The sequence below is a fragment of the Xanthomonas hortorum genome (assembly GCF_011305375.1).
GTDB lineage: Bacteria > Pseudomonadota > Gammaproteobacteria > Xanthomonadales > Xanthomonadaceae > Xanthomonas > Xanthomonas hortorum_E.
The window spans coordinates 1-115343 of sequence record NZ_VCME01000003.1; the positions used below are offsets into that span (position 1 = coordinate 1).

The 115343-nt window shown below is 63.3% G+C and carries 102 protein-coding genes, 1 tRNA gene and 2 pseudogenes (1 of these 105 running past the window's edge); 44 read left to right on the plus strand and 61 right to left on the minus strand.

Annotated features, from left to right (window positions below; genetic code table 11):
* Together FFY45_RS02490 and FFY45_RS02495 are read left to right on the plus strand one after the other, a co-directional pair.
* A partial coding sequence (locus FFY45_RS02490) for a transposase (RefSeq protein ID WP_176339307.1) occupies positions 1-176 on the plus strand: 176 nt, incomplete at its 5' end.
* 306 nt (positions 177-482) lie between these two features.
* On the plus strand, positions 483-1553 hold the full coding sequence (locus FFY45_RS02495) for an acyltransferase family protein (RefSeq protein ID WP_176339308.1): 1071 nt from the start codon (positions 483-485) through the stop codon (positions 1551-1553).
* A gap of 95 nt (positions 1554-1648) precedes the next feature.
* Here FFY45_RS02495 and FFY45_RS02500 read toward each other — a convergent pair.
* From FFY45_RS02500 to FFY45_RS02510, 3 genes and pseudogenes are all read right to left on the minus strand, one after another.
* Positions 1649-1855: pseudogene (locus FFY45_RS02500) on the minus strand (helix-turn-helix domain-containing protein); the annotation flags it as partial.
* Positions 1771-2817: a DJ-1/PfpI family protein gene (locus FFY45_RS02505; RefSeq protein WP_255171847.1), complete on the minus strand. Its 1047-nt coding sequence runs from the start codon at positions 2815-2817 to the stop codon at positions 1771-1773. The gene FFY45_RS02505 and the pseudogene FFY45_RS02500, both read right to left, overlap by 85 nt.
* A 148-nt stretch (positions 2818-2965) precedes the next feature.
* Positions 2966-4102, minus strand: coding sequence for an MFS transporter (locus FFY45_RS02510; protein ID WP_217902430.1), 1137 nt, complete (start codon positions 4100-4102; stop codon positions 2966-2968).
* 296 nt (positions 4103-4398) lie between these two features.
* On the opposite strand from FFY45_RS02510, the gene FFY45_RS02515 reads away from it, so the two are divergent.
* Positions 4399-5010, plus strand: a complete 612-nt coding sequence (locus FFY45_RS02515) for a TetR/AcrR family transcriptional regulator (RefSeq protein WP_176339310.1) — start codon at positions 4399-4401, stop codon at positions 5008-5010.
* A 196-nt stretch (positions 5011-5206) separates the two neighbouring features.
* On the opposite strand, the gene FFY45_RS02520 is transcribed toward FFY45_RS02515, so the two are convergent.
* The gene (locus tag FFY45_RS02520; protein WP_176339311.1) at positions 5207-6115 is read right to left on the minus strand and encodes a LysR family transcriptional regulator; all 909 of its coding nucleotides are present in this window, start codon (positions 6113-6115) and stop codon (positions 5207-5209) included.
* A 112-nt stretch (positions 6116-6227) separates the two neighbouring features.
* On the opposite strand from FFY45_RS02520, the gene FFY45_RS02525 reads away from it, so the two are divergent.
* The 3 genes from FFY45_RS02525 (at position 6228) to FFY45_RS02535 (ending at position 9107) form a co-directional block, all read left to right on the plus strand.
* Positions 6228-7331 (plus strand): alkene reductase, encoded by a 1104-nt coding sequence (locus FFY45_RS02525; protein ID WP_176339312.1) that lies wholly within the window; start codon positions 6228-6230, stop codon positions 7329-7331.
* A gap of 942 nt (positions 7332-8273) precedes the next feature.
* Positions 8274-8672, plus strand: coding sequence for an NYN domain-containing protein (locus tag FFY45_RS02530; protein ID WP_176339313.1), 399 nt, complete (start codon positions 8274-8276; stop codon positions 8670-8672).
* Positions 8673-8819: 147 nt separating this feature from the next.
* Positions 8820-9107 (plus strand): DUF3892 domain-containing protein, encoded by a 288-nt coding sequence (locus FFY45_RS02535; RefSeq protein WP_176339314.1) that lies wholly within the window; start codon positions 8820-8822, stop codon positions 9105-9107.
* A gap of 340 nt (positions 9108-9447) precedes the next feature.
* On the opposite strand, the gene FFY45_RS02540 is transcribed toward FFY45_RS02535, so the two are convergent.
* The 4 genes and pseudogenes from FFY45_RS02540 to FFY45_RS02550 form a co-directional block, all read right to left on the minus strand.
* On the minus strand, positions 9448-10602 hold the full coding sequence (locus FFY45_RS02540) for a helix-turn-helix domain-containing protein (protein WP_176339315.1): 1155 nt from the start codon (positions 10600-10602) through the stop codon (positions 9448-9450).
* A 3-nt stretch (positions 10603-10605) separates the two neighbouring features.
* Positions 10606-11214 (minus strand): hypothetical protein, encoded by a 609-nt coding sequence (locus FFY45_RS02545; RefSeq protein WP_176339316.1) that lies wholly within the window; start codon positions 11212-11214, stop codon positions 10606-10608.
* A gap of 145 nt (positions 11215-11359) precedes the next feature.
* A pseudogene (locus FFY45_RS22060) lies at positions 11360-12181 on the minus strand (transposase); the annotation flags it as partial.
* 659 nt (positions 12182-12840) lie between these two features.
* Positions 12841-13338 (minus strand): hypothetical protein, encoded by a 498-nt coding sequence (locus FFY45_RS02550; RefSeq protein ID WP_217902426.1) that lies wholly within the window; start codon positions 13336-13338, stop codon positions 12841-12843.
* 404 nt (positions 13339-13742) lie between these two features.
* Between FFY45_RS02550 and FFY45_RS02555 the strand changes: the two genes are divergently transcribed.
* A complete protein-coding gene (locus FFY45_RS02555) occupies positions 13743-15008 on the plus strand; it encodes an RES family NAD+ phosphorylase (protein WP_176339318.1) in 1266 nt (421 codons plus the stop codon).
* A 519-nt stretch (positions 15009-15527) separates the two neighbouring features.
* Here FFY45_RS02555 and FFY45_RS02560 read toward each other — a convergent pair.
* The 8 genes from FFY45_RS02560 to FFY45_RS02595 form a co-directional block, all read right to left on the minus strand.
* Entirely contained in the window at positions 15528-16610 is a 1083-nt protein-coding gene (locus FFY45_RS02560) for a TrbL/VirB6 family protein (RefSeq protein WP_255171848.1), read from the minus strand.
* Position 16611: 1 nt separating this feature from the next.
* The gene (locus FFY45_RS02565) at positions 16612-16863 is read right to left on the minus strand and encodes an EexN family lipoprotein (RefSeq protein ID WP_176339319.1); all 252 of its coding nucleotides are present in this window, start codon (positions 16861-16863) and stop codon (positions 16612-16614) included.
* Between the two features lie 2 nt (positions 16864-16865).
* Positions 16866-17300 carry a hypothetical protein gene (locus tag FFY45_RS02570; protein ID WP_176339320.1) on the minus strand — a complete coding sequence of 145 codons (435 nt, stop codon included), beginning with the start codon at positions 17298-17300 and terminating at the stop codon, positions 16866-16868.
* 9 nt (positions 17301-17309) lie between these two features.
* Positions 17310-18020 carry a P-type DNA transfer protein VirB5 gene (gene virB5, locus FFY45_RS02575; protein ID WP_176339321.1) on the minus strand — a complete coding sequence of 237 codons (711 nt, stop codon included), beginning with the start codon at positions 18018-18020 and terminating at the stop codon, positions 17310-17312.
* A gap of 211 nt (positions 18021-18231) precedes the next feature.
* Entirely contained in the window at positions 18232-18504 is a 273-nt protein-coding gene (locus FFY45_RS02580) for a hypothetical protein (protein ID WP_099802393.1), read from the minus strand.
* Between the two features lie 6 nt (positions 18505-18510).
* On the minus strand, positions 18511-19404 hold the full coding sequence (locus FFY45_RS02585; RefSeq protein WP_176339322.1) for a hypothetical protein: 894 nt from the start codon (positions 19402-19404) through the stop codon (positions 18511-18513).
* A 596-nt stretch (positions 19405-20000) separates the two neighbouring features.
* On the minus strand, positions 20001-21077 hold the full coding sequence (locus tag FFY45_RS02590) for a site-specific integrase (RefSeq protein WP_176339323.1): 1077 nt from the start codon (positions 21075-21077) through the stop codon (positions 20001-20003).
* Positions 21078-21162: 85 nt separating this feature from the next.
* Positions 21163-21238, minus strand: a tRNA-Ile gene (locus FFY45_RS02595).
* A 536-nt stretch (positions 21239-21774) separates the two neighbouring features.
* Here FFY45_RS02595 and FFY45_RS02600 point away from each other — a divergent pair.
* The gene (locus FFY45_RS02600; RefSeq protein WP_176339324.1) at positions 21775-22029 is read left to right on the plus strand and encodes a type II toxin-antitoxin system Phd/YefM family antitoxin; all 255 of its coding nucleotides are present in this window, start codon (positions 21775-21777) and stop codon (positions 22027-22029) included.
* Positions 22029-22454 carry a type II toxin-antitoxin system VapC family toxin gene (locus FFY45_RS02605; protein WP_176339325.1) on the plus strand — a complete coding sequence of 142 codons (426 nt, stop codon included), beginning with the start codon at positions 22029-22031 and terminating at the stop codon, positions 22452-22454. The genes FFY45_RS02600 and FFY45_RS02605 overlap by 1 nt, the downstream gene beginning before the upstream one ends.
* Before the next feature lie 389 nt (positions 22455-22843).
* On the opposite strand, the gene FFY45_RS02610 is transcribed toward FFY45_RS02605, so the two are convergent.
* The 3 genes from FFY45_RS02610 to dtd form a co-directional block, all read right to left on the minus strand.
* Positions 22844-23167: a DUF6566 family protein gene (locus FFY45_RS02610; RefSeq protein WP_176339326.1), complete on the minus strand. Its 324-nt coding sequence runs from the start codon at positions 23165-23167 to the stop codon at positions 22844-22846.
* A gap of 174 nt (positions 23168-23341) precedes the next feature.
* Entirely contained in the window at positions 23342-25219 is a 1878-nt protein-coding gene (gene rpoD, locus FFY45_RS02615; RefSeq protein ID WP_055847682.1) for an RNA polymerase sigma factor RpoD, read from the minus strand.
* 105 nt (positions 25220-25324) lie between these two features.
* Complete coding sequence (dtd, locus tag FFY45_RS02620) at positions 25325-25765, minus strand: D-aminoacyl-tRNA deacylase (RefSeq protein ID WP_176339327.1); 441 nt, start codon at positions 25763-25765, stop codon at positions 25325-25327.
* On the opposite strand from dtd, the gene FFY45_RS02625 reads away from it, so the two are divergent.
* On the plus strand, positions 25764-26780 hold the full coding sequence (locus FFY45_RS02625) for a lauroyl acyltransferase (protein ID WP_176339328.1): 1017 nt from the start codon (positions 25764-25766) through the stop codon (positions 26778-26780). The two genes, dtd and FFY45_RS02625, sit on opposite strands and share 2 nt — an antisense overlap.
* Before the next feature lie 241 nt (positions 26781-27021).
* On the opposite strand, the gene FFY45_RS02630 is transcribed toward FFY45_RS02625, so the two are convergent.
* Complete coding sequence (locus FFY45_RS02630) at positions 27022-27543, minus strand: GNAT family N-acetyltransferase (protein ID WP_115039600.1); 522 nt, start codon at positions 27541-27543, stop codon at positions 27022-27024.
* A 245-nt stretch (positions 27544-27788) separates the two neighbouring features.
* On the opposite strand from FFY45_RS02630, the gene ribA reads away from it, so the two are divergent.
* From ribA to FFY45_RS02645, 3 genes are all read left to right on the plus strand, one after another.
* Positions 27789-28922, plus strand: coding sequence for a GTP cyclohydrolase II RibA (gene ribA, locus FFY45_RS02635; RefSeq protein ID WP_176339329.1), 1134 nt, complete (start codon positions 27789-27791; stop codon positions 28920-28922).
* Between the two features lie 139 nt (positions 28923-29061).
* Entirely contained in the window at positions 29062-29538 is a 477-nt protein-coding gene (locus FFY45_RS02640) for a PH domain-containing protein (protein WP_176339330.1), read from the plus strand.
* Positions 29535-31040 carry a PH domain-containing protein gene (locus tag FFY45_RS02645; RefSeq protein WP_176339331.1) on the plus strand — a complete coding sequence of 502 codons (1506 nt, stop codon included), beginning with the start codon at positions 29535-29537 and terminating at the stop codon, positions 31038-31040. Before FFY45_RS02640 ends, FFY45_RS02645 begins: the two co-directional genes overlap by 4 nt.
* Positions 31041-31243: 203 nt before the next feature.
* Here FFY45_RS02645 and FFY45_RS02650 read toward each other — a convergent pair whose 3' ends face one another.
* Entirely contained in the window at positions 31244-32302 is a 1059-nt protein-coding gene (locus tag FFY45_RS02650) for a CDP-glycerol glycerophosphotransferase family protein (RefSeq protein WP_176339332.1), read from the minus strand.
* Here FFY45_RS02650 and FFY45_RS02655 point away from each other — a divergent pair, their 5' ends adjacent.
* The gene (locus FFY45_RS02655; protein ID WP_176339333.1) at positions 32303-33127 is read left to right on the plus strand and encodes a glycosyltransferase family 2 protein; all 825 of its coding nucleotides are present in this window, start codon (positions 32303-32305) and stop codon (positions 33125-33127) included.
* Here FFY45_RS02655 and FFY45_RS02660 read toward each other — a convergent pair.
* From FFY45_RS02660 to def, 5 genes are all read right to left on the minus strand, one after another.
* Positions 33112-34383 carry an O-antigen ligase family protein gene (locus tag FFY45_RS02660; protein WP_176339334.1) on the minus strand — a complete coding sequence of 424 codons (1272 nt, stop codon included), beginning with the start codon at positions 34381-34383 and terminating at the stop codon, positions 33112-33114. The two genes, FFY45_RS02655 and FFY45_RS02660, sit on opposite strands and share 16 nt — an antisense overlap.
* Before the next feature lie 152 nt (positions 34384-34535).
* Positions 34536-36257: an ArnT family glycosyltransferase gene (locus FFY45_RS02665; protein WP_176339335.1), complete on the minus strand. Its 1722-nt coding sequence runs from the start codon at positions 36255-36257 to the stop codon at positions 34536-34538.
* Positions 36258-36304: 47 nt separating this feature from the next.
* On the minus strand, positions 36305-37615 hold the full coding sequence (gene rsmB, locus FFY45_RS02670; RefSeq protein WP_176339336.1) for a 16S rRNA (cytosine(967)-C(5))-methyltransferase RsmB: 1311 nt from the start codon (positions 37613-37615) through the stop codon (positions 36305-36307).
* On the minus strand, positions 37615-38538 hold the full coding sequence (fmt, locus tag FFY45_RS02675) for a methionyl-tRNA formyltransferase (protein WP_104591733.1): 924 nt from the start codon (positions 38536-38538) through the stop codon (positions 37615-37617). Before fmt ends, rsmB begins: the two co-directional genes overlap by 1 nt.
* A 102-nt stretch (positions 38539-38640) precedes the next feature.
* Complete coding sequence (gene def, locus FFY45_RS02680) at positions 38641-39153, minus strand: peptide deformylase (RefSeq protein ID WP_006453163.1); 513 nt, start codon at positions 39151-39153, stop codon at positions 38641-38643.
* A gap of 132 nt (positions 39154-39285) precedes the next feature.
* On the opposite strand from def, the gene FFY45_RS02685 reads away from it, so the two are divergent.
* The 9 genes from FFY45_RS02685 to FFY45_RS02725 all read left to right on the plus strand — a co-directional run bounded on the left by FFY45_RS02685 (position 39286) and on the right by FFY45_RS02725 (position 49099).
* Positions 39286-40422 carry a LysM peptidoglycan-binding domain-containing protein gene (locus tag FFY45_RS02685; protein WP_176339337.1) on the plus strand — a complete coding sequence of 379 codons (1137 nt, stop codon included), beginning with the start codon at positions 39286-39288 and terminating at the stop codon, positions 40420-40422.
* Positions 40423-40496: 74 nt separating this feature from the next.
* Positions 40497-41633: a DNA-processing protein DprA gene (dprA, locus tag FFY45_RS02690; RefSeq protein WP_176339338.1), complete on the plus strand. Its 1137-nt coding sequence runs from the start codon at positions 40497-40499 to the stop codon at positions 41631-41633.
* A 43-nt stretch (positions 41634-41676) separates the two neighbouring features.
* Positions 41677-42150 carry a DUF494 family protein gene (locus FFY45_RS02695; protein WP_006453160.1) on the plus strand — a complete coding sequence of 158 codons (474 nt, stop codon included), beginning with the start codon at positions 41677-41679 and terminating at the stop codon, positions 42148-42150.
* A 40-nt stretch (positions 42151-42190) separates the two neighbouring features.
* A complete protein-coding gene (locus FFY45_RS02700; protein ID WP_176339339.1) occupies positions 42191-42910 on the plus strand; it encodes a pilin in 720 nt (239 codons plus the stop codon).
* A gap of 59 nt (positions 42911-42969) precedes the next feature.
* Entirely contained in the window at positions 42970-44205 is a 1236-nt protein-coding gene (locus tag FFY45_RS02705) for an RDD family protein (RefSeq protein ID WP_176339388.1), read from the plus strand.
* A gap of 182 nt (positions 44206-44387) precedes the next feature.
* Positions 44388-46880 (plus strand): DNA topoisomerase I, encoded by a 2493-nt coding sequence (locus FFY45_RS02710; RefSeq protein ID WP_176339340.1) that lies wholly within the window; start codon positions 44388-44390, stop codon positions 46878-46880.
* A gap of 8 nt (positions 46881-46888) precedes the next feature.
* The gene (gene tsaC, locus FFY45_RS02715; protein WP_176339341.1) at positions 46889-47464 is read left to right on the plus strand and encodes an L-threonylcarbamoyladenylate synthase type 1 TsaC; all 576 of its coding nucleotides are present in this window, start codon (positions 46889-46891) and stop codon (positions 47462-47464) included.
* Between the two features lie 193 nt (positions 47465-47657).
* Entirely contained in the window at positions 47658-48440 is a 783-nt protein-coding gene (locus tag FFY45_RS02720) for a DUF4124 domain-containing protein (RefSeq protein WP_176339342.1), read from the plus strand.
* A complete protein-coding gene (locus tag FFY45_RS02725; protein WP_176339343.1) occupies positions 48437-49099 on the plus strand; it encodes a DUF4124 domain-containing protein in 663 nt (220 codons plus the stop codon). The genes FFY45_RS02720 and FFY45_RS02725 overlap by 4 nt, the downstream gene beginning before the upstream one ends.
* A gap of 172 nt (positions 49100-49271) precedes the next feature.
* On the opposite strand, the gene FFY45_RS02730 is transcribed toward FFY45_RS02725, so the two are convergent.
* Complete coding sequence (locus tag FFY45_RS02730) at positions 49272-50048, minus strand: SDR family oxidoreductase (RefSeq protein WP_176339344.1); 777 nt, start codon at positions 50046-50048, stop codon at positions 49272-49274.
* Positions 50049-50153: 105 nt separating this feature from the next.
* Here FFY45_RS02730 and FFY45_RS02735 point away from each other — a divergent pair, with 105 nt between their 5' ends.
* Positions 50154-50369: a hypothetical protein gene (locus FFY45_RS02735; protein ID WP_176339345.1), complete on the plus strand. Its 216-nt coding sequence runs from the start codon at positions 50154-50156 to the stop codon at positions 50367-50369.
* 60 nt (positions 50370-50429) lie between these two features.
* On the opposite strand, the gene sppA is transcribed toward FFY45_RS02735, so the two are convergent.
* The 4 genes from sppA to FFY45_RS02755 form a co-directional block, all read right to left on the minus strand.
* A complete protein-coding gene (gene sppA / locus FFY45_RS02740) occupies positions 50430-52328 on the minus strand; it encodes a signal peptide peptidase SppA (RefSeq protein ID WP_176339346.1) in 1899 nt (632 codons plus the stop codon).
* Positions 52329-52412: 84 nt separating this feature from the next.
* A complete protein-coding gene (locus FFY45_RS02745; protein ID WP_176339347.1) occupies positions 52413-53789 on the minus strand; it encodes an MATE family efflux transporter in 1377 nt (458 codons plus the stop codon).
* Between the two features lie 173 nt (positions 53790-53962).
* Positions 53963-54580, minus strand: coding sequence for a DUF3106 domain-containing protein (locus tag FFY45_RS02750; RefSeq protein ID WP_176339348.1), 618 nt, complete (start codon positions 54578-54580; stop codon positions 53963-53965).
* On the minus strand, positions 54567-55604 hold the full coding sequence (locus FFY45_RS02755) for a hypothetical protein (RefSeq protein WP_176339349.1): 1038 nt from the start codon (positions 55602-55604) through the stop codon (positions 54567-54569). Before FFY45_RS02755 ends, FFY45_RS02750 begins: the two co-directional genes overlap by 14 nt.
* A 470-nt stretch (positions 55605-56074) precedes the next feature.
* Between FFY45_RS02755 and FFY45_RS02760 the strand changes: the two genes are divergently transcribed.
* Entirely contained in the window at positions 56075-58297 is a 2223-nt protein-coding gene (locus FFY45_RS02760) for a primosomal protein N' (protein WP_176339350.1), read from the plus strand.
* A 305-nt stretch (positions 58298-58602) separates the two neighbouring features.
* Here FFY45_RS02760 and FFY45_RS02765 read toward each other — a convergent pair whose 3' ends face one another.
* Genes FFY45_RS02765 through FFY45_RS02775 form a run of 3 tightly spaced genes read right to left on the minus strand, consistent with a single transcriptional unit; the run spans position 58603 to position 60619 of the window.
* Positions 58603-59265 carry a glutathione S-transferase family protein gene (locus FFY45_RS02765; protein ID WP_303396508.1) on the minus strand — a complete coding sequence of 221 codons (663 nt, stop codon included), beginning with the start codon at positions 59263-59265 and terminating at the stop codon, positions 58603-58605.
* Positions 59262-60092, minus strand: a complete 831-nt coding sequence (locus tag FFY45_RS02770; RefSeq protein WP_176339352.1) for an NYN domain-containing protein — start codon at positions 60090-60092, stop codon at positions 59262-59264. Before FFY45_RS02770 ends, FFY45_RS02765 begins: the two co-directional genes overlap by 4 nt.
* On the minus strand, positions 60089-60619 hold the full coding sequence (locus tag FFY45_RS02775) for a hypothetical protein (RefSeq protein WP_176339353.1): 531 nt from the start codon (positions 60617-60619) through the stop codon (positions 60089-60091). The genes FFY45_RS02770 and FFY45_RS02775 overlap by 4 nt, the downstream gene beginning before the upstream one ends.
* A 118-nt stretch (positions 60620-60737) precedes the next feature.
* Between FFY45_RS02775 and FFY45_RS02780 the strand changes: the two genes are divergently transcribed.
* Both FFY45_RS02780 and FFY45_RS02785 read left to right on the plus strand, forming a co-directional pair.
* Positions 60738-62030, plus strand: coding sequence for an NAD(P)/FAD-dependent oxidoreductase (locus FFY45_RS02780; RefSeq protein ID WP_176339354.1), 1293 nt, complete (start codon positions 60738-60740; stop codon positions 62028-62030).
* A 52-nt stretch (positions 62031-62082) separates the two neighbouring features.
* Positions 62083-62697 carry a trimeric intracellular cation channel family protein gene (locus tag FFY45_RS02785; protein WP_115039571.1) on the plus strand — a complete coding sequence of 205 codons (615 nt, stop codon included), beginning with the start codon at positions 62083-62085 and terminating at the stop codon, positions 62695-62697.
* Between the two features lie 143 nt (positions 62698-62840).
* Here the strand turns inward: FFY45_RS02785 and rpoH are convergent, their stop codons facing one another.
* The 6 genes from rpoH to rhlB all read right to left on the minus strand — a co-directional run bounded on the left by rpoH (position 62841) and on the right by rhlB (position 68950).
* Positions 62841-63716: an RNA polymerase sigma factor RpoH gene (gene rpoH, locus FFY45_RS02790; protein ID WP_006453141.1), complete on the minus strand. Its 876-nt coding sequence runs from the start codon at positions 63714-63716 to the stop codon at positions 62841-62843.
* A 197-nt stretch (positions 63717-63913) separates the two neighbouring features.
* Complete coding sequence (gene ung, locus FFY45_RS02795; RefSeq protein WP_176339389.1) at positions 63914-64639, minus strand: uracil-DNA glycosylase; 726 nt, start codon at positions 64637-64639, stop codon at positions 63914-63916.
* Positions 64640-64653: 14 nt separating this feature from the next.
* Entirely contained in the window at positions 64654-65496 is an 843-nt protein-coding gene (locus FFY45_RS02800) for a response regulator (protein ID WP_006453139.1), read from the minus strand.
* A gap of 8 nt (positions 65497-65504) precedes the next feature.
* Positions 65505-66455 carry a permease-like cell division protein FtsX gene (gene ftsX / locus FFY45_RS02805; RefSeq protein WP_006453138.1) on the minus strand — a complete coding sequence of 317 codons (951 nt, stop codon included), beginning with the start codon at positions 66453-66455 and terminating at the stop codon, positions 65505-65507.
* A complete protein-coding gene (gene ftsE, locus FFY45_RS02810; protein ID WP_023905405.1) occupies positions 66452-67138 on the minus strand; it encodes a cell division ATP-binding protein FtsE in 687 nt (228 codons plus the stop codon). Before ftsE ends, ftsX begins: the two co-directional genes overlap by 4 nt.
* 75 nt (positions 67139-67213) lie before the next feature.
* Positions 67214-68950, minus strand: coding sequence for an ATP-dependent RNA helicase RhlB (gene rhlB / locus FFY45_RS02815; RefSeq protein WP_176339355.1), 1737 nt, complete (start codon positions 68948-68950; stop codon positions 67214-67216).
* A gap of 198 nt (positions 68951-69148) precedes the next feature.
* On the opposite strand from rhlB, the gene trxA reads away from it, so the two are divergent.
* A complete protein-coding gene (trxA, locus tag FFY45_RS02820) occupies positions 69149-69490 on the plus strand; it encodes a thioredoxin TrxA (protein ID WP_005923050.1) in 342 nt (113 codons plus the stop codon).
* Between the two features lie 219 nt (positions 69491-69709).
* The gene (gene rho / locus FFY45_RS02825) at positions 69710-71623 is read left to right on the plus strand and encodes a transcription termination factor Rho (protein WP_176339356.1); all 1914 of its coding nucleotides are present in this window, start codon (positions 69710-69712) and stop codon (positions 71621-71623) included.
* 667 nt (positions 71624-72290) lie between these two features.
* Here the strand turns inward: rho and FFY45_RS02830 are convergent.
* The 7 genes from FFY45_RS02830 to FFY45_RS02860 form a co-directional block, all read right to left on the minus strand.
* On the minus strand, positions 72291-73175 hold the full coding sequence (locus FFY45_RS02830; RefSeq protein ID WP_176339357.1) for an energy transducer TonB: 885 nt from the start codon (positions 73173-73175) through the stop codon (positions 72291-72293).
* A 61-nt stretch (positions 73176-73236) separates the two neighbouring features.
* Positions 73237-74976, minus strand: coding sequence for a bifunctional isocitrate dehydrogenase kinase/phosphatase (gene aceK, locus FFY45_RS02835; protein ID WP_176339358.1), 1740 nt, complete (start codon positions 74974-74976; stop codon positions 73237-73239).
* A 345-nt stretch (positions 74977-75321) separates the two neighbouring features.
* Positions 75322-77553 (minus strand): NADP-dependent isocitrate dehydrogenase, encoded by a 2232-nt coding sequence (locus FFY45_RS02840; protein ID WP_176339359.1) that lies wholly within the window; start codon positions 77551-77553, stop codon positions 75322-75324.
* A gap of 423 nt (positions 77554-77976) precedes the next feature.
* Positions 77977-78531, minus strand: coding sequence for a hypothetical protein (locus tag FFY45_RS02845; RefSeq protein WP_176339360.1), 555 nt, complete (start codon positions 78529-78531; stop codon positions 77977-77979).
* 93 nt (positions 78532-78624) lie between these two features.
* On the minus strand, positions 78625-78918 hold the full coding sequence (locus tag FFY45_RS02850; protein WP_176339361.1) for a LysM peptidoglycan-binding domain-containing protein: 294 nt from the start codon (positions 78916-78918) through the stop codon (positions 78625-78627).
* Positions 78919-79021: 103 nt separating this feature from the next.
* Positions 79022-79837: an NADPH-dependent 7-cyano-7-deazaguanine reductase QueF gene (gene queF / locus FFY45_RS02855; protein WP_176339362.1), complete on the minus strand. Its 816-nt coding sequence runs from the start codon at positions 79835-79837 to the stop codon at positions 79022-79024.
* Positions 79838-80010: 173 nt separating this feature from the next.
* Positions 80011-81327: a M20 family metallopeptidase gene (locus FFY45_RS02860; protein ID WP_176339363.1), complete on the minus strand. Its 1317-nt coding sequence runs from the start codon at positions 81325-81327 to the stop codon at positions 80011-80013.
* A gap of 256 nt (positions 81328-81583) precedes the next feature.
* Here FFY45_RS02860 and FFY45_RS02865 point away from each other — a divergent pair, with 256 nt between their 5' ends.
* The 3 genes from FFY45_RS02865 to FFY45_RS02875 all read left to right on the plus strand — a co-directional run bounded on the left by FFY45_RS02865 (position 81584) and on the right by FFY45_RS02875 (position 89441).
* Positions 81584-82828: an efflux RND transporter periplasmic adaptor subunit gene (locus tag FFY45_RS02865; RefSeq protein ID WP_176339364.1), complete on the plus strand. Its 1245-nt coding sequence runs from the start codon at positions 81584-81586 to the stop codon at positions 82826-82828.
* A gap of 93 nt (positions 82829-82921) precedes the next feature.
* On the plus strand, positions 82922-86170 hold the full coding sequence (locus FFY45_RS02870; protein ID WP_176339365.1) for an efflux RND transporter permease subunit: 3249 nt from the start codon (positions 82922-82924) through the stop codon (positions 86168-86170).
* A 130-nt stretch (positions 86171-86300) separates the two neighbouring features.
* Positions 86301-89441, plus strand: coding sequence for an efflux RND transporter permease subunit (locus tag FFY45_RS02875; protein WP_176339366.1), 3141 nt, complete (start codon positions 86301-86303; stop codon positions 89439-89441).
* A 490-nt stretch (positions 89442-89931) separates the two neighbouring features.
* Here FFY45_RS02875 and hglS read toward each other — a convergent pair whose 3' ends face one another.
* The 10 genes from hglS to FFY45_RS02925 all read right to left on the minus strand — a co-directional run bounded on the left by hglS (position 89932) and on the right by FFY45_RS02925 (position 97495).
* Positions 89932-91299, minus strand: coding sequence for a 2-oxoadipate dioxygenase/decarboxylase HglS (hglS, locus tag FFY45_RS02880; protein ID WP_176339367.1), 1368 nt, complete (start codon positions 91297-91299; stop codon positions 89932-89934).
* 133 nt (positions 91300-91432) lie between these two features.
* On the minus strand, positions 91433-92053 hold the full coding sequence (locus FFY45_RS02885) for a hypothetical protein (RefSeq protein WP_176339368.1): 621 nt from the start codon (positions 92051-92053) through the stop codon (positions 91433-91435).
* A gap of 170 nt (positions 92054-92223) precedes the next feature.
* Entirely contained in the window at positions 92224-92811 is a 588-nt protein-coding gene (locus FFY45_RS02890) for a hypothetical protein (RefSeq protein WP_176339369.1), read from the minus strand.
* 109 nt (positions 92812-92920) lie between these two features.
* A complete protein-coding gene (locus FFY45_RS02895) occupies positions 92921-93679 on the minus strand; it encodes an HAD family hydrolase (RefSeq protein WP_115039550.1) in 759 nt (252 codons plus the stop codon).
* 37 nt (positions 93680-93716) lie between these two features.
* Positions 93717-94121, minus strand: a complete 405-nt coding sequence (locus tag FFY45_RS02900) for an EF-hand domain-containing protein (RefSeq protein ID WP_176339390.1) — start codon at positions 94119-94121, stop codon at positions 93717-93719.
* Positions 94122-94393: 272 nt separating this feature from the next.
* Positions 94394-94756: an EF-hand domain-containing protein gene (locus tag FFY45_RS02905; RefSeq protein ID WP_176339370.1), complete on the minus strand. Its 363-nt coding sequence runs from the start codon at positions 94754-94756 to the stop codon at positions 94394-94396.
* Between the two features lie 225 nt (positions 94757-94981).
* A complete protein-coding gene (locus tag FFY45_RS02910; protein ID WP_168959658.1) occupies positions 94982-95359 on the minus strand; it encodes a hypothetical protein in 378 nt (125 codons plus the stop codon).
* Positions 95360-95496: 137 nt separating this feature from the next.
* Complete coding sequence (locus tag FFY45_RS02915; RefSeq protein ID WP_006449379.1) at positions 95497-95694, minus strand: CPXCG motif-containing cysteine-rich protein; 198 nt, start codon at positions 95692-95694, stop codon at positions 95497-95499.
* A 150-nt stretch (positions 95695-95844) separates the two neighbouring features.
* Entirely contained in the window at positions 95845-96591 is a 747-nt protein-coding gene (locus tag FFY45_RS02920; RefSeq protein ID WP_176339371.1) for a M15 family metallopeptidase, read from the minus strand.
* A 97-nt stretch (positions 96592-96688) separates the two neighbouring features.
* Complete coding sequence (locus tag FFY45_RS02925) at positions 96689-97495, minus strand: N-acetylmuramoyl-L-alanine amidase (RefSeq protein WP_176339372.1); 807 nt, start codon at positions 97493-97495, stop codon at positions 96689-96691.
* Between the two features lie 518 nt (positions 97496-98013).
* Here FFY45_RS02925 and FFY45_RS02930 point away from each other — a divergent pair.
* From FFY45_RS02930 to FFY45_RS02955, 6 genes are all read left to right on the plus strand, one after another.
* A complete protein-coding gene (locus FFY45_RS02930) occupies positions 98014-99426 on the plus strand; it encodes a C40 family peptidase (protein WP_176339373.1) in 1413 nt (470 codons plus the stop codon).
* Positions 99423-100520 (plus strand): dipeptide epimerase, encoded by a 1098-nt coding sequence (locus FFY45_RS02935; protein ID WP_176339374.1) that lies wholly within the window; start codon positions 99423-99425, stop codon positions 100518-100520. The genes FFY45_RS02930 and FFY45_RS02935 overlap by 4 nt, the downstream gene beginning before the upstream one ends.
* Positions 100521-101205: 685 nt before the next feature.
* A complete protein-coding gene (locus FFY45_RS02940; protein WP_176339375.1) occupies positions 101206-101982 on the plus strand; it encodes a L,D-transpeptidase family protein in 777 nt (258 codons plus the stop codon).
* Positions 101979-103286: an APC family permease gene (locus FFY45_RS02945; RefSeq protein WP_046932425.1), complete on the plus strand. Its 1308-nt coding sequence runs from the start codon at positions 101979-101981 to the stop codon at positions 103284-103286. Before FFY45_RS02940 ends, FFY45_RS02945 begins: the two co-directional genes overlap by 4 nt.
* A gap of 87 nt (positions 103287-103373) precedes the next feature.
* Positions 103374-103871, plus strand: a complete 498-nt coding sequence (locus tag FFY45_RS02950) for a hypothetical protein (RefSeq protein WP_023905428.1) — start codon at positions 103374-103376, stop codon at positions 103869-103871.
* 193 nt (positions 103872-104064) lie between these two features.
* Positions 104065-104397, plus strand: a complete 333-nt coding sequence (locus FFY45_RS02955) for a hypothetical protein (RefSeq protein ID WP_104551622.1) — start codon at positions 104065-104067, stop codon at positions 104395-104397.
* Between the two features lie 56 nt (positions 104398-104453).
* Here the strand turns inward: FFY45_RS02955 and yiaA are convergent, their stop codons facing one another.
* Positions 104454-104891 carry an inner membrane protein YiaA gene (gene yiaA / locus FFY45_RS02960; protein ID WP_104551623.1) on the minus strand — a complete coding sequence of 146 codons (438 nt, stop codon included), beginning with the start codon at positions 104889-104891 and terminating at the stop codon, positions 104454-104456.
* Between the two features lie 171 nt (positions 104892-105062).
* Between yiaA and FFY45_RS02965 the strand changes: the two genes are divergently transcribed.
* Positions 105063-106241 carry a PQQ-dependent sugar dehydrogenase gene (locus tag FFY45_RS02965; RefSeq protein ID WP_168959646.1) on the plus strand — a complete coding sequence of 393 codons (1179 nt, stop codon included), beginning with the start codon at positions 105063-105065 and terminating at the stop codon, positions 106239-106241.
* A 281-nt stretch (positions 106242-106522) separates the two neighbouring features.
* On the opposite strand, the gene FFY45_RS02970 is transcribed toward FFY45_RS02965, so the two are convergent.
* The 3 genes from FFY45_RS02970 to tsaD all read right to left on the minus strand — a co-directional run bounded on the left by FFY45_RS02970 (position 106523) and on the right by tsaD (position 110480).
* On the minus strand, positions 106523-108694 hold the full coding sequence (locus tag FFY45_RS02970) for a glycoside hydrolase family 3 N-terminal domain-containing protein (protein WP_176339376.1): 2172 nt from the start codon (positions 108692-108694) through the stop codon (positions 106523-106525).
* Between the two features lie 257 nt (positions 108695-108951).
* A complete protein-coding gene (folB, locus tag FFY45_RS02975) occupies positions 108952-109329 on the minus strand; it encodes a dihydroneopterin aldolase (protein ID WP_176339377.1) in 378 nt (125 codons plus the stop codon).
* Between the two features lie 86 nt (positions 109330-109415).
* Positions 109416-110480: a tRNA (adenosine(37)-N6)-threonylcarbamoyltransferase complex transferase subunit TsaD gene (gene tsaD, locus FFY45_RS02980; protein WP_176339378.1), complete on the minus strand. Its 1065-nt coding sequence runs from the start codon at positions 110478-110480 to the stop codon at positions 109416-109418.
* Between the two features lie 280 nt (positions 110481-110760).
* On the opposite strand from tsaD, the gene rpsU reads away from it, so the two are divergent.
* From rpsU to FFY45_RS03005, 5 genes are all read left to right on the plus strand, one after another.
* Positions 110761-110976, plus strand: a complete 216-nt coding sequence (rpsU, locus tag FFY45_RS02985; protein ID WP_002808376.1) for a 30S ribosomal protein S21 — start codon at positions 110761-110763, stop codon at positions 110974-110976.
* Positions 110977-111111: 135 nt separating this feature from the next.
* On the plus strand, positions 111112-111558 hold the full coding sequence (locus tag FFY45_RS02990; protein WP_176339379.1) for a GatB/YqeY domain-containing protein: 447 nt from the start codon (positions 111112-111114) through the stop codon (positions 111556-111558).
* Between the two features lie 247 nt (positions 111559-111805).
* Entirely contained in the window at positions 111806-112753 is a 948-nt protein-coding gene (locus tag FFY45_RS02995; RefSeq protein WP_104551629.1) for a YihY/virulence factor BrkB family protein, read from the plus strand.
* A 145-nt stretch (positions 112754-112898) separates the two neighbouring features.
* Positions 112899-114647 carry a DNA primase gene (gene dnaG, locus FFY45_RS03000; RefSeq protein ID WP_115039529.1) on the plus strand — a complete coding sequence of 583 codons (1749 nt, stop codon included), beginning with the start codon at positions 112899-112901 and terminating at the stop codon, positions 114645-114647.
* A gap of 112 nt (positions 114648-114759) precedes the next feature.
* On the plus strand, positions 114760-115343 hold the 5' portion of the coding sequence (locus FFY45_RS03005; RefSeq protein ID WP_176339380.1) for a bile acid:sodium symporter family protein. 418 nt of this gene lie beyond the right edge of the window; the window shows 584 of its 1002 coding nt (coding positions 1-584); it begins with the start codon at positions 114760-114762; the stop codon falls past the right edge of the window.

Here is a 115343-nt window from a genome sequence, read left to right on the forward strand (position 1 = left end):
GGCGCGCGAAGGTGGAGCATCCGTTCCGGGTGATCAAGCGCCAGTTCGGTTACACCAAGGTCCGCTATCGCGGCCTGGCCAAGAACACCGCACACGTGCTGACCTTGTTTGCGCTCTCCAATCTGTGGATGAAGCGAAAGCAGTTACTGCCTGCCATGGGGAGCGTGCGCCTGTAACCCGGGGATTTCCCACGGAAAGCGCCAGAAATGGCCAAACTCCGAAGATCCAAACGCGACTCTCCGCAACGACGCGACATTCCGCGCTCTCAGGCCGCGTTATTCAGACCTTCCCTAACTCAATCGACGATGAGCCGATTCAATCTCACGCTGCTGAATCCGCGTTCATGCAGCCAGGTTCTGGATGCAACCAATTTGTCACATAGGCGCACTCACGCGGGAAGGTCGCCCCGCCGCCAAAGACAAACCATCCATGCCCCACGCAAACCCCTGTTTTCCGCAACTCCCGATCAGCAGGAAAGATTGATGAGCTCCGCACAGCGCATTGATGCGCTCACCGGAATTCGCGGACTGGCCGCCCTGCTGGTGGTCTATTCGCATCTTGCGGAAGACGGATTCTTCTCGCGTAGCCATCTGTATCCGGGCGAAGTGGGTGTCATGGTGTTCTTCACCTTGAGCGGATTCTTGATGGCCTTTCTGTACGGCCACAAGCAATTCGACTACGCCTCCGTGGTGCGCTACGGCATCTCGCGTTTTTCGCGGATTGCCCCGGCCTATCTGTTTGTGGTGATCGGTTCCTATCTGATCTACAACCTGATCGACCCATCATTCGTCTACGCGATCACCCATCAGAACCTGCTGCGTCATCTGTTGTTCTCCGGCAACGTGTCCGCGCTGTGGAGCATTCCGCCGGAGGTGCAGTTCTACGCGGTCTTCGTGGGCCTGTGGTTCGCACTGTGGAAATTCAGAAACCAAGGCAACGCCTCCGTGCTTGCAATCGTGCTGACCGCGATTTTTCTGCTGATCTCCTACCGCGACCAACTGCCCGGCACCTTTGTCGGCTCAAAGATGCAGTACTTCTTCTCGGGCGTACTGTTCGGGTTGTTCCGCAATCAAGCTTGGTCCGACAAGGGCATGCGCACGCTTGCGTTGCTGCAAGGCCTGACGCTGATCGTTATTGGCCTGGTCATCGCACGCATCCTGCCGGTGGAATTCGGCAGCAAGCGCGAGTTCTACAACTATCTGGAAGGCGCGTTTTTCTCGGGCATCTTCGTGTTCATGTTCTCCTTCGATACACCGCTGAGCAAGCTGCTGTTCGGCCACCGGCCCATCATGATGTGTGGCGAGTTCAGCTTTTCGATGTATCTGCTGAACATTCCGGTGATCTATGTCGCCATGAAATTGCTGGGCGACCACGCGCATACCCCGGCCATGGCCGCGCTGATCACCTTGGTGGTGTTCCTGCTGGCATGGCTGATGTATCGCGTCATCGAGCTGCCCGGTAACACGCTGTTACGGCGCATTGGAACCAGGCTTTTCGAATCGCGTCCGTTAGTGGCTCCTGCGCGTACCGAAGCGACCGATACCATCAAATAACCTACCGCTTTGTTTGAAGTAGCCGTGCGTCGGGAGCGTCGTGGCCGCGGCTCTTCCCGACATCCCCGCATCGCGTACTCGCAACGATGGATGCATCAGGCGATGGCGAAACGCTCGTTCGCTGCGGTGCCCTGGAAGCGATCCCGGTAGTCGCCCGGGGCTACGCCCAAGACACGCAGGAAGGTGCGACGCAGTGTCTGTTCGTCCGATAGACCGGTCAGCGCCGCAATGCGCTTGATCGGCGCGTTTCCGGATTCCAGCAGGCGGCGCGCCGCTTCCACGCGTAGCGTTTCCACCGCCTTGGCTGGGGTGACACCGCATGTGCTGCGGTAGACGCGTGCGAACGTGCGCGGCGACATCTGGTAGAGACGACGGACGCGCGGCTTCTCCCCGTGGTGGAGTACGCATCCACGGTCAGCGCAAGTGTCGCCTCATCCGTCCCGGGTGCGCCCAGCACATCGATCTGCTCACCACTGTGCAGCCATCGGTTGGTGTACAGCACCTGCGCCAGCGGCCACGCGGTTGTGCCAAGGCGGGGACGGAATGCATCACTGTCGTGCTGCGGCGACCAATCCTTCGCACCGAGCGTCGATGCCAGTTCCTGCGCCTTCGCCTGCCCGCTGATGGCCTCAACCAACGCGATCGATGCTGGGATCGCGGCGCTCACGCCCGCGGTAGAGATCCACGTTCCATCCGCGACATAACGCCTATTCGGCGTCCAGCGGATGGCGGGAAACGTCTCGGCGCGGCTGGAGCTGGTCGACCAATGCGCCGTGGCGCGGCGACCATCGAACACGCCCATCTGTGCGGCGATGAGTGCCCCGTTGCAGATGGTGACGATGGTAGCGCCGTGCGCAGATTGCTGTTTCAACCATGCAAGCAGTCGCGGTTCGGAAGTCTGAGCGGCCACGATGACGTAGTCGGCGCCGTCGGGCTGCGCGGCATCGAACTGGGCCACCGTGGTGTCTGTCGCGATCTTGAAGCCGGGGCTGCCAAGGTCGGTTAAAGTTGCCAGTGGCCCCTCATCGAGGGTGACAGCGACGACGTCCATGGTGCCGGCACGCGAGAGAATCGCGAACGCCACCAGAAAGTCGCTGACTTCCACACCGGCATTGTTTCCCACCACCGCAATCACCGCATGGGCACGCGCCGTACGAGCACGGTAGGGCGGCAGCGTCGCCTGTTCCGTTGCAGCGATATCCGGGGCGCCGCGCGCCGGCAGTGCAGGCCACGCCGCCGGCTCGGCACACCCGGCAAGGATCATGCACGCAGCCCAGGCAGCGCGACGGATAACGCGTTGAAACATCAGGGGGGCCATGGCGATGCCGCAGAGGAGATGTCCGCTGATTCTTCCGCCACAACCTGCTGTCGGCAATGTCGCTGACCCGTCATTTACTGCCACGGCTAACAGGCTAATGGCCGACGACTGGCGCGCGTGTGCCCGCAGCAAACCCGTAGCTTCGGGCGCGCCATGCAATGCAAAATCCAACCGCCAGCAACAAGGCCATGGCCGCCGGAAAGGTCTGCGCGCCCCATTGGTCCAGCAGCACGCCGCCCACCACACCACCACCGGCGATGACACTGTTCCAGGCAACCACATTGAGCGACAGCGCAACATCGGCCCCTTCCCCTGCGCTATCGGCAAGTGCAGTCTGCAGCAGCGTCGCGGCTCCACCGAACGTCAGACCCCACACCGCCACACACCCGTAAACGACGGGCTGCATGTCGTGCAGTAGCGCCAGCACCACAGAGAGTGCGAAGAACGTCGCCAGCGAGATCAATACGGTGCGACGCAGGTGATGCTCCACCAGCTTTGCTGCCACGCCGATACCAACCAGTGCGGCTGCGCCGAAGACCAACAGCAGCACGTCCACACGATGGCCCAGCCCCGCGTGTGCGGCAAATGGCGCCACATAGGTGTAGAGGATGTTGTGGGCCAACATCCACGCCATCACGGTGGCTAGCACGGGACGCACGCCAGGGGTGCCAAGCACCTTGCGCAGCGGCACACGCTGCGCTGCCGATTGGCCGGGATAATCGGGCACCTTCACCAGCACCCAGACGATCAAAACGACTGTCAGAACCGACATCGCGGCAAACGCACTCCGCCAACCCAGCACGCCGCCCATCCAGGTGCCCAGCGGCACGCCCAGGGAGAGCGCAATCGGTGTGCCCACCATCGCAATCGCCATGGCCCTGCCCTGCTGTTCCGGCTGCACCATGCGCCGGGCGTAACCGGCCAGCAGGCTCCAAGCCAGGCCTGCGGCTGCGCCAGCAAACAAACGCGCCACCAACGTCAGGCTGTAGTTGGTTGAGAGTGCAGTGATGGAGTTGAACACCAGGAAGCCGACAATGGTGAGCAACAGCACGTTACGTCGCCTCCACTGCTGGGTCGCAATGGTCAGCGGGATTGCAGCCACCACCGAACCCAATGCATAAGCAGTCACCGTTTGCCCAGCCAGGGCGGGAGTAATGCCAAGGCCTGCGGACATATGCGGCAACAGTCCTGCAGGAAGGGTTTCGGTCACGATGCAGATGAAACCGGTCATCGCCAGCGCCAACAGGGCGGCGATGGGTAACGGCGCGGGAATCGCACTGGCCGTTGATGTGTTTGGAGAGGTCACATGCTGTCCTTGGTTGAGATAAGTTTCGGGTCAGATCACACCGATCCGTATCGATCGGTACATATATAAGCCAAAAAGAAACAGGCCATCTACCGAACAGCCTGTCCGTGCATGCTATCGAAAGTAACATATATGTATCGCTCGGTATGTATATTACGAAGCGACCACATTGTCAACGACATATGTATCGACTAGTCTGTATGTAGGTATCGGAGAGTGCAATGGCACAGATGGGAAGGCCACGCAGCTTCGACCGCGACACCGCGGTTGAGCAAGCGCTTCACCTGTTCTGGGAACAGGGCTACGAATCCACCTCGTTGAGCCAACTCAAGGCGGCGATTGGCGGCGGCATCACCGCGCCCAGCTTCTACGCAGCGTTCGGCTCCAAGGAGGCACTCTTCAAGGAATGCATGGAACGCTACCTGGCGAACTACGCGAAGGTGACCCACTGCTTGTGGGACACCTCGCTCGGTCCAAAGCAGGCGGTGGAGCTTGCGCTGCGCCGCTCAGCCAAGATGCAATGCGAGCGCGGCCACCCAAAGGGCTGCATGGTCACGTTGGGAGTGATGAGTGCACCATCACCGGAACTCTCTGCGCTCTGCACCCCACTGACGCGCTCGCGTGCCCGCACACGCGCCGGCATCCGCGCCTGCGTGGAACGCGCCATCGTCAACGGAGAATTCGGGCCGGATGCCGACCCCGCTGCACTCACATGCGTGTTCGACAGCTTCCTGCTTGGGCTATCCACACTCGCCAGGGACGGCATGAGTTTCAAGGCGATGGATGCTGCCATTACGCAGCTCATGGGGTTTTGGGACGCCCAGACCCGCTAGGCAGGCAGCACTTCAAGCCGTGCGCCGCAGAACACCGGGATGGTTCTCGCTGCGGGATGACAAAGTTAGATTCATTTGAGAACCCGCTTGCCTCGCTGCGCCTGGCTCTCAGGGTCAACTTTCGCAGTGAATGACTCAAGCCGCCGGACCTGGTTACAGGTATCGATGGTAGCGGCAGCGCGCATTGTTTGACTTTTTAGTCGAAGGTGCCGATAGCGGAAAGCCGCACCAACTCGTCCACCACATAGCGCACCTTCGGACGCAAGTGGCGCGTGCGCGGCCAGAGCGCGAAGATTTCGATGCAATAGGCCGTGCACTCTTCCAAGACGAGCTGCAGCCTGCCCGACTGGATGTGCGGGCGCACCAGCGAGATCGGCATTTGGCAGATGCCCAGACCTGCGATCGCAGCGTCGATGACAGCATCTCCGTCATTCAACTGGTGCGTTCCTTGAGGCACAAAATCGCCGGCGGTCACCTTATCGCCAAACCTCCAGCCGACAGGCTGGCCATTGCGGAAGCCGACGATGCTGCGATGCGCCTGCAGCTCCTTGATCGTGCGAGGAGCCCCGTGTGCAGCGAGATACGCAGGCGATGCGCATAACACCAGCCGCTGGCGTCCCAGTTTGCGCGCAACCAGGCCACCGGAGTTATCCAATCCGCCAAACCGAATCGTCAGGTCGATGCCTTCCTGGGCTGGGTCGATCAGATGGTCGTTGAAAGAGAGCGTGTAATGGAGATCGGGATGCGCTGCGCCGATGCGAAGCAGGATCGGCAACATGACGTGGCGGCCGAAAGACGACGGCATGTCCACACGCAGCCGGCCGGTGGGCAGTGACGACTGAGAGGCCAGGCTGGCTTCTGCGCTGGCGATCTCTTCCAACGCAGCAGCGCATGTCGCGAAATACGATTCACCATCTGCAGTGAGCGCGATGCGCCGCGTGGTGCGGTGGAACAGACGCACGCGCAGCCTTGCCTCCAGGCGGGCGATCGCCTTGCCTACCGCCGAGCGCGAGATCCCCAGCGACTCGGCCGCCTCGGTAAACGTCCTGGAACGTGCCGCGGTGACGAAGGTGACCAACCCATTGAGTGTCTCGACAGGGAGCATCGGAAATCCTTTGGGGAATTGATGTCCCCAATGCTGGGACTCTCAGCACCTTTATGTGCATCGAAGTCAACCTTACCTTCTTTAGCCTATCCCTACCAAATAGCCCTTCCCCATGACATCAAAGATCTTCCAACCCTTCGATCTCGGCGGCACCCAGCTGAGCAACCGCATCGTCATGGCACCGATGACCCGCGCCCGCAATCCGGGGTGCGTGGCGAACGCATTGACGGCGACGTACTACGCTCAACGCGCGAGCGCGGGCCTGATTGTCAGCGAGGGCACTCCCGTCTCGCAGCAAGGCCAGGGCTACATCGACGTGCCCGGCATCTGGTCGCAGGAGCAGGTCGCCGGCTGGAAAGTGGTGACCGATGCAGTGCATGCCCAGCAAGGCAATATCTTCGCCCAGCTGTGGCATGTGGGCCGCATGTCGCATACCTCGCTGCAGCCCAACGGCGCCGATCCAGTGAGCGCGAGCACGCGCCCGGTTGCATCCAGCTCCAAGAGCTATGCATTTATCTACCGCGAGGACGGAACGCGCGGGACAGCTGAGCCCAGCCCGGCGCGTGCGCTCGAGACCGAAGAAGTGCCAGGTATCGTCAGGGATTTCGAGCAGGCGGCCCAACGCGCGATCGACGCAGGCTTCGACGGCATCGAGATCCACGCCGCCAATGGCTACCTCTTCGAACAGTTCCTCAACCCGATCACCAACGACCGTGTCGACGCCTACGGTGGTTCGCTGCAGAACAGGGCGCGGCTCATTCTCGAGACCGTGGATGCAGTGGCCTTGCGCATCGGCTCCCGCAAGGTGGGAATTCGCCTTGCACCGAACAATCGCCAATTCGACATGCCCGCGTACGCGGAGAGCGAGGCCAGCTACCTCTACCTGGCCGAAGAGCTGGCCAAGCGTGAGCTTGCGTATGTGCATCTAAACGACAACCACGCAAATGGTTCCCCGGACATGAGCGAAACATTCCTCGCAGCGTTCAAGCGCACATACGGCGGCACCGTGATCCTTGCGGGCAAATTGAACCTGGAACGCGCAACTCGGTTAATCGATCAAGCAGTGATCGACCTGGCCGCGTTCGGCCAGCCCTTCATTGCAAACCCGGACCTCGTGGCACGCCTGCAGACAGGTGCACCGCTCGCATCTCCGGATCGCGACACTTACTACGGCGGTGGTGCGGAGGGTTACACCGACTATCCGGTCGCAACCTGACGCACAAGCATCCACCTCTTCGATGCATCCGTCGGCGGCTGGCGCTGTGCTCTGCGAGTTCGCCTCCATGGAGAGATCACAGCGCATCAGCACGCTCCTGCGCCGGCTGTAGCGCGCTTGGCGGTGTATTCGAGTGACGCGCCGTTCCCTAAGCTGGCAGCCGGTGGCTCGCCATCGACCTGCGCTAGCGCGTGCAAACACAGTGGGCAACGGGGCGAAAAAACGCTGTGGGGAACGTAACACCAGCAACGACAGGCCACTATGACCATGTACTACCGCTGGTAAAACGCTAAAGCGCAGCCAATTTCCAACAATTTTCCCAAGGCAACGAAAAAGGCACTTCGACTCGCGTCCAAGTGCCTTTTTTATTGGTGGGCCCACCAGGATTCGAACCTGGAACCAAAGGATTATGAGTTTGTCGTCAACACGCTGTGCTTAGGAAAACCAAGCATAAGACAACGTAAGCAGCAGAATAAAAAAGTAAGTTGCGACAGCAGTTTAGCGCAGCTTGGCGAAGATGGGAAAAACTCAGCTCTGTACCGCTGGAGTACCACTATCGGAAACAACCTTGAACCCGCAGACGTTCATGACGACTGCTCTACAGGTTGACGGTGGTCACTCCTTTCGGCTTTAAATTGGTCGCATTGTCTGACCACTGCCAGCTCATCCTGGCTTGTCTTTTCCGAGTGCGGCCAACGGCCGCCGACGACGAGGTGGTGCCATCTTCTACCTAGTCGGCGGTCGCGGCGGGCAAGCGGGAGCGAGCTGCTGGCTTAGCCCTCGCGATTCCGGCGTGCTGATGAAATCGGTGCGCACAGCCGGCAAAGGGTCGAGCATTAGGACATACTGGGATGACCACGTACGAGGCATCGGTGCCCAGCACCCAAAGCCTGCGACTGCTCACGTTTACGACCCCACCCAGATTGGATCAGACGTACTCCAATGTTCCGTTTTCGCATGCTCAAACGCTTCGGCAATCGAGCGCGTCGCGTCCGGGTCTGGAAGCTAGAGGAGAAGCAGACAGATGTGAATCTAGCGCTTGCAATGTATAGCGCTGCCGCGTCTGCGCGCTATCAGCAGCTAGTCGTTTGCTCCAACGATAGCGATATCGAGCCGGTCCTTGCGGCTATCCGCGAGGACTTCCCAACGATCGTCTTAGGCATCGTAACTCCTCGAAGACCACCAGTCGATGGTGAGACGGACAGGAGGGTGAGCGCCTTGCTCTCGAGCCGAGCTAACTGGACACGCCAATATATCTTAGATGACGAGCTTTCAGTCGCTCAGCTTCCCAAGCGAGTACCAAAGGCCGGTAGGCCAATCGATAAGCCTGAGTATTGGTGATGTAACACTTGCTAAGCAAATAGATCCAGCAGCCTGGCATCCGAAGCGAACTCTAGCTCGAACGGAATTTTTTACCATGATTTCTTTCGTTTTTGTGTATAAATTGTCCTGACCGGAGGGGCCTCCGGCATACCAAGGAGAGTCTACGTGGCAAGTCGACATAAGATTGGCTGCATCAACAAAGATGATAGACAAGATAAATACAACCGCATCACGCACGTTGGCGGAAGCGGCTCAGACGGCAAGCAATGGAAGCTAACTCTTGACGCCGCTATCAGCGGAATCGAGGCGGGCAAATATGCTTTCTTCACCCATGTTGGAGGCCACGAGAGAGACGTGGTGGTAGTCACCCCGAAAAGCGGAAAAAAATATCTGCGAACTACTGCCGATCAAGATACTCCGGACAATTTGCTAAGCCTTCCCGAATGCCCGTAACCTAACGAGACTTGGTGCCGGCCTCCGCCGGCACCGCGGTCGGCCTGACTTTACAAGCGGCGACGGGTAGTTCATTACCAACCAAGCTCGGGCTGTTTAGGGGTACCCAGCCATCTATTACCCAACGGCCCGCATAACGACGACGGGGCTCGCTGCCGTGATACCTGAGGACGGCCTGCGGTCCTGAACGCGTTGCGGCGCTCAGCTTCGTTGCCCCACGCGCCACCGTCCTTGATGCGTGCGTCTCTCGGGTATTGGTCTGCGCCTGATAAGGCCGGCGATGATCTGATCGACCAAACGCCGCTGCACACCAATCATTAGGACAAGCTAAAGAATGATGTCAGCTACGCTTTCGCATCAACGCGGTAACTGTAGCTCGTCGACGTGACTCCAAAGAAACTATCTTTGCATCGTCTTCAAGCACGACAGGCGAGTCAGGAGACGTGGCACCAGGCGGAACAACAAATTCTTCAACCAGACTCGCTGTCAGATTCAGCGACTCACAGTACGTATCAAAACTCATGCGGTAATGCGTGTACGCCAAACGGATAGCTTGGGAAAACAACTCCGGTATCTCCTTGGGTATCAGATGATCCTCGTTTTCACCTCGAGCCTCGCCACCACGGCTAAGACGGATAACCCCTGTAGTGTACTGATCATCGGAAATCAAGCCGAGCTGCTTAGCACGGTAGAGCAGAGCAGACTTGCTGACCTTCCACCGCATTTTCATATCAACCAGACCTTGCCAGTTGAGATGACGTCCACGCAACTTGGGGAACTCTTTAACGAAGGAACTACGGGGCAGCAAAAACGCGCCCGCGAACCGATTTGCTTCTCCTTCGGTCTTTCGATCACCCGTGATAGTGCCCACATGCATCACTAAATGGCCAAGTTCATGCGCAACATCAAAGCGCAGCCGACACGCAGAAGACTCCTCGGAATTCAATACGATGATTGGACGCGCTGCACTGATGGAGTATGCGTCGATTTCTCTAGAAACTCCTTTGAAGGACGTTGCAACTGCCCCTACGTGCTCAGCAAGACGAGTCATGTTATTGATCGGCCCTAGGCCCACACCCCAGACGCGGCGGCAGTGCTCTGCAGCCTGTTCAATTTCCACCAAACTAGAGACATCGATCTGCGGAATTGTGTTGGCAGGCAAGTCCAACTGGCGGTCTAACGATCCAACCAACCGCCTGAATACCTCGCCTTTGGCAAGCGCGACCTGCTTAACACCCACGCGCGCACTCATACGCTTCCGAAAGTGGCATTGCTCTTCTGTTACAGGTGAGACAGGCGCAGAAAAAAAGAACGCAGGCTGGACCTGCGTCAGAGAGGCTATAGCCTCAACATCCGCCATAGGTGGCTCAATCTGCTCGGTCTCTACCTTATGGACGTACTGGCGTGTCTTACCGATACGCACCGCGACGTCTTCCATTGTCAATCCATGGAAGAGTCGCGCCAATCGCACATTGGCGCCAACAAACTGCTGCATAGCTTATTCCTTGGGACGATCGTCCCCAGCGGCGCGATCTTCCGGCTGGACTCTGGGAATCGTAGCCTTGGCAGGCGGCAGTTGAACTGCATCCACCCTGGTGTTGTCAACGCTAACCAACGCGGGAGTACTCTGGGAGTACTTCCACAGGAAAACCAACTCATGATTGGCGTCGTAGCCAAGAAAGTGCACGTCAGCTTCTTCGTCCACAGTTTCCGGCTTGACGACAACAAACCGGAATAGCTCTGGTTTGCCTGCCTCGACCTCAAACAGCAGTCTGTCAGCATCGTTACGGCGATAAAAGCCGGGCTTCCTCGGGTTAACAGGGTCATCTACGAAGAACCTGCACGGAATGCCTTCAATTTCGAACGTAACATCCATGCCAGCATGGGTAAGCTTCATCCAGTTGTGCCGGCTCTCTTGGCACATCCGAATGATCGCATTACGCTGCCGCCCAAAAGTTGCCGTGCCGCGCACATAGTTGTCGTCGAGGTCTCCACACAGCTCCAACTCAGTGTCGTAAAGCGTCTCAAGCAGAAGCTCAGCGATCACTCGCAAGCGAGCAGCCTGCAGTTGCGGCGTATGGCTCCAAGGCCGGCTCTCAAGACTCATATAGCGTACCTTTATGCAGATCTGCAGGTTTGTCCCGGCCATCTTTATGCAAATGAGCCCCCTTGTCAACAGGCGATTGATCTTCGTATCTTGAAGGTAGGTCTCTCCGCTTCCTTGGCTGAATAGCGGGCGAGTGAAGAGGACTCCTCGCTTGGGCGTTGAACGATTCGATGCAGTCGCTCTGGAGGGGCTGACCGGGGTTGGACCATCCAGATCTGTACATCACGGGCATACGTACCGGCCGCAATGGCCTTCCCATAGAACGGCCTGCCGTTATCGGTGCGGATCACCTGGCAAGCCAAGACTGTGGGCCAGCCGGTCCAGTACACGTGTCAAACCGTAGCCAGAGATCTCACGCTCCACTTCGATGTCGCCCGCATCGTGCGTTGCGTCGTCAACGATAACCAGATACTTGAACGCCTGGCCTTCGGCAGTGTGGGTCGAAAACAAGGTCCATCGACCGCACATGACAGGCGAGCAACTGACGCACCAGCGGCTATCGATCTCCTACCGGCACCTTCTTGCGACTGCATTCTTCCTGTCCCAGCTTCAGGTAGATTATCCCCAGGCCGTAACGCTTGTGGCGGTGGGCCAGTTTCAAGGTGCACTCGCCTAGCTCAATTTCGCGATCTTCGCGCAAGGCGTAGCAAACGCACGGAAACTCATCTGGATAATCGCCAGAGCACACCGTTCGCTGGCTCCTTGCTCAATCATTTCGCGCACCAGCGTACGACGCGCTAGTGTGCCGAATAGTTTTTCAACGCCTCCCTTATCAGATCATTCTCTAACAGTTGCTCGGCAAGCAGCTTCGTCAACCGCGCCTTCTCCGATTTGAGGTCCTTCAAACGATTGTCATCGGACCCGCTCAATGCCGCCGAACTTGCTGCGCTACAAATGATAGGAAACTTCACTGAAGACCATGTCGGCGGCACAGGTCGTTCACCGTCACGCACGCTTCGTGCCTCACCCGGGGAAGCCGATGATTCGCTCTACGAAAAACGCTCTCCCATCCAATCTAGGGATGGGTATTTAACTCCAAAACTGTGCGCACACTGTACCGGCCTCCGGCCTATCCTGCATTGTCCATTCTTCGCTTTTTTGATCTCCTTGCTTCGCTCGCCGAATCACTTGACGCCACACGTGACATGCACCGGTGCTGCTATCCGCTCTGCTATCAGCCTCCAGGAATTTCGTCATGACGAAATTTTTCAACTGGCTTTTCATGCCCATCTACGAAAATCCAACCAAATGGACATTCATCGGTGACGGAACTGGACACCGCCGCTAAATGAACTGGATGAGAGCACCAGAAGCGTCGGACATCGCCGCCAGTATCACTTCCCGTATTTGACCGCCTTCGTCTTTCGCATGGATTGCGTAAGGGCTGACAAACAGGGATTGACCAAGGGAGGGCGGATGCCGGGAATGCAGCGAACAGTTTCTAGCTACAACTTCAAAGCCCCTAAGCGCGTCAACGCTTGGGGGCTTGTGCATTTCCCACGTGTGGATTGGCGGTGGGAGTCGTCAGGTCATGCCGGCACCTGTCTTCCATGTACGCAGTTATGGCGTGTTTCCGCCGACCCTCGTCACACTCCAAGGGCATTACGCGCCACCAGAGCAGCCACATCACTCCCTGCTGACCGCTTTTGATACCAACGCGGCCGTCCACGCGTGATCCAGGCGCAACGTGACCCAACGCTTGTCGATGGCCTCAACAACGGCCTCGGCGAAATAGTCCCCGAACACGGCTTTATGCTGATCTTTCGGAATGCTCAGAAGCTTGGAGCCCAAACCGATTTCCTGTGCGTTCTGAAGGTAGTAGCTCACCGTATCCCAGGCCGGGGTGGTCCAAGCCTTGGTACGGTTCTTCCGGTGGTGGCCATCGAGCCCACCGGGCAGCCAACAACGGAATCGATAGAGCCCATCAGCGTCTTTCCGGAACTCGGGATTGGCAGGCTGTCGCAGCGGATCAAAAGCGACGTCCTCATCCCGCACCACCGGGACTTGGTTCAAGTCGAGATCCAACTCCAGAACAAATGCGTAGTCGCGATCGCTCGCCTCAAGTCCTCCGGATAGCATGGCGTCGCACACCGACACCATCGCCTCATGCCCCAAGGCGGCCATTCGCGCTCGGTAGTCCAACGCAAGGGCTTGCGAAAGATGGCCCAAGAGCTCGAACTCGACGCTCACAGAGCGATACAACACTGCCACAGCGTTTGAGTCGTAGGGATTTTGGTCGTTTGGAACAAGAACGACTCGAAAGAAGGTCAGGTTCGTTTGGCCCGCCGGTTCTGCGCGACCGCTCCGAGCGCAGCACGATACACCCTGCTTCCTGTCGCTTGTACTTCAAAACATCCCACAGAGGGCCACTTAGGCACGCCTTGCTGCTGCATCATCGCTCCATCGCCGGGAGCCAACAGCATCGCTGCCCCGTCTCCGCTTGCCAAGCAATTATCATTGACAGGTGACCAGTAGAGGCCCGCTCCGCGCTAATGTATAGGACTAGAGACAAGGGACGGCTCGTTGCAATGGAAACCGGAATTTGCAAGAACTGCATCGTGGATGATTGTCTCAAAGCAGAGATTGATGCTCGCGCAGAGCTCGTCAATTGCACGGAATGCAGCCGAGCTCGGAAGGGCATATCCATTGAAGCTCTTGGGCGGCGGCTTGAGACAGTTCTTCGGAAGTACTACGTATCGGGCGAAGCTTACAAGCATTACGACGGTGTCGATGACGACAGGGGAACATGGCAGCAGCACGGCGAGCTCCTATCTGACATCATTCAGGATGCACTTGGAGAGTTTTACGGTTGCCACTCATTAATTGTTCAAGCGGTGATGGGTGCAGAGGACTGTGATCCAGCGTCCGGAGACTATGGGTTCTGGAGTGAGGATTCGCACTACCAATTTAAGTTCGTACAGTACGAGCCGACCTGGTTCCCAGGGTGGCATGAGACCAAAGCCGAATTGAAGCATGGTCGTCGGTTTTTCAGCCCCGCTGCCATGTCCATGTTTGATGCTCTCTTCCATGGGATCGACAACATCACAGCTGCTATCAAGGGGAAACAGCGGAAGGTTTGCTATTCACTATCCGTCGGCAAGTACCTGTTCCGTGCCAGGGTAGTCGATTCTCTGTCAGCGCAGGCAGAGGTCATCGCTGCACCTGAGCACCAAGTCGGCCCGCCTCCATCGGAGATCGCGCGAAGCGGCCGCATGAATGCAGAGGGCGTATCTGTCCTGTACGCCTCCACTGAGGCAAGCACTTGCGTAGCCGAGATGCGGCCGGCTATCGGCAGCACGTTGGCAGTGGTGGAGTTACAGACCACGCGTAGACTACGTGTCTTGGACCTTCGCAGGCTTGAAATGGCTTGGCACGAACCAAGCATGTTCGATCCTAACTATTCGGATAAGCGCATCCGTCTCGCCGCGCTTCGCCAGCTGCATGAACTGGTCTCTCAACCGATTCTGCCAGGGAAGGAGGCGGACTACATCGTGACTCAGACAATGGCTGAGTACCTCGCCCACGTGTTCCACAGGCCCTTCGATGGGATCGTATTTCGCTCGGCTCAGGATGTGCTTGGTACCAACCTTGTGCTCTTCTCACAGAGCAGGCCGTTTGATGGAAAGCTCTCGCCCAGATTCGGCGTCAAGTACGTCAAGGACAGCCTAAAGTTCGTCCGAATAAGGTCTGTGAGAATCGACTACGAGGAACTGTCCCTTGTAAGCGTCCAAGGCACACCTTACCTTCTGGACGTCGATGGGCAGGCTAGGTTTGATGAGTGGCTTTCGGACTAGGGCAGTGCAGGACACGGGGCCGGCGGAAACGCATCTTGAGGGTCGGCAGGAATTTGTGAGAAATTATTTTCTAACAGCGAGCCAGCTCACTTTCGGCTGTTTTTTACACGAATCCCTGCCGACCCTCTGGTTGCGCTGGCTTTTGCTAGTTCACAATCGTCCAGCTTAAATGATGCCGCCGTCCAGTTTGACTGATAGCTTCGTCCAGTTTATTTGGTGCCAGCGTCCACTTGCTTGGCTGTATGTACCCATGCTCCTCAGCGCCCTAAGCAGACCGTATATGAAACCACCTAGGACGCCCCAATCAGGTCCGTGTTGTAACCTTGAAATTTCGTCATGACGAAAAAAATAGCCACCGGCATAAGTCATCTTGAGCCGGAGCTTTACCAGCAACTGGCATGGCTAATCACAGGTGCGCCAGCTCGGCGCTGAATCTGTCTTGCACCTTGGAGGATAAATCCAAGCTCAACGCATTAAGCTGCCAGTCAAAGAAAAGCCCCGACTAGCGGGGCCATTCTATTATTCGCCTTGAACTTGACCACCTCTAGCTCGGCCCCAGTTCCTTCCCACGTTGGTCAATACATGTTGTCGATATGATGGATTCCATACCGTATTTCCCGCAATAAGGTGATTGGTTCTCCCGGCCGTCACCATCATGCCGGACTCAAGATCGCGGCGAGTTGAAACGGGGTTGACCGCACCGACCACAGCAGATCCAATTCCCGATGCCCCGGCTACCAGGCCGCCCATAGTGATTGCCGCAGATGTCATGCCCCCTGCAAGTGCGCCCCCTTTTTGGTAAGCAACATACATAAGCCAAAGCATCACCACGGTAATGATGATTAGGCGCACGCAGTCAAAAAAAGGGCTTGCGTCAACGCTGTCGATATTTGTGGCGCTGACAACCGCAACGAAGATCTTCATCGCAAATGCTAGAACCGCGCTTACCAGAGCGATTTGCAGAACGGTCGTTATCACCTCGCCAAACCACCTATCAAAGAATGCCTTGGTGGTCGGCCACATAAGAAGCATGATAAAAAGAGGCCCAATACCTAGCAGTAATTCAAGCAGCGTTTTAGATGCAACAATCATTGCCCCAGCAGGGGCGGCTATTATAAGAGTTGCGGTAGCTACAATAATCGCTTCAAAATATTCACCGATCATCATTCCCATTTCGGTCGCACCTCTATCAGAGGCCCGATTCCAGAGCTCACCTGACAAATCGAGCCCTTTGCCGACAGATTGGTCAAGAACCTGATAGACGGTAGCAGGAGTGGCACCGTTGGCGCCTGAGAATGCCTGCGTTATTCCGGCTTCTAAGTCATGACCGGACGCAACGACAAAGTTCATATAAGTGTCTGAGCTCAGCGCAAACGCTCCGATTAAAGCGAATTTTCCAAAAGACAGCATTAATTTAGAAAACGGCCCATCAATGCGACCCAAGGTCATCAAAATTCCAGTAATGGAATAGTAAAGTGAGCCCAAGAGGACGGCACTTAACGTGATTTTCTCAATCACCACGGGAACTGTTGACTCGACATATGCATCCATTGCGTTAGTAATGGAATCGCCTATGAACTGAAAAATCATAGGGTCTGACATGTCATTCCCCCATCTTTACGGAGGGCAGCGGAGAGTAACCGCGACGCGAATTAGCTATTTCGTTTTCTGCCTGCTGGGCGTTAATACAGTTCGGCGCCAAGCTCCTTTCGCCTGGGTTATTCTTGCAGGCTGCCAACATCGCATTGCGTTGGTCTCTGTCTGCTTTGTATTCCGCGACAGTCCGGGTTGGCTCGTTGTTGTTGCAACCAGCAAAGAGGAAGACGAGCGAAGTCACAAAGACAAACTTTTTCATAGTTACATCCTCTTAGTAGAGTGCGGGACCTGCGTGAGCGCAGCGGACACTTCCGAAGCAACGATGATTTGCCGTGTCGCAAGCCACCTCAGTGCTGCTTCCGGCATCCCGGCGCGTGTTGCATCTAGAAAACGCTGCCTGCCATTCACGAATGCAAGCGCGATGCAGGCCGCCGTCAAAACGAACGCTACAACCTCTGCTTCCCAGCTCGCGAGGTTCTTGATTCCGGGAATAGAAACTCCCAGCGTTTCATGCGCAATCCAGTAGAAGGCGACCAATGCAAAGAACATTGCTACGATATCGAGGCAAAACATATGGGCATCGCCACGTAATGCTTCATTGAAACGATAAGACCCGAATTTCCGAACCGAAAACCAGAACCTAATAGGTAAATTTAAGTATCCGATGAGTAGCAGCAATTCGATGAAGTGCAGCATAAATCCTCCTTAGAATTCGACTGGATTCAAAGGGGAATAGCCACGACGCGAATTTAATTTCGCATTGATTTCGCGTTGTCGTTGCTGCTGAATTTTTTCCTCAGCTACCGCCATCATCTGAAACAACTGGAGTTTGGTCTCCTCGTTGGCGATCATCGCTTGTTCGCTAGCAATGCGTCCTTGCAGCTCAGCGATCGCCTTTGGATCCTGTGTCTTGTTGATTTCGCCCATGAGCGAGCTGATCTGATCGAGCCGCGACTTTGCAGCTTCATATGCATCGCCAACGAACGCCTTGTCCTGCGCCGGTTTCGCGGCTGCAGCCTGGCAGGCAGTTCGCTGCGCATCGCCCACAAGACGCGCGCATGTGTCGAAGATCTTGTTAGCTTCGTAGATGGCTGCTGCCGAGCTGCTAAGGCCGCTGTAACCGCCGTTGCGCACAGAGTCATAGACGCTTTGCCAATCCCTGGGCAAGTAGTCGCGCAATTCCGGATCGTTCATGATCTGCCCCAAACCGCGCGGGCCAGTGACTGCGTCGTATTGCTTCTGCATCTGGTTAATCTGGCTCACCATCTGGTCATACTGGGCCTTCCACTTCGCTATCGTCTCGATCTGATTGATCGTAGAAGGAACGTCGGCCACAACGGTGACCGGGACACCGGCGTAGGCATAACCGCCGAGCATCAGCGAGCCTACGAGAAGAAATGATTTGTTGATGTGCATCAGTGCCACTCCTGTTGCGTTAGGAGGGACGAGGCCGACTGTTCCGGCTGGGTCAGGAGGGGCTTAGCCTCCGCAGCTTCACCTTTGGCGGTTAGCTCACTATGCGGCCATTCTGTTCATGGCTGTCAGGGCCTTCTTTTCAGCCCGGCACCCGGTACGCACGAAGCGTTCTTGGGGCAACTCGACCCAGGGTCTTGGAAACGTATCGTCTTTACCAGTTGCTTCGGACGATGATTAGATTTTCGCTCAAATACGGTACATCTGCCAGATCTTCCAAAGCCTGATCGACGGTGCGGAACCATAGCTGCATGCCATATCTATCGACAACTACTCGGGATTCGGTGCCGTCATCGATACGCATTGCGTATCCTCTCTTTCGTTCGGCATGTAAGATCACCTGAATTTCCCCTCCTCTTTCCAGACTGTCACAGTAGTCTTCGAGGTTATGAAACGATAAAGATTTATCAGGCGTCGTGGTGCTCATTAGCTTTTACGTTTTCACCCTAAGCATTGCACCTATCTGATCCATATACGGCTTGCTGGCCCCTGGTGATGATCGCTGAAGGCTACGAACTGGCTCAATCGCTTTCTTCTCGCTCGCACTCCTTCTTGCTTCCGATACGGCTACTCCAGCCACTGGCTCAAATTCACCTCTCTCGTAGCGCGAAACCATGGCTCTTAGCCAACGTTCTGGGGTGGTCTTGATGCTGTTGGTCGAAAGCACTCCGGCAAGTTCGTCCAGGAGAAGCTGTGCTTCGTTAACGTCGATTCCAGCCATCAGCAGCTCCACTGCACGCCTTTGTGGCACGTTTAACGAGCGCGGCCAGAAAAGTTCTCTTCCAACCGGGACGCCTGCATCTGCGTCGCCATCGTTTTTACCGTGGATGACTTTACACGCAGTAGGTTGTAGTGGTTTTTCATCAATAGTCTTAATTAAGTTGGTACTGCTCTTCTTGGTACTACTTACACTTGGTTTACCCCCCTGTGCACCAAGGCCTGACAGGCCATTGGATGAGTCACCATGCCCCGGACGGCCATACCCCGGTTTTTGGGGGTATGGTTCAGGGTCTGATGTGGTCGTAGCAATGTGCGGCTCAGGCGTATCTGTCACAACTTGTAACCACTTTATTTTTCCTTGAGAATCACGCTCCCGCTTTTGCTGGAAGTAACCAGCAGCTTGCATTTCTCTCCGAGCGCGAAGCCACTGCTGCTCGCTCAATTTGAAGGTCTTACGTACATGCCAAATATTTAACTTAAAATCAGAACTTCTCCCAAGCATCCAGGATAGGACGACACGTGCAGTCCATCCCAATCGGTGGTCGGTCAAGATGTCATCAGGCACTGCCGAGAACGCACGACGCTTGATGCTGATAAATTCGCTCATAACTAGACTAGCCTGCAACGCTGTCGGCAGGCACTGCTTCTCCGTCAAGTGACAATGCATCCTTGACTTGAAGCGTTCGGAAGTAGACACGCCTCCCTACACGCAACATTGTGGGCCTGAGTTTTTGAGAAACCTCATTATTCGAGTACAGCGCTACACGCATTCCGTCGGGAGAACGTCCTAAAAGAGCAGCAACGTCAACCAGCTTCATAAGCGGCCCATACTTCTGCAGCAGATATTCTTCAGTTGTCATAGGAGTGCATGTACCTACGGTTGATTTCTGTAGATGCTCATCCTCATGACTTCAAATCCTTTGGTCAAACATGCACTGAAATTTCTAAAATACCAAGATGCTATATATTGGTTTTTTTTGCAGACACTGCCTGATCCGCTGACAACCTAATTTCGGCTAAAAATAAGCCCGATAACAATGGAAAACAGAAATGCAACAAATTTTATTTCTGTCTGTGCACACCCTTAATGAAAGCCAAATTGACATAATTTGGTCGTGCTCCCATGAGTGTATTTGGGAGAACACAGCGCGTTTTGAGCAAAGTTATCAAACGGCAGGAGATACCTCCCTATCCACTTATCAGTTAGGCAACCCCTCTTCCGATTCGGTCCAACTTTGATACAAGATCCTCAGCCCGCAGGTGTGTGTATCGCCGCAACATTTGCATGGATTTGTGACCACTGATCGCAGCAACTTCCTGGTCTGAAAGGCCTGCTTCAACAAGTCGACTGATTGCTTCATGCCGTAGATCATGAAAATGTAGGTCCGCCATTCCGGAGTCGCGCTTGAGCTTCATCCAAGCTGGATTGAACTGGTAAGAGCGACGTTTGCCATCTCTCCCAGGCTCGCCATAGAACAGCAAATCGGTGTCGATAGGACGTACAGGGTTGGCCAACGCAACTCGCAACACTTGAACAGCCTCCTGGGTCAACGGGACAGTCCGTGAGCTGCCGTTCTTTGTCTGCTGAAGACGGGCCACGCGGCGCACCAAGTCAACCTGGCTGCGGCGCAGGCCCACAAGTTCGGAAGCGCGCATTCCCGTTTCCAAGGCTAAGCGTACGATCCAACCGAGCATCGGATTTGAGTGGCCATCTACTGCGCGAAGCAGGCGCTGCTCCTCGTGCGGAATCAAGCGGCGATCTCGCCCAGGGCCAGGTGGCGGGCGCCGAATGCCTAGCACCGGGCTGTGGATGAGCCCTAGGCCCCATTCCTTCAATGCCACCGTAAACATGTGCCCAAGCAACGCGAGTTCCAAGCGCACTGTGTTGTTACTGCGCGGCCGGCGTTGACCCTGCGCATCCAGGTCTCCGGCCAAGCGCTCGTCGCGGAAGCGAGCAACGATCTCTGCGGTCAGCGCCGCCAATGAATAACGGCCAAGATGTTTGATCAGAACTTCGGCACGGCGCACTTCACTGATCTGCGTGACAGGCCGCTTGCCTGGCGTGACTTCAGCCAGGTATCGCCGCATCGCAGCTTCAACGGTAGTGCGCTCGGAGCCGGCGCGGCGGATGTACACACCGCGCACCATCTCATCCTCGGTGCGCCTAGCCCAGTCCTCGGCATCACGCTTGGTGCGGAATGTCTTGATCGCAGGGGGCCATCCAGTCTTACGGATGACGGCCTTCCAAGCACCTGAGGGGGTTTTTACGAGTGTTGCCATAGGTCTCTACTTCCCGGACTGTACCGAAAATGTACCTTTGGCCTCTCTCTTAAGATGAGACGCGTCAGCAAATCATTGATTTAACTGGTGGGCCCACCAGGATTCGAACCTGGAACCAAAGGATTATGAGTCCTCTGCTCTAACCGTTGAGCTATAGGCCCGGCGTACTGGATTGCGAGATGCGCTGCATGTCGAACCGTCCGGCGACTCGAAAGTTTACCTGTCTGCGCGCGTCGCTGTCTGCTGCGGGATCTGGTTTCAATGAGGATCACTGATCGCGTCCTCGCCCACTTGCGTAGAAAGGCACAGAAAAACACCGCCACAAGTTGGGCATTAGATTGGTTGCTATCCATGTGTCTGTCGCGCTGTTCGCAACGTGACCCACATCTTGGATGTCTCGCCTGCAGCCCTTTGCTATCAGCCATCACGATGCGAGGTGCCCGTCGTAGTTCTTTTCGGTCAGTCAGCGGTAGTCCATGCACCGTAACTGCGACGGTTTCGATGCGCTCATATCTTTTTTCCCATGCTCTTGGCAGTCCGATGCCGCCTCTTGGTATTTCAAGGTTCTATCGGCCTGAAGCGGTTTTCGATCAGGCTTTTCGATCATCGCCAGGATGACGATGTTCTGACCATTCGCTTTGCACCTGATTGTATTTGTAGTAACGTTACTACATCCGTTTGATTCCGGAGGTGTCCTATGACCATCACAACCCTCTCTAGCCGTGAGCTCAACCAGGACGTGACACGGGCAAAGAAGGCCACCAAGGGCGGTCCAGTGTTTATCACCGATCGCGGCAAGCCTGCGCATGTGCTGTTGAGCTTCGAGGATTATCAGCGGCTGACGAAGCAGCGGCGCAACATTGCCGATGCGCTGGCGATGCCGGGCGTTGCGGAGATCGAGTTCGAGCCGCCGCGCGTGACCATTGGAGCCCGGCCGGCTGATCTGGAATGATGTACGTGCTCGATACCAACGTGCTGTCGGAGCTGCGCAAGGTACGCCTCGGCAAGGCCGATGCGAATGTGGCGGCGTGGGCGGAACGTGTTGATGCCGCCGACCTCTTCGTATCGGTCATCACCATCATGGAGCTGGAGCTTGGCGTTCTGTCGATTGAACGCAAGGATGCCCCCCAGGGGGCCCTACTGCGCTCCTGGCTTGAGCAGCATGTATTACCCGAATTCTCTGTGCGAACTTTGCCTGTCGATACCGCTGTGGCGCAACGCTGCGCCAGGTTGCATGTACCAGACAAGCGCGGCGAGCGAGACGCGCTCATCGCGGCAACGGCATTGGTGCATGGTATGGCGGTGGTCACGCGCAACGCGGCCGATTTCAAGTTGACCGGAGTGAGCATCGTCAATCCGTGGGAACCGTCGCCATGAATGCTTACGGATTCAAGACTATTTCCGATAGTGGTACTCCAGCGGTACAGAGCTGAGTTTTGTCCGTCTTAGCCAAGTTGCGCGAAACTGCTCTCGCAGCTTACTTTTTCGTTCTATTGCTTACGTTGCCTTACGTTTGATTTTCCTAGGCATGGCGCGTTGACGACAAACTCATAATCCTTTGGTTCCAGGTTCGAATCCTGGTGGGCCCACCAGTAAAACTCCATGGCCTACCGAGGCGGCTCATCTTCACGAGAGAAGCCAAAGGTGCTGTTTCGATACAGACCGGGAGCCGGCGACCTATGGCAGATGGTAAAGACCTCCACAGGTTCTTGGGCGACAGTCATCTGTAAGACTGATGGCCTACTACGACTCGTACATTTCGCCCACTACGCCATCTCAAACTGCGCATCGATCAACTTCCGCCCCGCGTGAAACCCTTGCGCAATAGCGTCCTGATACGTCTCCCAACCAGGCCCCTGGTCGTCGATGCGTGGCTGGCGTTGGCCGCCAAGCGCATACATATCGACCTGCAACGTCCAGTTGGCATCCGGCGCAGCGCGCTCGACGCGTACGCGGATCTCGTGATCGCGGTACGTGGTGGTTTCAAAGCGGCTTTGCCTGCTCATAAGGCGGTCTCGTTTGCGTGCGTCCGTCAACTTAGAAGGCACGGTTGGAACACCACGTGAGCTTTGGAGAAGCGCCGATTTCATGTTGCGGCGCCGTGCGGCTTCGTCGCCGATGCGTGAATGCCGTAGCGCTGCAGTACGCTGCCGTGGCACGCATCCCCCGCACTTATTGCAAGTATCGTCCTTCGGCTGACCCATAACGCAACAGCCCCGCGATTGCGGGGCTGTTGTGATCACTGCGCTGGAATCGCCCTGATATCAGTCGATATCAAGGAACGAGCGCAGCTGCTCCGAACGGCTAGGGTGACGCAGTTTGCGCAACGCCTTGGCCTCTATCTGACGAATCCGCTCGCGGGTGACGTCGAACTGCTTACCGACTTCTTCCAGCGTGTGATCGGTATTCATGTCGATACCGAAGCGCATCCGCAGCACCTTGGCTTCGCGCGGGGTGAGGCCGGCCAACACATCACGCACCGTCTCGGAGAGATTGATGTTGGTGGTGTTGTCGATCGGGGACTCCACATTGGTGTCCTCGATGAAGTCGCCCAGATGCGAATCCTCGTCGTCGCCGATCGGGGTTTCCATCGAGATCGGCTCCTTGGCGATTTTCATCACCTTGCGGATCTTGTCCTCGGGCATGTCCATTTCCTTGGCCAGTTCCTCCGGCGTGGCCTCGCGGCCGAACTGCTGGAGCATCTGACGGGAAATGCGGTTCAACTTGTTGATCGTTTCGATCATGTGCACCGGAATACGGATGGTGCGCGCCTGATCGGCGATCGAACGGGTGATGGCCTGACGGATCCACCACGTTGCATACGTCGAGAACTTGTAACCGCGACGGTATTCGAACTTGTCCACGGCCTTCATCAGGCCGATGTTGCCTTCCTGGATCAGGTCGAGGAACTGCAGACCGCGGTTGGTGTACTTCTTGGCGATGGAGATGACCAGGCGCAGGTTGGCCTCGACCATTTCCTTCTTGGCCTTGCGTGCCTTGGCTTCGCCATAGGCCATCGCGCGGCTGATCTCCTTGATCTCGCCCAGGGTCAGGTAGTTGGCCTTCTCCATCTCGATCGAGCCCTGCTGCTCGGAGACGATCTGGTCCTTGACGTCGCGCAGCGCCGACGACCACTTCTGCTTGCGCTTGAGGGCGTCTTCCACCCATTCCAGGTTGGTCTGATTGCCTTCCCAGGAGCGGATGAAGTCCTTGCGCGGCATGCGTGCCACGGTGGTAGCCAGGTGCAGCACCTTGCGCTCGTGGTCCTTGATGCCGTTTACCACGCCACGCAGCTGGGTGACCAGCGCGTCGGTCAGCGGCAACGGCAGCTTGAGCGTGGTGAAGATGGCGGCCATGTCTTCGCGCGCCTTGACCACCAGCTTGTGCTCGGCGCCGTTCTTGGCATAGATCTTCTTGAACTTGGCGTATTCGTTGGCCAGGTTCTCCATGCGCGTGGCCACTTCCACCGGGTCTGGACCGGTCGGGCCGGCCTCTTCTTCGGCAGCGTCGTCGTCGCCGTCTTCGGCATCGTCGTCGTCGGCAGCATCGTCTTCGGAGACGGCAACCGGGCCGGCGGCGGCAAGCGCCGCAGCAGCAGCATCAGCTTCTTCGATCAGGTCGTTGAAGCCAACCACGATCTCGGCCAGACGCTTCTTGCCTTCCTTGTGCGCTTCGTAATCGGCCAGCAGCATTTCGGTCGACAGCGGGAACACGCCCAGTGCTGCCTGGACCTGGCTCAGGCCTTCTTCGATGCGCTTGGCGATGGCGATTTCGCCTTCGCGGGTCAGCAGCTCGACCGTGCCCATTTCGCGCATGTACATGCGCACCGGGTCGGTGGTACGGCCACCTTCGGTATCGAGCGCGGTCAGCGCGGCGGCGGCTTCTTCGGCGGCGGTATCGTCAACCTCACGGTTGCCGGTGTTGCCATCGTTGAGCAACAGGGTTTCAGCATCGGGCGCAACTTCATGGACATCAATGCCCATGCCGTTGATCATGCTGATGATGTCTTCGATCTGCTCCGGGTCGACCAGGTCGTCGGGCAAATGGTCATTGACTTCGGCGTAGGTCAGATAGCCCTGTTCCAGGCCCTTGCTGATCAGTAGCTTGATGTCGGATTGCTGGGCAGGACGTTCGTTGGCCATGGATGCTCGCGCCACCGGCTTTGAGATTGGAAAGAGGACCTAGCATTATACCAGCGTGAAGCCCCGTCTGCCGGATTCAAGACGAGACCGCTGGTGTAGCGCTGGCTAGGGCCTGAGAAGGAAGGTCACCGGGCCATCGTTGACCAGGTCGACAACCATATGGGCACCGAAACGCCCGGTTTCCACCCCGCCGCGATGTTTTTCGCGGCAGATCGCTACCAATTGATTGAACGCCCGTTCAGCCTCCAGCGGCGGTGCAGCCGTGCTGAAGCCTGGTCGTGTGCCCGAGCTGGTGTCGGCAACCAGGGTGAACTGGCTGACCAGCAGCAGCCCGCCCGCGGTATCGGTGAGTGAGCGGTTCATCTTGCCGGCGTCGTCGGCGAACACGCGATAGCCGAGCAGGCGTTCGGCCAGGCGCCGGACCTGCGCATCGCTGTCGCCGGGCTCGACCCCGACCAGGGCCAACAGCCCGGGACCGATCTGACCGACGCGCTCTGCATCGACAGTGACGCAGGCCCGGGTGACGCGTTGGATCAGTGCAAGCATGGGCATTGTGGTTGAGCAAACTGTGTCGCGCAGCATGCCCAGCACGGCCCGTACTGTCACGCGCGGGCCTTGGGCGGCCGCGCTGTTTAGAATTACGTCGATGAAACCTGATGCTCGCGCTCGCCTGCTCTACGCCACCGCCGCCACCGTGGGCCGCCTGCCGTGGCCGCTGCTCAAACGTGTGGCCGATACGCTGGCCTGGAGCTGGCGCAAACTCGATGCGCGCGAGAGCCGCGTGGCACGCCGCAACCTGGAGTTGGCGTACCCGGAACTGGATGCCGGCCAGCGCGCGCAGCTGCATGCGCAAGTGCTGCGTTCGACCGCGCGGCAGACACTGGAAGTGCTGCGCACCTGGACCCGCCCGCCGGCCGAGAACCTGGCACGCCTGCAACGCAATGGCCAGGAGCTCTACGACGCAGCGCTGGCCTCCGGGCGCGGGGTGATCGTGGCAGCACCGCACTTCGGCAACTGGGAACTGCTCAACCAGTGGCTGTCCGAACGCGGGCCGATCGCGATCGTGTACCGCCCGCCGGAGTCGGACACGGTGGACGGCTTCCTGCAACTTGCCCGCGGCGGCGACAACGTGCGTCAGGTGCGTGCCGAAGGCCCGGCGGTGCGGCAGTTGTTCAAGGTACTCAAGGACGGCGGCGCGGTCGGCATCCTGCCCGACCAGCAACCGAAGATGGGCGATGGCGTCTTTGCGCCGTTCTTCGGCATTCCGGCCTTGACCATGACCCTGGTCAACCGGCTTGCCGAACGTACCGGCGCGATCGTGCTGTACGGCTGGTGCGAACGCGCCGGTGGCGATCTGCAGTTCGCGCTGCATGTGCAGCCGTCGGACCCGGCGGTAGCCGATGCAGACCCGGTGCGCGCGGCCTGCGCGCTCAATGCGGGCATCGAACAGATCGCCCGGCGCGACCCGGCGCAATACCAGTGGACCTACAAGCGCTACACGCTGCGCCCGCCAGGCAGCGGCGAGGCCAATCCGTATGCGACGGAGCGGCATCCGCACTAGATTGGCCAGCACACCGACGGCACGGCTACGTTTTGCTAGCCGCTCCTGGCTGCAGATCCTGTGCAACAGATCGCGTGCAACGCTGCGTTGACACGCAGCGCATTCCGATCGCCTCCATCGCAGATAGTCACTGGGTGACGCCGCGCCGCAGTGGCTCGCTACATCGCCCGCCCGCTCAGCCCAGCGCAAACAAGGGTGCGAACAGAGCGCGGCACGCCGTGTCGGCGCCAGGCACCACCATTCAATCGTCGTGTGGATCGGCCGGCGTGGCCAGAATGCGCTGATAGAACGCCAGATCCAGCCAACGCCCGAACTTGAAGCCTGCCTCGCGCACCGTGCCGGCGTGGGTGAAGCCGAATTGTTCGTGCAAGGCGATGCTGGCCTGATTGCTGGCATCGATGCCGCCGACCAGTACATGCACACCGCGCTCCTGCGCCGCGGCGATCAAGGCCTGCAGCAGCGTGCGCCCCAGCCCTTTGCCGCGATGGTCGCGGTGCACGTAGATCGAATGCTCCACGCTGTACTTGAACGCCGGCCAGGCGCGGAACGTGCCGTAGCTGGCAAAGCCCATCAACGTGCCGTCGGCGTCTTCCACACCGATCACCGGAAAGCCGCCCGCCCGCTTGGTCGCAAACCAGCCGACCATGCTCTCCGGCGGCCGCGGCTTGTAGTCGTACAGCGCGGTCGAGTTGGCGATGGCATCGTTGAAGATGTCCAGGATGGCGCTGGCGTGGCGGGCTTCGCTGCAGTCGATAAGAGACATGGGGTCCTAGGCGGGCAGAGGGTCTTGGGATTAAAAAGCATTGCCGGGCGATGAACAACGCAACCGGCATGCAACCAATCGGCGCCTGCTGCGCCACCCAGTCTGCAGTCGCTGGATGCACCGTTCCACCGCGCCGTGGCGACCGGGCGTTGCGAACCACGCGACAATGGCGTCACGCGACCACGCAGTGGCTGCGGCGGCGTCCGCCTTGAAGCGGCCGTGGCAATCCCCATCTGGAGTCGTGCATGAGCAGCCCCGTCCTCTCCCCCAGCGCACACGCCTTCGGTGATCCGGCGGCGATCCGCTGTGAGCGCGCCGCCTCCGAACTGCGGTCCGGCCGCCCGGTGCTGCTGACGGCTGCTAACGGGCAGGCGCGCGCGGTACTGGCGTTGGACAGCAGCACCGCGCAGTCGTATGCGGCCTTCGCGCGTGCGGCGCAGGGGCGTCACTATCTGTTCGTCACCCCGACCCGCGCCCAGGTACTGGGTTTGAGCGCGCCGCAGGGCGCGCGCGTGGCGCTGATCGAACACAGCTACGACCAGCTTGCAGCGCTGGCCTACCTGCGCGACACCCCGGTGCCGACGCAGTGGACACCGGGCGATGAGTTGGACGCAGGCGCGGTGGAGATCGCGCGTCTGGGACTGCTGCTGCCGGCGATGCTGGCGGTAGACCTGCGCGACGCGGACGACCAGGCTGCCTTCGCCGGCTGCCAGTCACTGGCGTTGGACGACCTGAGCACCGGCTGCGCCAAATCCGCCGCCGCCGGCTACGAGCTGGTCACGCGCACGCCGGTGCCGTTGCGCGGCCTGGGCATGAGCGAATTCGTGGTGTTTCGAGGCGGGGTGGCGCAGCGCGACCAAGTGGCGATCGTGGTCGGCCAGCCCGACCTCTCGGCTGCGGTGCCGGTGCGCGTGCACTCCTCATGCCTGACCGGCGACCTGTTCGGCTCGCTCAAATGCGATTGCGGCGATCAGCTGCGGCACGGCCTGGCCAAGCTGAAAGACCTCGGCGGCGGTGTGCTGCTGTATCTGGACCAGGAAGGCCGCGGCACCGGCATCGCTGCCAAGATGCGTGCCTACGGCTATCAGCATGCCGGGCTGGACACCATCGATGCCGACGCGCAGCTGGGCTTCGGCCCGGACGAGCGTCGCTACGGCAGCGCGGTGGCAATGCTGCGCGGCCTGGGCATCGGCCGGATCCGGCTGTTGACCAACAACCCCGCCAAGGCCGAACGCCTGCGCGCGGCAGGCATCAGCGTCGAAGACCGCATCCCGGTCACCGGCGACATCACCCCCGAAAACGAGCAATACCTGCGCACCAAGGCCGCCCGTGCCGGCCACGCGCTGGATGTGGATGCGCTGATTCTGGCCGCGCAGTAAGCGCGGCCTGCGCCGGATGCGCCCGCCCTCGGCGCCCGGCTATGCTTGCGCACCGCTTCTGCAGGCCAGCCTCGTGCACGACGCTCCACCGCCGCACCCCGATGTCATCGTCCCACCCGCTCCGGCAGAAAGTCCGGCCGTGGACCACACGCAGTGGCAGTCGCTACCGCAGCGTGGCGCTTATGTGGCCGGGGTGAACGGCGCACTGGGCGGCGGATTTGCCGGGCTGATTGCCGCTGGCGTGACGGCCACCGCGCTGCACGCCTGGGGTTACTGGCCGGTGGTGCTGGGCGTGACGTTGATGGCCGCTGCACTGGGTGCCTGGTTTGCGGTCAAACGCCATCGCCTCACCCATTGGAAGCTCGACCAGCACGGCCTGGCGCTGCAACGCGGCCACCTGTGGCAGAGCGACACGCGGATTCCGATCTCGCGCGTGCAGCATGTGGATCTGCGCCGCGGCCCGATCGAGCGCGCCACGCGCCTGACCACATTGGTGGTGCACACCGCCGGCAGCCGGCTCAATGCAGTGGCGCTGTCCGGCCTGGATCAGGACGATGCCGAGCGATTGCGTGACCGCCTCGCGCGCCAGCTCGATCACGACGACGACGCGCTATGAGCGCGATCGAACATCCCGGCGACGCCGAACAGCGCCTGCATCCGCTGTCGTGGATGTTCGTGCTGCTGCAGCAGATCCGCCAGTTCCTGATTCCGCTGGCCGCGCTCGTGTTGTTCGGCAGCCGCGACGGCAGCCGCGATTTTGCCGACCACATCGCCACCGGCGTGGTGATCGCGGTGCTGGTGGCGATTTCGGTGCTGCGCTATTTCACCTACCGCTACCGCATCGGCACCGACGGCGTGGCCATTCGCAGCGGCCTGCTGGAACGCAGCCGGCGCGATATTCCGTTCGCGCGTATCCACAACGTGGTGGTGCATCAATCGCTGCTGCACCGGCTGGCCGGCGTGGCCGAAGTGCGGCTGGAATCGGCCGGTGGCCACAAACCCGAAGCGGAAATGCGCGTGCTGCGGCTGGATCAGGCACTGGCGCTGGAAGACCTGATCCGTCGCCGCACGCACCACACCGATGCCGCCGCGCCGCAGCTCGACAACAACAGCAACACGCTGCTGCGCCTGCCGATGGGCGAAGTGATCCGGCTGGGGCTGATTTCCAATCGCGGCATGGTGGTGGTGGCAGCCAGTTTCGGTGTGATCTACCAGATGATTCCGCGCCGCACGGTGTCCAACTTCGTCGAACACAATGGCGAGCTGGCGTATCGCTATGTCAGCCAGATCCATCCGGGCACGGCAGTCACCGCTGCGTTGGTGCTGATCGGCTTTTTAGCGGTCTTACTCGCTATGCGCGCGCTCTCTGTGGCCTTGGCGGTGGCGCAATACCATGGCTTTCATCTCAGTGAATCCGAGCGCCGTCTCACCGTGGAGCGCGGCCTGCTGACGCGCGTCCGCAGCAGCGTGGCGTTGCGGCGTATCCAGGCGTGGACGCTGTACGAAAGCCGCCTGCATCGCCTGTTCGGCCGGCGCCAGCTGCGCGTGGACACTGCCGTGGCCGGCACTGGCGATAACGAAGGCAGCGCGTTGAAGGAACTCGCGCCGATCGCCGACCCGCAGCGCTGCGATGCCTTGTTGCAGCGCCTGCTGCCCGGTGCTGCCTGGCCGCCTGCGCAGTGGCAGTCGATCGCCACGCATTGCTGGTGGCGGCTGAGTCTGCCCACGTTGCTGTTGCTGCTGCCGCTGATGGCCGGCCTGGCCTGGCAGTTCGGCAGTCAGGCGGCGTGGGTGTTGCTGTGGTTGCCCTGGAGTGCGTTCAAGGCGTATCGCCAGGTGCAACGCATGGGCTATGCGCTGGATGCGCGGTATGTGGCCGTGCGCGGTGGCTGGTGGAAGCGTTGGTGGCGGCTGGCCGAACTGGACAAGCTGCAAGCGCTGCAACTGCAACGCTCGCCGCTGGATCGGTTGTCCGGCACCGCCACGCTCTGGCTGGACACCGCCGGCGCCAGCGCAACCGGCCCGGCGTTACGCCTGCGCTTTGTGCCGATGGCGCGGGCGCAGCAGCTGCAGGCACAACTCGGTGCGGCGTTGACGCGGCGCAAGCTGCGCTGGTGATTGGTGATTGGTGATTGGTGATTGGTGATTGGTGATTGGTGATTGGGGATTGGGGATTGGGGATTGGGGATTGGTGATTGGTGATTGGTGATTGGTGATTGGTGATTGGTGATTGGGGATTGGGGATTGGGGATTGGGGATTGGGGATTGGCAGCTTGGATCAGCGATCGCTGATCGGCATTGGCATCGCGCACCACCAGCAATCAAAGTTGCGCCGGCCCCCAATACCCGAGTTCGCGCCGAATCTGCAGCCCGCGCCATAGCGCACCCAACGGCTTGCGTCGCAACGGGCCGAGCTTGCCGGCGATGAAATCCTCGGTCGCTGCGATCACCCGCGCCGACGACTGCCCATCGCGATATGGATGGATCGCGTCGGCATAGCTGGCCAACGCGCCACGCAGCGCCGCATCCGGCGCCAGTGCGCGCGCCAGTTGCTCCGGCAACTGCTCTGCTTGCTGAAAGTCGAGCATATGCGGCTGCGGCACGCGGTTGCGAAAAGTCACCACCGGTTTGTGTTGCACCACGAATTCGGAGACGATCGAGGACGTATCCGACACCAGCACATCGGCCGCACGCTGCGCGGCCATGACCTCTTCGGGTTCGACGAAGCGGGCATTCGGCCCGGCCAGCGCGCGATAACGATCGAACAAGTCCGGCGCGCACTTCGGGTGCAAGGTCAGCAGCCAATAATGCGCGCCGCGCGCGATATCGGCGGCGATCTCAGCATAGAGCGCAGGCGCAGCGCTCAAGCGCTCGGTAAACGTGGAGCCGAACAGGATCACCGGCCGCCCGTTGGCTGGAGCGCGCAATGCGGCGCTGCGTCCGCCATCGTCGCGGAACACCGGGTCGAGCTTCGGCCAGCCGGTTTCGACCACTGCAAAATGCCCTTCGCGCGTGGCCAATGCACGAAACGGTGCCGTGGTTGCAGGACCTTGCGTGCAGTACAGATCGAACAGACCGCGCACGCGGAAATGGCCGCGATTGTCTTCGCGCTTTTGCACGTTGAAGCCATGGAAGAGCTGCACCTTGGCGCCGGAGATAAACGGCGGCACCCAGTTGGCTGCGCTGAACACCGCACGCGGACGCAGCGCCAGCGCCTCGCGCAGGCCGACCTCGCGCGCGCCCAGCAAGGCCAGCCCACGCGCACCGCCCTCGAACCAGGCCGACACGGAGTGACCGCGGGTCTGTAATGCCTGCGCCAATGGCGCCAGAATAGGCAACGCGTAACGCTCCGTTGCGAACAGCAGGTACTCGGCCATCACATGTCCTCTTTGACCGCACCCGACGAACGGCCGCGCATCAGCGCCTGCATTATCGCGTTCAATGAGGCCGATCGCCTACGCGACTGTCTGAGCTCGCTGGCGTTCTGCGACGAGATCGTGGTGGTGGACTCCGGCTCCACCGACGCCACCGTGGCGCTGGCCACCGCACTTGGCGCACGCGTGTTGCAACGCGACTTCGACGGCTATCGCAGCCAGAAAGCGTATTGCGTCGAACAGTCCAGCTACGACTGGGTGCTGTGCCTGGATGCCGACGAACGCATCAGCGATGCCTTGCGCAGCTCGATCATCGCCGCGCGCGATGCGGGCTTCACCGAGGCGGCCGGCTATCGCTTCGCACGGCTGTCGGATTACTTCGGCCGCTTTCTGCGCCATGGCAATGCCTATCCGGATCGCGTGCTGCGCCTGTTCGATCGCCGGCGTGGCGGCTGGCGCGGAAAGCGCGAGATCCACGAAGCGGCGAGTGTGGATGGAACCGTCGTCACCCTGCCCGGCGATCTGATTCATTACCCGTATCGCTCACTGGCGCAGCAGCTGGCCAAGACCCAGCGCTATGCGCAGATGATGGCCGAGCACGAGTACGCACGCGGCAAACGCGCGACCTGGAGCAAGCTTGTGCTGGCGCCGGCCTGGCGTTTCTGGCGCGGCTATCTGCTGCGTGGCGGTTTTCGCGATGGCTGGCACGGGCTGATCTACGCCTATGTGCGTGCCAACTACGTGCGCCAGAAGACCATCATGTTGTGGCTGCTACAGCACAACCAACCGGTGCAGGACCCACCACGCGCGGACGATCAACGCAGCGACTGAGCTGCAGCCTGCTGCGCCTGGCGTGCTGCCAGGCCAGCCAGCACACCGACCATCGCCGTGTAGAAACTCGCCGAGACCTGATGCGCGAACATCGATTGCGTCAGCCCGCACAGCGCGTAGCTGATCACGATCATCACGCCGGCCGCTGCCGGCCCACGAAACTGGCGCTGCCCGCTGCGCCGATGCAACCGCACGAAGATCCACAGCGGCACGCCATATACCGCGATCAACAGCAACAGGCCCGGAACGCCCTGCGTGGCGCCCCATTCGGCCAGATCGTTATGCGCGTGACCAAGATGACAACGCAGCAACCAGGTATCGCCGGCACACACCGGCAACTCGCGCATCGCATCGTCGAAACGCCCGACGCCCACGCCGGTGAGCGGATGCGCGCGCAAGGTATCCCAGGCCACATGCAGCCGCTCGATACGGGCGCCGGCAGACGAATCGCTGTCGCCGACCTCGTAGCGTTGCAGATCTCTCTGCAATTCACCCAGACGCATTTGATCGGTCAAGGCCGGCACGCTGACGATCACGCCCACCGCCAACACGCCGCTGCCGATGAAGGCCAGCAAACGCATGCGCGGGCTATGCCAAGCCGCGCCCCAGATCAGCACACCGAGTGTCACCAGCAACGAAAGGTACACACCACGGCTGCCACTGAGCACGATGACCACCACCGCAGCGATGGCCGCGCCGACCAGCCAGCGCACGTTGCCCACCGGGCGACAGAACACCGCCACCACCAGCAGCATCAGCGTGATATCGGCGAACACAATCGCGTTGGTAAAGCCTTCCGCGCGGTCGGCACCGTTCATCACCTGCAACAAGGCGATCAACATGGCTGCGAACACGCCGGCCAGTGCGCCGCGCCACAACCAGACCTGGCGCGGCTGCAGCGCGTACGCCCACAACGCAGCCCACGGCAACACCAGAAAGCGCGAGCGGTTATCGACGTCGCGCAGCCCATGTTCGAACAGGGCGATCGACAGCAGCGACATCGCGATGACCGCCGCCGTCAGCCAGCCCAGCGCACGTAGCGACCCATCGCGCGTGACGATGCCCGCACGCAGGTTGCGCCAACCCACCAGCGAACCGAGCAGCAGGCACACGCCGAACGGCAGCAGACCGCTCGGCATGCTGACCACCAGCGCGGTCATCAGGAACACGCCCAGTTCGGCGATGCGCACGCCTGCCCGCGATGCGATGGGGGCAGCCTGCGACAGCGAAGCGGGTTGAGTGGGCAAGGAATTCATCGAGCATCGGTGGCGAAAGGGAAGTAAAGCGGGCAACACGCAGCGGCAACGCCGGCCAAGCTAACGATGCTCCGCATGAATCGTCGCTAGACAGCGGCCAGCGGCGGCATTGACGCAGCGCAAATCGTGCCCGGGAGGTCTGCTCGGCGCCCTCATTCGGTCTCCAGGTTGCCCTGCTCCTGTGCTTCCACCGCCCGCTCGTTGGAGCTCGCCACGCAGCTGCCCTGCACCGCATCGGCCGGCACCAGCCACCAGCGACGACGGTTGGCCACCCCCACCAATTGGCTGCGACTGCGATCCACGCAGGCCAGCAACGCCGTCTCCTGTACCAACAGCCAGCGTTGCGCAGGCTGCTCTGCCTGCCAGGTCACCCCGCGTTGCAGCTGTTGTTCCCACGGCACCTTGAAGCCGAAGGTCTGCGCGGGGCGGTCGGCCATCAGCAGGTTCTGCTCTTTCCACGCCACCAGCCCGAGCTGCGCATGCGCCCCGATCCGGCGCCCGGCTTCGCGCATCACCGCGCCCGACGAGCTGGAGTCGTTGAAGATCGGGTAGCAGACCAGCCCGAACGCCACCCACCACGCACCCAGCAGCGATGCGACCGCAAGCGCGGAGCGGCGCACCCGCAGCAACAGCAGGCTGGCCACGCCCCACACCCCCACCGCCAGCAACAGCCAGCCGAGCGGGTCGGTGGCCTCGCTGCCGACCCCGCGGCTGTCCATGATCTTCTGCTCGAAGCCCGGATGCCCGATCAGCATCGCCACCCCGCCAACGCTGAAGACCACGGTCAGCAGCAGCGCGAATCCGAACAACATGCGTTGCACCCCGGCCCGGCGCAACAGCCCCGCCGCCAACGGCGCCAGCGCCAGGCAGAACATCGGCAGCGCCGGCAGGATGTAGACATCGCGCTTTCCGCTGGGAATGGTGAAGAACACCAGCACCAACAGCCACCACGCCAGCGGCAGCAGATAGCGCGCATCGCGGCGCTTGAGCCGGCGCCGCCAGGCCGGGATCGCCCATGGCAGCAGCAGGATGGTCGGCAGCCACATCGTGGCCATGCCCTTCAAGTGGTACCAGACCGGTTGCGCGTGATCCCAGGAGCTGGCGTAGCGCTTGGCGGTCTGGCGCAGCAGGATGTCGTTGAGATACACGCGGTATTCGGGCTGGCCTGCGGTCAGCGCGGTCACCATCATCGGCACGAACCACAGCAGGATCGCGACAAAGAAAAACAGCGGCCCCAGCCAGAAGCGCCGATCGCGCACATGCACGCGTACGCCCGGCCAACCGCGCGCCGACGCAATGCCGGCCGGGATCAGCATCAGCAACGCGATCACGCCAACGCCCTTGGTGATCACGCCCAGCCCGGCGGCGAACCAGCCCAGCGTCCACCAGCGCCAGGCCGGGCCCATGAGCAGATGGCGCAACAGCCCGTAATTGGCCAGGGTGATCCAGAACACCACCAGCGGGTCGATCTGCGCCTTCTTGGCCTGGAAGGTGAAGTGCAACGTGAATAGCAGCATCCAGGCCGCATACAGGCCGACGCGCCGGGTCCACAGCCGCCGCCCCAGGTCGTACACGCAGGCCAGCGTGCCCAGCGCTGCCAGCAGCGACGGCAGCAGGAACGCCACCCGCCAATTGCCCAGCAGCGTGTAGAACAGCGCCTGCAGCCACATCAGCATCGGCGGCTTGTCCGAGTACAGCTCGTTGCCGCGATGCGGGAACAGCCAGTCGCCGCTCAGCACCATCTGCTTGGCGACCAGCGCAAACCGCGGCTCGTCCGCCGGCCAAGGGTCACGCAATCCCAGCCCGGCACCGATGACCAATACAGCGGTGATGGCCAGCAGCCAGAAATCGGTGGAAGCACGGGTCTTGAGCATGGCCGGCGGCAGTGGGAAACAGGAGGGAACGCCGACTCGGCGCGCGATCAGGAGGTTTTTAGCAAAAGCGCGTAGAAAAATCCGTCGCAGTGCTGCTCGCCTGGAAACCGCTGGCGCCCCGGCCCTGCCGCATGACCAAACTGCGCACCCAACGGCTGTGCCTGGGCATCAGGGGTGCGTTGCAAAAACGCCTCCACCTGGGCCTGGTTCTCACGCGCGAGCAAGGAGCAGGTGGTGTAAAGCAACTGCCCGCCCGGACGCAGCGTGCGCCAGGTCGCATCGAGCAAGCGTGCCTGCAAGGCGCTCAAGGCATCGATATCGTCGGCGCGGCGATGCAGCAGCACATCCGGTTGACGGCGCACCACGCCGGTGGCCGAACACGGCGCATCCAGCAGCACCGCATCGAACGGCTGCCCGTCCCACCACGCGGCGGGATCGGCGGCGTCGGCCGCATGCAGCGCCACCTGCGCACCCGGCACGGTGCGCTGCAGGGTCTGCTGCACGCGTTCCAGCCGGCGCGCATCCACATCCAGCGCGGTGAGCTGCAGGCCGGGATGGCGCTCCAGCAGATGCGCCGCCTTGCCACCGGGCGCGGCGCAGGCATCGAGCACGCGCGCGGACGCGGCCAACTGCAGTGCATCGGCCACCTGCTGCGCAGAGCCGTCCTGCACCGAGACCTCGCCTTCGGCAAAGCCCGGCAACTGACTCACCGGCAGCGCGCTGTGCAAGCGCACCGCATCCGGCAACACCGCATCGATTTCGGCAGCGATGCCCAGTTCGGCCAGGCGCGCGACATACGCGGCCGGATCGGTGCGCCCGCGATGCACACGCAGCCACATCGGCGCCATCAGCGCGCTTGCAACGAAGATATCTTCGGCGTCATCACCCCAATCGGCGCGCAGCTGCTTGCGCAACCAGGACGGCCAACCGGCATCGGCAGACACTGCCGGAAATCCTTCGCGCTGCGCACGCCGCAGGATCGCGTTGACCATGCCGGCCTGACGCGGCCGGCCCAGCGCGCGACACGCATCCACGGTGGCCGACAACGCCGCATGCGCAGGCAGTTGCAGCACATCGAGCTGGGCGAAGCCGGCCATCAGCAGCGCTTTCAGTTCGGCATCGCGCGGCGGCAACGGGCGCTCCAGCCACTGCCGCAGCGCTACGTCGTAGGCCGGGCGGCGGCGCAGCACCGCAAAACAGATCGCCTCCACCAGCGCGCGGTCACGCGGATCGCTCAGGCCGGGCAAGCTCGCAGCCAGCTCGGCCTTGAGCGAGCGGCCCTGGTCGAACACCGCCGTCAGCACCCGCGCTGCGGCCAGACGCGAGGCAACGCCGGCAGTGGCGGCTTCCGTCGACATCAGGTCAGCGCCGGCAGATCGCGGCGCGCGTTGAGGTAGTCGGCGGCGGTGATCGCCTTGCCGCCCTCGCGCTGCAAGACGCGTACCCGCAACGCGCCCTCACCGCAGGCGATATCGATGCCCTGCTTGCTGGCGGCCAGCAGGGTGCCCGGCGCCTGCCGATGTGCCAGCTCCAGCGCCACTGCACCATGCAGGCGCACACGCTCACCGGCCAGCATCGCCTCGGCCACCGGCCATGGATTGAACGCGCGCACCCGCCGCGCCAGTTCCTGCGCCGGCTGCGCCCAGTCCAGCCGCGCCTGCGCCTTGTCCAGCTTGTGCGCATAGGTCACGCCCTCGGCCGGCTGCGGTTGCGCCACCGGGCGAACCCCGGCACGCAGCAACCCCAGTCCATCGGACAACACCTGCGCACCCAGCGCAGCCAGGCGGTCGTGCAGCTGCCCGCCGGTCTCCTGCTCGCCGATCTCCAGTCGTTGCGACAGCAGCACCGGGCCGGTATCCAGGCCCGCTTCCATCTGCATCAGGCACACGCCGGTTTCGGTATCGCCGGCCTCGATCGCACGCTGGATCGGCGCGGCGCCACGCCAGCGCGGCAGCAACGAGGCATGCACGTTCCAACAGCCGTAGGTCGGCGCGGCCAGCACTGCCTTGGGCAGGATCAAGCCGTAAGCCACTACCACCATCAGGTCGGCATCGAGCGCGCGCAGCGTCGCCAGGGCCTCGGGCGAGCGCAGCGTCTGCGGCTGAAACACCGGGATGCCGCGCGCGATCGCTTCCAGCTTGACCGGCGAGGCGGTCAGCCCACGGCCGCGGCCGGCAGGCCGATCCGGCTGAGTATAGACCGCCACCACTTCATGTCGCTGCGCGGCCGCGCGCAACGAGGCGACGGCAAAATCCGGCGTACCGGCGAAGATGATTTTCATTGGGCGGGGGATTCGGGAGTGGAAATTGGGGAGTCGCAGGGGCGGATTCGGCAATCGGTGAGAGAACCGGCTTTCCGAATCCCGACTCCCAAATCCCGGCCGTCAGGCAACGTGTTTGCGCTGCTTGGCCAGTTTCTTGCGCACCATCTCGCGCTTGAGCGGCGACAGATAATCGACAAACAACTTGCCGTCCAGGTGATCCATCTCATGCTGGATGCACACCGCCAGCAGGCCTTCGGTGCTCAGTTCCTGCGCCTGCCCGTGGCGGTCGACATAGCGCACCGTGATCGCATCGGCACGGCTGACATCGGCATAGATGCCCGGCACCGACAGGCAGCCTTCCTGATACAGCTGCTCGCCCTGTTTGCTGACGATTTGCGGGTTGATGAATACCTGCGGCAGGTTCTTCTCGTCGCTGACGTCGATCACCATGAAACGCTTGTGCACATCCACCTGACTGGCGGCCAGGCCGATGCCGGGCGCCTCGTACATGGTCTGGAACATGTCGTCAAGCAAGCGTTGAAATGCCGGGCTGGTGACCTCGGCAGCATCGACCGGCACGGCCTTGGTGCGCAGCCGCGGGTCGGGAAATTCGAGAATAGGGAGCAAAGCCATGGGGTTACCCGTGCTGGGAACACCGGCGCGGCGCCGGCAAGACGCTCCTATTCTAGCGCACTGCTTGCGTAGCGCCGGGGTTTCTGGACTATAGTGCGCGGACCTGTTGGGGAATCAGGCAAGAAGGCACTCATGTTGAAACGACTTCGTACGGTCGTCGCTGCGGCGATGCTGACCGTCGCGACCTACGCTGCCGCGCAAGCGGTGGGCGAACATCCAGAGACTTACGTGGTGCGCAAGGGGGATACCCTTTGGGACATCGCTGGGCGTTTTCTGCAAAAGCCGTGGCTGTGGCCGGAAATCTGGCAGGCCAATCCGCAAATTCAGAATCCGCACCTGATCTACCCGGGCGATGTGATCAGCCTGGCCTACCTGGATCGCGTCGCCAAGGGCACTGTGCAGCCCGGCCCGCGTCAGGAAGCGCCGATCAATGCGATTCCGCTGTCGGAAGTGGAGCCGTTTCTCAAAAACCTGCGCGTCACCGACGATTTCGACGGCCTGCCGTATGTCGTGGGTCTGGAGGGCGGTCGTTCGCGTGCCACCACTGGCCAGTTGGCCTATGTGGTCGGCCTGGATGACGCACAGCCGGGGCAGCGCTTTGCAGTGGTGCGCCCGACCGTGAAGTTCAGCCTGCCCAAGCCCAACGATGATCTGGATATGGCCGGCAATAGCGTCGCCGGCTCCGGCAACATCTGGAAGAACTACATCGCACCGAGCAGTCGCCGCGAGTTCCTGGGTTATGAACTGGCGCAGGTCAACGTCGGCACCATTACCCGCAGCGCGGCAGGCGGCAACTCCAAGGCGGCGACCTTGCTGCTGCAGGACAGCGGCCGTGAAGTGCGGGCGGGCGATCGCATCATCGCGGTCGAGGCACAGCCGTACGATCTGCAGTTCATTCCGCATCCGCCCTCGGAACAGGCCACGCAGACCGAGTTGCGCGTGCTGGCCATCTCCGATGCCTTCATCGTCGGCGGCACCCGCGACGTGATCGCCATCTCCGGTGGCGCGCGCGAGGGCATCAACAACGGCACCGTGTTCTCGATCTGGCGCAAGGGCCGTACGGTCAGCGACCGCGTCAAGCACTCGCGTTTTTCGCGGACTGACGATGACTTCAGCGGCCCGGCCGGTTCCACCGTCGGCCTGCCCGACGAATACGTCTCACACGCGATGGTGTTCCGCACCTTCGACAAGGTCAGCTATGCGTTGGTGATGGAAAGCGTCAAGCCGACCGGCCTGGGCTACATCGTCAAGCATCCAGACGCGCAATAAGCGCGACAAAATCCGATGCTGTAACGCGACGGCGCCTGAGGGCGCCGTCGTCGTTTGCGGCCTACGCTGACCGCATGGCCTTGATTGCTCCCGACCTGCGTGCGTTGTTGATCCTGCTGCTGGCCGGCGGCCGCAGCCCGCCGCGCCGTACGCTACTAACGACGTTCGCCTCGCCGGCCGAGATCCTTGCCGCCGGCTCCGATGCATGGCGCGCTGCCGGCTGCGACGCGCTGCAATCGGCCCTGCTGCGTGTCCCCGACACGCAGGCGCTGGACGCTGCGCTGCACTGGTGCGCGCAGCCCGGGCATCACCTCATCGGTTGGCAGGATCCGGACTATCCCGCCCTGTTGCGGCATCTGGTCAATCCGCCGCTGGCCTTGTTCGTGGACGGCGACCCCAATGCGTTGTGGCATCCAGCGGTGGCGGTGGTCGGCAGCCGCGCAGCCACGGCCGGAGGGAGAGAGCACACCCGCGCGTTCGCTTCCAGCCTGGCGAGCGCCGGGCTGGGCATCGTCAGCGGCATGGCGGCAGGCGTGGATGCGATCGCCCACGAGGCCGCGCTGGCCCGCGCCGACGGCATCACCGTGGCGGTGGTCGGCACCGGCACCGATGTGGCCTATCCCGCACACCATCACGGCTTGCGCGATCGCATCGCCGCGCGTGGTGCGGTCGTCAGCGAGTACCTGCCCGGTACAGCGGCGGCCGCGGGGCACTTCCCGGCCCGCAACCGGATCATCGCCGGGCTGGCATTGGGCACGCTGGTGGTCGAAGCGGCCATGCGCTCGGGCGCGCTGATCACCGCGCGGCTGGCAGCCGAGGCCGGGCGTGAAGTGTTCGCCCTGCCCGGCTCGCTGCACAATCCGCTCGCGCGCGGCTGCCATCACCTGATCCGTCAGGGTGCCACCCTGGCCCAGGAGCCGGCCCAGATCATCGACGGGCTGCGCCTGCTCTCGGGCGAGTTAGCCGATGCCTTGCGCCAGCGCCTGGCCGCCCCCACTGATCAGGCCAGGACGGCGCCCAAGGCCTCTACCGCGCGCCCGGATCCGGACTACCAGCGCTTGTGGCAGGCACTTGGCCACGACCCAACCCCTATGGATGCATTGGTCGAACGCACCGGATTGACGGCCGCCACGCTGTCCTCCATGCTGCTCATCATGGAACTGGAGGGAGACGTGGTCACCGAGCACGGTCGCTATACCCGCAATCCCTAGTTTCTTCACCTCCACAGCGTCGCGCGACGCAGGCCGAGGGGCAATGAAAGAGAGCATTCTTGATGTACTGCTGTACCTGTTCGAACATTATTTCAGCGAAGACGCGGACCTGGTCCGTGACCGTGACTCGCTTCAGAATGGCCTGATCCAGGCTGGCTTCAGCCCTGCAGAAATCAGTAAAGCCTTCGATTGGCTGGACGCGCTCTCCGAGCAGCGGCCTAGCGTTGCGCGCCCGCACGTCGACGGGCCGGTGCGTATCTACCACGGCCCGGAGCTGGACAAGCTCGATGTGGACTGCCGTGGGTTTCTGATGTTCCTGGAGCAACACCGCATTCTCGATGCCGATCAGCGCGAGTTGGTGCTGGACCGCGCCATGGCGCTGGACCAGGACGAGCTTGATCTGGACGACCTCAAGTGGGTGGTGCTGATGGTGCTGTTCAACCAGCCGGGCGCCGAAGCGGCCTATGCATGGATGGAAACGCAGATGTTCCTCGACGAGCCTGAACCCGTACACTGAGGGTCGAAGCCGCGATGGAAGCGCGTGCGTGGGGACGGGAATGAGCAGTTGGTATTACGCCGAGGGCAACCGCCATCGGCGTGGCCCGGTGGCCGGCGAGGCCTTGCTGGGCCTGTATCGTGATCGCGCGATTGCCTTGGATACCCTGGTCTGGCGCGAAGGCCTGGCCCAATGGGTGCCGCTGTCCGCCTGCGCCGATGAACTCGGACCGCCGATCTCCACCGAGTTGAGCGCTGCAGCGCAGCCTCCGCCACTGCCATCGGCGGCGGCACACATGTCGCCTGCCCACGTGTCTGTACTGCCAGCGCATCGCCTGCCGAACCACGGGCCGGGATGGGCGTTGGTGCTGGGCGTGGTGGTGGGGATGTTTGTCCTGGTGGCAGTGATCGGCATTCTGGCTGCAATCGCGCTACCGACTTATCAGGACTATGTGGGACGCACCAAGGTCGCCAAGGCGGTGGCCGCGTTGGCGCCGTTAAAGCCGCAGATCGCCGAATTTCTCGCGCAGGAAGGCCGTTGTCCAGTCAATGGCGACAGCGGGTTCCAGGCGCCCGAGCTTTATGCAAACGACGTGCTGACCAGCGTACGGGTCGGCCGTTTCGACACCACCCAGTGCGGCATCGAAGCGGTGATGCATGCACCGAAATCGGCCAAGCTCGATGGCAAGGCGTTGTGGCTGGATTTCGACGCTGATGCGGGCAGTTGGCAGTGCAGTTCCGAAGTCGACGACAACCAACTTCCGCCGGACTGCCGCGGTTAGAGCGCGTTAGCTCAAATGCATCTCACGCTCAAGCCAATCGTTTCACCAAGGGGACATCAATGACGCAGTGGTATTACGCCGACGCCCAGCGCGAACGCCAGGGGCCGATCGACACCGACACGCTGGTTGCGCGCCTGTCGCAAGGCATCATCGACCGCTCCAGCCTGGTCTGGCGCGAAGGTCTGCCGCAGTGGGTGGCGCTGCGCGAGGTCGCGGCCGAACTGGGCGTCGACACAGCAATGCCGGCGCCCCCCGAGCCGACCGGATATACGTCAGTGGACGTTCCCGGCAGTGAACCGCAGGCGACGGTTTACCCGACCAGCGCCCCAGTGGATAACGCGCCCACCGCAGTGGCGCCGTTTGCCGGCTCCGCTCAAGACGCTTCGCTCGCGCGGACCGAATCTGGCCTTGCCGATCACCCTGCAGCAGTGGATCAGCAGCAGATTCCGCCAAGCGAGCACGCTGCATCGGCAGATCCAGTAGCGTGGTCCACCACGCCGGCAGAGGCAGCGACACCCCCAGCGGCCTCAAGCCCGCTCCTGACCGAGGCCTCGGACGCGCCTGCCACGCCCGCCGATGCCTCGTCGCAGACACCCGCTGGCGTGCCAATTCCCAGCGCCTGGAACTCCGTAGCCGCCGCCGCACCCACAGCAAGCGTTTCTTTGCAGGATGCCCCGGTTGTCTACGCCGGCCTGTGGCGGCGCGTGGCGGCCAGCATTCTGGACAGCTTCGTGACCACCTTCGCGGTGTATCTGATCGTGATCCCGTTGGTGTTCGTCGTGGCGCTGGCAACCACCCGCGGCGATTCCGGTTCGGCGCTGGACGACGGCAGCGCGCTCGGCATCGCGATCATGGTGGTGTCGTATGGCATTGGTCTGGCCATCCCGACGCTGTATTTCGCCTGGATGCAGTCCAGCCGGCACCAGGCAAGCCTGGGCAAGCTCGCCTGCGGGATCAAGCTGGTGCGCGCCGACACCAACGGCGGCCGGGTAGGTTTCTGGCGCAACGTGTTGCGCTATCTGGCCTACATGCTGATCAGCGTGCTCACACTGGGCATAGGCGCGATCGTGGCGGCGTTCATGGCCGGCATGACCCAGCGCAAGCAGGCCCCGCACGACAAAGTGTGCGAGACCCTGGTGGTGGATCGCTGGGCCTTCACCGATCACCCGGAGCGGCAATCCACGGGGCTGGACACAGTCACGATTGTGGTGCTGGCCATTTATGCGGTGATAGTAGTGATTGGCGTGATCTTCGCCGCAATCATGATTGCAGCGATCGGAATGAGCCAGAACTGAGGGTTCGTAGCCGAAGCCGCTTGACACGGCGGCGTCTGCCGTGATCTTTCTAATAAGAGAACTGAACGCCCGGGCTACCATCCCGGGCGTTGACGTGTGGGAAACAGGCGATCTGCTTCCCTCCACCGGCCAATTAGGCCACGCTACCTGCCCCCCGGGCCCTGCCCAAAGAATTAACCACCATGCCCAAGCACCTGCTCATCGTCGAATCGCCCGCCAAGGCCAAGACGATCAATAAATACCTCGGCAAGGACTTCACCGTCCTGGCCTCGTATGGGCACGTGCGCGACCTGGTCCCCAAGGAAGGCGCGGTCGATCCGGACAATGGGTTCGCGATGCGTTACGACCTGATCGAAAAGAACGAAAAGCATGTCGAAGCCATTGCGCGTGCGGCCAAGACCGCCGACGACATCTTTCTGGCGACCGACCCGGACCGCGAGGGTGAGGCGATCAGCTGGCACATCGCCGAGATCCTGAAAGAGCGCGGTCTGCTCAAGGACAAGCCGATGCAGCGGGTGGTGTTCACCGAGATCACCCCGCGTGCGATCAAGGAAGCAATGCTCAAGCCGCGCGCGATCGCCGCCGACCTGGTCGATGCGCAGCAGGCACGTCGCGCGCTCGACTATCTGGTCGGCTTCAACCTGTCGCCGGTGTTGTGGCGCAAGGTGCAGCGCGGCCTGTCCGCCGGCCGCGTGCAGTCGCCGGCGCTGCGCATGATCGTCGAGCGCGAAGAAGAGATCGAAGCCTTCATCGCGCGCGAATACTGGTCCATCGATGCGCAATGCCGGCATCCGTCGCAGCCGTTCAATGCGCGTTTGATCAAGCTGGACGGGCAGAAATTCGAGCAGTTCACCGTCACCGACGGCGACACCGCCGAAGCGGCGCGCTTGCGCATCCAGAAGGCGGCGCAAGGCGTGCTGCATGTCACCGACGTGGCCAGCAAGGAGCGCAAGCGCCGCCCCGCCCCGCCGTTCACCACCTCCACGTTGCAGCAGGAAGCCTCGCGCAAGCTCGGTTTCACCACCCGCAAGACCATGCAGGTGGCGCAGAAGTTGTATGAAGGTGTGGCGCTCGGCGACGAGGGCTCGGTCGGCCTGATCAGCTATATGCGTACCGACTCGGTGAATCTGTCGCAGGACGCGTTGGCGGAAATCCGCGACGTGATCGCGCGCGACTTCGGCACCGCCTCGTTGCCGGATCAGCCCAACACCTACACCACCAAATCCAAGAATGCGCAGGAAGCGCATGAGGCGATCCGCCCGACCTCGGCATTGCACACACCCGCACAGGTGGCGCGCTTTCTGTCCGACGACGAGCGCCGTCTGTACGAATTGATCTGGAAGCGCGCCGTCGCCTGCCAGATGATTCCGGCCACGCTCAACACCGTCAGCGTCGATCTGTCGGCCGGCAGCGAACATGTGTTTCGTGCCAGCGGCACCACCGTCGTGGTTGCGGGCTTTTTGGCCGTGTACGAAGAAGGCAAGGACACCAAGAGCAGCGAAGACGAGGACGAAGGCCGCAAGCTTCCTCCGATGAAGGCCGGCGACAACATCCCGCTGGACCGCATCGTCACCGATCAGCATTTCACCCAGCCGCCGCCGCGCTTCACCGAAGCGGCGCTGGTCAAGACGCTGGAGGAATACGGTATCGGCCGTCCGTCCACCTACGCCTCGATCATCCAGACCCTGCAGTTCCGCAAGTACGTGGAAATGGAAGGCCGCAGCTTCCGTCCCACCGACGTGGGCCGTGCGGTGTCCAAGTTCCTGTCCGGGCATTTCACCCGTTACGTGGATTACGACTTCACCGCCAAGCTCGAAGACGATCTGGATGCGGTCTCGCGTGGCGAAGCGGAATGGATTCCGTTGATGGAGAAGTTCTGGGGCCCGTTCAAGGAACTGGTCGAGGACAAGAAGGATTCGCTGGACAAGACCGACGCCGGCAGCGTGCGCGTGCTTGGCGCCGACCCGGTCAGCGGCAAGGAAGTGAGCGCGCGCATCGGCCGCTTCGGCCCGATGGTGCAGATCGGCACGGTCGAAGACGAAGAAAAGCCTACATTCGCCTCGTTGCGCCCGGGCCAGAGCATCTTTTCGATCTCCATCGAAGACGCCCTGGAACTGTTCAAGATGCCGCGCGCGCTGGGCCAGGACAAGGACCAGGACGTCAGCGTCGGTATCGGCCGGTTCGGGCCGTTTGCGCGCCGTGGCAGCGTGTATGCCTCGCTGAAGAAAGAAGACGACCCGTACACCATCGATCTGGAACGCGCGGTGTTCCTGATCGAAGAGAAGGAAGAGATCGCGCGCAATCGGGTGATCAAGGAATTCGACGGCAGCGACATCCAGGTGCTCAACGGTCGCTTCGGCCCGTACATCAGCGACGGCAAGCTCAACGGCAAGATCCCCAAGGATCGCGAACCGGCGTCGCTGAGCTTCGAAGAAGTGCAGCAGTTGCTGACCGACACCGGCAAGCCGGTGCGCAAGGGCTTCGGTGCGAAGAAGGCCACGCTGAAGAAGAATACGGTCAAGGATTCATCGCCGAAGAAAACCGCAGTCAAGAAGACCGCCACCAAAACTGCCGCGACCAAGACTGCTGCCAAAAAGGCCCCGGCCAAGAAAACCGCCGCCAAGAAGGCCGCCAAGCGTGTGGTCAAGAAAGTGGCGAGCAAGGCGGCAGGCTGAGTCGCACGATGCAAGCGGCACCCAGCCCCGCGCTCAGCTTGGATAACGCCGTCGCTGCCCTGACCCAGGGTGGCGTGATCGCCTATCCCACCGAAGCGGTGTGGGGACTGGGTTGCGACCCGCGCCAGGAAGCGGCCGTGCTGCGGCTGCTGGCAATCAAGCGGCGTCCGGTCGACAAGGGCGTGATCGTGGTGGCCGCCAGCGTGGACATCTTGCACGACTGGGTGGATTTCGACGCGCTGGAGCCTGTGCGCAAGCAGGAGGTACTGCCCAGCTGGCCGGGCCCCCACACCTGGATCCTGCCAGTCACCGCACAGGCGCCGCGCTGGGTCACTGGCGCGCATGACGGGCTGGCGGTGCGCATCAGCGCGCATCCGGTCGTCGCCGCGCTCTGCGCAGCCTGGGGCGCCCCGTTGGTGTCCACCAGCGCCAACCTGGCCGGCGAGCCACCCGCACGCAGCCGGCAGGCGCTAGACCCAGCGCTGCTGGTCAGCATCGATGGCGTGGTGGATGGCGAGGTGGGCGTACTGGCGCAGCCGACCCAGATCCGCGATGCGCGCAGCGGGCAGATCCTGCGCGACTGAGGGAAGCGGTGAGATGGATTCAACGAGTTTGGCTGCCGTGTGATGGATACCTCAGGCCCAGCTCGATTGGCACGCTTGGCAAAGCGCGAAACCACGTGCAACGGCCGTCGCTGATCCGCCCGCCTGCATCGTCCGAAACCAGTTCAGCCGCCCCCCCTTTGCCCACAGCCGGACAGACGCGCACACTGCGGTCATGCGTACCGTCCTGACCCTTCTGTTGCTAGCCACCACGCTGCCTGCGTCGGCGGCCAGTACCGCCAGCAAACCCGATCCGAACGTGCGGATCTACCGCTGCGTCAGCAGCACCGGCACCGTGGCGCTGCAGGATGCGCCGTGCAGCAGCGGGCGCCAGCAGGTACTGGACCTGCAACGCCCGCAGGATCCGCCGCCGCGACCGGAACGCGCCGTCCTCGCCCCTGCCGCCGTCGCGACGCAGCCACCGCGCGAGGTGCGCATCATCACCGTGCAACCGCCGCAGCCGATGTACGAGTGCACCACCGAAGACGGCAACCGCTACACAAGCGACAGCCCGGAAGGCAATCCGCGCTGGGTGCCTACCTGGGGGCCCGCCTATGTGGGCAATGGCATTGCCCGGCCGGTCAACGGCGGCGGCATCCAGCGTCCACCGATCTCGGTGAGCCCGCGCCCGGCAGTATCGGCGCAAGGTGGCTCCGGACGGGGTGGAAGCCTGCGCGGAAGCGCAAGCTTCGGAGGCGGCGGCTATCAGGGCGGCTATCAGGGCGGTTACAACGGCGGCGGCTACGGCGGCGGCACGGTGATCGTGCCCTACGGCAATGTGCAGATCCGCGACGAATGCCATGCCCTGCCGGAGCAGGAAGTCTGTGGGCGGCTGGCCGATCGTCGCTGGGAGCTGATCCGGCGCTACAACAGCGCCTTGCAGAGCGAGCGCGAGGACCTCAGCCGCGAACAACGCGGCATCGACGCACGCCTGCAGCGCGATTGCGGCGGCGCATGAGGCGCTGGCTGTTGTTGTTGTTGATGGGATGGATGTCGGTTGCCAGCGCCCAGGACGTGACCATCTACCGCTGCACCGATCCGACCGGCGCGCTCACGGTGCAGAACATGCCGTGCCCGAAAGGCGTGCAGCAGCAAAAGAAAGTGATGACTGCGCCGGCCGCCGTGCCGTTTGCGCCCGGCGGCTCGAGCGCAGCATCGCCTGCGCGCACAGCGCCCTCTGCACAACCGCGCGCCACCCCGAAAACCGAGGCGCCCGCTGCTGCACCCGTTGCGGCACCAGCACCGGTTGCGCCGACGTCACCTGCCTCTACCTCTACACTGCCACCGCCGCCGTTATTCGAATGCACCGCGCACGACAACGGACGCTATTTCACCGAAGACCGCGAACCGGCTACGCGCTGCCTGCCGATGCAGACCACCAACCTGGCGGGCGGGCCGGCCACCGGCGGCGGCAGCGCCTGCGAGGTGGTCACCGATCGCTGCGCGCCGGTACCGGATCAGAGCCTGTGCGAGGCCTGGCGCAAACGCGCCGAGCAGGCCGAGGCAAGCTGGCGTTTCTCCGACGAGGCGCAATCGGCCGAACGCAAGCAGCGCTTCGATCAAATGCGCCGGGTGCTGGACGAAAGCCGCTGCGCGAATCCGTCCGCCATGCCTTGATGCTGCAACCAGCGGTCCAGCGCAGGTCAGTCAGTTCAACGGCGCTGCGTTTGCTGGGCCGATGTTTTAAAGCCACTGGCAACCTACGGCGATCACCAGATGGCATGTGCGGTGCACCGACCAGCAGCGCAAGCGAGCAACCTCGCGGCCCCCTGACTCGCGCGCAGGCGGGCTAAAACCCGTAACGCAAGAATCCGCCATCCACCGCGATGCATTCGCCAGTGATGTAACTGGCTGCCGGCAGACATAGAAACCCGACCGCCGCGGCAACTTCTTCCGGTTCGCCGATGCGGCGCATCGGGGTGCGTTCGATCACCTGCTCGTAGTAATCCGGATCCGACAGCGGCCCGGATGTGCGACGGGTGCGGATGTACCACGGCGCCACCGCATTGACGCGGATGCCGTCCTCGGCCCATTCCACCGCCAGATTGCGCGTCATCTGCTGCAACGCGGCCTTGGTCATGCCGTACGGCGCGCCGCTGCGCACATGGGTGATGCCGGAGACGCTGCCGACGTTGACAATCGCCGAGGCCGCGTGGCGGGCAAGCAACGGGTGCGCATAACGCGACAATTCGAAGGCCGCGAACACGTTGGTTTCGAAGATGCCGCGCCACTGGTCTTCGGTGTAGTCGATCGCCGCGCGGGTGATGTTGCCGCCAGCATTGTTGATCAGCAGATGCAGGCCGTCGGCATGGTCTTCCACCCAATCGAGAATGGCGCGACGTTCTTCATCGTCGGCCACATCGGCGGCCAGGCCATGCAATTCGCGCTCGGGAAATTCTTCGGCGAGCTCGTCGCGCGCCTGCGCCAAGGCATCGGCATCGCGCGCCACCATCAGCAGATCCGCGCCGAAGCCGAGCAGTTCGCGTGCGATGGCAAAGCCAATGCCGGCGCTGGCACCAGTGATGAGCGCGGTCTTTCCATCCAGCCGCCAACGATGGGTTGTCACGTGGGTGATCCTCTTTCAAGACGCAGGAAACGGCCGCTGCAGCGTGATTGACGCCTGCGTGCGGCCGGGCGTTAGGATACCGCCACCCCAAGCGAGGTCACGACGATGAAACTGCATTGGATTCTTGCAGCCAGCCTGGCGTTGTTGCTTGGTGCCTGTCAGCGACCGCAACCTGCGCCTACCGATCAGAAGCCCGAGCCGCAGGCCACGGCCTTGCGCGACCATATCCAGGAGCCGTTGAACAAAGCACACGCGGTGCAGGCGGCGACCGATCAGGCAGCAGACGATCAACGCAAGGCGATCGACGCAGCCACGCAGTAGAAACGACAACGCCGGCACAAGGCCGGCGTTGTCGATGCATCACTTTAAAAACCTGCTGCGTCAGAAACCGCAGAAGCAATACGCCAGCGACTTGACCGGCGTGCCACCGGCCTTGCTGTCATGCACGGCGTCTTCGACGAAGCGCAGCTGGGTATCCACTTCCGGCAGCGAGCGCGCCAGCACAGCGCGTGCCATGGCCGAATCGCCCAGCATCCAGGCGCCCATGCGGCTGCCGGCAAAGCCGCTCATGAACTGCGAGAACGGCGTGGCCGGCTTCTCGACATAGCGCACGCGGAACTTGCCCTTGCTCAACTTTGCCCGATCGGCCGCATCGGCCACCGCTTCCTGCATGCCGCCGAACGCATCCACCAGGCCGTGCTGCTTGGCCTGCGCCCCGCTCCACACCCGGCCGCGTGCGACCTTGTCGATGGCGTCCACCGACTGGTGACGCGCCTGCGCCACCTTGCCGGTGAAGTCGGCATAGCCCTTGTTGATCACCGCCTGGATGACCTGGCCGGCGGCCGGGTCCAACGGACGGGTGATGTCGAAGGCACCGGCAAACCGCGTGGTGCCGACGCCATCGGTATGCACGCCGATCTTGTCCAGCGCACGGGTCAGATTCGGCACCATGCCGAAGATGCCGATCGAGCCACTGATGGTCGACGGGTCGGCATAGATGCGATCGGCATTCATGCTGATCCAGTAACCGCCCGAGGCGGCCAGATCGCCCATCGACACCACCACCGGCTTGCCGGCCTGCTTGAGCGCGACCACTTCGCGACGGATCTGCTCGGAGGCGAACACTTCGCCGCCGGGCGAATCCACCCGCAGCACCACCGCCTTGACCTCTTCATCGTCGCGCGCCTGACGCAGCAACGCGGCGGTCGATTCGCCACCGATGCGGCCGGCCGGCTGCTCGCCACCGCTGATCTCGCCAGCGGCCACCACCACGGCCACCTGCGGGCGGCTGTCCATCGACCGCCGCGCCTGCAACTGGGTGAGATAGCTGGCGAAATCGATGTTGCGGAAACCGGCATCGGCATCGCTGTCGGCCACGCCGCGCTTGGTCAGCAAGGCATCGACCTCTTCGCGGGTCTTGAGCCCGTCGACCAGCTTCTGCTGCAGCGCGAACTTGGCCAGGTCGCCACCGGCGGCGGTCACGCCTTCGGGCAGCGTATCGATGCCGGCGGTCAGCTGCGCCGGGCTCAGCTTGCGCGCAGTACCGACGTCAGCCAGGTAGCGCTGCCACACGTCGTTCATCCAGAACAGATCCGCTTCCTTGGCATCGGCCGAGGCCGCGTCGAGGATGTACGGCTCGGCCGCGGACTTGTACTCGCCCACGCGGAACAGATGCACATCCACGCCCAGCTTGTCCTGCAGGCCTTCGCGGAAATACTGGCGATAGCGGCCAAGACCTTCCAGCAGCACGCTGCCCATCGGGTCGAGATAGACCTCGTTGGCCTGCGCGGCCAGCAGGTACTGGCCCTGGCTCATGCTCTCGCTGAAGGCCACGATCTGCTTGCCGGAGGCACGCAGCTTCTGCAGGGCCGCGGCGACTTCGCGCTGCGAAGCGAAACCGGAGGGCTGAAACTTGTCCAGGTTCAACAGCACCCGTTCGATCTTGCGATCCTTGCCGGCCGCCTCGATCACCCGCACCAGGTCGCGCAGCTGCACCTCTTCGGCACTCTTGTCGCCGACTGCCTTGGCCAGCGAACGGCTCACCGGGTCGGCGCTGAACTGCTCGACCAGGGTGCCTTCCGGGTTGATCACCAGCGTGGTGCGCTCGGCCAGCGGCTTGGTGCCGTCGCCACGCGCGATCGCCACTACAAACAGCAGCAGCATCAGGAACAGAAAGCCGAAAAACGCCAGGTTGAAGATCAGGCGCCGGGTGAAATTCATCACATCCCACAGGCCGACGAAGAAACTGGCGATGGGATTGCGACGCACGGGGTGGTTCATGGAAAACTCCGTCGAAATGACGCTGCATGCAAATAATGCTGCCCAGCATACCGGCTGCGCAGCACACACGGCATGCGCTGGAAGTCAGGGGGTCGCGTCGGCAGTCAGGCGCCGGCTGGTCCGGCGGAAACGCAGGCCCATCAGGATCGACGCCACGGTCAGGCCCAGGATCAGGCCGATCCACATGCCTTGCGGGCCCCAGCCAAGTCCCAGGCCGAGCCCGGCTCCGATCGGCATGCCCACGCCCCAATACGAGAACATCGCCAGGAACATCGGCACACGGGTGTCCTTGAGCCCGCGCAGCGCGCCGCTGGAGAGCACCTGGATGCCGTCGGGAAACTGGAAAGTGGCTGCGTACAGCAGCAGCACCGAGGCCAGCGCCGCCACCGCGACGTCATCGGTATAGACACTCACGATGGCGTCGTGGCCCAGCAACAGCACGCTGGCCGACAATGCCTGGGTGCCCAGCACGATGGCGTAGCCGGCCCAGGCCGCACGCCGCATGCCGAGCGGATCGCCGCGCCCCACCGCATGCCCGACCCGTACCGTGGTGGCCTCGGCCACGCCCATCGGGATCATGAAACACAGCTGCGCAACGTTGATCGCAATCTGGTGCGCAGCCGCTTCGGTGGAGCCGAGCCGGCCGATCAGCAAGGCGGTGACGATGAACAGCCCGCCTTCCATCAACACGGTAATGCCGATCGGCAGACCGGTGCGCAGCAGATCGCCGATGGCGCGCCAGCGCGGCCCTTCGAGGTGATTGAACAATTCCAGATGCGCGAAGCGGCGCGAGCGCCACAGATACAGCGCAAACGCGAGTGCCTGCACCCACATGGTGATCGCCGAGGCCATGCCCAGGCCTTGCGCACCGTGCTCGGCAAAACCGAACTTGCCGTAGGTCAGCGCATAGCCCAGCGGCGCCAGCACCAGCAGGCCGCCAAAACCCAGCAACATGGTCGGCAGCGTCCAGTGCATGCCTTCGCTGAGATAGCGCATGCAGAAGTAGAACGTCAGCGCCGGCCCGCCCCAGCGCACCGCATGCAGGAAGTCGGTCGCCCCCGGCACGATGTCCGGCGCAATCCCGAAGGTGGGCAGCAGCGGCGGCACCGCACTCAGGAAGGCGAACATCACCGCGCCAAGTCCCAACGACAACCACAGGGCCTGGCGGAACAGCGGGCCGATTTCGCGCTCGCGGCCGGCGCCCACCAATTGCGACACCGAGGCGGTCAACGAAATCAGCGTGCCGATCGGCACCAGCATCGGCAGCCACAACAGCGAGGTGCCGATGGTGACCGCCGCCAACGTGGCGGTGCCGTGGTGGCCGGCGATGACGTTGTCGACAAAGCCAATGAGGCCGGTAGAGACGTGGCCGAGCACCAGCGGCAGCGCGAGCAGGCCGGTGGTACGCACTTCCGCAGCGAAGCCTGGCGTCGCGGACGTGGGTGCAGAAGAAACAGACATGACAAACCGATCGCTGCGCGGACTACGGCCGTGCCGGGAGGCGCTGGCACCGGGTCGCGCGGGGCCGACATCTTACCCGCACTGTGCGACGTGGGTCAGTCAGCCTCCCATGCGCCAACGGCGCGTGGACGCGCGACGATGCGTTGAGGGTTTCGACAGCGACGGTTTCGACGTCAGCGCGCCAGCTGCCGCTTCAACCATGCATTGCGCGTTGCAGGCGCCTCGGCCAGCAAGGCATCGCGCAAGGCATCGCGCTCCTGCGGCGGGGTGCGTTGTGCCAGCAGTGCCAACTGCTCCAGTTGCCCGGCATCCAGGCTGCGCAGCACGCTCAAGAGCGCGTCGCGCTGTGCCGGCGGTACGTAGCCGATCAACGGCTGCAACGGGGAATAGAACGCGCCCAGCTGCGAGCCCAGGCGCCAGCCATCGCGATGCAGGCGATCCATCACGGTGAACTGCGTGCGCAGTGCGCGCTGCTGGTCTTCGGGCAAGGCACGCAGACGCTCGCGTGCCTGCCGCAGCACCACCCGGTCGGTGGCGGTGAGCCCTTTCCACGCGGCATAGCGGGCGCGCAGCTCGGCCTGCTGTGCAGGCGTCAAGGCGTCCCAGCGCGCGCGTTGCTGTGCGGCGCTCGGGGTCGCGGAAGTTGGAGTCGCGGCCGTCGCGGCGACGGGCGTTGGGGCGCCGGACGGCGCGGCAGCGCTGCCTTCTTCCAGGGGCGCCGGCAGGGCTTGCGCACCGGCCAGACCGGCGGCGGCGCACAACAGCAGGCCGCACCACTTAATTCTCGTCATCGACGGTCTCCATCGGGGCGGCAGGTGGCTCGGCGGCGGTGGCATGCGCGCCGGATTCGTCGGCCGGCACCGGATGGCCGGCCGCATACCAGGCGTAGAAATCCGCCGAGCGCGCCAGTTCCAGATCCGGGTCGGCCAGCATCGCCTGGTCGCGCGGGTCCATGCCGGGGGCTGCCGCTGCGTCAGGCAGGTCGGCGGCGGGAAGTTCTTCCACCAGCACCGGCGCGGCGTCGGTGACATGCAACACACCGGCCGGCGCCTGCGAGACCGGCTCGGGCGGCAGTGCGGGCCGGCGATGGGTCCACCACCAGCCCAGCACCGCGAGCAACAGTGCCAACGCCAGCACGGCCAGCACGATGCCGGCGTGGCGGCGCGAGATCCGCGGCCAATGCCACTGACGGGCGGGGCGCACACGTGGCGGCGCCGGATGACGCGGCTCGGCAGCGGCGACCACAGGCGCTGCCGCCGCCGGTTGCAGCGGCATGCCGGCCAGGGCCGAATCGCGGAGTTGCCCCAGTCGACTCACCTGGGCCGGGGTGAGTTCGCGCAACTCCTGCTGCGCCGCCTCGGCCAGCACCCGCCAGGCCTGCGCGTCCGGATTGCCGGCCGCATCGCGCGGGCAGGCGCGGGCCAGCGATTGCCGATACGCCGCCACATCGATGCCCTGTACCTCGCTGGCGGGTTCTTCTTCCAGCCCGGCCACGATGCGCAGCAGCAGCGCCAGCCGGTCGGCGGTCTGCATCCGCCCCAGCGCGGTGAACGGGGGCAGCCAGGTGCCCGGCATGGGCTCGCGCCGCAACGGCGGGGCAGCTGCCAACAGGCTCCAGAAGCGCATCGGCCAGCCGGCCATCGGGCGTCCTGCCGCCTGGCTGCTGAAGGCACGTAGCGCCGCAGCCAGGGCCCGCTCGGCCGCCGCTACATCGCCGCATTGCAGTTGCGCGAGCACCAGACCCCGGCGTTCGACACCGCGCAGGAAGGCTGACAGCGCGGCAGGGGTGACAGGGGCGTCGGGGACTACGGTCATGAGAACTCCAGCATCGGCCGGCATGATACCGACGCAACTGGCCCCCGCCGATGGCTTGACAGATCGAGACGGCCTTGCTCCGCCCTCGCCTTGGCCGCGACCGCCACCCGTGCGGGTTGTGCACAGCGGCAGACATACCGATACGCAGACGTCTGTCAACTGTTGATTTTTCTTTGTTGCAATCGTGTTTCACGCCTAAAGTATTGATATTGATAGACTTATCTGTGTTGGCTAAAAAATGTCCAAGAGGTTGCAGAGGCTAGTGAATCCGCCTTCAACGCGTGGAGCACGAGACTAATTCACAGGTTTATCCACAGGCAGTGTGGATAAACCGGTTTCCTTAACCCTCACATAGGTTTACGTCGTATTTATCACTTCCGTCACAGAAACGCGCCGTAAGCCAAGGTGCCGATTTGGGGCGATCTGATACCCGACTGCCGGCCTCTGGACAGGGTCGGTAGACTGACCGGATGTCTTCGACCGTCGCCACACTGCGCGTCGCCCTGCCGGTGCCGCTACCCCAACTGTTCGACTATCTGCCTCCGGCCGACGCGCCGCTGACAGACCCGGCGCGGGTCGGCTGCCGGGTGCGGGTGCCGTTCGGGCCGCGCGAGCTGGTCGGGGTGGTGGTGGAAATCGGGCAGCTGACGTCGGCTGAGGGGCTGCGCCCGGCATTGGCTTGGTGTGACGACGCCCCGCTGCTGGTCGAGGAGCTGGCCCGCTCGCTGCACTGGCTGGCGCGCTACACCCACGCCCCGCTTGGCGAAACCCAGGCCAGCGCGCTGCCCGGCCCGTTGCGCCGTGGCGAACCGCTGGCCGATACCCATGCCTGGGCGTGGCAGCTGACCGAGACCGGGCGCACCGGCGCTGCCGGTCTGCGCGCAGGCAGCCGCCCAGCCTTGCTCGCAGCCCTGCTGCTCACCGGTGCGGTGGGCGAAGAACAGTTGGACCCGTTGCTGCCGCAATGGCGCGAGGCCGCGCGCAGTCTGGCCAAGCGCGACTATGTCGAGCGCGTGGCGGTGCCCGCCGACGCCATCCCGCCGCGCCCCGGCACTGGCCCGCAGCTCAACGACGAGCAACAGGCAGCCGCCGCCGCCGTCCGCGCGCACACCGGCTTTGCCACCTATCTACTCGATGGCGTCACCGGCAGTGGCAAGACCGAGGTCTATCTGCAGGCGATCGCCGATTGCCTTGCCGCCGGACGCCAGGCGCTGGTGCTGGTGCCGGAAATCGGCCTGACCCCGCAAACGCTGGGCCGCTTCCGCGCCCGCCTCGGCGTGCCCGTACATGCGCTGCACTCGGGCCTGTCCGATGGCGAACGCGCACGCGTCTGGGCGGCCGCCTGGCGTGGCGAGGCCAAGCTGATCGTCGGCACCCGCTCGGCGATCTTCATTCCGCTGCCCAAGGCCGGACTGATCGTGGTCGACGAGGAACACGACGGCAGCTACAAGCAACAAGACGGCATCCGCTACCACGCCCGCGACTTCGCGCTGGTGCGCGGCAAGGCGCTGGATGTGCCGGTGATTCTGGGCAGCGCCACGCCATCGCTGGAAAGCCTGCACAACGCCTATTCCGGCCGCTACCAGCATCTGCGCCTGTCGCGTCGGGCCGGCGAGGCGCGTCCGCCGCGCGTGCGCGTGCTCGATGTGCGCAAGCGACCGCTGAAAGACGGCCTGTCGCCGGAGGTGCTGGCCGGCATCGGCGCCACCCTGGCGCGCGGCGAGCAGGTACTGGTGTTCAAGAACCGCCGCGGCTACGCGCCGGTGCTGCTGTGCCACGACTGCGGCTGGACCGCCGCCTGCCAACGCTGCAGCACGCCGCTGCACCAGACCCCGATGACCGTGCACGCCGGCGGCCGCCGCCTGCAATGCCATCACTGCGGCGCGCGCCAATCCGCACCGCTGGCCTGCCCGGCCTGCGCCAGTCTGGCGCTGCAGCCGCAAGGCATCGGCACCGAGCGGCTGGAAGAACGCCTGACCGAAGCGTTCCCGGAGTTTCCGGTGGTGCGTATCGATCGCAGCACCACCCAGCGCCGCGATGCGCTGGAAACCCAACTCGCCCGGCTCGGTACCGAAGCCGGCATCCTGGTCGGCACCCAGATCCTGGCCAAGGGCCACGACCTGCCACGGCTGACCATGGTGGTGGTAGTCGGTATCGACGAAGGCCTGTTTTCGGCCGACTTCCGCGCCGCAGAGAAACTCTCCCAACAACTGATCCAGGTGGCAGGACGCGCCGGGCGTGCAGACCGCCCTGGCGAGGTCTGGTTACAGACCCACCACCCGGAACATCCCTTGCTGCAGACGCTTGTCAACGGCGGTTACCACGCCTTCGCCGATGCCGAACTGCAACAGCGCGAAGCCGCGGGATTTCCACCCTTCGCGCATCTGGCGCTGTTCCGCGCCGAGGCCAAGGATGTAGCGGCAGCCAATCAGTTTTTGATGGCAGTGCGTGGCTTGACCACGGCAGACACCACGACGCAATCGCCCGCGTTTACCGCAGTGGAATGCTACGGCCCGATGCCGGCACCGATGCCGCGCCGCGCCGGTTTCCAGCGCACGCAGCTGTTGTTGTCTGCGCAACAGCGCTCGGCCTTGCACCGTTTGCTCGATGCGCAACTGCCGGCCATCTACGCATTGCCACAGGCGCGTCGCGTGCGCTGGTCGCTGGATGTGGACCCGATCGATCTGTATTAGTGCAGGGCATGTCGCACACGCGGCTGCAGCCAGACTCACGTTTTGCGCGGTCTGCTCACGTTTTGTAGGAGCGCGCTTGCGCGCGATGGGGCGTTACCGGTAATGCCCTCGCGCACGAGTGCGCTCCTACATACAACACGAAGTCGGCAGGCCACGCGGTGTACTCAGGTTTTGTAGGAGCGCGCCTGAGCGCGATGCGGCGTTACCGGCGATGCCCCCGCGCACGAGTGCGCTCCTACAAAAAGCGAGCCGGCAGGCCGCACGGTGTATGTGGCCCACCCCTTTGCAGCGCTGAGACTCGCAGCTCACGTCAGCGCCGTCATCACTCCACGCTGGTACGCAGGCCGCGCGCGCAAGCGCTGATACCACGCCTGCAGGTGCGGCAACTCGGGTCGCTCGATCGGCATTTCGAACCAGGCGTATATAAAGCTGCCGAGCGGAATATCGCCCATCGCGAACTGTTCGCCGGACAGATACGGCTGTTGCGCCAATACCGCATCGGCGCGTGCAAGCAGTTCGCCTGAGCGCATCAAAGCAGCGGCGATGCGTGCGTGATCGCGCTCGGCCTCGGCGGTGCGCAGCACGCCCCAGAATAGATCGCGAAACACGCCGGCAAATGTCGAGGTGGTCCAGTCCATCCAGCGATCGCCCAGCGCGCGTTCTGCCGGCGATTGCGGATACAGGGCCGGCGCATAACGCGCGGCCAGATAACGCACGATCGCGTTGGACTCCCACAGCACCAACTCGCCATCCTGCAGCGTCGGCACCACCCCATTCGGATTCAACGCGCGGTACGCAGGCGTGTCGTTACCACCGAAAGCGCCGCCCACTTCGATCGAGGTATACGGCAGGCCAGCTTCTTCGGCGCACCACAACACCTTGCGCACATTGCTGGAATTGCGCCGCCCCCATAACGTGATCGTTGGTGTCTGCGCGGTGGGCTGCGTTGCAGCAGGTGCCATGGTCATTTCCCTGCCGCCGGCTTGGACGTCGCGCGCGCCGCAGGCTTCGCAACGGAGGCTTGCGCTGATCCTGCAGCAGCGGACTGCGCAGCCTTCGCTCGCCCGCCCTTGGGTGCATCGCGTAGCCACAGCGCCTGCTCGTCCTGCTTGATCTCGAACAAGCCGATCGCGCGCACCAGGTCGCTGAGCTTGCGGTAGCCGTAGTTGCGCGGATCGAACGAGGCCTGGTTGGCCACCTGCTTGCCCACCGCACTCAGCAACGCCCAGCCATCGTCTTCGCGGGCACTGTCGATCGCATTACGCAGCATCTGCACCAGACGCGTATCGCTGCGCAGCGCCGTGGCGTCCTTGCGCCCGGCAGCGGTGTCGCTGGCTGCTGCCGCCTGTTCGCCCAGCGCTTCGACATAGGTGAACTTGGAGCAGGCATTGACGAACGGCGCCGGGGTTTTCTTCTCGCCGAAGCCGTACACCTTCATGCCATCGGTGAGCAGACGCATCACCAGCGGGGTGAAATCCGCATCGCTGGAGACGATCGCAAACCCATCCAGATTGCGCGCGTACAACAAATCCATCGCATCGATCACCATCGCCATGTCCGAGGCGTTTTTGCCCGAGCTATAGGCAAATTGCTGGATCGGACGAATCGCGTAATCGTGCAGCGCCGCTTCCCAGTTTTTCAGGTGCGGGCTCTTCCAGTTGCCGTAGGCGCGGCGCACATTGGCCACACCGTAGCGCGCCACTTCGGCCAGCACCACGTCGATCTTGCCGGCCGGCGCGTTGTCGGCATCGATCAGCAAGGCGATGCGTTTGTCGGGGTTGTCGATCATGCTCATTGCTCCCAGGAATCGGCAGGGTCGGTGTCGGTATTTTCAGCAGTTGCGCCCGGCAACGCGTATTCGCTGCCATCGCGCATGGTGAGCGTCCCGTTGGTCAGCGTCTCGCTTTCTGCCCCGGCACTGACCCAGGTGGCATGCACCCGCCCCGCGCCACGATCGCCTTCCACATTGAAGACAAAATCATCGCCGCCAGGCGCAAGACCGGTGCGATACAGATCCACCCGCATCGTGTGGATCTGGCCGATCCGCTCCTGCACCACCGCATCGTCCTGCAGCGCGGTGCGCGCCTGATCGGCGAACAGCGACCAGCCGGTGACGATCAGCCAGCCAAGCGCCCCGAGCACCAGCATGCCGAACAGCATCGCGCAGGCTGCCAGGCCGATCAGGCCGATCGCGACCCCGCTGAGCCGCTTTCGGACGGGACGCACTGCCGGCGCGGACGGCGCTGCGGCAGACGTGGAGGAGGGAAACGGCGATTGCGGCGGAGGTGACAACGGCGGCAAGGGCGGTGGCAGTAACGACATGCGGTGACCGGATCGACGGGATGCGACATGATGCCGCAGGCAGGCCTGATTCAGGCGTCATGTTCAGTGCAAATGCGGCATGCTGATGAGCCCGCGTCGCATTCCATCGGACTCTACGATGACTTCTCCTCCCTCCCAAGCTTCACTGCATCTGGTCGTGGTTGGTGGCGGTTTTGCCGGCTTATGGGCGACCCGCGCGCTCGACGATCCCGGCATCCGCATCACCCTGATCGACCGCCAGAACCATCACCTGTTCCAGCCCTTGCTGTACCAGGTCGCCACCGCCGGCCTGTCGGCACCGGATATCGCCGCACCGCTGCGCCACATCCTGCGCGAACAACGCAATGTGGAAGTGTTGCTCGGCGACGTCGCCGAAATCGCGCCGGCGCGCCGCGAAGTGGTGCTTGCCGATGGCAACACGCTCGGCTACGACATGCTGCTGCTGGCCACCGGCGCCACCCATGCCTACTTCGGCAACGACCAGTGGGCCGAGCATGCGCCAGGCCTGAAAACGCTGTACGACGCGCTGGTGCTGCGGCGCAAATTGCTGTTGGCCTTCGAGCGTGCCGAAGCCGAATCCGACCCGGCCGCACGCGCGGCCTGGCTCAGCTTTGCAGTGGTCGGCGGCGGTCCGACCGGCGTGGAACTGGCCGGCACGCTGGCAGAAATCGCCCGCCACACGCTCAAGGACGAGTTTCGCCACATCGATCCGCAGCAGGCGCGCGTGCGTCTGGTCGAAGCCGGCCCGCGCGTGCTGCCCTCGTTCCCGGAAGATCTCACCGACAAGGCGCGCAAGCAGCTGGAACGCCTGGGCGTGGAAGTGCACACCGGTACGCCGGTGACGCATATCGACGCGCTCGGTTATCAACTCGGCGATACCTTCGTGCCCGCGCGTACCGTCGTCTGGGCTGCCGGTGTGGCCGCCTCGCCGCTGGCGCGCACGCTGGGCGTGCCGCTGGATCGCGCCGGTCGCGTACTGGTGCAGCCGGACCTGAGCGTGCCCGGCCATCCGGAGATCTTCGTCGGCGGCGATCTGGCCTCGGTACAGCAGGATGGCCGCCCGGTGCCGGGCGTGGCGCCGGCGGCAAAGCAGATGGGCAAGCACATCGCCAAGGCGATCCGCGCGCGCCATCGCGGCCAGGCCACGCCGGCCTTCCGCTATCAGGACTACGGCAATCTGGCCACCATCGGCCGCATGGCCGCCATCGTGCATGTGGGCAAGCTCAAGCTGTCCGGCATCGTCGCCTGGTGGTTCTGGCTGGCCGCGCACGTGTACTTCCTGATCGGCTTCCGCAACCGCTTCGTGGTGCTGGTGAACTGGGCAATGGCGTACTGGAGCTATCAGCGCGCCGCACGCATCATCTTCGGCGGCGCAACCGACGACCCGCCGCCCAACAGCAAAGACGGATGACAGTGCGACGGGCGGTGCGCGATGCTGTGCCGCCCGTTCCCACTGCGGCGCCGTGACCACTCTCCTGTTCCTGCTGGATCTGCTCGGCACGTTCGTGTTCGCCCTCAGCGGCGCCACCGTGGCGGTGCGCAACCGTCTGGACCTGTTCGGCGTGCTGGTGCTGTCGTGCGCGGCGGCGGTGTCCGGTGGCATCGTGCGCGATGTACTGATTGGCGCCACCCCGCCGGCTGCGTTGGTGCATCCGCAGTATCTGCTAATCGCCTGCCTGGCCGGGGTGGCCGGTTTCCGCTGGCATGCCGCGGTGGAACGGCTGCGCAACCCGGTGCAACTGTTCGACGCAGCCGGGCTGGCCTTGTTTGCGGTCTACGGCACCAGCAAGGCGCTGGACTACAACCTCAGCCCGCTGAGCGCCACCTTGCTGGGCATGCTCAGCGGCATCGGCGGCGGCATCGCGCGCGATCTGCTGGTAGCGCGTACGCCGGTAGTCCTGCAAGCCGAGCTGTATGCCGTCGCCGCACTCGCAGGCGGTGGACTGGTCGCGATCGGGCATGTGCTCGACGTGCCGCAAGCCTGGTCGCTGGCGACGGGTGCGGGCGTGTGTTTCGGGCTGCGCTTCATGGCGATCCGCTATGGCTGGCATCTACCGGTGGCGCGTCTGCCGGAATAGCTGTCGTCGGCCAAAGCGACACTGCCGGGCGCATCATCCGGACGGTTCGTCAGCTTCTTGAAGGACATAACTGCACACCTGCAACGCAAACGGCCCGGAAAACCGGGCCGTTTTTTGCAACCTGACGCGCGTGATCGAACCGATCAGGCGACGAACAGTGCCTTCATCTTCTTCAGCGCGTTCGCCTCGATCTGGCGGATCCGCTCGGCCGACACACCGTACTCGTCAGCCAGCTCCTGCAAGGTCACCTTGGAATCGGAGTCCAGCCAACGACGCTTGACGATGTCGCGCGAACGCGTATCCAGACCGGACAGCCCTTCACGCAACAGCTGCAGCTGGTTGTCTTCGCTGTCGTGACGCTCGTAGGCCTGCGACGGGTCTTCCTCGTTGGCGACCAGGTAGCTCACCGGCGACGGCGGGCCATGATCGTCGTCCTCATCGGACGAAGCATCGAAGCCGATATCGCGACCGGACAGGCGCGACTCCATCTCCATCACTTCGCGCTCGGAGACGTTCAGGTCCTTGGCAACCGCAGTCACTTCGGAGGCATTGAGCCAGCCCAGACGGGTCTTGGACTTGCGCAGGTTGAAGAACAGCTTGCGCTGCGCCTTGGTCGTGGCGACCTTGACGATGCGCCAGTTCTTCAGGATGAACTCGTGCATTTCGGCACGGATCCAGTGCACTGCGAAGCTGACCAGGCGCACACCCATTTCCGGGTCGAAGCGCTTGACCGCCTTCATCAGGCCGATGTTGCCTTCCTGGATCAGGTCGCCCAGCGGCAGGCCGTAGCCGTTGTAGCCGCGGGCCACGTGGACCACGAAGCGCAGGTGGGAATGGACCAGTTCGCGCGCGGCGTCCAGATCCAGCTCGTCGCGGAAGCGACGGGCAAGATTCTGTTCCTCATCGACCGACAGCACCGGAATCTGGTGCACGGCACCGATGTAGGCGTCCAGCGAACCGAGCGCACTGGGAATCGGGAGATTGTTTGCCACAAGGGCAGTCGAGGTAGTCTGGTTCATAGGCACCATCTTAGCAGTCGAACTATTGGACTGCCGGGTACAGTAAGAGTTCCCAGCGTTCCATTTATAGGACGTTCGGGCTTTTGACCATACCGGCGTTCCAGCGGCCAACTTCACGAATCGACGAGTAAGTTATCACCGCCACGCTGCGAAGACCGTGACAAAACCAATGCGAAATGCGGTGCCGCCCGACCCGTTCAGCCGCGGGCGGGCGTGGTGTCGAGCGCGTCACGCGGTGGTAGCGACCAGTCGATCGGGCCGAGCCCGCGCCGCTGCAGATGGTCGTTGGTCTTGGAGAAGTGCTGGCAGCCCAGAAAGCCGCGGTGCGCCGACAACGGCGAGGGATGCGGGGCCTTGAACACGCGATGGCGCGCCTGGTCGATGACCTTGCCCTTGGACTGCGCGTAACTGCCCCACAGCAGGAACACCAGGCCTTCGCGCTCGCGGTTGAGCGTTTCCACAACGTGATCGGTAAAGCCTTCCCAGCCCTTGTTCTGGTGCGCGCCGGCACGCCCCTGCTCCACCGTCAGCACAGCATTGAGCAGCAGCACGCCCTGGCGCGCCCACGGCATCAGATAGCCGTGGTCCGGTCGTGCGATGCCCAGGTCGTCCTGAATCTCTTTGTAGATGTTGAGCAGCGACGGCGGCACCGGCACGCCGGGCAACACCGAAAAGCACAGCCCATGCGCCTGGCCTTCGCCGTGATACGGGTCCTGGCCCAGGATCACCACCTTGACCTGCTCGAACGGGGTGGCATCGAAAGCGGCAAAGATCTGCGGGCCGGGTGGAAACACCCGCGCGCCAGCCGCCTTGCGCTGACGTAGGAAGGCGGACAGTTCCTGCATTTCCGGGCGCAGCAACCAATCGCCCACGCGCGCCTTCCACGACGGTTCCAGCTGGATACGTGCTTCTACTTCGGCCACATCTAACATTTCAGTCATAGCGTGACAGCCTGATCCTCAAGCCGTGCCAGGCGCAGCTGGAACAACACCTTGGTCACCAGCAGCCGCTCTTCAATGGGTTTTTGCACCAGATCGTTGGCGCCGGCGCGTAGCAGTTCGGACTGGTTGCGCGGGTTGGTGTCGCCGGTCATCACCAGCACCGGCAGGCGGCGCTTGCCGTAGGCGAAATCGATGCGGATGCGCTCGACCACGTCGCGGCCGTTGAGCTCGCCTTTCAGGGTCACATCGGTCAGCACCACGTCGATGCGGCGCTCGGTGCGGCCCAGCGATTCGGCGGTGAGCAGTGCGAAGGCGTCTTCGGCGGTGAGCACATGGATGACCTTCAGGCTCTGGCGCTCGAGCATGCGCTTGGTCGCCTCCGCCACCACGCGGCTGTCTTCGATGTACAGCACGGTCGCGCCGACGATCGGCTCGGGCTGCACGTAGCCGCGGATGAAGGTCGCCAGGGCTTCGTGGCCCAGTGCCTTGTCGAAATAATCGGTGACGTATTCGGTGAAGCGGCGCTCCACCAGATGCTGCTGCGCATCGCCGGAGACCACGATCACCGGCACGTAGGCCTGGCCGGCCGCTTCGCGCACGCTGCGCGCCAGGGTCAGGCCATCGCCATCGGGCAGCGACAGCGAGGTGGTGACCAGATCCACCGTGCCGGCTTCCAGCGCCTGACGCGCCTCGGCAATGCTGGAGCAGCCGATCACCTGCACATTCGGCAGGTCGCGGGTCAGCACGTCGGCAATCAGCTTGCGCACCAGCTTCGAGCCATCGACCACCATCACGCGCGGCGCGTCGCTGATCAGGTGTTTGAGATCTGGTGGATGCATGGCAGGCCTCAGGTCTCGGTGGGACGGGTCTGGCGAAGGAAATGGCCGGTCACCAGCCAGGCGCCCAGCCAACCAAGGACCAGGGTGCCGACCAGCACCATCGCAGAATGCAGCAGATCGAGCCCGTGCAGGGTAAAAGAACTGCCATAGCTGTCGGCCAATGTCGCCAACGGTGCCTGCAAGGCCAGCCCGGAGGCGGCGATCAGCGCGAGCGCCACCGCGCCGGCACCCAGCCCGTACCACGCACCCAGATACAGAAACGGGCGCCGGATGAAGCCATCGCTGGCGCCCAGCAACTGCAACACGCCGATTTCCTCGCGCCGCGATTGAATATCCAGCCGCACCGTGTTGCCGACCACCAGCACCGCGCCGACGCCGAGCAGTGCCGAGAGCACCTGCACCAGACGCTCGCCAAAGCGCAGCCAGCCATCCAGGCGTTTGCGCCATAGCGCGTCGTGCTGCACCTGGTCGGTCTGCGGCAAGGCTTGCAGCGCGCCGGCCAGTTGCGCATCGTCGGCCGCATCGGTCGGGGTGACGATCAACAGCGTGGGGAGCGGGTTGTCGCCAAGCGCATCGATCGCCTCATTGAGCTTGGCGCTTTCGCGCAGCTCGGTCAGTCCCTGTGCGGGCGTGCGCAGGGTGACCTGGGCGACGTCGGGGCGCGCACGCAATTCGCCGGCCAGCGCCTGTGCGGCATCGGCGCCGATATCGACCTTCAGAAACAGATTGATCTCGCGCGATTGCTGCACGCTGCCGGCCAGCAGCTTGACGTTGTCCAGCGCGATCGACAGCCCCAGCGGCAAGGCCAGTGCCAGCGCCATCACCACGATGGTCAGCAAGGTGGCCCACGGCTTGCGCATCGCGCGGCCCAGGCTGAAGGCGATGCTGTGCAGATGGTGGTCGATCCACACGCCGAACCGCGAGGGTGCGGCGGCTTCGGTATTGGCGGGCTTGCTCATTCGGCCAGATCCTGCGGCGAGATGTCGTCGACCAGCCGGCCGTGATCCAGGATCAGCACGCGCTTGCGCATCTGCTTGAGCAGGGCCAGATCGTGGCTGACCACCAGCACGCTGGTGCCGCGCGCCGGCAACTCGGCGAACAACTGCATGATTTCGGCGGCCAGCGCCGGGTCGAGATTGCCGGTGGGCTCATCGGCCACCAGCAGGCGCGGCTCGCCAACAATGGCACGGGCGATGCCCACGCGCTGCTGCTCGCCGGCCGACAACTGCGACGGCAAGGCCTTTTCGCGATGGGCCAACCCAATCCGCTCCAGCGCCGAACGCACACGCTTGCCGATCTCGGCGCGGCGGGTGCCACGCAGGATCAATGGCAATGCCACGTTCTCGGCGATGCTGCGGTCGGTCAGCAGGCGATGGTCCTGATAGACCGCACCCACCTGGCGACGATGCAGCGGGATGTGCCGGCCGCGCACCTTGAGCAGGTTGCGCTCACCCAGCAGCACCGCGCCCTGGCTCGGGCGCTCGCTGAGGTGGATCAATTTGAGCAAGGTACTTTTGCCGGCGCCGGAGTGGCCGGTCACGAACAGCATCTCGCCATCGGCCACTTCGAAGCTGACATCGGTCAGCGCCTGGTGGCCACCGGCGTAGTGCTTGCTGACGTTGTCGAAACGCAGAACGGTCATCCAGCGATTATGCCGGAGCGCCAGCGCTTGCGTCGCATCGCCGAAGCCCGGCGATGCGATTGCAGCGGCAATAGATCAGTTGCCGGAGACCAGCGAACGCAATCTGCGGCCGATACGACTCAGCAGCGACGGGCTGCCCGACGGCTTGGTCGCACTGCGCACCGGCTTTGCGACCACCTGGGTCGGCTTGCGCGGTGCGGCCGGCGCAGCAACCGGTGTGGACGCCACGGCTGGCTCGGCACCTTCGACCGGACGACCGTTGCGACGACGGCGACGCTTGCGCGGTGCGCGCTCGGCATCGGCAACGCCGGTCGACGGCGCTTCGGTCGTCGCTGCGGCGACCACAGGCGCTTCCGAGGCTGCGGCAACGGTTGCGGTCTCGGCGGCAACGTCGCCTTCGACACGCGGCTTGCGGCGCGGACGCGGCTTGGCATCGGCACTGCCGCCATCACGCCGGCCGCCACCACTGCTGCTGCCGCTGCGCGAGGCGCCACCCGGGCCGCTGCGGCCACCGCCACGACGCTGCTCTTCGGCAGCACGCTGTTCGCGCGCCTCGCGGAAGATCGTGCCCACGCTGTCGCCGGCGTCGTCGTCGACCTCTTCGCCTTCCACCGGCACGCGTGCGGTACGCGGCAACGGGATCAGCAGTTCGGAGGTCACCGGCTCGACCGGGATCTTCTGCGCGATGTAGGCCTCGATGTCCGGCAGGCTCATCGCATAGCGCTCGCAGGCGAAGCTGATCGCATCGCCTTCTTCGCCCAGACGCGCGGTACGGCCGATGCGGTGCACGTAGTCTTCCGCATCGAACGGCAGGTCGTAGTTGTAGACGTACTTGACGCCGTCGATGTGCAGGCCGCGCGCGGCCACATCGGTGGCGACCAGGATTTCGAGCTGGCCCTTCTGGAAGCGGTTGAGCAACGACTCGCGCTTCTTCTGCGGCACATCGCCGGACAACACGCCGACCCGGTAGCCATGACGCTCCAGCGTGCGCGCCACCCGCTCGACGAACGCCTTGGTGTTGACGAACACCATGGTGCGCGCGCCTTCGCTACGCGATAGCAAGCCGAGCAGCAGCGTCTGCTTCTCTTCGTCGGAGGGGAAATAGATGCGCTGGCGCACGCGTGCGGCGGTGATGGTCTCGGTTTCGACGACCAGCTTTTCCGGCTCGTTCATGTGCTCGTAGGCGAGCTCGAGCACGCGGTGGCTGAGCGTGGCCGAGAACAGCAGGGTCTGGCGGGTGCCGCGCTCGGGCATGCGCCGCAGCAGGAAGCGGATGTCCTTGATGAAGCCCAGATCGAACATGCGGTCGGCTTCGTCCAGCACGCAGATCTCGCAGGCGTGCAGCGAGACCACCTTGTGCTGCTTGACGTAGTCGATCAGCCGGCCCGGGGTGGCGATGATCACGTCCACGCCCTGCTGCAGCAGCTCGCGCTGCTTGTCGTAGTCCACCCCGCCGTAGACCAGCGCAAAGCGCAGGCCCAGGTCGGCGCCGAACTTGACCGCGTCCTTGTGGATCTGGATCGCCAGCTCGCGGGTCGGGGCCAGGATCAGCGCGCGCGGGTCTTCCGGCTTGCGGTCGGCCAGCGCCGGGCGGTTCAGCAGGCGGTTCACCACCGTCACCAGGAACGCCAGGGTCTTGCCGGTGCCGGTCTGGGCCTGGCCGGCGACATCGCCGCCTGGCAGCGCGACCGGCAGGGTCAGCGCCTGGATCGGGGTACAGCGGGTGAACCCGGCGCTCTCCAGCCCGGCGATCAGCGCCGGATGCAGGTCGAACGTGGAAAAAGTCAAATCGGTCAGCGGTTTGTCGCTCATTATTCCGTCTTCGTGAGGCGCCCTGGGCAGCCCGGGCGCGGCTTGCATCGATGCCGACAGCGTCGCAAACTGCGGCTGTTGTGGCGGACAGCGCGGCTTCAGGACTGACACTTGATTCAGTCGCGCAATGCCCCAGTTTAACGCAATGTAGCGGCCTGCCCGTTCGGGCGGGCCGTTTTGGTTTCCAGGAGACCCAACGTGAGCGATAAGGTTCAACATGTCGGCGATGCCGACTTCGATACAGCTGTACTGCAATCCGGCGAACCGGTCCTGGTGGATTTCTGGGCCGAATGGTGTGGCCCGTGCAAGATGATCGCCCCGGTACTGGACGATCTGGCCGATACATACCAGGGCAGACTGAAGGTTGCCAAGGTCAATGTGGACCAGAACCGCGCTTTGGCCATCAAGTACCACGTGCGGTCGATCCCCATGCTGCTGCTGTTCAAGGACGGGCAGGTGCAGGCAACCCAGATCGGGGCGGTTGGCAAGGGCCAACTCACCCAGATGATCGACAAGACCCTGGGCGGCGCGGCCGCCTGAGCGAGCGGGCGTCCCAGCGATGGGCGCCCCCGATGTTGCGCCAGCAGTTAAATCCTGCCCCGGCAGACGCTTGCGCGGTTGCGCGCAGCGGTGATAGTGTCAGTTGATCCGGAGCACGTTCGTGCGCCGCCGTACCCCTCTAGAACGTCTCTCTAGACTCCCATCACCATAGTTCGCCCCCCAGCCGGGCGCTCGCACTCTTAGCGAGGAATCAAACACTTGTCCGATCATCCTTCTTCCGATACCGGGAGCGTCGACGCTCCCGTCGAGAAACGCGTGCGCAAGCCGCGCGTGAGCAAGACCGCCGTTGCCAATGACGACGGTGGCGCACAGCAGCCCAACCTGCCCTTGCCCGCCAGCCCCGCACCCGATGTTCCGCGCGCTCCGCAGGCACCGTCGCACGCTGCCGATTCGGCACCGGCGCAGACGTCCAGCGATGGCGGATATGCCGGTAATGCCCCCAGCGCCAGTCAGGGCAACCAAGGCAACCAGGGCGGCGACAACCATGGCGAATCCCGCGAGGGTGGCCAGTCGCAGCAGCAGCGCTTCAACCAGGCGCAGAACCAGCAGAACCAGAATCAGGCGCAAGGCCGGGGTCAAGGCCAGAACCAGGGTCAGGCTCAGGTGCAGGGCCAGCCGCAAAATCAAGGCCAAGGTCAAGGTCAGGACCAAGGTCAGAACGCCGGCCAGAATCAGCAGGGCCAGGGGCAGAACCAGCAGGGCAATCGCCGTGACCGGTTCCGCAACCGCCGTGACCGTGGGCCGCGCGATCGGTTCGGTAACGAAACCGGTGGCGGCATGCCCTCGTCCGATGGCAGCAACGAGCCGTTTATCGCGCGTCCGCACCCGGCCGTGCCGGATGGCTTCCCGGTGTATTCACTGAGCGATCTCAAGCGCATGCCGGCGCAGAAGCTGCTGGATATCGCCGATCAGCTCAACATCCAGGAAGGCGTGGCGCGCGCCCGCAAGCAGGACGTGATCTTCGCCCTGCTCAAGGTGCTGACCCGCCACGGCGAAGGCGTTGCCGCCGACGGCGTGCTGGAAATCCTGCCCGACGGCTTCGGTTTCCTGCGTGCCGCCGAAGCCAGCTACCTGGCCGGCCCGGACGATACGTATATTTCGCCCAGCCAGATCCGCCGCTTCAACCTGCGCACCGGCGATCACCTGTCCGGCCGCATCCGCTTCCCGAAGGACGGCGAGCGTTATTTCGCGCTGTCGATCGTCGACACCATCAATGGCGAGCCGCTGGAAGCCAGCAAGAACAAGGTGCTGTTCGAGAACCTGACTCCGCTGTTCCCGCGCCGGCGTTTCCGTCTGGAACGTGGCGATGGGTCCACCGAGGACATCACCGGCCGCATCCTGGATCTGATGGCGCCGCAGGGTAAGGGTCAGCGTGCGCTGATCGTCTCCCCGCCCAAGGCCGGTAAGACAATGATGATGCAGCAGGTGGCCACGGCCATCACCAGCAATCATCCCGAAGTGCACATGATCGTGTTGCTGATCGACGAGCGCCCGGAAGAAGTGACCGAAATGCAGCGCACCGTGCGCGGCGAGGTTATCTCCTCGACGTTCGACGAGCCGGCTGCGCGTCATGTGCAAGTTGCCGAAATGGTGATCGAGCGGGCCAAGCGCCTGGTCGAGCACAAGAAGGACGTGGTGATCCTGCTCGACTCGATCACTCGTCTGGCACGCGCCTACAACAACGTGGTGCCCAGCTCCGGCAAGGTGCTCACCGGTGGTGTGGACGCCAACGCGTTGCATCGCCCGAAGCGCTTCTTCGGTGCGGCCCGTAATGTGGAAGAAGGCGGTTCGCTGACCATCATCGCCACGGCGCTGGTCGAGACCGGCAGCAAGATGGACGAGGTGATCTACGAAGAATTCAAGGGCACCGGCAATAGCGAAGTGCATTTGAATCGTCGCATCACCGAAAAGCGCGTCTACCCGGCGATCGACATCAACCGTTCGGGTACGCGTCGCGAAGATCTGTTGATCGAGCCGGAGCTGCTGCAGAAGATCTGGATTCTGCGCAAGCTGCTGCACCCGATGGACGAGATCGCGGCGATGGAATTCCTGCTGGACAAGATGAAGACTACCAAGTCCAACGACGAGTTCTTCAGTTCGATGAAGCGCTGATTTCGGTCGGCATTCTCGATAAGAAAAAGCCCCGCATTGCGGGGCTTTTTTGTGGGTGCGTGATTGCCTGCAGCCACAAGCCTGGTTGGTCGAGTGCGCGGTGCCCTCACCGCTCGCGGGACACGCCGTGAATCCGTCCCTGGAGGCTCGGTGGCGGCATCCATGCCGCCACACGGTCCCGTTCGATAAGAAAAAGCCCCGCATTGCGGGGCTTTTTTGTGAGTGCGCGATTGCTTGCAGTCACAAGCCTGGTTGGTCGAGTGCGCGGTGCCCTCACCGCTCGCGGGACACGCCGTGAATCCGTCCGTGGAGGCTCGGTGGCGGCATCCATGCCGCCACACGGTCCCGCAATCGGTAAGGACACCGCACCAGAAAGTTAGCTGACTACTTTGTTGAAAACCATGCGCACCGACCATCTCAACTGGTCCTTGCCAGCCCACCGTCGCGGGACCTTACGCGGCATGGATGCCGCGTAAGAGCCTACATGGACGTACTTGCGGCGTGTCCTGCGATGGTGGGTGGGCAAGGGCCCTGCAGCCAAATCGCAGATCTGCCGCCCTGCCGCCAAGCATCAGATAATCCGCCCCGCAGCGAAGGCCCAGATCGTCTTCTCCGCAATAGACCGGCATGAAGTAGTTTGCTAGCCGCTCTGATGTTGGCGTTGCGCTTAACTTCCTTGCAGCGGTGTCACCAGGCGCACACCTACTCCGCGTGCCGAGAACAATCCACTTCCAGGTAGCGCATCCGGACTGTCGGTCGATGCTGACGCACCGCGCTGTTCGTGCCAGGGCGCCGGCTGACGCGGGCCCGGCAAATAGGATTGCCACTTTTTGGCTTGCTTTGCAGCGGTCAGATTGCCTGGCCAGGTTTCGATGGCGAAGGTGACCGGAACCCGCATGACCCAGTACGGCGCGTCGGCCTCGGCACCTTGCGTGGGCGGCACAAATGTCCAGCGTCGCGCCTTGGCGATTGCGGCATCGGCAAACGCCTTGCGCCAGCGCGGGCGCTTGGATTCCGGCGCCAGCGTGGTCAGGTTGACCTGCTCTGCGACCAGATCCTCGACCTTGCCATCGCGGCCGATCTTGAGCAGCAGATAGACCACCCCTGTCGCACCTTCGCGAAACGCATGCTCAGGGTAGGCCGGTGGCAACATGTCCTTGGCAGCGACGCTGGCTGCACCTTGCTCCTGGCTGCCGAAATGCGCGCTGCGAATCGATACCGCATACGTGTCGTTATCGCCCGGCTTGGCGACCAGCAGCAGATTCATCGATAGTTGCGCGGGCAATGCGCTTCCATCGTCTTTAACAGGGTCGAAGCGCCAGGAGGCGATCGACTGCTTGACGCGGTCGCGGACCACTGGCTGCAAGCTTGCTTCGTCGGTGAGCTTGACCGCCGTGACAGTGCCGTCCGGAGTCAGCGTCAATTCGCCCGCGACATTCATGCTGGCCTCCATCTGCGCCTGCACCTGCGCGGCACTGGGACGTGCCTGCACGCCGTTGATACTCGCCATTGCCAACAAAATCCCCAGGCCCAAGCGTTGCTTCCACTGCATGACCGCGCTCCATCGTGATTGAATCTTCGTTGTAGCAGCCTTGGTGCATACGCGTAAATCGTCAGGCCAGTTTTCGCGAGTCCGCATACGGCGGGGTGTCCGGATAATCATCTTCGCGCAGTCGCGCTTGCAGATCGCGCCACCATTGCGGCTCGAACAGTTCCGGATGCGTGTGCTTGACCGCTTCCAGCTGCGACGCCGGCAAGCCCATAAACAGCGCAAAACGCTCGGGAAACACATCGCGCGGGCCGACATGAAACCAGGGCTCGGCGGACATTTGTTCTTCGTAACTGGTGGGCGTTGGCCAATCGCGGAACGTGCATTCGGTGATCAGGCACAGCTCGTCGTAGTCGTAGAACACCGCACGTTGATGGCGGGTGATGCCGAAGTTTTTCAGCAGCATGTCGCCGGGAAAGATGTTGTTGCGCGCCATGTCCTTGATCGCCTGCCCGTAGTCCAGCGCTGCGGCATGCGCGGCCTCGGGCAGTTGTTCGCGCAGGTACAGATTGAGCGGGCGCAGCCGGCGCTGCACGTAGCACAGCGCGATCAACACATCGGCGCCATCTTCGCTCAGACTCATCGCACAGCTGGTCTGCAGTTCTTCCAGCAACGCCGGCGAAAAACGCGCCTTGGGAAAGCGCAGAAAGCGGTACGGCTGCGCGTCGAGCAGGCGGCCGATGCGGTCGAGCTGGAACACCAGTTCGTATTTGCCTTCCACCTGCGCGCGGCTCATGGTTTTTGGATACGCAAAGCGGTCGCGGATCAGCTTGAACACCAGCGGATAACTGGGCAGCGTAAACACCACCATGACCATGCCGGGCGTGCCATCGGCATGCACCAACTGCTCGGCAGGATGCGCCTGAAAATGGCTGAAAAACGTGCGATAGCGTTCGGTCTTGCCCTGCTTGGCACGCCCCAGCATCGTGTACAACTCGTCGATGGGCTTGTGCGTCAGCAGGCTGCGCAGAAACACCACTGCATCACCGACGGTGGATAGATCTGCCTGGAAATAACTGCGTGAGTTACTGAACAATTGCGCGACATCACTGCGCCGGGTCAGCACCGCTTCGGCACGCAGGCCGGCACCATCGTTGACCAGTGCGATCACACAGGGAGAAAAGCGATGTTCGCCGAACACACGCCCGATCAGATAGGCGCGACGTTCGCGGTAGAACACCGTTTCCAGCAGTTCCACACTGCGCACAGGATGCTCGCCCCAGTGCGCAAGATCGTCCTGCAGCCGCACTGCAATTGCCGCCGCGCAACGGGTGCGGTGCAGGTACGCCGCATCGAACGCATAATCGCCAAGCACGCGCACCAGCATGTCGGTCAGCCGGCCGGGCGAGACCGCGTAGGTATGCCGCGCAACCGGCAGCGTGATCGCATCGGTCGGCTCGATATCCAGCGCGATGAATTCGATCTCCGCATCCACACCATGGGTGCCGAAGTAACGCCGGGTCAGGGTGTTGTAGAAGGTCTTGTACAGCTCCTGATCGATCAACCCGGTCAGCAGCGCGGCGTAATGCTCGCGTGCGCGCATCCACAACACGCGGTCGTGCGCCTGCCCCAGCAACACCGCACGCAGCCGCAGCATGCATTCGCTGATGTACTGGTCGTAGAGCGCAATACGCGCCACCGCATCCTCGCGCGCGCCGTTCCAGTCACGTGTCTCGAAGCGCTGTTTGGCGCGTGCGGTGATCTGCGCAAAGCGCGCGTGGTAATCCTCGAAGGCTTCATACACGGCGCGGCCGATCGCCAGCGCGCGACGCTCGGACTGCGGCGGTAACGGAACAGGGCTCATGGTGGCAGTGTACTCACCACTTGCGACAGCGCGCAGCCAGTGCGGGCGATCGAGCACGTAATAAGCGGGCAAACACCTGCATCACGCGTCAACCTGCCGCACCACGCGGTGCGCGCGCCGGCCCTGCTGATCCTGGCAAGGCAGCGCACGTTGCCAAGAACTCTCGTCAGCCAAGGCCACACCGGGCAACACCCAGCCGTGGGCAATCCACTGCAAAGCGGCGGCAAGGCCGGATGCATGACGGTTGCGCTGTCTCCATTGCGCTGAAACGACAAGGCCCGCCTCTGAACGAGACGGGCCCTGGATGTCGCACTTGCTGAGCGCACCGATACGCGGTGCGCTGGATCAGGCCTTCAGCGTCGCCAAGACGTCGTTGAAGGTCTTGCTCGGGCGCATCGCCTCGCTGACCTTGGCCAGGTCCGGGTGGTAGTAGCCGCCGATATCCACCGGCTTGCCCTGCGCGCCGTTGAGCTCGGCCACGATGGTGGCTTCGTTCTCGGTCAGGGCCTTGGCCAGCGGCGCGAACTTGGCCTGCAGCGCGGTGTCTTCGGTCTGTGCGGCCAGGGCCTGCGCCCAGTACATCGCCAGATAGAAGTGGCTGCCGCGGTTGTCGAGTTCACCGACCTTGCGTGCCGGCGATTTGTTGTTGTCCAGGAACTGGCCGTTGGCCACATCCAGCGCCTTGGCCAGCACCGTGGCCGACGGGTTGTCGTAGCGGTTGCCCAGATGCTCCAGCGAGGCGGCCAGGGCCAGGAACTCGCCCAGCGAATCCCAGCGCAGGCTGTTCTGTTCGACGAACTGCTGCACGTGCTTGGGCGCCGAGCCACCGGCGCCGGTTTCGAACAGGCCGCCACCGGCCATCAGCGGCACGATCGAGAGCATCTTGGCGCTGGTGCCCAGCTCCAGGATCGGGAACAGGTCGGTGAGGTAATCGCGCAGCACGTTGCCGGTGACCGAGATGGTGTCCTGGCCCTTGCGGATGCGCTCCAGCGAGAAGGTGGTCGCTTCCACCGGCGGCAGGATGCGGATATCCAGCCCGCTGGTGTCGTGATCCTTCAGATAGGTTTCGACCTTGGCGATCACCTGCGCGTCGTGCGCGCGCGCCTTGTCCAGCCAGAACACGGCCGGGGTATCGCTCAGACGGGCGCGCTCGACCGCCAGCTTCACCCAGTCCTGGATCGGTGCGTCCTTGACCTGGCACATGCGCCACAAATCGCCGGCTTCCACCGCGTGTTCGAAGACGGTGGTGCCGGTGTCGTCGGTGACCTTGACGGTGCCGGCGGCAGGAAGCTGGAAGGTCTTGTCGTGCGAGCCGTATTCCTCGGCTTTCTGCGCCATCAGGCCGACGTTGGGCACCGAGCCCATGGTGGACGGATCGAACGCGCCGTGCGCTTTGCAATTGTCGATCACCGCCTGGTAGACATCGGCGTAGCAGCGATCCGGGATCACCGCCTTGGTGTCCTGCAGCTTGCCTTCGGCGTTCCACATCTGACCCGAATCGCGAATCATCGCCGGCATCGATGCATCGACGATCACATCACTGGGCACATGCAGGTTGGTGATGCCCTTGTCGGAATTGACCATCGCCAGGGCCGGACGCTGCGCGTATTCGGCCTGGATATCGGCCTTGATCTGCGCCTGTTGCGCTTCCGGCAGCGTGGCGATACGTGCGTACAGATCGCCAATGCCGTTGTTGGGATCGAAGCCGACCGATGCAAGCGCATCGGCATGCTTGCTCAGCGTGTCCTTGTAGAACTCGCCGACCACCACACCGAACAGCACCGGGTCGGAGACCTTCATCATGGTGGCTTTCAGATGCACCGAGAACAGCACATCCTTCGCCTTGGCATCGGCGATCTGGACATCGATGAAGCTGGCCAGTGCGCGTTTGCTCAACACGGCGGCATCGACGATTTCGCCGGCCTTGACCGCCACTTTTTCCTTCAGCACGCTGCTGGTGCCATCGTTGCCGACGAATTCGATCTTCAGCGCGCCGGCAGCTGCCACCGTGGTGGACTGCTCGCTGCCGAAGAAGTCGCCGTCGTCCATGTGCGAGACATGCGACTTGGAGTCGCTGCTCCACTTGCCCATGCGGTGCGGATGCTTGCGTGCGTAATTCTTCACCGACAGCGGTGCGCGGCGATCGGAGTTGCCTTCGCGCAGCACCGGGTTGACCGCGCTGCCCTTGACCTTGTCGTAGCGCGCCTTGATGTTCTTTTCGGCATCGTCCTTGGGCGTGTCCGGATACGCCGGCAGCGCATAGCCCTGGCCCTGCAGTTCGGCGATCGCGGCCTTGAGCTGCGGCACCGAGGCGCTGATGTTGGGCAGCTTGATGATGTTGGCTTCCGGCGTGGTGGCCAGCGCGCCCAGCTCACCGAGGTCGTCGGCGATCTTCTGCGCGTCGGTCAGGTGCTCGGGGAACAGCGACAGAATGCGGCCGGCCAGCGAGATATCGCGGGTTTCGACCACGATGCCGGCGGTATCGGTGTAGGCAGCGATGATCGGCAGCAGCGACTGCGTGGCCAGATACGGTGCTTCGTCGGTGAGCGTGTAGAGGATCTTCGGTGTCTTCGACATGAGGTGCGATGGCTCTTGTGGTCGGGAGGAGCGCCGGTGTCCATGGCAATGGCGTTGGCGTGCGCGACGGGGGTCGCTGGTGGCACGCCGATCGGCCAGCGCGTGGAACGCGGCGATGGATCAGCACGGCATTGTCGCGTCTGAGCCGCGCCCGGGTAAAGCGACCACAGGCGGATGCTCCATCCCGTGACCCGGCCAATCGACATGGATGCAGCTGTAACGAATGTGTCGCGTCACAAGATGGCGCAGCAAAAAGGGCGCGATCGTGTGATCGCGCCCTGATGGCTTACCGCTAGATGGCTTGCTGGAAGAACAGCGACGAAGTGCTCGCACTGTTGGCCCAACAAGTTGAAGGGCCAGCGTGTTACCGCCCTGCTCCGCCAACATGCGCGCCTACATGCAGCATGCTTACTCGCGCTTGGCTTATTTGACGGTAATGGTCTGCGGATTACCCGCCGGCTTGCCATCCACCATCACCTGCGCGGTGTAGGTGCCAGCCGGCCAGCCATCGGGCTTGCTGAAGCTGAGGTTGGTGGTTTCTGCGCCTGTGGTGGTCAAGGTGGCGTTCTGCTCACCAGCGACCTGGCCGTCCTGATAGGTGAGCTTGGCCGAAACCGGCACGTTGCTCGCGCTGCCATCGGTTTTCACCGAGACGATAATGGTGTCTTTGCTGCCGATAGTGGCCGACGGGGTCACCGTCTTGTCTGCGGCAGCAGTGGTGCCGACCGCGACGCTGGACACCGTCACTGCCGCACCAGTTGCGGCGGAACCGTCGGTACTGGCGGCGCCGGTGGCGGTGCTCTGGCCAGCCTGATCACTTGCGGCCGGCGTGCCCGCCGGGCCAGGCATCGCTTCGGTGGCCGCACCGGAGGTGGGATCCTTCGACACACTGGCATCTTCTTCTTTCTTGCAACCTGATAGTGCGAGCACGCCGACAAGAGCAATGGCGAGCGTGCTTGAAACGGATTTGGTACGCATGGATGAATCTCCGGATAAACGAATGGGGTTTCTTGAAGAATGCGTTGAGTGCAACAGATCACCAAGCCAGCGATTGGCTAACCAGGCGTGCGCTTATGCCTTTGGTGGTAAATGCAACACCTGCCCCGGAAAAATCTTGTCCGGATCCTTGAGCGTCTCGCGATTGGCCTCGAAAATGCGCGGCCACAGAGTGCCGTCGCCATAATGGCGTTTGGCAATACTGGATAGGCTGTCGCCTGCCTGCACGGTCACCGTCTCTTCGACGATCTGCGCCGTGCTCTGCACGCTGCTGCGAACGTTGGAAAAATCCGGCGCTGGCGTGACATCGGCGGTGCTGTCGACCGAGGAGGTTACGTTGGAAAAATCTGCTTTCTTGTCGACACTCATTGCTGCCATCCTTCGTGCATCACGATGACTGCAGGGTGCGCGGAGCGCCGTTAAGCGTGGATCGCGCCGCCGTGAAGCTGGCGCGATCCTCCAACACGGCCGGCTACTGCCGCAGGTCGCGGAAAATCGACAGCGGTGTCGGCACGCTGGGCGAACTGCGCAATGGGTTGATGTCCAGCCCGCCACGACGGGTATAACGCGCCTCCACCACCAACCACTCGGGCGCGCAGCGGATCAGCACGTCATGGAAGATGCGCTCCACGCATTGCTCATGAAATTCGGCGTGGTCGCGAAAACTCACCAGATAGCGCAACAGGCCTTCGCGGTCGATCGGCGCGCCGCGATAGCGCAGCGTGACGCTGGCCCAATCCGGTTGACCGGTGACCGGGCAATTGGACTTGAGCAAGGCCGAGGTCAGCACTTCTTCCACGATTGGTTGTGCGTGCGATGAGAGATACGCTGCGTTGGGCGGGCCGTAGTCGTCGATGCTGACATCCAGCGCGTCGATCGATTCGCCCTCGCCCACCGCATCGATCGGCGGCAGACCGAATTCCACCGCCACATCGGCACCGGCGCGCGTGGACAGGTCGGAGGCAATGCGCGTGCGCACCGCTTCGGCACTGTTGAAGCGGGTGGCGTTAAGCGAATTGAGATACAGCTTGAGCGACTTGGATTCGATCAACGACGGCGAATCGCTGGGCACATGCAAGGTGGCGGTGGCCACGCAGGGTTTGCCTTGTGCATCGAGCCAGCCGAGTTCATAGGCGTGCCAGCGATCGCGGCCGATAAAGGGCAGCGCGCCGGTCAGGCCGATCGCCTCGCGCCCGGCCGCGCGCGGAATCGGAAACAACAGCGACGGATCGTAGCCGCTGGGGTAAGCGACCTCACGACCGAGGGAGGAATCTTCTGGGGTATTCATGCCGCCATTTTAGGGCGAGCGGGCTGGCCGTGAGGTGTATGGCAGCCGCCGGAGCGACCGCCTGGGCAAACAGAAGCAGCGGGCTTCACACAGCCCGCCGCCCACACCGCCAACGGACAGCGGGAATCGTGCAGTTGCACACGAATCCCTAATCCCCAATCACGAATCCCGATTCAGCCAGCCTCACCCTGATGCAGATAATCCAGCGACACCTGCAACAGCGCGCGCAAACCCACATCCAGCGACGACTCGTCGAGCAGGAACTGCGGCGAATGATTGCTGGGCGCGGTCGCCGGGTCGATGCCCTTGGCGGTGGAGCCGACGAAGAAGAACATCGACGGTACCTGCTGCGCATAGAACGAGAAGTCTTCCGCGCCCATCTGCAGCGGCGGCTCGTAGACGTTGTCGGCGCCCACCACAGCCTGCAGGCTGGGCAGCATTTTGGCCGTCAGGGCCGGATCGTTGATCGTGGCCGGGTTGCCGGGCTGGTCCGGCACCTGTGCCTCGACGGTGGCCCCGTGGGCGGCGGCGGTGTGCTCGGCCACGGTCTTGAGGTCGGCGAAGATCTGCTGGCGCATGGCTTCGTCGAAGGTGCGGATGGTGCCGACCATTTCCACGTCGTCAGGGATGATGTTGTAGCGGATGCCGCCCTTGATCGCGCCGAAGCTCAGCACCGCCGGCTGCTTGGACAGGTTGGCGCGGCGGCTGATCACGGTCTGCGCGGCGCCGATCATGTCGGCACTGGCCACGATCGGGTCGATGCCGTTCCATGGTGCCGAGCCATGCGTCTGGCGGCCGATCATCTTGATCGCGAACCGATCCGAGGCGGCCATCAGCGGGCCGCTACGCACCGCGATCTTGCCGGCCTGCACGCTGGAGAACACATGCAGGCCGAACACCGCCTGCGGCTTGAAGTCGGCAAACAGGCCTTCCTTCAGCATCAGCGAGGCGCCGCCTTCTTCGTTGCCGGGTGCGCCTTCTTCGGAGGGCTGAAAGATCAGCATCACTTCGCCGGGCAACTGGTCGCGCATGCCGACCAGCGCTTCGGCCACGCCAAGCAGGATCGAAGTATGCGCGTCGTGGCCGCAGGCGTGCATCACCCCGACCTGCTCGCCGCGGTACTCGGCGGTGACCTTGGAGGCGAACGGCAGCCCGGTCTGCTCTTTCACCGGTAGGGCGTCCATATCCGCACGCAAGGCGATCTTGGGACCTGGCTTGCCGCCCTTGATGATGGCCACCACGCCGTGATGGGCGATGCCGGTGCGCGGCTTGAGGCCGAGCTTGCGCAGCTGCGCGGCCACCGTGGCGGCAGTGCGCTCCTCGCGGTTGGACAGTTCCGGATGCTGATGGAAGTCGCGGCGCCACTGCACCAGCTTGGTCTGCAACGGCGCGGCGGCGGCCTGCACTTCGGGCCGGGGCGCAGCCTGGGCGGCGGCGAGCGTGGGCAGGGCGAGCAACAGCGCGCTGGTCAGCAGGCGGGAGTGGCGCATCGAGAATCCTCTAAAGATGGTTGCTTAATGTAGTGCACCCGCGCAGCTGGCGGGCTGCGGTGGTGCCCGATTCAGCCCGCCGGTCAACCGTGGCGACCGTGGTGCGTTGCCGCTGTACTGCATCTGTGAACGTCGTGGCCGTTTCGCTTGGCGAGCCGTTACTTCAGTAACGCTCAATTGCTTGGGCGCAACGATATGCTTCGCACAGCTGCCCCACGGTCGCATCAGCGCCCGGCCCGCCCTCAGGAGTTGTCGCATGTCGCGTTTTTGGAAGATCACACTGCTGGTCGTAGCGGTGCTTGTCGTGGTGTTCGTTGCAATGCGCATGTTCGGTGGGGGCAATCACGGCAAGCGCGCAGGCGCGCCGGACGGCAGCGGCAGCGAAGACCACGGCCCGGTGCCGGTCACGGTGGTGGCCGCCACCACCCAGGACGTGCCGGTCTACGCCAGCGCGTTAGGCACGGTCACCGCGCTCAACACGGTCACGGTCAGCCCGCAGGTCGGCGGCCAGCTGATGAGCCTGAATTTCCAGGAGGGCCAGGAAGTGAAGAAGGGCCAGCTGCTGGCGCAGATCGATCCACGCAGCCTGCAGGCCAGCTATGACCAGTCGCTGGCGGCCAAGCGCCAGAACCAGGCGCTGCTGGCCACCGCGCGGGTCAACTACCAGCGCTCCAACGATCCGGCCTACAAGCAGTATGTCTCGCGCACCGATCTGGACACCCAGCGCAACCAGGTGGCGCAGTACGAGGCAGCGGTGTCGGCCAACGATGCGCAGATGCGCGCGGCCCAGGTGCAGTTGCAGTTCACCCGCATCCTGGCGCCGATCGACGGCATTGCCGGCATCCGCGGTGTGGACGTGGGCAATATCGTCAGCAGCACCTCCACCATCGTCACCCTGACCCAGATCCGCCCGATCTACGTGTCCTTCAACCTGCCCGAGCGCGAGCTGCAGGCGGTGCGCAGCGGTCAGGCGGCCGCCGCGCTGGGCGTGGCGGCGCTGGATCGCGGCGATGCGCACATCATCAGCGGCGACGGCAAGCTGGATGTCATCGACAACCGCATCGCCGCCGACAGCGGCACCTTCGGCGCACGCGCGATCTTCGACAACGCCGACAACGCGTTGTGGCCGGGCCAGTTCGTCAACGTGCGCCTGCAGTTGCGCACCATCTCCGGTGGCACCGTGGTGCCGACTCAGGCGGTGCAGCGCGGCCCGGACGGCGATTACGTGTACGTGGTGGGCAGCGACAACACCGCGCAGATGCGCACCGTGGTGCAGGGCGTGGAGGTGGACGACAGCCACGTGCAGATCACCAAGGGGCTCAAGCAGGGCGAGCGGGTGGTGACCGAGGGCCAGTTCCGGCTCAAGCCGGGCAGCAAGGTCAGCGCGCTCAAGCCGGGCGAAACCCCACCCGAGCCGACCGAGGCCGAACTCAAGGCCGTGCAGGACAAGCAGGAACGCGGCGGCGCCGGCGGCCGACGCGGCGGCGGCGGCCCGCGCTAATTCGCGACCACCGGCGACGGGATTTCCGTCGCCGGTGCGCGTCGGCGCATTGCGCGCCGGCACCGATTGACGTCTTCAGCAAGGATTCCCCCCGTGGGCTTTTCGACCATCTTCATCCGCCGTCCCATCGCCACCTCGTTGTTGATGGCGGGCATCCTGCTGCTGGGCATCCTGGGCTACCGGCAACTGCCGGTCTCCGCACTACCGGAAATCGACGCCCCCAGCCTGGTCGTCTCCACCCAGTACCCCGGCGCCAACGCGACCACCATGGCCTCGCTGGTCACCACACCGCTGGAGCGCCAGCTCGGGCAGATCTCCGGGCTGCAGATGATGACCTCCGATTCGTCGGCAGGCCTGTCCACGATCATTTTGCAGTTCTCGATGGACCGCGACATCGACATCGCCGCGCAGGACGTGCAGGCGGCGATCCGCCAGGCCACCCTGCCCTCGTCGCTGCCGTATCAGCCGGTCTATAACCGGGTCAATCCGGCCGACGCGGCCATCCTCACGCTCAAGCTCACCTCCGATTCGCTGCCGCTGCGCGAGGTCAACCGCTACGCCGACGCGATCCTGGCCCAGCGCCTGTCGCAGGTGCCGGGCGTGGGCCTGGTGTCGATCGCCGGCAACGTGCGGCCTGCGGTGCGCATCCAGGTCAACCCGGCGCAGTTGTCAAACATGGGCCTGACCATGGAGTCGCTGCGCAGCGCGCTGACCCAGACCAATGTCAGTGCGCCGAAGGGTTCGCTCAACGGCAAGACCCAGTCCTACAGCATCGGCACCAACGACCAGCTCACCGATGCGGCGCAGTACCGCGAAACCATCATCAGCTACAGCAATGGCCGCCCGGTGCGGCTGGCCGATGTGGCCAACGTGGTCGACGGCGTGGAAAACGATCAGCTCGCCGCCTGGGCCGATGGCAAACCGGCGGTGCTGCTGGAAATCCGCCGCCAGCCCGGTGCCAACATCGTGCAGACGGTGGAGCAGATCCGCAGCATCCTGCCGCAGCTGCAGTCGGTATTGCCGGCCGATGTGCACCTGGAAGTCTTCGCCGACCGCACCGAAACCATCCGCGCCTCCGTGCATGAAGTGAAGTTCACCCTGGTGCTGACCATCTTCCTGGTGGTGGCGGTGATCTTCGTGTTCCTGCGCCGGCTGTGGGCCACCATCATTCCCTCGGTGGCGGTGCCGCTGTCGCTGGCCGGCACCTTCGGGGTGATGGCGTTTGCGGGCATGTCGCTGGACAACCTGTCGCTGATGGCACTGGTGGTGGCGACCGGTTTCGTGGTCGACGATGCGATCGTGATGATCGAAAACATCGTGCGCTACATCGAACAAGGCAAGAGCGGGCCGGAAGCGGCCGAGATCGGCGCCAAGCAGATCGGCTTCACCGTGTTGTCGCTGACCGTGTCGCTGGTGGCGGTGTTCCTGCCACTGCTGCTGATGCCGGGTGTCACCGGGCGCCTGTTCCATGAGTTTGCGTGGGTGCTGTCGATTGCGGTGACGATCTCGATGCTGGTGTCGCTGACGCTGACGCCGATGATGTGCGCCTACCTGCTCAAGCCAGACGCCTTGCCCGAGGGCGAAGATGCGCACGAGCGCGCCGCTGCCGCCGGCAAGACCAACCTGTGGACGCGCACGGTGGGCACCTACGAGCGCAGCCTGGACTGGGTCCTGGCGCATCAGCCGCTGACTTTGGCGGTGGCGATCGGCGCGGTGGCGCTGACCGTGGTGCTGTACATCGCGATCCCCAAAGGCCTGCTGCCGGAGCAGGACACCGGCCTGATCACCGGCGTGGTGCAGGCCGACCAGAACGTGGCCTTCCCGCAGATGCAGCAGCGCACCCAGGCGGTGGCCGCGGCGCTGCAGAAAGACCCGGCAGTGACCGGCGTGGCCGCCTTCATCGGCGCCGGCTCGATGAATCCCACCATCAACCAGGGCCAGCTCTCGATCGTGCTGAAGACGCGCGGCGACCGCGACAGCCTGGATGAGGTGTTGCCGCGCCTGCAGAAAGCGGTGTCCGGCATTCCGGGCGTGGCGCTGTTCCTCAAGCCGGTGCAGGACGTCACCCTGGACACCCGCGTAGCCGCCACCGAATACCAGTACTCGATGTCGGATGTGGACAGCGCCGAGCTGGCCACCTGGGCCGCACGCATGACCGAGGCGATGCGCAAGCTGCCCGAGCTGGCCGACGTGGACAACAACCTGGCCAACCAGGGGCGTGCGCTGGAACTGACCATCGACCGCGACAAGGCCAGCATGCTCGGCGTGCCGATGCAGACCATCGACGACACGCTGTACGACGCCTTCGGCCAGCGCCAGATCTCCACCATCTTCACCGAGCTCAATCAGTACCGCGTGGTGCTGGAAGTGGCGCCGGAATTCCGCAGCAGCAACGCGTTGATGAATCAGCTGGCGGTGGCCAGCAATGGCAGCGGCGCGTTGACCGGCACCAATGCGACCAGCTTCGGCCAGGTGAGTTCGTCCAACTCGTCCACCGCCACCGGCGTGGGCGCGCAGAACACCGGCATCGTGGTCGGCGCCGGCAGCATCATTCCGCTGGCTGCACTGGCCGAGGCCAAGGTCACCAACACGCCGTTGGTGGTGAGCCACCAACAACAGCTGCCGGCGGTCACGGTCTCGTTCAATCTGGCGCCGGGCCACTCGCTGTCGCAGGCGGTGGAAGCGATCGAACAAGCGCGCGAAGACCTCAAGATTCCGACCCAGGTGCATGCCGAGTTCGTCGGCAAGGCGGCCGAATTCACCGGCAGCCAGACCGATATCGTGTGGCTGCTGCTGGCCTCGATCGTGGTGATCTACATCGTGCTGGGCGTGCTCTACGAGAGCTACATCCACCCGCTGACGATCATCTCCACGCTGCCGCCGGCCGGTGTTGGCGCGCTGCTGGCGTTGATGATGTGCGGGCTGAGCCTGTCGGTGGACGGCATCGTCGGCATCGTGCTGCTGATCGGCATCGTCAAGAAGAACGCGATCATGATGATCGACTTCGCCATCGACGCACGCCGCGAAGGCGCCAATGCGCATGAAGCGATCCGGCGCGCCTGCCTGCTGCGTTTCCGCCCGATCATGATGACCACCGCCGCCGCCATGCTGGGCGCCTTGCCGTTGGCCCTGGGCACCGGCATCGGCTCGGAGCTGCGCCGTCCGCTGGGTATCGCCATCGTCGGCGGCCTGCTGTTGTCGCAATTGGTGACGCTGTACACCACGCCGGTGATCTATCTGTACATGGAACGCGCCGGCGAGCGCGTGCGCGATTGGCGTGCACGGCGTGCCGCACGCCGCGACGGCGCGAACCCGGCATCCACGTCGGAGCGCCCGGCATGACGACTGGTGCAGCGAAGGCTGATCGGATTTCCGGCCTGCGGCGGCGCATGCCCGCACGCGCATTCGGGCGTGGCTTTGGCCCTGCTTGCCGAATCCCGACTCCCGATTCCCGATTCCCGGCGCCACAGCCATGAACATCTCCGCCCCTTTCATCAAGCGCCCGATCGGCACCTCGTTGCTGGCGATCGGTTTGTTCGTGATCGGATTGATGTGCTATCTGCGGCTGGGCGTGGCGGCATTGCCGAACATCCAGATTCCGGTGATCTTCGTGCACGCCACGCAGTCCGGCGCCGATGCCAGCACCATGGCCTCCACCGTCACTGCGCCGCTGGAACGGCATCTGGGCCAGCTGCCCGGCATCGACCGCATGCGCTCCTCCAGTTCGGAGAGCAGCAGCCTGGTGGTGCTGGTGTTCCAGAGCAATCGCAACATCGATTCGGCCGCACAGGACGTGCAGACCGCGATCAACTCCTCGCAATCGGACCTGCCCTCCGGGCTTGGCACGCCGATCTATTCGAAAGCCAACCCGAACGACGACCCGGTCATCGCCATCGCGTTGACCTCGGATACCCAATCTGCCGATGAGCTCTACAACGTCGCCGACTCGCTGCTGGCGCAACGGCTGCGCCAGATCACCGGCATCAGTTCGGTCGATATTGCCGGCGCCTCCACACCGGCGGTACGCGTGGATGTGGATCTGCGCGCGCTCAACGCGCTGGGGCTGACCCCGGACGATCTGCGCAACGCGGTGCGTGCGGCCAACGTCACCTCGCCGACCGGATTTCTGTCCGACGGCAACACCACCATGGCGATCGTGGCCAACGATTCGGTCGCCAAGGCCGCCGATTTCGCACAGCTGGCGATCTCCACCCAGTCCAACGGGCGCATCGTGCGGCTGGGCGATGTGGCCACCGTCTACGACGGCCAGCAGGATGCCTATCAGGCGGCCTGGTTCGACGGCAAACCCGCCGTGGTGATGTATGCCTTCACCCGCGCCGGCGCCAACATCGTCGAAACCGTGGACCAGGTGAAGGCGCAGATTCCCGGGCTGCGCGCCTACCTGCAGCCCGGCACCAAACTCACGCCCTATTTCGACCGCACACCCACCATCCGCGCCTCGCTGCACGAGGTGCAGGCCACGCTGATGATCAGCTTGGTGATGGTGATCCTGACCATGGCGCTGTTCCTGCGCCGGCTGGCACCGACCTTGATTGCCGCAGTCACCGTGCCGCTGTCGTTGGCCGGCTCGGCGCTGGTGATGTACATGCTGGGCTTCACCTTGAACAACCTCAGCCTGCTGGCGCTGGTGATCGCGATTGGCTTTGTGGTCGACGATGCGATCGTGGTGATCGAAAACATCATGCGGCATCTGGACGAAGGCATGCCGCGTCTGGACGCCGCACTGGCCGGTGCGCGCGAGATCGGCTTCACCATCGTCTCGATCACCGCCTCGCTGGTGGCGGTGTTCATTCCGATGCTGTTTGCCAGCGGCATGGTCGGGGCGTTCTTCCGCGAATTCACCGTGACCCTGGTGGCAGCGATCGTGGTGTCGATGCTGGTGTCGCTGACCTTGACGCCGGCCTTGTGCAGCCGCTTTCTGTCGGCGCATACCGAGCCGGAAAAGCCCGGCCGTTTCGGTGCCTGGCTGGACCGTATGCATGAGCGCATGCTGGCGGTGTACACGGTGGCGCTGGATTTCTCGTTACGCCACGCGCTGCTGCTGTCGCTGACGCCCTTGCTGTTGATTGCCGCCACCATTTTTCTCGGCAGCGCAGTCAAAAAGGGCTCGTTCCCCGCGCAGGACACCGGTCTGATCTGGGGCCGCGCCAATTCCAGCGCCACGGTCTCGTTCGCCGACATGGTCAGCCGCCAGCGCCGCATCACCGACATGCTGATGGCCGACCCGGCGGTGAAGACCGTCGGCGCGCGGCTGGGCTCCGGCCGCCAGGGCTCCAGCGCCTCGTTCAATATCGAACTGAAAAAACGCAATGAAGGCCGCCGCGACACCACCGCTCAAGTGGTCGCACGCCTGAGCGCCAAAGCCGACCGTTACCCGGATCTGGATCTGCGCCTGCGCGCGATCCAGGACCTGCCCAGCGATGGCGGTGGCGGTACCAGCCAGGGCGCGCAATACCGCGTGTCGCTGCAGGGCAACGATCTGGCGCAGCTGCAGGAATGGCTGCCCAAGCTGCAGGCCGCGTTGAAGAAGAATCCGCGGCTGCGCGATGTCGGCACCGACGTGGACACCTCGGGCTTGCGCCAGAACATCGTGATCGACCGCGCCAAGGCCGCGCGGCTGGGCATCTCGGTCGGTGCGATCGATGGCGCGCTGTATGGCGCGTTCGGCCAGCGCTCCATTTCCACCATCTACTCGGATCTCAACCAGTACAGCGTGGTGGTCAATGCGTTGCCCTCGCAGACGGCCACGCCCAAGGCGCTGGATCAGGTGTTCGTGCCCAACCGTGCCGGCCTGATGGTGCCGATTACGTCGGTTGCCACGCAGGTGCCGGGCCTGGCGCCGCCGCAGATCATCCACGAAAACCAGTACACCACGATGGATCTGAGCTACAACCTCGCACCGGGCGTGAGCACCGGCGAGGCGGATCTGATCATCAAGTCCACCGTGGACGGGCTGCGCATGCCCGACGGCATTCGTCTCAGCGGCGACGACAGTTTCAACGTGCAGCTCAGCCCCAATTCGATGGGCGTGCTGCTGCTGGCTGCGGTGCTCACGGTCTACATCGTGCTGGGCATGCTCTACGAGAGCCTGATCCACCCGGTGACCATCCTGTCCACGCTGCCGGCCGCCGGCGTCGGCGCGCTGCTGGCACTGTTCCTCACCAACACCGAGTTGTCGGTGATCTCGATGATCGCGCTGGTGCTGCTGATCGGCATCGTCAAAAAGAACGCGATCATGATGATCGACTTCGCGTTGGTGGCGCAGCGCGTGCACGGCATGGATGCGCGCGCGGCCGCACGCGAGGCCTCGATCGTGCGCTTCCGGCCGATCATGATGACCACCATGGTGGCGATCCTGGCCGCAGTGCCGCTGGCGGTCGGCCTGGGCGAAGGCTCCGAACTGCGCCGCCCGCTGGGCATCGCGATGATCGGCGGGCTGATCTTCTCGCAGAGCCTGACCCTGCTCAGCACGCCGGCGCTGTACGTGATCTTCTCTTGCCTGAGCGAGCGCTGGAAGGCGCGTCGCGCACGTGCGCGCGCACGCCGTGCAGAACGCGCGGCAGCACGGCGCCCGGCAGCCTCGGCGCACTGAGGCTGGGCTGACAAAAACCGAAGAGAAGTGATTGAACGGTGTGGATGCGTTGCGGTTGTGGAGCGTCTGATCTGCGGCTTGGCTGCAAGGCCCTTGCCCGCCCACCATCGCAGGACACGCTGCAAGTACGTCCTTGTAAGCTCTTACGCGGCATCCATGCCGCGTAAGGTCCCGCGACGGTAGGCGGGCAAGGACCAGTGGAGATGGTCGGTGTGCGTGGTTGCGCGCAGTGCACGCCGTGCGGGAGTTCGATTAGGTGCGGTCTGACCAGCTTAGTTCTATCCGATCGATGTCACTTCCATCCAACACCAACTCATTCGTCAAAGCAGGGGCGTGTGGCCAACACGCCGCCGCTATCGAGACAGCGTTGAGAATTTTTATCAGTCGCCCTTCGTAGTGCGTGCAGTTGGGCGATATCGCATGCAGCACCTGAAACTGCGGGACACCGCTACCGCACACACCCACCTGATACCGTCGCCTGGTTGCTGCCTTACACCACCAACGCCTGCAGCGACTCCCGCTCCAGTTGCGCATACAACGCAAATTCGTCGTGCACCTGCGCGCCCAATGCCTGCTCGAAACTGCGCTTGCTCGAATGGGCGGCGTAGGCGTGTTGTTCGGCGCCGCCAAGATTCGACTGGAAGATACCCGCCGCACTCACCGGCAGAAAATCTTCATAGATGATCGGATCGGCGCTGACCAGACCAAGCGCGATCGCAGTTTCTGCCGGCATCGCGGCCACCTGTGCGGGCTCGGCGCGGCCTGCCTCGGTGAACGCATAACGGAAATAGCCCAGGCCTTCCTGACGCAACAGCGCTTCGTCATCGGGAAACGCCACAAACGCGGTCTGCAGGCGCGTGGCGTAATCGGCGCCGGTGCTGCCGGCGCCATCGCTGTCGCGTGCCTGCGCCAGCAACGCGTCGTACAGCGCGCGGCCCTTGGGCGTGAGCGCAAGCCCGCGCTGCTCGATCTCGCCAAAGCGCGCGGTGTGCGTGCCATGTTCGGCCAGCCCGCTGTCGCCGACAAAGCGCACCGGCTCTTCCAGGGCCTTGAAGCTGGTCTGCCGCAGCAGGATCGGAATACGCCGCTGTGGCGGGCCTTCGATCACCGCCTTGGCATCAATACCGGCGCGCTGCATCTGCGCCTGCGCCGCATCGATATCCAGCGTGCGCGGCGTCAGGTGATTGATATGCGGGCCGTGGAAGCTCACCACATCGGCAATCAACTTGTGCGCCTCGCTCAGCGCGCGGTAGGTCGGCAGCGACACGGTGGCATCGCCATGCCAGCGGAAGGTTTCCAGCGCTTGCGCCACGAATTCCTGCGCCTGCGCCGCCTCCAGCCCGCCGTGACGCTCATGCTGTTCGATCAACTCCAACACGCCGGCGGTGAAGATCTGCCGCTGCTGCAGGATCTGCTCGGCCTGCGCACGCAGCGCGGCATCTTCGATCAACTCCAGCCGCAGCAACGAGGTGAACACACGGAACGGATTGGCCGACAGCGCTGCATCGTCGATCGGGCGGAACGCGGTGGAATGCACCGGCACCCCGGCCACCGACAGATCGTAATACCCCACCGGATGCATGCCCATCACCGCGAACAGCCGGCGCAAGGTGGCCAGTTCCTGCGCCGTGCCGACCCGGATCGCACCGTGGCGTTCCAGATCCAGCCGCGCCCGCTCGTCGTTGCGCTGCAGGCGCGCCGCCAGGGCGGGATCGGCGCTCAGGGTGTCGGCGTTGACCTGCGCCACCAGCGTCATCAGGTCGCCGTACAACGGCACCTCGGCGCGATACATGTCCGACATCGCCTGGGCGAACAGGCTGCGGATGTGATCGGGAGAGACAAACACGGTATCGCGCATGGGCTGGTCTTGGCGGAGCCGGCCAACGCCAGCGTTACCGCATTCTCGCCGACCGCGCCCTGCGGGGACCAGCTGCACGGCAGCATGCGGGCGAGCGCGTTGGCGTGCAGACAGTCGCGCGGCATCACACGCTCTAAAGCCCGGCCTGCGCCGCGGCCTCGTCCGCTTCGCTGGCCTGGCGCGCGGCCTCCAGCCGTTGCGTATGGTCGCCAAGTTGTCGACGCAGCAGCGTATCCAGCGTGATCGGCCGCTCCCAGCGGTCGTAGCTGGCGACGATGGCATGCCGCAGCGCACGCATGTGCGCGCTGTCCGGGCTGGCCGACAGCCGCGTGACCACGCCTTGCCAGCCATCGTGATGATCGCGGCTGTACGCACGCACCGCGTCGCGACAGGAAAACTGCAGCGTCTGCGCCCAGAAACAGGCGAAATAGATATCGCCCGCATGCCAGCCATGCACCTGCAGCAATGCCTGCACGTAACCGCGGGGGGTGCCGGTGTAGCGCGCCACTTCGGCGATAAAGCTGTCCGGATAGCGCTGCGCGTAGCTGCCCATGTCGGCCAGATGCTGGTCCACCCACGCATCGCCAGTGCCGGGGATCACCGCCGGCGCCGGCTCTGCCGCAGCACCGGACGCTGGCGTTGCAGCAGGCGAGGTCTGCGCTGCCGCCAACATCGGCAACAGCAACGCCATCAGCAATGGCAGAGATCGCAACAGGGCAGTGGGCAGTAAACGCATGTGCCGATGATGCCGCATGCCCGCGCCGGTGTCAGGCCGATCGTAGCGCCAGCGCCACTTCACACGTGGCGAGCAGCCGTCAGGCAAGGAGCATGGTGCAACCAGGATCGGAGTAGACGCGTGGTGCAGACCTTACCGAGCATCGGCACTGCATGTCTGGCGATGGCCGCAGCAGGAATGAGCCGCGCTCAGCGCAGCTCGTAAAACCCGATGTGATGCACTTCGCGGCAACCGGTCAGGTCGCAAGACCCAACGTAGCCCGGACCGATGTAACGCTGCCGCGCATCGCGGTTATGCGGGCTGCTGTAGGGGTCCGGGCCGTATAGCCCGTTACCGTAGTAGATCTGCCCGTAGGGACGGTTACGCGATGCACCCAGCCGCAGTCCGGCGCCATATCCCTGATACCCGCTGCCATCGCCGACGTAGCGATCGTAGCGATCGTCCGAATACCGGTCGGCCGCGAATGCAGCATTGCCATCGCGCCCATTCGGCCGGGTCTGCAGGGTCGCGATACTCTGGCCGTGGGCATCCACATAGCCTTGCTCACGGTCGAAGCGCACCGTGCGGAAATACACCAACTCCCCACCCTCACGACGCGTGCGCAGGCGGACATAGTCGCCGCCATCGTCGTAGTAAGGCTGGCCGTCGCGAAAGATCACTTCGCTGGGGTTGATGACTTCTTCTTCGAGCTCGGCAGCCGCCAGCGGCAGCGTGCCCACCAGCAGACCCAACAACACGGCCAGGCTGGCGCGATAGGTAAACGACAACATGTGCATTGGTGATCCCCCAAGGTCGGCCATGCGTGCGCCCGGCCGGAAACGTCCTGTTACTGGGGCACCTCAGCGTGCCCTCCTGTTGCATCCGCAGTGATCTTGTTCGCCGCTTTTAGCTTAGCGCGTGCTGCCGGGCCAGTGCATCCAGCGCCTGCACCGCCGCAGGCCAGCCGGCCGCATCGGGCACTTCGTGCATCCGTGGCTCGTCGGCGGCCACGCCGTGCTCCTGCTCGTGCGCCCAGGTCACCGCGTACGGGGTGTAGATGCCCCAGCCACCGATGGCCAGCACCGGCTCCACATCCGAACGCAACGAATTGCCGATCATCACAAAGCGCTGCGCCGGCAGGTCGAACTCGCCCAGCACACGCGCATAGGTCTTGGGGTCTTTTTCGGAGACCACTTCGACGCGCGGAAACAGATCGGCCAGACCGGATTGTTCGATCTTCTGCTCCTGATGGAACAGATCGCCCTTGGTGATCAGCACCACCGCATAGTCGGCCGCAATCGCGCTGACTGCCTCGCGTACGCCGGCAATCACCTCCACCGGGTGCTGCAGCGTGGCGCGGCCGATCTCGACGATGCGCTGGATGTCGCGCGCGGCAATGCGCGCCTGCGTCAGCTCGATCGCGGTTTCGATCATCGACAACGTCATGCCCTTGGCGCCGTAACCGAACACCTTGAGATTGCGCCGCTCCACCGCCAGCAGATGCTGCTGCATGCGGCTGTCGCCCAGGTCGAGGTAATCGGCCAAAATCGCTTCGAAATCCGCTTCGGCGCTGCGGTAATAGTCCTCGCTCTTCCAGAGGGTATCGTCGCCATCGAAGCCGACCAGTTGGATCGCCTGGCCGTCGCGCTGTGCAAAAGAGGTCATCGCACAAGTCTAGCAGCGCACTGGAGCGTTGCCATGCTCAGTCGCCTGCGGCATCGCCCGGGCCAGGCTGGTAGCTGACGAATTCGTCGCGCGACAAACGCCCATCGCCATTGCTGTCGAAGCCGGCGAAATTCTCGCGCAGGACCGGGTCCGCACCGGCTTCGGCCATCGTCAGCGACCCATCGGCATCGCTGTCCAGGCTGCGAAAGCTGCGTGGCACCAGCGTGCCGGCTTGCGGTGCGAGCGACGCCTCTGCGCCGCCTTTGGCAGTGGATGACCTAGGCACATCGGCAGGCAGCAATGGCGTGCTGGCGGGCGTTGGTGGATCGATTGGCAAGGGCGACATCGCCGGTGCAGCGGTATTGGATGCCGTCGGCGACGGCAATGGCGCCACGGTGGGCAGCTCCGGTGGCGCGGCGAGCGCCAGCAATGGACTCGACAAGCCGACCAACAAGACGATGCGCAACTGAAACATGAAAGAAGACCGGGCAGAAGGCCACACCACCGTAGCGAGGCAGACGTAAAGAAAACGGGAGCGACCCTGGCAGATCGCTCCCGCATGTCCATCCTGTTACTTGCTCATACCGGGCATCCAGAAGCGATGCCACGGATCAAACGACAACTGCCGATCAAACACGTGCTACTGCGAAAGCTGCCTCCTGATACTTTGAAAAATGTCAGCAAACAAACTCACTTACGTTGCAACCTACTGTCTTAATTGCCTTGCGACCCACTCGCTGCGCCGCTCTGCTGCTTGACGACAAACGCCTTGTACTCGTCCGGGGTCAATTGCCCGTTCTTGTCGGAATCGGCGTCGTTGAAGATCTGCGCAAGCCCGGCATTGACCTGAGCCTCCTGTGTACTGATGGCGCCGCTGCTGTCGGTGTCGACACTCGCCCAGGTCTGACCACCGCCGGAGGACTGCGCAGGTTGTGCCGCAGTGGTGGCAGAACTTCCCGACTGGGCCGACGTCGCGGCGGCATCCTGTTGCGTACTCTGCGCCATGGCCGGTAGCGCCAGAGCGGCAGCAAGGGCGGCGGTGGCAGCGAGCAGCGAGATGCGGTTGCGATTCTTCATTTGGGTGGTCTCCTTGGCTTGGGAATGCACGGTATCGCCGCGCATGGCATCACCCTACCTGGCGCGAATGAATGCAAAACCCACCCTAAATTTGCGCAAAACATCCTTTTAACCACAGCGCGGATATTTGCGACTAGCCATCTGTTAGGGCTCGATGAGCCAAACAGAAGTGGCTCATTCAATGCATGAAAATATGCGAACTCCCGCACATTTTTTCGGGCGATGTCAGGCATTCGGCGGCGCGTCGTCCCAGCTTCCGGAACTGAACAGTTTCCAACCGAGTACCACGCCGGCAATCGCGCCGAACACTTCCAGCACCACACGCGATCCCAGCTCGTTGGGATCGTGGATCCTGGCCAACGCGATGCGCGCATACAACGGCGACTCCAGCCGCACGATGCTGGTGTAGACGAGATTCCAGATGTCGTAACCGGCACCGATCGCAACCGCGAGCAGGCAGGCGATCCCCAGCGTGTGCCCATGGGTGAACTGCAGGCGCCGCCCGCTGTACTCCACTGCCGCAAACACCAGCACTCCCAGCACCAACGCGATCAAACCAGCCTCCAGCGAACCGAGCAGGCCGAAGTGCAGAGACAAATTCATCGTAACGATCCGGGCAACAGGCGCATCAGTCTAGCGGCTGCGGGCGACCGACCCCTGCCAAACCCGCAGGAACGAACGGTCACGCGAATGGGGATTGGCTGGGCAAACCGATTGCTCGATCGTGCGACAAGCCACGCTCATGCATCGTCTTGCCCGCGCGCGCTCACCTGCGCCTCGCCCTCTTCGTCCCACTGCACGCTCACCGAGATCGGCTTGCAGCAGACCTGGCAATCTTCGATGTAATGCTGGTCGCCGCCTGTCAGGTCCAGCGTCAGCGTGATCCACTCCCCGCAATACGGGCAGGCGATATCGACAAAACGTTCCGGGTCGGACATGACAGTTCCTTGAAGTGGCAATACACGCTACGCGGCAATCAGGCCATGCGCAGCGCGCGGATGGCGGGCAACACGCGCAGTGTACGAGCGGCGTTGACCGATGCCGAGCGCCCACGACCACCGGCGACAGCGCAGCGGCTTCGTGCCCGATCAGTTGACCGGAACGTCGTACGCAGTGTCGGGCGTGGGCTCGGGACGCAGAGTGAAGTGCCACCACTCCATCGGATAGTTGGCAAAGCCCTGCGCCGCCATCGCACGCAGCAAGCGCTGACGGTTCGCCCGCTGCGCGGCGCCGATATCGGGTGTATCGGTGTGCGCACGCGCATCGAAGAAATCGAAATCGGTGCCCATATCGACCGCAAGACACTGGCCTGATCGGCAATCCAGCAAGCCCAGATCCAGCGTCGCACCGCGGCTATGGCCGGAGGTCTCGGCGATGTAATCGCCCAGCAGCGCGCGCTTGTCCACGCGCGGGTAGTACTGCGCCTTGCTCGCCTGCTCCTGCAGATCCGCGGCCCAGGCCACGAACGCCTGCACCGCCCGCACCGGTCGATAGCAATCGAACACCTGCAGCCGATATCCCTGCGCCTTGAGCGTACGCGCCACCCGCGCCAACGCCTCCGCCGCCGGACGCAGCAGATAGCAGGTCGGCGCCGCATACCCCGGCACCACACGCCCGGTGAAGTTGTTGCTGCCCGCATAGCGCATGTCCACCGCGATCTCCGGCGCAAGGCTGCGCACATCGATCAGGCCGGCTTGTGCGGGTGTCTGCGCTGGCGAAACGCGCACCTCGGCTGCGTTTACGGCGAACGGTAGCGCGACCATCATCAGCAACGTTCGCCAGATCGCCTGCGGCCAGTCACGGCGCTGAGTTTGTAACAGTTTGGTTTTCTGCATGGCCTTACTCCTGTGCAAGCCGCAAACGACGCGCGCCATTCGCCCATCTTTACCCAATTGCCGAAGAGATGGCTTGGCCACTTCGACCAGGATCCGCTTACGGCCCATCGCCCTCAAGCGGCTCGGCAGCGCCAGGCAGGCTTGGTGGCCGCAGTGGTCCGGTCAACGCATGCAAAATTCGCAGGTCCTCAGCATCCAATGTGCGTGCATCGTTGCCGCGATAGTGGTGGTGAAAGGCGCGCAGCGTCGCGGCGGGATCCTCGACGCTGTAGCCGAGCAAGGCGAGCGCTTGCCACGGGTCGAAACCGGCCGGCGCAGCCGGGGCATCGGCTACGGGCCAGCGGCCGAATCCGGCGTCGGCCAGGCGTTTCCAGGGAAACAGGGGACCGGGGTCGTTCTTGCGCGTCGGCGCGACGTCTTCATGGCCGACGATCTGCGTGCGCGGGATGCGCAAGCGCGTGCACAGGTCGTCCAGCAAGACCAGCAGACTGTCGATCTGCGCGGACGCGAACGGCTCACTGCCGTCGTTGTCCAGCTCGATGCCGATCGAAGCGGAATTGATGTCGGTAATGGTGCCCCAGCGCCCGGCCCCGCCGTGCCAGGCGCGCTGGTCGTCGCTGACCAACTGATAACGCTGCCCATCGTCGCCGATCAGATAATGCGCACTGACCCGGCCACCGCTGTTACGCCCGCGCAGCGTACTCAGACTTTGCTGCACCGAGTGCTGGTCGGTGAAGTGCAGCACGATCAGGATCGGCCGACGCGTGTCGTAATTGGGCGACGGCACCCACTGGGCCAGCGGATTGCGCTGCGGCGCATGCGCGCAAGCACCCAATGACAGCACGATCAGGCAACACGCGGCGCGTAGCCAGAGCGATGGCGACAGGGTAGTAGTTGGCGACATCGGACTCTCCGGGTGACTGGCGAAACGAAAAAGACATGCGCCGTGCCTGCCTGGATGGACATCGCACAAGGTGCACCATTATCTGCCGAGCGTCATGAAGTTGCAGCGGCCGCGAGCGGCTCTGCAAGCGGGCGACCAGCCCCAACACGCGCCTACCCTCTTTGGCGATGACTACGCAGTTGATGACGCTCAGTATCGAGAACACCCAGATGCCACCCATGTGATGGCGATGCCCGCGTTGCCGGGCGCTGCATCCGGTCTGGTCGTGGCGAGGTCGCCAACCGTGCGCTCCGCAGTCGGTCATCGGCATTGGCAGGCTTGGCGACACGAGTACAGCCAGTAACAGCACGCCACCAAGTCGGCGCCCCTGCACGACGCGACAAGCGCGGTAGGCACCGCGGCATGCGCCACGCGTACACTGCAATCCATTGCGCTCGTTGCAGGTGCAGAATGCGCTTGCAGCATTAGTCTCTCGCGCAGCACCTTGTCAGTCGCTACATCCATCAAGAGCCTTCTTCATGCCATTGTCGCGCCGCCTGCTGACGTTTTTGCTGCTGGTCACCGGCCTGCCCTGCAGTGCGGCTCCGGCAACGCATGCCGTTCCTTTGCAGCAAACGGCACCATTTGCGGTCAGCGATGCGCAGCTGACAGCCGATTACTGGATCCAGCGCAGTCGCACCGCACAAACGCTGCGCATGACTTCCGCACAGATCGCCAGCTTCAATGCGCGCTTGCTGCGTGACGATGTCTCCATGCACGATCTGTCACAGTTGCCCGAAGCTCTCCCTGCTGACGATGTACGCGCACGCATCGAGAAGCTGTCGGCCACGCCAACGCGTGCGTTATACGGCGCGGACGGAATGCCCATCGACGCAACACGCTTGGCCGCGTTGCGCCACGCACTGGCATTGGATGCACTCCCCACCCAGGTAACGCCACGCTTCGCGCTGGTGGTGCGGCGCACCGCGCTACGCACCTTCCCAACTACGCAACGTGTGTTCACCACCACTGACGACCACGATATCGACCGCTTCCAGGAGTCGGCGCTCTACCCCGGCACGCCGGCGGCGGTGTTGCACACCAGTGCCGATGGCGCATGGCAATTCGTGCTGGCCGCCAACTACGCCGCATGGATCGCCAGTGATCGTCTCGCCATCGGTACACGCGCCGAAGTGCTGGGCTACGCACAACGCAGCCCACGCGTGATGGTCACCGGCGCACGCGTGCAAAGCGCTTACACACCCGAATTACCTGCGATCTCAGCGCTGACGCTGGACATGGGCACCAGCGTGCCGCTGCTCACTGATTGGCCACAGCAACAGCCGGTCAACGGGCAGTTGCCGCTCGCTGCCTATGTCGTGCAACTGCCACTGCGCAACCAAGAAGGCCGCTTGCAGCTGGTGCCGGCACTGATCCCGCGCGGTGCCGACATACGCACTGGTCCGTTGCCGGCCACGCATGCAGGGCTATTGCGTCAAGCATTCAAATTCCTTGGCGAACGCTATGGCTGGGGCAACGATTACGACGCCCGCGATTGCAGCGGCTTCGTGTTGGACGTCTATCGCAGCCTCGGCATCGCCTTGCCGCGCAATACCGGCGATCAGGCGCGCAGTCCGGCGTTACGTAACGTGCCGTTCGATGTGCGCGCGCCATTGCCGCAACGCCTGCAACAACTCGCACAACTGCAGGTCGGCGACCTGCTCTATATTCCGGGCCACGTGATGCTGGTGATCGGGCATGAACATGGTGCGCCGTGGGTCATCCACGATGTGGCCGGCGCCAACTATCGCGCGGCCGATGGCAGCGTGCAGCGCGCGCGCTTGAACGGCGTATCGGTCACCCCGCTGCTGCCACTGCTCGCCAGCGACGGCACGCCGTTTGTCGATCACATCACCCGCATCCAACGCATCGCACCGATTGGCTCCCCATGAAGATCACCGGCTTCCGCCTCGGCATGCTGCGCGTGCCGTTGAAAACTCCGTTCAAGACCGCGGTGCGCACCGTGCAGGCGATCGAGGATGTGGTGGTGCTGTTGCAGACCGACAGCGGCCATATCGGCTATGGCGCAGCGCCGGCCACCGCACCGATCACCGGCGATACGCATGGCTCCATCATCGCCGCGATCCAACAATGCATCGCCCCGAAGTTGATCGGCCAGGACGTGGCCGATCTCAACCGGCTATGCGCGCTGGTGCAACACGCGCTGGAGCGCAATAGCAACGCCAAGGCTGCAGTGGAAATCGCGCTCTACGATCTGTGGGCGCAGGCATTGGGTACCCCGCTATATCAGGCGCTCGGTGGCGGCATGCCGCGCATCACCACCGACATCACTATCAGCGTCGATACCATCGACACAATGGTGGCCGAGGCGTTGTCCGCGCTCGCACGCGGCTATGGGTCGCTGAAGATCAAGGTCGGCAAAGACAGCGATTCGGATGTCGAACGCATCAAGGCGATCCATGCGGCGGTCGCTGGCCGCGCATCGCTGCGCCTGGATGCCAACCAGGGTTGGACGCCCAAACAGGCGGTGCGCACGATGCGCACGCTGGAAGACGCCGACATCGTGATGGAATTGGTGGAGCAGCCGGTCAAGGCGGCCGACATCGACGGCCTGGCCTTCGTCACCGCGCACATCGACACGCCGGTGATGGCCGACGAAAGCGTGTTCTCGCCGATCCAGGCGATCGAGCTCATCCAGCGCCGCGCCGCCGACATCGTCAACATCAAACTGATGAAGACCGGCGGGCTCTCCAACGCAATCCGCATCGCCGATATCGCGGCGTTATATGGGGTGCCGTGCATGATCGGTTGCATGATCGAATCCAGCATCAGCGTGGCGGCGGCGGTACATCTGGCCGTGGCCAAGGCCGACAGCATCACCCTGGCGGATCTGGATGCGCCCGCACTCGGGCAGTTCGATCCCACCGAGGGCGGAGTGCACTTCGACGAAGCGCAACTCCATATCGACGACTCGCCGGGTCTGGGCATCCGACGCATTCGCGGACTGGAGCTGTTGTCGGATTAAAGCGCCGTTGGATATTTCTGGTCGAGGGCGCGGTGCCCTCACCGCCCGCGGGACACGCCGTGAATCCATCCCTGGAGGCTCGGTGGCGGCATCCATGCCGCCACACGGTCCCGCAAGCGGTGAGGACACCGCACCAGAGAGTTAGTCGGTGGCTTGAAAACATGCACACCGACCATCTCCACTGGTCCTTGCCCGCCCACCGTCGCGGGACCTTACGCGGCATGGATGCCGCGTAAGAGCTTACAAGGACGTACTTGCAGCGTGTCCCGCGATGGTGGGTGGGCAAGGACCCTGCAGCCAACCCGCAGATCAGCCGCTCTGCAGCCAATTCCTTCATAGAACCCAAGGCTCCCATAACAAGCGAGATGTCACAGCCTGAACAAAAGTGGCTGACAAAACGTCGCAAGCCATGGGCTACCGGGTAGCGACGGCCCACCTAGAACCAGCATGTACGAGTGGCAGATGCCCACCGAGCGACGGCAGAGCCTCTTGATAGTGGCGAAGTAATCTTGTCAGCCGCTCCAAGCCCCGCCACGCGCGCATGCGCCACACAGCTGCATTGCTGAGTAAAGTAGCGATAAGGTGTTGGTCCGTGATGCAGTGCCGAGGCACCGCACTGTCGCCGCCAACGACCCATCGACTCAACGCAGCTCACCCCTGCCAGACCCATTCCTCCGGAGCCTGCATGCGCCTTGCCACCGTGTTTCGATCCATCGCGTTGTTGGCGCTGACAAGCTGCAGCAGCCTTGCCATCGCTGCCGGTCCAATCGATGCGCTGAATCGATCGCGCGCATTGATCGTGGTGACCACACCGGATTGGAACAGCACGCAGGCGCGTCTGCAGACATTCACCCGTGTGGATGGCCACTGGCAACCGGCCGCACCAGGATTTGCGGTGGCGCTGGGCCGCCATGGCAGCGCCTGGGGCGATGGCCTGCATCCTGCACAGACGCAAGGCCTCCAGAAGCGCGAGGGCGACGGCCGCAGCCCGGCCGGTGTCTTCGCCATCGGCCCTGCCTTCGGTTATGCGCCGAGTATCGACAGCACGATGCCGTACCAGGCGATGACCGCCACCAACTACTGCATGGATGTACCAAGTTCACCGCTGTACAACCGTATCGTCGATGCCGCGCAGGTTGGTGAGGCCGCAGTGGCCGGCTCGACCGAACCGATGCGGCTGGACCTGCAACATCCCGGCGATGCACGTTACAGCGAAGGCTTTGTGATCGCGCACAATCCCAACGCGATCCCCGGTCATGGCAGCTGCATCTTCGCCCACCTATGGCGCACGCCGGGCCAGTTCACCGCCGGCTGCACCGCCATGGCACCAGCCGATATGCAACGCCTGCTGGCCTGGTTGAAGCCCGACGACAAACCGCTGTTCGTGCTGTTGCCGCGTGCCGAATACGCACGCTTGCAAGCACAGTGGCAGCTGCCCAAGTTGAAGGACGCCGCACGATGAACACACCGGTTCCTGCTCCCGATTCCACTGGGCTGGTGCGCGTCGTTAGCCGTTGGCAGATCGTCGGATTGTCGATCAACGATGTGATCGGCAGCGGCATCTATCTGCTGCCGGCGGCCACCGCCGCACTGCTGGGGCCAATGAGCCTGTGGGCGGTGATGCTGGCCGGCCTGGCGGTGGCCTTGCTGGTGTTGTGCTATGCGCAGGCGGCGAGTTATTTCGATACGCCTGGCGGTAGTTATCTGTACACGCGCGAGGCGTTCGGCCCCTTTGTTGGTTTTCAGATCGGCTGGATGATCTGGCTCACCCGCATCAGTTCGGCAGCCGCATTGAGCAACGGCCTGGCCGACGCGGTCGCGCGATTCTGGCCGACCGTCGCCACCGAGCAGTGGGCACGTCTGCTGGTGGTCGTCGGCTCATTGGGATTGCTCACCGCCATCAATGTAATCGGAGTGAAATCGGCCGCGCGCACCGGCATCGCCCTGGTGATCGGCAAGCTGGTGCCGCTGCTGTTATTCGTGGCAATCGGCCTGTTTTATGTGGATTGGTCGTGGGCCTTCGCCGGCACCACGCCGGACTTGCGCGACCTGGGCAATCTAGGCGAAGCCGCCTTGTTGTTGCTGTTCGCCTATGCGGGATTCGAAAATATTCCGGCGGCCGCTGGCGAATACCGCAACCCACGCCGCGATGTGCCGTTCGCCTTGATCACCATGATTATCGTGGTGACACTGATCTATGCAGCAGTACAAGTCGTCGCACAAGGCACGCTGCCCAATCTTGCCGCCTCGCCTACACCGTTGGCCGATGCCGCAAGCCGCTTCGGTGGCGAGGCGCTGGCGCTGATACTCACCGTTGGCGCCACCATTTCCATCCTAGGTACCACCAGCAACACGGTGATGCTCGGGCCACGCTTTTTGTTCGCGCTCGCACAAGATGGGTATGGCCCGGCATTTCTGGCGCGCGTGCATCCGCGCTTCCACACCCCTGCAGCGGCAGTGATCACCCAAGGCGTGTTGTCGCTTGGATTGGCGTTGTCCGGGTCGTTCACGCAGCTGGCGCTGTTGTCGATGGTCACGCGGCTGTTTGCGTATATCGGCACGGCTGCAGCGGTCATCGTGCTGGCGCGTCGTTACCGGCAACGTACCGACACCTTGCGTCTACCGGGTGGGCCAGCCATTCCCATCGCCGCGCTGCTGTTGTCGCTTGGCCTGCTGGCCAGTGCCAGCTGGCAGAATCTGGCCGCCGCCGGCATCGCCTTGCTGGTGGGCTGGGCGTTTTATCTGTTCCCACGCAAGCAGGTCTAAGGGTTTCGCAACACACTCGCGCAGGGCTCACGCACACCTAACCCCACGCGCCCAACGCTGCAGCTCTCACCTGCATGGGAGTTTGCGATGAAACTGCGCCGTGTCTACAGCACACCCGATATCGCTAGTGCGCAACGCGTCATGCAGGCCGCTCGCAGCGCAGGCATCGACAACGACGCGCTGTCGCTGATTGCCCGTTCGGATATCGAGCTGGAAGACGTGCCTGACGAGCGCAAGAATGCCAAGACCGATTTTCTTCCCGCTGCCGCGCGTGGCGCCGCAACGGGCGGTGCCGCAGGCTTGGTCGCCGGTCTGGTTGCCATCGCAGTGCCTCCCATCGGCCTCACCATTGCCGGGGCCGGCGTCATGGCGCTGGCAGGCGCGCTGGTCGGCACCTGGTCGTCTGCACTGATCGGGGCCACCGTACCCGATCCGATTCGTCGCCAGTTCGAAGAGGAAATTCAGGCCGGGCGCGTCCTGGTGATCATCGATGCCGACGAGCCGTCGCTGCTGCATGCCGAAACCAGCCTGGTGGCTGCGGGTGCAACACCATTGCCCTACGAGGCCGCATCGGCGGCGACTTGAATGCGGTCGGAGATGGGCGACAGCCGGCCGATTGCAAAGGCCTTGGTTTCAGCACGTCAGATCGCCAGACCGCGGGGATGGCTTCACCACGCTCATTGCGACCCGACGCCTTGATGCCCTCCTCACCTGCCCTGGCAACGGATTTAACACCCGCCCACCTACGGTAGATGGCACATTCACCGTGGAGACGAGCATGAACGTGCCGTATCAGATTCCAGGCCGTGCGCCGGACGAAGACCGCAGCCAGAACGTATCCAACTATTGGCGCGAGCGCTTTACCGAAGAGCCGTATTACACCGAAGGTGACCGTTACGAAGATTACGAGGGCGCCTACCTGGCAGGACATGAAGCACGTATCCGTGAAAACGCGCGTGCCTATGACCAGGTAGAAGCCGAATTGCACCGCGAATGGGAAGCCAATCGCGGCACCGAAGGTTTGAGCTGGAGCAAGGCCCGTCACGCAGTCAAGCGTGCCTGGGAAAACGCAACGGACTTTGTCACCGGCGATAGCAAGTCAAAGCCCTGAAAAACGACAACGCCACCGTCGAGGTGGCGTTGTTGTATCAGCGCATGAGTCAGGCATCAGTCCAGTGGCGGCGGCGCCGCACGCGAAATAGGCAACCTGTTGTCGACATCCATCGCATCGCGTGTGTTCTTCTGCACCGCAACCGCACCGAACAGACTCAATGCATACGCCATTGCATAAAAGCCTTTCTCGCTGAGCAACAAGGTCGCGTTGATCAAGCCAATCGCCAATAGCAGCAGTGCGATGATCAGCGAGAACCAGCAGATCGCGTAATACAGTCCCGTCACCGGAATACCGTCCGCGCGGTCACGCACACTCTTCTGCAACGACACCGATGCGAACAAGCCAAACAGCAGCAACGTAAAGTAGTAGCCTTTTTCGTTGAGCATCATCTGCGCATTCCACAACCCGATCAGGTAGGCAGTGCTGCCCAGCAGCAATGCGGCCCAGGATGCAGCGATAAAAGCAGGTGATGTTTTTTGCGTGGCAGCCATGGAAACTCCTTTTCATGGTGGAGCAGGAAGGTGGGACGCACACGTCTCACAGAGAAAGTGATCTACGACAAGGCGGCCTCGAAGGCGTCGTGTAAGGTACTTGAAAACCCGACGCGGGACACGTTGCGGGAGGGCTGCAGCGTCACCGCGCCTTATCCCCTGGAGGACCACATGTCTGTCCGACGTCTGCTTGCACTGGCCTGCTCGGCCACGCTGTTCACCACCGGCGCCGCATTTGCCGCGCCCGCCGCCGCACCTGCAGCGGCCATTCCCAAGGCGCAGTGGCCATTCCAGGCCACCACCGTTGCCGATTTCGACGAACCCTGGGCAATGACCTTTCTGCCTGACGGCAGTTTGCTGGTCAGCGAAAAACGCGGCTCGCTGATGCGGCTTGATCCCAAGACCAAGCGCAAAAGCGCCATCACCGGCATCCCGACCGTGGCCTACGGCGGCCAGGGCGGTTTTGGCGATGTGCTTGCGCACCCGCGCTTTGCCCGCAATGGCCTGGTCTATGTGAGTTACGCCGAACCTGGCGAAGGCGATACACGCGGCGGCGCCGTGGCGCGGGCCAAACTGACCCTGGATGCCACCGGCGGCGGCACGCTGTCGGACTTCAAGGTGATCTGGCGTCAGGACCCCAAGGTCACCGGCAACGGACACTTCGGGCACCGCCTGGCGTTCGATCAGGCCGGCAAACTGTGGATCAGCTCCAGCGAACGGCAGAAATTCACCCCCGCGCAGGACATGAAAGCCAATCTCGGCAAACTGATCCGGCTCAATGACGACGGCAGCGTGCCGGCCGACAATCCCTTCGTTGCGCAAGGCGGTGTCGCCGCGCAAGTGTGGTCGCTGGGCCATCGCAACATCCTGGGCATCGCGTTCGACAGCAAGGGCCGCTTGTGGGAACACGAGATGGGCCCAATGGGCGGCGATGAGCTGAATCTGATCCAGCGCGGCGCCAACTATGGTTACCCGATCGTCTCCAACGGCGACAACTACGACGGCACCCCGATTCCCGACCACAACACCCGCCCGGAATTCGCCGCGCCCAAGATCAGCTGGACACCGGTGATCTCGCCGGCCGGCTTTGTGATCTATAGCGGCAAGCAGTTCCCGACATGGCGCGGCAACGGCTTCATCGGCGGGTTGTCGTCGATGGCATTGGTGCAGGTCTCGCTCGGCGATCAGCCGCGCGAAGTGGCCCGCTACGACATGGGCGCACGTATCCGCGAAGTGGAACAAGGACCGGATGGCGCACTGTGGTTGCTGGAAGACGAAGCCAGTGGCAGCACCGGGCGTCTGCTCAAGCTGACACCCAAGAGCAAAGCCGCAGTCGAGAACGATGCGTAAGTTGGTGCATCGCCTGGATCGCTGCACCAATGCGTGCTGCGTCAAGTAGCAGCACTGAGTGATGACTCGCACCATCGCCATGCGCTCGTTGAGGGCTGGCGATGGTGACGATCAAGCGAATTGCTTGGGTGGCGATTTGCGCTGCATTGCGTCGGCTTGGCCAAACGCAACGCTCTTGCTGACAACTGCAGCAGCGCAAACTGGTGATGACCAGCCATTAGACATACGGTCAACCGAAAGCGGCGGCTCCAAACGCACCGGCTTCCTCGGAGGGCAGGCTTTCAGCCTTCCAGCAACTCGAAGGTCACTGCCTCGCCACTCTTGGCCGATGCGCAGACCCACACATCGAACAATCCCGGCTCGGCGCCGAATACGCCCTTGGGGTCGGTGAAGGCCAGCGCTTCGCGCGCCAGGGTGAACACCACGTCCGTGCTCTCGCCAGGCTGCAACAACACCTTGCGAAAGCCCTTGAGTTCGCGCACCGGGCGCACCCGGCTGGCCACGCGATCGTGCACATACAGCTGCACCACTTCTTCGCCAGCAACGCTACCGGTATTGGTCACGCGCGTGGTGATGGTCAGCGCCTGATCCCAACCAACCTGCGCGCTGCTCAGCTGCGGCGGCGCATAGGCAAAGGTGGTGTAACTCAAGCCATGGCCGAACGGATACAACGGCTCGTTGGGCATCTCGCGCCAGCGCGCCTTGTATTCGGACAGGGTCGGCAATTCCGGGCGGCCGGTGCGCAGATGGTTGTAGAAATACGGCTGCTGCCCGGTCACCTGCGGGAAGCTGATCGGCAGACGCGCAGACGGGTTGTAGTCGCCGAACAACACATCGGCCACGCCGGTGCCGGTCTGCGTGCCCAGATACCAGGTCACTGCAATCGCATCGGCATCGCGTACCGCACCGCTCAATGCCAGCGCGCGCCCATTGCGCAACAACACCACCATCGGCGTGCCGGTGGCGGCGATGGCTTCGGCCAGCGCCTGCTGTGCCGGCGGCAACACGATCTCGGTGCGCGACTGCGCCTCGCCACTGAACCGCTGCGGCTCGCCCAGCGCCAGCACCACCACATCGGCGGCCTGCGCCGCATCGATGGCGGCGGAAATCCCGCCCGGCAGCGGCTCTTCCAGGCCGCAGCCCGGCACCACAGTCAGATGCTCACCACCGACCACCGCACGCACGCCCTGCTCCAGGGTCACATAGCGTTCCTTGTCGCCGAACAGCGTCCAGCAGCCCTCGATATTCTCGCGGTCCTGCACGAACGGCCCGATCAGCGCGATGTGCTGTCCGCTTTTCTTCAGCGGCAACACTGCGCCTTCGTTCTTCAGCAACACGATCGAACGCCGCGCCGCATCGCGCGACAACGCATCGTGCGCCGGCAGATGCGCGGTATCGGCTTCGCGTGCCGGATCCAGCGAGCGATACGGATTGTCGAACAAGCCGATCGCTTCTTTGAGCTGCAACATGCGGCGCACGCTGGCATCCAGCGTGGCCATCGGCACCTCACCGCTTTCCACCAGCGACGGCAGATGCGCAGCATAGAAGCCGCTCTGCATGCTCAGATCCAGTCCGGCCAGGAAGGCTTTTTTGGTCGCATCGCGCTCATCGGTGGCGTAACCGTGCGCGATCAATTCCATGTCGGCGGTGTAATCGGAAATCACCACCCCGGGGAACTGCCATTCGCCGCGCAGAATCTCGGTCAGCAACTCGTGGTTGGCGCTGGCCGGCACGCCGTTGATGTCGTTGAACGAGGACATCACGGTCAGTGCGCCGGCATTAAAGGCGGCCTTGAATGGCGGCAGATGCACATCGCGCAAGGTTTGCGGCGCGATGTCCACGGTGTTGTATTCCATGCCAGCCGCCACCGCGCCATAGGCGGCAAAGTGCTTGGGCGTGGCCAACAACGAATCGGCGGCTTTGAGATCGCTACCCTGGAAACCGCGCACGCGGGCGGCGGCAAACGCCGCGCCCAGCAACACGTCTTCGCCGGCGCCTTCCGCGCCACGGCCCCAGCGCTGATCGCGCGCAATGTCCACCGCCGGTGCGTAGGTCCAGTGCAGGCCAGCGGCGGTCGCTTCGATCGCGGTGGCGCGCGCGGTGCGCTCGGCCAGTTCCGGCTCGAAGCTGGCCGCTTCGCCCAGCGGAATCGGGAACACCGTGCGCATGCCGTGGATCACGTCCGCCGCAAGGATCACCGGGATGCCCAGACGGCTTTCTTCCACCGCCACTTTCTGGATCTGTACGCCCAGCGCGGCGCCAACGCCATTGAACAGCGAGCCGACCCGGCCCTGCCGGACCTGCTGCAGCACCTCGTCGGCGTTGAGCACATTGGCTTCGGGATTCACGTCCGGCGCGAACGGCCGCACCATGTCGGCGAACACACCCAACTGTCCGACCTTCTCTTCGACGGTCATCCGGGCAATCAGGGTTTCGATGCGATCAGCAGCCATGAGATCCTTGAGAAAACGTTTACATGGCCGTCAATTCTAGCCTGACGCGACCGCGAGGATGCAACTCTTCTGCCTGTTCAGGCTGATGTTCAGCCCCGTTGGCAGACGTTGGACGGCAAAATGACGACCTGCCTTGCAGTCGCTCACGCATAACCGCAACCGTTCAATACCTGCCATCGGTGGGCGCCCGGAAGCTCCAGACGACCCAGCCAACGACAAGACCGAGCGCTACTGTAAGGCCAGGGAGCGGATACACCCTATAGAGAAGGTGACACGTCAGCAGAAACGCGCGTGCGCTCGATGATCACCCCCACCGCCTGCGCCCCGCGCACCGCCCCCGGCTTGCTCAGCTTCAGCCGTAGCCAGTGCACCCCAAACTCGTCCAACACGATGGACGCACAGCGTTCGGCCAGCGTTTCCACCAGCCCGAAGTCAGAGGCCTGCACGAACTCGATCAGCCGCTTGCTCACCGCCTTGTAGTTCAGCGTGTCGGCAATGTCGTCGCTGGCGGCCGGAATGCGGTTGTCGAACCCCATCTCCAGATCGAACCGCAGCGTCTGGCGGATGCGCCGCTCCCAGTCGTAGATGCCGATCAGCGCATCGATTTCCAGGCCTTCGATAAAAACTTTGTCCATGGGTGGGGAATCGGGAATGGGGATTAGGGAATGGTGAGAAGCACGAGCAACAGCAAAGCAGCACAGAACGAATCGGAATAGCGCTCTTACGATTCCCTATTCCCGATTCCCGAATCCCGCGCCGCCGCCAACGGCGGCAAGCTCGCCATATCCCAGCGCGGCGTCACATGCACCGCCGCATCGGCGCGCTCGCCGGCCTCCAGCCGCAGCGCACCGGCGAAGGCGATCATCGCGCCGTTGTCGGTGCACAAGGCCGGGCGTGGGAAGCACACGCGGCCGCCGCGCCGCTGCGCCGCCTCCTGCAGCCGCGCGCGCAGGCGCTTGTTGGCACCCACGCCACCGGCCACCACCAGCGTGTTGCAGTCGGCCGCATCCAGCGCGCGCAGGCACTTGATCGCCAGTGTCTCCACCACCGCATCCTCGAACCCGCGTGCGATATCCGCGCGCGTGGTGTCGGACTGGTCGCTGGCGCGCCAGGCCAGCAGCACCTGGGTCTTGAGCCCGCTGAAACTGAAATCCAGGCCTGGCCGGTCGGTCATCGGTCGCGAGAATTTATAGCGTCCCGGCGTGCCGGTTTCGGCCAGCGCGGCCAACTGCGGGCCGCCCGGATACGGCAGGCCCATCATCTTGGCGGTCTTGTCGAAGGCCTCGCCGGCTGCATCGTCCAGCGTTTCGCCGAGCACTTCGTAACACCCCAGCGCCTTGACCGACACCAGTTGGGTGTGGCCGCCAGAGACCAGCAGCGCCACGAACGGCGGCTGCGGCGGGTCGTCTTCCATCAACGGCGCCAGCAGATGACCTTCCATGTGATGCACACCGATCGCCGGCACATCCAGCGCCCAGGCCAGCGAGCGCGCCACACCGGCACCTACAAGGAGTGCGCCCACCAGGCCCGGGCCTGCGGTATAGGCCACCCCATCGAGTTCGTCGATGCGCAACCCGGCCTCGCCCAGGGTCTGGCGGATCAGCGGCAGCAGCTTGCGCACGTGGTCGCGGCTGGCCAGTTCCGGCACCACCCCGCCGTATTCGGCATGCAGCGCAATCTGGCTGTAGACCGCATGCGCGCGTAGCGCCGGCACGCCGGACAGCGCGGTGTCGTAGACCGCCACACCGGTCTCATCACACGATGATTCGATCCCAAGGACTTTCACGGCAACTCGGCAGACAGGCACATGCGGCCTATTTTCGCAGCTTTTGCGCTGCGCAGATCGGCCAGAGGCGATATGCTGCGCCGCCGTGCGATCGCTGCCGGATCAGGCCAAAACGCACGCTCTTATAGGCCTGCAGCAGCAAATCTTGCAGGGGGCTTGCAGGTCGTTGGCAAGTCGTTATAATGCGCGGCTCGCCGGGGCAACCCGGAAATTCCGTCACGCGAGTCCGCTCGCACCCGCCCGGGGCTCCCGGACGGAAATCCCATTATCTGGAGAACCCATGCCCAGCGTTAAAGTCCGCGAGAACGAGCCCTTCGAATTTGCGCTCCGCCGTTTCAAGCGCACCTGCGAAAAGGCCGGCGTGCTGGCCGAAACCCGCAAGCGCGAGTTCTATGAAAAGCCGACCCAGGAGCGTAAGCGCAAGGCTGCCGCTGCTGTGAAGCGTCAGTTGCGTCGTTCCTCGCGCGACGTCACCAAGCGCCAGCGCTTGTACTGATCGAACGCGGTTCCCTGCCGGTGGGCATGCGCTGTAGGCGCGGCTCATCGGGATCGAACCCAAGAGCCGGCACGCGCAAGCGTCGCCGGCTTTTTGTATTGGTCTTTTTCAACACGCAACCTTAGGAGTCACCGCATGCCCCTCAAGCAGCAGCTCACCGATGACATGAAAGCCGCCATGAAGTCCGGCGACAAGCACAGCCTGGGCGTGATCCGGCTGATCAATGCCGCGATCAAGCAGAAGGAAGTGGACGAGCGCATCGAGATGGACGATGCGGCCGTGATCGCCGTGCTCGACAAGATGGTCAAGCAGCGCAAGGACTCGGTCACCCAGTTCGAAGCCGCCGCACGCGAAGACCTGGCGCAGATCGAGCGCGAGGAGATCGTGGTGATCGAGCGCTATTTGCCGGCCAAGATGGGCGAAGCCGAGATCGTCGCCGCCATCCAGGCTGCGATTACAGAAACCGGTGCCAGCAGCCCCGCCGACATCGGCAAGCTGATGGGCGCGCTCAAGCCCAAGCTGGCCGGTCAGGCCGACATGGGCCTGGTCTCGACCCTGGTCAAGAAGAGTCTGGCAGGCTGAAGTCTGCCTTGCGCATTGCCCTGTGCTTGATTGCCAGGGCGATGCAGATCGCCGCGCAAGCAGGGATCTCGGTGCCGCATCGTGCGCACCACATCGCGCGACATCCAGCGCCCGCTTTCACCATACCTTCGATTCGGCCCTGTTAGAACAGGTCCGCCAATGCAGGCGCGGGCGAAGCATTCCGCATACCGGTTTCGTCCTCTCACCCCTGCACGCATCACGGTATGCCCAAGGATTTCCCCCGCCGGTGACGAAGCTCTCAACCGAACACCTGCAGAAGCATCTGGGCCGCCTGCAACGCAGCCTGCCGATGGCACTGCTCAATCGCTTTCTCGAGATCGACGTGATGACGCAGGCTGCGTCGCTGTCGTTCTATGCCTTGCTGTCGCTGGCACCGCTGCTGGTGTTGCTGCTGTGGCTGACTGCATCGCTGTATCCGCCTGCGCAGGAAGCCTTGGTGCAGCAGATTGCGCAACTGGCCGGCGGTAGTGCAGCGGAAGTCGCCGACACTGTGATCCGCAATGCCACCGATCAACCCGGCGTGGGCTCGCTGGCCGGGCTGTGGAGCACGCTGTTGCTGTTCATCGGTGCCACCGCAGTGTTTGCGCAGTTGCAGAACGCATTGAACCTGATCTTTCGCACCGACAAGGAGCGTCTGGAAGGCGTCGTGGCATGGCTGAAGAAGCGCGTGTTCTCGTTCGGCGTGATCCTGGCGCTGGGCTTCTTGTTGATCGTGTCGATGATCGCCACCACCGCGCTGCAAGTGGTGTTCGCACGCCTGCCGTCGGTGCTGCCGGCGATCGGGTATGTCACCACCCTCGCACTGTATTCGCTCGCCTTCGCCTTTCTGTATCGCTATCTGCCCGATCGCACCGTGAACTGGCGGCAGGCCTTTGTCGGCGGCGTCATCACCGCGTTGTTGTTTGCATTGGGGCGCTACGGCATCGGCCTGTACATCGCCAAGGCGGCGCCCGGCAGCGCGTATGGCTCGATGGGCACCTTGGTGATCCTGCTGGTGTGGATGTACTACGCCTCGGTGGTGTTCTTCGTCGGCGCCTTGCTGACCGCCGTGATCGACGAGCGTGTGCGCTCGCACCGCAAGCTGCGCGAGGCCGGGGTGGATACGGACAACCTGCCGCCAGCGGTCGACGAACCGAGCGTCACGCAGCAGCCGGAAACGTCGGCACGCAGTTGATTGCGCCCGGCGCGGCCTGTGCCATGTGTGGCAAGGCTGCACGTAGTGACGCACTGAGGGCCTTCGCTCTCTAAGGGCCTTCGCTCTCTAAGGGCCTTCGTTCGCTGAAGCCGGCGAGCGCCAGCGGCTGGGATATCCTAGCGGGATGGCCCGCATCCCCGACGCATTCATCGACGAACTGCTCGCACGCACCGACATCGTCGAGGTGGTGGGCGGTCGGGTGCCGCTCAAGCGTCAGGGCAAGGAATATTCGGCGCGCTGCCCGTTCCATGACGAGCGCTCGGCCTCGTTCACGGTCTCGCCGACCAAGCAGTTCTATCACTGCTTCGGCTGCGGCGCGCACGGCACCGCAATTAGTTTTCTGATGAATTACGACCGCCTCGAATTTCTCGATGCGGTCGACGAGCTGGCCAAGCGTGCCGGCATGGAAATCCCGCGCGAGACCCAGCAACGCACCCCGCAGCAGCAGGACGACAGCCGCGAGTTGTATTCGGCACTGGAAGCGGCAACGCAGTTCTTCCAGCGTCAGCTCGAGGGCAGCGAGCGCGCCCGCGACTATCTGGACGGGCGCGGCGTGGATGCCGACAACCGCGCGCGCTTCCAGATCGGCTACGCGCCCGATGGCTACAGCGCGTTGAAGGACACCCTGGGCACCGATGCGCGCCGCATGAGCGTGCTCGAACGCGCCGGCCTGTTTTCCAAGAACGATCGCGGCCACGTCTACGACAAGTTCCGCGACCGGGTGATGTTCCCGATCTTCGACCGCCGCGGCCGCGTGATCGCCTTCGGCGGACGCATCATGGGCGCGCCGGCCGATGGCCGCGACCCCGGCCCGAAGTACCTCAATTCGCCGGAAACCGCGCTGTTCCATAAGGGCCGCGAATTGTATGGCTTGTGGCAGGTGCGTCAGGCCAATCAGAAGATCGAACGGCTGATCGTGGTGGAGGGCTACATGGACGTGGTCTCGCTGTTCCAGTTCGGCGTCACCCAGGCGGTGGCCACGCTGGGCACGGCGACCACACCCGAACATGCCGAACTGCTGTTTCGCAACGCACCGGATGTGTATTTCTGTTTCGACGGCGACAACGCCGGCCGTAAAGCCGGTTGGCGCGCGCTCGAATCGGTGCTGCCGCGCATGAAGGACGGCCGCCAGGCGTTTTTTCTGTTTCTGCCCGATGGCGAAGACCCGGACACCATCGTGCGCAAGGAAGGCGCGCAGGCCTTCGATCAACGGCTGAAACAGGCCACGCCGCTGTCGCAGTTCTTCTTCGACGAGATGTCGCGCGAGATCAACCTGCACACGCTCGATGGCAAGGCCCGGCTGGCCGAACGCGCCAAGCCGATGCTGGCGCAGATTCCCGAAGGCGCGTTCGGCGATCTGATGAGGCAGGAACTGTCGCGCCTGACCGGTGTGGGCGCCAGCACCTCCACGCAAGCGTCCACGCCACAAGGGCGGCCGCCCGCGCGCATGGGCGCACCCACGCAAAAACGCAGCCTGGTGCGCGCGTCGATCGCCATCCTGCTGCAGCAACCGTCGCTGGCAATGAGCCTGGAAGGCGACCACGATTTTTCCGGCCTGCGCCTGCCTGGCATCGACCTGTTGATGGAGCTGCTGGCGCTGGTGCGGCAACGCCCGGAAATCAGCACCGGCGCCCTGCTGGAACACTTCGCCGAACGCGAAGAACAGGCCGCGCTGCAGAAACTGGCCGCACAGGTCTTGCCCGGCGACGAACACAGTTGGGCGATGGAGTTGCATGACGTGGTGGCGCAACTGGACAAGCAATTGCTGCGTCAGCGCCTGGACGAACTACAGGACAAGCAGCGCGCGCAAGGACTGGACGACACCGACAAATACGAGCTGCGCGAGCTGTTCAAGGCGCTCGCCGCGTTGTAGGGCGGGTTGCCACTATCAAGGAAGGCCAGGTTGTTGTGCGCGCTGCCCAGGCCACCGTGCATCGTAGAATGACGCGCACCACGCGCCTGAGCGCGCACTCTCCGGGACCTCGATGAAGAAGCTGCTGGCGCGGTTGCGCATTGATCCATTCACCCTCGCGCTGCTGTGCACGGTCACGCTCGCCTCGTTTCTGCCGGTCTACGGCACGGCTGCCGCGATCATGGACGATGTCACCGATGTGGCGATCGCCGCGTTGTTCTTCCTGCACGGCGCGCGGTTGTCGCGTGAGGCAGTCAAGGCCGGCGCGCTGCATTGGCGCCTGCATCTGGTGATCCTGACCTGCACCTTCGTGCTGTTTCCGCTGCTCGGGGTGTTGTCCAAACCGCTCGCGCATCTGGCGCTGACACCGGAGCTGTATGTCGGCCTGTTGTTTTTGTGCGCGCTGCCATCCACGGTGCAATCGTCGATCGCCTTCACCTCGATGGCGCGCGGCAACGTGCCGGCCGCCGTCTGTGCAGCCTCGCTTTCCAGCCTGTTGGGCGTGTTTCTGACGCCATTGTTGATGGGTCTGTTGGTCGGCAGCCAAGGCGCGATGGCGCACCCGGCCGAGGCGATCGGCAAGATCATGCTGCAGTTGCTGGTGCCGTTCCTGGCCGGGCATTTTCTGCGTCCGTGGATCGGCGGCTGGGTCGAACG

Bases quoted from the DNA above. Each gene is read 5' to 3' on its own strand.
- FFY45_RS02495 (WP_176339308.1), top strand. From the start codon at position 483: ATGAGCTCCGCACAGCGCATTGATGCGCTCACCGGAATTCGCGGACTG.
- FFY45_RS02505 (WP_255171847.1), bottom strand. From the start codon at position 2,817: ATGATCCTTGCCGGGTGTGCCGAGCCGGCGGCGTGGCCTGCACTGCCG.
- FFY45_RS02510 (WP_217902430.1), bottom strand. From the start codon at position 4,102: ATGACCGGTTTCATCTGCATCGTGACCGAAACCCTTCCTGCAGGACTG.
- FFY45_RS02515 (WP_176339310.1), top strand. From the start codon at position 4,399: ATGGCACAGATGGGAAGGCCACGCAGCTTCGACCGCGACACCGCGGTT.
- FFY45_RS02520 (WP_176339311.1), bottom strand. From the start codon at position 6,115: ATGCTCCCTGTCGAGACACTCAATGGGTTGGTCACCTTCGTCACCGCG.
- FFY45_RS02525 (WP_176339312.1), top strand. From the start codon at position 6,228: ATGACATCAAAGATCTTCCAACCCTTCGATCTCGGCGGCACCCAGCTG.
- FFY45_RS02530 (WP_176339313.1), top strand. From the start codon at position 8,274: ATGTTCCGTTTTCGCATGCTCAAACGCTTCGGCAATCGAGCGCGTCGC.
- FFY45_RS02540 (WP_176339315.1), bottom strand. From the start codon at position 10,602: ATGCAGCAGTTTGTTGGCGCCAATGTGCGATTGGCGCGACTCTTCCAT.
- FFY45_RS02545 (WP_176339316.1), bottom strand. From the start codon at position 11,214: ATGAGTCTTGAGAGCCGGCCTTGGAGCCATACGCCGCAACTGCAGGCT.
- FFY45_RS02550 (WP_217902426.1), bottom strand. From the start codon at position 13,338: ATGGCCGCCTTGGGGCATGAGGCGATGGTGTCGGTGTGCGACGCCATG.
- FFY45_RS02555 (WP_176339318.1), top strand. From the start codon at position 13,743: ATGGAAACCGGAATTTGCAAGAACTGCATCGTGGATGATTGTCTCAAA.
- FFY45_RS02560 (WP_255171848.1), bottom strand. From the start codon at position 16,610: ATGTCAGACCCTATGATTTTTCAGTTCATAGGCGATTCCATTACTAAC.
- FFY45_RS02565 (WP_176339319.1), bottom strand. From the start codon at position 16,863: ATGAAAAAGTTTGTCTTTGTGACTTCGCTCGTCTTCCTCTTTGCTGGT.
- FFY45_RS02570 (WP_176339320.1), bottom strand. From the start codon at position 17,300: ATGCTGCACTTCATCGAATTGCTGCTACTCATCGGATACTTAAATTTA.
- virB5 (WP_176339321.1), bottom strand. From the start codon at position 18,020: ATGCACATCAACAAATCATTTCTTCTCGTAGGCTCGCTGATGCTCGGC.
- FFY45_RS02580 (WP_099802393.1), bottom strand. From the start codon at position 18,504: ATGAGCACCACGACGCCTGATAAATCTTTATCGTTTCATAACCTCGAA.
- FFY45_RS02585 (WP_176339322.1), bottom strand. From the start codon at position 19,404: ATGAGCGAATTTATCAGCATCAAGCGTCGTGCGTTCTCGGCAGTGCCT.
- FFY45_RS02590 (WP_176339323.1), bottom strand. From the start codon at position 21,077: ATGGCAACACTCGTAAAAACCCCCTCAGGTGCTTGGAAGGCCGTCATC.
- FFY45_RS02600 (WP_176339324.1), top strand. From the start codon at position 21,775: ATGACCATCACAACCCTCTCTAGCCGTGAGCTCAACCAGGACGTGACA.
- FFY45_RS02605 (WP_176339325.1), top strand. From the start codon at position 22,029: ATGTACGTGCTCGATACCAACGTGCTGTCGGAGCTGCGCAAGGTACGC.
- FFY45_RS02610 (WP_176339326.1), bottom strand. From the start codon at position 23,167: ATGAAATCGGCGCTTCTCCAAAGCTCACGTGGTGTTCCAACCGTGCCT.
- rpoD (WP_055847682.1), bottom strand. From the start codon at position 25,219: ATGGCCAACGAACGTCCTGCCCAGCAATCCGACATCAAGCTACTGATC.
- FFY45_RS02625 (WP_176339328.1), top strand. From the start codon at position 25,764: ATGGGCATTGTGGTTGAGCAAACTGTGTCGCGCAGCATGCCCAGCACG.
- dtd (WP_176339327.1), bottom strand. From the start codon at position 25,765: ATGCTTGCACTGATCCAACGCGTCACCCGGGCCTGCGTCACTGTCGAT.
- FFY45_RS02630 (WP_115039600.1), bottom strand. From the start codon at position 27,543: ATGTCTCTTATCGACTGCAGCGAAGCCCGCCACGCCAGCGCCATCCTG.
- ribA (WP_176339329.1), top strand. From the start codon at position 27,789: ATGAGCAGCCCCGTCCTCTCCCCCAGCGCACACGCCTTCGGTGATCCG.
- FFY45_RS02645 (WP_176339331.1), top strand. From the start codon at position 29,535: ATGAGCGCGATCGAACATCCCGGCGACGCCGAACAGCGCCTGCATCCG.
- FFY45_RS02655 (WP_176339333.1), top strand. From the start codon at position 32,303: ATGTCCTCTTTGACCGCACCCGACGAACGGCCGCGCATCAGCGCCTGC.
- FFY45_RS02660 (WP_176339334.1), bottom strand. From the start codon at position 34,383: ATGAATTCCTTGCCCACTCAACCCGCTTCGCTGTCGCAGGCTGCCCCC.
- FFY45_RS02665 (WP_176339335.1), bottom strand. From the start codon at position 36,257: ATGCTCAAGACCCGTGCTTCCACCGATTTCTGGCTGCTGGCCATCACC.
- rsmB (WP_176339336.1), bottom strand. From the start codon at position 37,615: ATGTCGACGGAAGCCGCCACTGCCGGCGTTGCCTCGCGTCTGGCCGCA.
- fmt (WP_104591733.1), bottom strand. From the start codon at position 38,538: ATGAAAATCATCTTCGCCGGTACGCCGGATTTTGCCGTCGCCTCGTTG.
- def (WP_006453163.1), bottom strand. From the start codon at position 39,153: ATGGCTTTGCTCCCTATTCTCGAATTTCCCGACCCGCGGCTGCGCACC.
- FFY45_RS02685 (WP_176339337.1), top strand. From the start codon at position 39,286: ATGTTGAAACGACTTCGTACGGTCGTCGCTGCGGCGATGCTGACCGTC.
- dprA (WP_176339338.1), top strand. From the start codon at position 40,497: ATGGCCTTGATTGCTCCCGACCTGCGTGCGTTGTTGATCCTGCTGCTG.
- FFY45_RS02695 (WP_006453160.1), top strand. From the start codon at position 41,677: ATGAAAGAGAGCATTCTTGATGTACTGCTGTACCTGTTCGAACATTAT.
- FFY45_RS02700 (WP_176339339.1), top strand. From the start codon at position 42,191: ATGAGCAGTTGGTATTACGCCGAGGGCAACCGCCATCGGCGTGGCCCG.
- FFY45_RS02705 (WP_176339388.1), top strand. From the start codon at position 42,970: ATGACGCAGTGGTATTACGCCGACGCCCAGCGCGAACGCCAGGGGCCG.
- FFY45_RS02710 (WP_176339340.1), top strand. From the start codon at position 44,388: ATGCCCAAGCACCTGCTCATCGTCGAATCGCCCGCCAAGGCCAAGACG.
- tsaC (WP_176339341.1), top strand. From the start codon at position 46,889: ATGCAAGCGGCACCCAGCCCCGCGCTCAGCTTGGATAACGCCGTCGCT.
- FFY45_RS02720 (WP_176339342.1), top strand. From the start codon at position 47,658: ATGCGTACCGTCCTGACCCTTCTGTTGCTAGCCACCACGCTGCCTGCG.
- FFY45_RS02725 (WP_176339343.1), top strand. From the start codon at position 48,437: ATGAGGCGCTGGCTGTTGTTGTTGTTGATGGGATGGATGTCGGTTGCC.
- FFY45_RS02735 (WP_176339345.1), top strand. From the start codon at position 50,154: ATGAAACTGCATTGGATTCTTGCAGCCAGCCTGGCGTTGTTGCTTGGT.
- sppA (WP_176339346.1), bottom strand. From the start codon at position 52,328: ATGAACCACCCCGTGCGTCGCAATCCCATCGCCAGTTTCTTCGTCGGC.
- FFY45_RS02745 (WP_176339347.1), bottom strand. From the start codon at position 53,789: ATGTCTGTTTCTTCTGCACCCACGTCCGCGACGCCAGGCTTCGCTGCG.
- FFY45_RS02750 (WP_176339348.1), bottom strand. From the start codon at position 54,580: ATGACGAGAATTAAGTGGTGCGGCCTGCTGTTGTGCGCCGCCGCCGGT.
- FFY45_RS02755 (WP_176339349.1), bottom strand. From the start codon at position 55,604: ATGACCGTAGTCCCCGACGCCCCTGTCACCCCTGCCGCGCTGTCAGCC.
- FFY45_RS02760 (WP_176339350.1), top strand. From the start codon at position 56,075: ATGTCTTCGACCGTCGCCACACTGCGCGTCGCCCTGCCGGTGCCGCTA.
- FFY45_RS02765 (WP_303396508.1), bottom strand. From the start codon at position 59,265: ATGACCATGGCACCTGCTGCAACGCAGCCCACCGCGCAGACACCAACG.
- FFY45_RS02770 (WP_176339352.1), bottom strand. From the start codon at position 60,092: ATGAGCATGATCGACAACCCCGACAAACGCATCGCCTTGCTGATCGAT.
- FFY45_RS02775 (WP_176339353.1), bottom strand. From the start codon at position 60,619: ATGTCGTTACTGCCACCGCCCTTGCCGCCGTTGTCACCTCCGCCGCAA.
- FFY45_RS02780 (WP_176339354.1), top strand. From the start codon at position 60,738: ATGACTTCTCCTCCCTCCCAAGCTTCACTGCATCTGGTCGTGGTTGGT.
- rpoH (WP_006453141.1), bottom strand. From the start codon at position 63,716: ATGAACCAGACTACCTCGACTGCCCTTGTGGCAAACAATCTCCCGATT.
- FFY45_RS02800 (WP_006453139.1), bottom strand. From the start codon at position 65,496: ATGCATCCACCAGATCTCAAACACCTGATCAGCGACGCGCCGCGCGTG.
- ftsX (WP_006453138.1), bottom strand. From the start codon at position 66,455: ATGAGCAAGCCCGCCAATACCGAAGCCGCCGCACCCTCGCGGTTCGGC.
- ftsE (WP_023905405.1), bottom strand. From the start codon at position 67,138: ATGACCGTTCTGCGTTTCGACAACGTCAGCAAGCACTACGCCGGTGGC.
- rhlB (WP_176339355.1), bottom strand. From the start codon at position 68,950: ATGAGCGACAAACCGCTGACCGATTTGACTTTTTCCACGTTCGACCTG.
- FFY45_RS02830 (WP_176339357.1), bottom strand. From the start codon at position 73,175: ATGCAGTGGAAGCAACGCTTGGGCCTGGGGATTTTGTTGGCAATGGCG.
- aceK (WP_176339358.1), bottom strand. From the start codon at position 74,976: ATGAGCCCTGTTCCGTTACCGCCGCAGTCCGAGCGTCGCGCGCTGGCG.
- FFY45_RS02840 (WP_176339359.1), bottom strand. From the start codon at position 77,553: ATGTCGAAGACACCGAAGATCCTCTACACGCTCACCGACGAAGCACCG.
- FFY45_RS02845 (WP_176339360.1), bottom strand. From the start codon at position 78,531: ATGCGTACCAAATCCGTTTCAAGCACGCTCGCCATTGCTCTTGTCGGC.
- FFY45_RS02850 (WP_176339361.1), bottom strand. From the start codon at position 78,918: ATGAGTGTCGACAAGAAAGCAGATTTTTCCAACGTAACCTCCTCGGTC.
- queF (WP_176339362.1), bottom strand. From the start codon at position 79,837: ATGAATACCCCAGAAGATTCCTCCCTCGGTCGTGAGGTCGCTTACCCC.
- FFY45_RS02860 (WP_176339363.1), bottom strand. From the start codon at position 81,327: ATGCGCCACTCCCGCCTGCTGACCAGCGCGCTGTTGCTCGCCCTGCCC.
- FFY45_RS02865 (WP_176339364.1), top strand. From the start codon at position 81,584: ATGTCGCGTTTTTGGAAGATCACACTGCTGGTCGTAGCGGTGCTTGTC.
- FFY45_RS02875 (WP_176339366.1), top strand. From the start codon at position 86,301: ATGAACATCTCCGCCCCTTTCATCAAGCGCCCGATCGGCACCTCGTTG.
- hglS (WP_176339367.1), bottom strand. From the start codon at position 91,299: ATGCGCGATACCGTGTTTGTCTCTCCCGATCACATCCGCAGCCTGTTC.
- FFY45_RS02885 (WP_176339368.1), bottom strand. From the start codon at position 92,053: ATGCGGCATCATCGGCACATGCGTTTACTGCCCACTGCCCTGTTGCGA.
- FFY45_RS02890 (WP_176339369.1), bottom strand. From the start codon at position 92,811: ATGCACATGTTGTCGTTTACCTATCGCGCCAGCCTGGCCGTGTTGTTG.
- FFY45_RS02895 (WP_115039550.1), bottom strand. From the start codon at position 93,679: ATGACCTCTTTTGCACAGCGCGACGGCCAGGCGATCCAACTGGTCGGC.
- FFY45_RS02905 (WP_176339370.1), bottom strand. From the start codon at position 94,756: ATGAAGAATCGCAACCGCATCTCGCTGCTCGCTGCCACCGCCGCCCTT.
- FFY45_RS02910 (WP_168959658.1), bottom strand. From the start codon at position 95,359: ATGAATTTGTCTCTGCACTTCGGCCTGCTCGGTTCGCTGGAGGCTGGT.
- FFY45_RS02915 (WP_006449379.1), bottom strand. From the start codon at position 95,694: ATGTCCGACCCGGAACGTTTTGTCGATATCGCCTGCCCGTATTGCGGG.
- FFY45_RS02920 (WP_176339371.1), bottom strand. From the start codon at position 96,591: ATGCAGAAAACCAAACTGTTACAAACTCAGCGCCGTGACTGGCCGCAG.
- FFY45_RS02925 (WP_176339372.1), bottom strand. From the start codon at position 97,495: ATGTCGCCAACTACTACCCTGTCGCCATCGCTCTGGCTACGCGCCGCG.
- FFY45_RS02930 (WP_176339373.1), top strand. From the start codon at position 98,014: ATGCCATTGTCGCGCCGCCTGCTGACGTTTTTGCTGCTGGTCACCGGC.
- FFY45_RS02935 (WP_176339374.1), top strand. From the start codon at position 99,423: ATGAAGATCACCGGCTTCCGCCTCGGCATGCTGCGCGTGCCGTTGAAA.
- FFY45_RS02940 (WP_176339375.1), top strand. From the start codon at position 101,206: ATGCGCCTTGCCACCGTGTTTCGATCCATCGCGTTGTTGGCGCTGACA.
- FFY45_RS02945 (WP_046932425.1), top strand. From the start codon at position 101,979: ATGAACACACCGGTTCCTGCTCCCGATTCCACTGGGCTGGTGCGCGTC.
- FFY45_RS02950 (WP_023905428.1), top strand. From the start codon at position 103,374: ATGAAACTGCGCCGTGTCTACAGCACACCCGATATCGCTAGTGCGCAA.
- FFY45_RS02955 (WP_104551622.1), top strand. From the start codon at position 104,065: ATGAACGTGCCGTATCAGATTCCAGGCCGTGCGCCGGACGAAGACCGC.
- yiaA (WP_104551623.1), bottom strand. From the start codon at position 104,891: ATGGCTGCCACGCAAAAAACATCACCTGCTTTTATCGCTGCATCCTGG.
- FFY45_RS02965 (WP_168959646.1), top strand. From the start codon at position 105,063: ATGTCTGTCCGACGTCTGCTTGCACTGGCCTGCTCGGCCACGCTGTTC.
- FFY45_RS02970 (WP_176339376.1), bottom strand. From the start codon at position 108,694: ATGGCTGCTGATCGCATCGAAACCCTGATTGCCCGGATGACCGTCGAA.
- folB (WP_176339377.1), bottom strand. From the start codon at position 109,329: ATGGACAAAGTTTTTATCGAAGGCCTGGAAATCGATGCGCTGATCGGC.
- rpsU (WP_002808376.1), top strand. From the start codon at position 110,761: ATGCCCAGCGTTAAAGTCCGCGAGAACGAGCCCTTCGAATTTGCGCTC.
- FFY45_RS02990 (WP_176339379.1), top strand. From the start codon at position 111,112: ATGCCCCTCAAGCAGCAGCTCACCGATGACATGAAAGCCGCCATGAAG.
- dnaG (WP_115039529.1), top strand. From the start codon at position 112,899: ATGGCCCGCATCCCCGACGCATTCATCGACGAACTGCTCGCACGCACC.